The sequence below is a fragment of the Consotaella salsifontis genome (assembly GCF_900167365.1).
GTDB lineage: Bacteria > Pseudomonadota > Alphaproteobacteria > Rhizobiales > Rhizobiaceae > Consotaella > Consotaella salsifontis.
This window is the reverse complement of sequence record NZ_FUXL01000020.1, coordinates 1-89,861: the sequence shown is the minus strand read 5'-3', so window position 1 is coordinate 89,861 and position 89,861 is coordinate 1. Positions and strand designations below refer to the sequence as shown.

Genomic DNA, 89,861 nt, shown 5'->3' with positions numbered 1-89,861 from the left:
GGACCGGTCAACGGCGAGCGCTTCCGGCTCTACGTCGAGCAGGTGCTGGTGCCGACGCTGAAGCCCGGCGATATCGTCATCATGGACAATCTCGGCAGCCACAAGGGCAAGGCGGTGCGCCGGGCGATCCGCGCCGCCGGCGCCAAGCTCTTGTTCCTGCCCAAATACTCCCCCGACCTCAATCCCATCGAGCAGCTCTTCGCCAAGCTGAAGCACCTGCTGCGCAAAGCCGGCCAGCGCACCAGAGACGCCGTCTGCTCCGCCATCGGCCAGATCCTCTCCACCATCTCCGCCGACGAATGCAGCAACTACCTCGTCAACTCAGGATATGGACGATCCTAATCTCATCCCGCTCTAGGAGGAACCTCCAATCATTTCCGCACCGACTGGCTCGTCGCCGTCGGCGGATGGGACAGCCACAACGTGACCGAAGACGCCGATCTCGGAATGCGGCTGTGCCGGCGCGGCGCCCGTGTTGGCGTTATCTCCGCGCCGACGCGGGAGGAGGCGCCAGTGCGGTGGCGCGACTGGCGCAACCAACGCACCCGTTGGATGAAGGGATGGATGCAGACTTGGCTGGTCCATATGCGCCAGCCGGTTCGTCTTTGCCGGGAGCTGGGGCTCTCCCGCTTTCTCTGCTTTCAGGTGCTCTTCTTCGGAATGATCGCCTCGACGATTGCCCAGCCATTCTTCTTCGGCTTCCTTGCCTGGACCATCTGGTCGATCATCCAGGGAGGCGCACCATCTCCGTTCGCGGCCTTCCTCTTTGCCACGGACACGTTCAACATCATCTTCGGAATCGCCGCCTTCGCCGTTCTGGCGCTGAGACATCTCGATGACGAAGAACGCCGGGTGCTGCCACGGCACCTCTGGTGGATTCATGCCTACTGGCTGCTGATCAGCCTCGCCTCACTTCGCGCGCTCGGTCAGCTCTTTCGAACGCCGCACCATTGGGAAAAGACGCCCCACGGCGTGGAGGCGCAAGCCGCGCCGACCAGGGAGGAGGAAGCAGCAGACACGTTCAAGCCGATGGCGGGACGTTCTGCCCGCATGCCCGCCTGAAGCGGCGGACCGTTTCCGCCATGCCGAACTCCAGCGCATCGGCTGTGAGGCCATGACCGATGGAGACTTCCGCAAGATCCGGAATGCGCGCAATCAGCGCCGGCAGATTGGCAACGGTCAGGTCGTGCCCGGCGTTGATCGCAAGCCCCGCCGCCCGCGCCGCATTGCCCGCAGCCTCGAGCTTGTCGAGCTCCTGCGCCGCAGCTGCCGGATCGTCGAAGGTGCCGCCGTAGGGGCCGGTATAGAACTCGACGCGGTCGGCGCCGATGGCGGCGGCGATGTTCAGCCCTGCCGGGTCCGGATCGGCGAAGAGCGAGACGCGAGCGCCTTTCGCTTGCAACCTTGCAACGACATCGGCCAGAAAATCACGGTGGACGGCGAAGTCCCACCCGTGATCAGAGGTCGGCTGAGCGGGATCATCGGGAACGAGAGTGACCTGATCCGGCCGAGCCCCGGCGGCGAGCGCCAGAAACTCCTCGCTCGGATAGCCCTCGATGTTGAACTCCGCGCGCGGAAACTCCGCGTGGAGAAGCGAGCGGATTTCTCCAAGGTCGGAGAACCGGATATGGCGCTGGTCGGGCCTTGGATGAACAGTCAGGCCGTGGGCGCCGGCCTGAAGGGCAATCCGCCCGAGAGCGGTCACGCTCGGCCATGGCAGGTCGCGCCGGTTGCGCAACAGCGCCACCGCGTTGAGATTGACGGAGAGCTCGACAACCATCTTCCTGGCCCTTCCCTGACAAGTTAATTCGCGACAGTGGCGCCCGGCCTGTCTTGACCTACCGAACGACCGTCAGCCGGTCGGCTGCGCGCGTTACGGCGGTATACAGCCAGCGCTCCCGCATGTCCTTGAACGCCCAGCTCTCGTCGAAGAGCATGACATTGCTCCACTGCGAACCCTGCGCCTTGTGAACGGTTAGCGCATAGCCGTAATCGAAGTCGTCGAAACGCTTCTTGGTCGACCACGGGACCTCGGTATCGGGGTCCTCGAAGGCCGCCTTCAGCAGACGAACCTTGGCGGCGCCCTGGTCGATATCGTCGTCGTCCGGCCTGACGATGAGGTTGATGCCCGGCTTCACCGTTTCGCGCGACGCCGTCATCACCTGCCAGAGCGATCCGTTGAGCAGGCCCTTGGCCGGATCGTTGCGCAGGCAGACCAGCTTGTCCCCCGACTGCGGCAGCGCGCCCTGGAATCCCTTCAGCTCGCGCAGCCGGGCATTGTAGCGCCGCCGGGTGCGGTTCGTGCCGACCAGCACCTGGTCGGCGGCGAGGACCTCCGCCTGATCAACCTGGCCGCGCGAGATGACCTTGGCCTCACCGTAGTCGCCGTAGCGCAGCGTTTCCCCTTCGCGCACCTGTGCCGCCAGATCGACGATGGGATTGTCCCGCGCCTGGCGATGAATCTCGGTCAGAAGACAATCCGGCTCGGCCTCGGTGAAGTAGCCGCCGCCGGAAACCGGCGGCAGCTGGCCCGGATCGCCCAGAACGAGGATCGGTGTGCCGAAGCTCATCAGGTCGCGGCCCAGGGCCTCGTCCACCATCGAGCACTCGTCGACCACGACGAGAGCGGCCTTGGCGACTGGGCTCTGGCGATTGAGCGAGAAGGTCGGCGCCACCCGCGTCGCGCCGCTCGTCTCGTCCTCGACGGTTTCCTCGCCGCGTGGCCGATAGATCAGCGAATGGAGGGTGCGCGCGTTCTTCGCGCCTCGCGTGCGCAGCACCTGCGCCGCCTTGCCCGTGAACGCGGCGAACTGCACGGAGCCGTCCAACCCCTCGGCAAAGTGGCGCGCCAGCGTCGTCTTGCCGGTGCCGGCATAGCCGAACAGGCGAAAGATCGGCTGGTCGTCCCGCTTCAGCCAGGCTGAGACAGCCTTCAGGGCCTCGTCCTGTTGAGCCGAAAACTTCACCCGGTTCGTCGCTCCTTGTTGTCCGCCGACTCAAAGCGGCCGACACAGATCGGGATTGCCACGTCCGCTTCGCCTTTGCCAGCCGCGAAGCCCTACCGCAGCATCGGCCAGATCGAGAGAAGCAGCAGGGCGCCCATCACGAAGTTGAACATCTGGAGCCGGTTGGGGCTGCTGAGAAAACGCCGGACTCCGACGCCGAAGGCAGTCCATGTCGTCACCGAGAGAACGCCGACGGTGGTGAAGATCGCCACCACCAGGAGAACGGACGACACCGGCTGAACCGGATTGGTGTAGATCGCCATCGCCACCAGCGCGGAGGCGACGCCCTTGGGATTGACCCATTGGAAGACGGCCGCCTCCCAGCTCGTCAACGGACGAGCCATGGCCTTGCCCTCCGCCATCGCGCGGGAAAAAGCGATCTTCCAGGCGAGATAGGCCATGTAGATCGCAGAAACCACCTTGAGACCAACCGAAATCGCCGGGACGGCCTGAACCAGGGCGCCCAGGCCGAAGCCCACCGCCACCTGAACAACGGCGAAGCCACCGACGACGCCCGCCATGTGAGGCACGGTGCGCTGGAAACCGAAATTGACCCCGGACGTCATCAGCATGACGTTGTTCGGTCCGGGTGTGATCGAGGCCGCGAACGCGAAAAGCAGCGCCGCGAGGAAGACGTCCGTTGTCATCCCCATTGTTTCCTTCAGAGAGTGGGCGACGCGCCAGACGCTTGTCCCGGCGGGACCGCGCCGGCGCCGACTGCCTACATGCCTTCCTTGCCGCGGGTCAGCGCCGCGACCCCGGTGCGGCAGAGCTCGACGAGCCCGAGCGGCGCCATGATCGCGATGAACTGGTCCACCTTCGACACGCGCCCGGTGATCTGGAAGACGAAATGTTCTGTGTTGGCGTCGATCACCTCGGCCTTGAAGGCATCGGCGAGACGTAGGGCCTCCAGACGCTGTTCGCCAATTCCCTGGACCTTGATCAGCGCGAGTTCGCGCTCGATCGGGCCATCATGGCCGCGCTCTCGCGCGGCGGTGGTAAGGTCCACCACGCGATGGACGGGGACGATCCGCGCGAGCTGGCTCTTGATCTGCTCCAGGACGTGGGGGGTCCCGCTGGTAACGACGGTGATGCGCGAAAGGTGCTTTTCGTGCTCGGTTTCCGTGACCGTGAGGCTCTCGATATTGTAGCCGCGGCCCGAGAACAGGCCGATGACGCGGGCAAGCACGCCCGGCTCGTTGTCGACGAGAACAGCGAGCGTGCGGCGCTCGTTCTGTTCCTTCTCTTCCGTGATGAAATAGGCTGATGCCGGAGGCTGAAGCGCGGTGTTCATGGAACTTCCCTTCAGAAGTGCTGTGACCAATCGGGGGAGGAAGGGCGCCTAGACCAGCGCCCTGCCCTTTTCGCCGATGGCATTGGCCACGGCTTCGTCTGTCGCCTCGTCCGGCAGCAGCATGTCGTTATGCGCCTTACCCGAGGGAATCATCGGGAAGCAGTTCGCAAGATTGGCAACACGGCAATCGAAAATCACCGGCTTGTCCACCGCGATCATCTCTGCGATCGCATCGTCCAGCTCGCCCGGCTTCTCCGCGCGAATGCCGACGCCGCCATACGCCTCCGCGAGTTTCACGAAATCCGGCATGGCCTCGCAATAGGAGTGAGACAGGCGATTGCCGTGGAGCAGCTGCTGCCACTGGCGCACCATGCCCATGTACTGGTTGTTGAGGATGAAGATCTTGATCGGCGCGTTGTGCTGCACCGCTGCCGATATCTCCTGCATCGTCATCAGAACCGAGGCATCGCCCGCAATGTCGATGACCAAGGCCTCGGGATGGGCAATCTGGACGCCGAGCGCCGCCGGCAGGCCATAGCCCATGGTGCCGAGACCGCCGGAGGTCATCCAGCGGTTCGGCTGCTCGAAGCCGAAGAACTGGGCGGCCCACATCTGATGCTGGCCGACCTCGGTGGTGATGTAGGTGTCGCGGTCCTTGGTCAGGGCATGCAGACGCTGGATCGCATATTGCGGCATGATAACGTTGTCGTTCGGTCGGTAAGCAAGGCAGTCGCGCGCCCGCCACGTCTCGATCGTCCGCCACCACTCCGACAGTGCGGAGCGATCCATCTGCTTCGTCTGCTCGCGCCACAGGCGAACCATCTCGCCGAGAACCTGAGCGACGTCGCCGATGATCGGCAGGTCGACATGCACCGTCTTGTTGATGGATGAGGGATCGATATCGATGTGGATCTTCTTCGAACCCGGCGAGAATGCGTCGAGCCGTCCCGTGATCCGGTCGTCGAAGCGCGCGCCGATGCACAGCATGACGTCGCACTGGTGCATTGCCATGTTGGCCTCGTAGGTTCCGTGCATGCCCAGCATTCCGAGCCAGGCCTTGCCGGAGGCGGGATAGGAGCCGAGCCCCATCAGCGTCGAGGTGATGGGCGTGCGGGTGAGTTCAACCAACTCGCGCAACAAGCGGCTCGCCTCTGGACCCGAATTCACCACGCCGCCGCCGGAATAGATGATCGGCCGCTTGGCGGAGGCCAACAGCTCGATCGCCGCCTGAATCCGCCCGATGTCGGCCGAGACCTTCGGCTGATAGCTCTTGTGCTGCTCCACCGGCGCGGGCGGCGTGTAGGTCCCTGTCGAGAATTGGATGTCCTTCGGGATATCGACGACGACGGGGCCAGGCCGGCCAGAGGTCGCGACATAGAAGGCCTCGTGCAGGATGCGCGGCAGATCGTTGATCGACTTCACCAGCCAGTTGTGCTTGGTGCAGGGCCGCGTGATGCCGACCGTATCGGCCTCCTGAAACGCATCCGTGCCGATCAGCGTCGTCGGGACCTGGCCGGAGATGCAGACCAGCGGGATCGAATCCATGAGGGCGTCCTGCAGCGGCGTCACCGCGTTTGTCGCGCCCGGCCCGGACGTGACCAGCATAACCCCCGGCTTTCCGGTGGACCGTGCATAACCTTCGGCCGCGTGGCCCGCCCCCTGTTCGTGTCGCACGAGGATATGGCGGATGTCGTCCTGCTGGAAAAGCGCGTCATAGATCGGCAGCACGGCGCCGCCGGGATAGCCGAAAATGTCCGTGACGCCGTGGTCCTTCAATGCCCGGACCACCATTTCGGCGCCGGTCATCTGTTCTGCGGGCTGGGTTGGGCTGGTGTCCATGACGGGGTTCCGATCTGCTTCCTCTTGCGGCCTGGCGGCGGCTCTTTTCGACCTGATGGCTTGATGAAGGGCAATAAAAAAGGCCCCTGAAGGGCCTTGGAGTAGCGCACACGTGGCAAATCGCCGGGCGGTCAGAAAACCGCCTCGCGTGTGCGCCAACGTACGAGAATAAGCTTGGTCATGGGACGAAGACGTACGCCTTCGCAAGCGATTGGTCAACCATAAAGCGGCAAGCGCCGCCCAAGATCATCCCTCGGCGGAGGGCCGGTCACGGCGCGGGCCCGCGCGGCGCCGCTCCCACCAAACGGAGAACCTGCGCCGCCATCGGCGAACGACCGGCAGATCGACGGAGAGAATCATCGCGCCGAGCGGAACCATCCAGAAGCCGAGAATCGGCAGAAAGCCGAGAAGGCCGCCCACGACAAAGGCGCCGCCAATCGACATTCGCAGAATGCGGGAGCGCGGAAGAGCAAACTGACGACCGAACAGCCAAACGCTGTTGTTGCCGACGGCGAAGGCTCGTTGCCGACGAGGGGAAACTGCCATATCGCGCCTTTCGATCGTGGTTTCGCGTGGCGTCGGCCAGACATGGGGATCGTCGGAGACAATAAGAAGGGTTGTTACCGGTCGAGATCAGACGTCTCGATTCGGCTCACGGGAACAGAATCATCGCGCCCATCGTGCTGAGGCCGATAACGATCCCGAAGAAGGCGGCGTTGACGAAGACGGTGACGAAGGTTTCGACGCGCATGGCGATGGGCTCCCCTTTCTGCGCGGCTTCAACCTGCAGAGCAGACAAGCGTTCCATGACTCGGGCGCAGTTTCAGCTCAATTAAGCCGCCGGCTGATTGACCTGTCAGTCCACGCCGATGCGCGGTCTCCCTGGCTATTGAGGGGCTGCGCACCACATTCCATTGTCCTGCCAACACGGCCCATTTCTGCGTTGACCCATGCGTGCCTCGATCTTCTACACACCGCCCGCCGACCACCCATTGACCAGAGCCACATCGATCTGGCTGGGACGCGACGCCTTCACCGGCGCAAGGACGCGCGAGGCGGATGCCGCGATCGACCCGCTGATCGTCACGCCCGCACGCTACGGCTTCCATGCCACGATCAAGGCGCCTTTTCGTCTCGCCGAAGGCACGACGTTGGATGCTCTCGACGCCGCCCTCGCCGAGTTCTGCGCCGGCCGCGCGCCCTTCGTGCTTCCCAGGCTCAGTATCCGGCGGCTTGGCGGGTTCTTCGCGCTGGTCACGGAGACGCCGCCGCCCGCCCTCGCCGCGCTGGAGAAGGATGTGGTCATGCAGTTCGACGCCTTCCGCGCCCCCCTCACCGAGGCTGAAATCCGCCGTCGCCGGCCGGAGCGCCTGACTGCCCGCCAGCGGGACCTTCTCGACCGGTGGGGCTATCCGACCGTGCTCGAGGAGTTCCGGTTCCACATGACCCTGTCCGGCGATGTTGCCGAGAAGAATCGGGACGAGGCGGAGCGCGTGATCCGCGACCACATCGGCGATGCCGAGGGAACCGCTCTCGTCTTCGACCGACTGGCGCTTTTCGTCGAGCCGGAACCCGACGCGCCCTTCACCATCCGTTCCGTTCACCCGTTTGGGGCAGCACCGCGATGAGCTCGACGCTTGTTCTCGACAACGCTCGGCTCGTTTTGCCTGATTCCGTCGTGACCGGCCACGTCGTCATCGAGGATGGCCGCATTGCCGCTCTTGCCGGAAAGACCGCCGGACATGAGGAGGACCTTGCGGGCGATTTCCTCATTCCCGGCCTAGTGGAGCTGCACACCGATCACATCGAGAGCCATTTCCTGCCGCGACCGCGCGTCAAATGGAACAAGATGGCCGCCGTTCAGGCCCATGACGCCCAGATCGCGGGATCGGGCATCACCACCGTCTTCGACGCCCTCCGAACGAGTGACGACGGTGATGCCAATGGGTGGGACGAGGAGATGCGCGCGCTGGCCGATGTGATCTCCCATGCGGTCACGGAAGACCGTGTGCGCGCAGATCACTTCATTCACCTGCGATGCGAGGTTTCGGCGGAGAATGCCGCTACGGGCTTTGAGAAGATGGTGGGCAATGATCGCCTTCGCCTGGTCTCGCTGATGGACCATGCCCCCGGCCAGCGCCAGTTTCTCGATCTTGAGACATACCGGGCCTATTACCAGCCAAGGCTTCGGCTGTCGGATGCGGAATTCGATGCGTTCTGCCGTGAGCGGATCGCCCGCTCCGAGGCCAACTCGCCCCGCAATCGCGCGCTCATCGCCGAGCGCTGCCTCGCCCTCGGCATCATTCTCGCCTCGCATGACGACGCGACGGCGGGGCACGTCGCCGAGGCGGTGGCCACCGGCATTCGACTCGCGGAATTTCCGACGACGATCACGGCGGCCGAAGCGGCGCATGAGGCAGGGATGATGACGCTGATGGGCGCTCCCAATGTGGTACGCGGCGGCTCCCACTCCGGCAATGTCTCGGCATTGGAGCTCCATCGAAAAGGGCTGCTCGCCATCCTCTCTTCGGACTACGTGCCCTTCAGCCTGCTCCAGGCAACGTTTCTCTTAGCCGAGCGCGGAGAGGCGACCCTCCCCGAGGCGATCGCCCTCGTCACCGCCCATCCGGCGGCGGCTGTAGGCCTGAACGACCGGGGCCGGCTGGCCGAGGGGCTACGGGCCGATCTCGTTCGCGTGCGCGTCAGGCCTGGGGAGCCCCCCGTCGTCGCCGGGGTCTGGCGCGAGGGACGGCGCGTCGCCTGACGTCTGACGCGGGGGTTCGAGCGCTCGCGGCCAGCGCCGAGGCGTGGCCTCCGTGCATCGCCCGAAACACTGCGGAACGATGCCGCCCTCAAGCCATTGACCTCTCAGGACAAACCAAAGCGAGGACGTCATGGCTACGCACAGTCACATGCCGCCTGTTCCCAAGGACAACGTCAGCGACAAGGGCGCCGGCGACACGACCAAGGTCGACGCGGGAGCCGCAAAGAGCGACGCTGCTCCGACAAATGCCGAAAAGCAGGGTCAGCAGGGCAATTCCAAGGTCAACACGACCCATCAAGGCTATCAGCAGGATCGATAAATCATGCCTGAAAAACCCCCGAACCCCGAACGGATCGGCGGTCCCGGGTCCAGCCACGAAAACCGCCAGCATCCCGAGAAATCGCAGCCGCGTGGAGAGCATCCCTCGGTGAAGAAGGACCGGAGCGATCTCAGCTCCGTGTCAGGCGGCGGTGGAGAATCGGATCGCCACCACGAGCAGAATGCACCCGGAAAGGCCGGACGATAGAAACGAGAACGACGACGCCCTGGGATCAAGCCTCCGGGGCGTCGCCTGCTTATGGCGTCAACGAAGGTAGGATTTCCAGACGCCGCGTTACCACCGGCGCAGTCGCAGATGAAGCGATCAACGATTCATGGCGCCATTGGCCGTCAGACCAGCGTTGCCCGCTGACGGACCGGCGAAGCCACTCCAGCGCGAGGCAGTATCGCAAATCGACGCGATAGCGTTTGATGGCGCTGCAATTCTGTGGGCTCGCGCCGGGAAAACTTGCCTTGCCGCCGTTGCCACGCGAAGGCCTGCCGAGCGCCGCATGGATCACCCGACAGGACGGCGGGAAGCCGCGTTAGGCTACTCCCGCCATAAACAATGCGGCTGGAGCGCCTCAGTCCTTGGAAGACAGCTTCCTGGAAAACGGGCCGCGCCTCTTGGCCGGCTCATCCGGCTTCGAGACCTCGAGCTCGACAGGCGTTGCCACCAGTGCGGGCTGAGCCGAAGAAGACGAGGTCACAGCCTTGACCTTCCTCGATCCCTTAGCCGGCTTGCCGGGCTTGGCCGAAACGGGTGACGCGCTGTCTGCGCCTTTCATTGCCGCCCGGCCCCGGCCACGCTTGACGGGCTCCGGCTCCGACGCGCCATCGGACGCTGACGCGGGCTGCGCGCTCGGCGCGGCAGAGGCGACCTCTTCGCCGAGCTCGCGCGCGGCTTGTTCCCAATGCTCGCTGTCGCGTCCATGGGGTCGGCCTTCACGCTCCCAGATTTCATAGGCGCGCTTGCTGATATCGTCATGATTGTGCGGTGTCATGCCTTCCCCCGTACTAAGGCAGTCTCTGAGAAAACGAGCTGGATCGTCGGAATTTACGCTGACCGAGCAACGATAGGCGTATTTGCGGCACTGCCGCAAGAGAATTGCAGGAGTTACAACCCGTTTATGGTGTGGTGCGGCGACGCGGCAACCCTTTGAGACTGCGGATTTCCCGTGAACGGCTGAATTAGCTCAAATTGTCACATCCGCAATGGGGCGAACGTTAAGGGTCGGCAAGTAATCTCGGCTGACGATGATAAAGAGATATTTTTCAACGCTGATCGAGCGCCGCCCCCTTGCGCCTCTGCGCCTGCGCCGTCTCGGCGAGGCCGGGGTGACGGCGGTCGAATTTGCGTTGATCGCCCCAGTTCTCTTCATGCTGTTCATGGGCATCGTCGAGTACGGCTTGGCAGAGGCGGCCAACATGCTGCTGAAGCACGCGACCTACACCGCCGCGCGGGAGGGGCGCACCGGCTTCTCGTCCGAAAATTCGACCCGCGAGGAAACGGTGCGCGCCATCGTGCGCAAGGAGGCCTCCTTGCTGATGGATGCCGATAAGCTCTCCATAGACAGCCGGCGCTACACTGATTTCGCGACCATGGCCTCGCCCGAGCCGTTCATCGACGCCAACGGAAACGGTATCCGCGACAACGGAGAGAACTACACCGACCTCAACGGCAACGGCCAGTACGACGGTGCCGTCGCCGGCATCGGAGGCGCAACGCAGGTCGTCGTCTACACCGTCAGCTATCCTTGGAAATTCTTCACGCCACTGATCGGGAATCTAGCCGGACACGACGGCGTGCTGACGCTGACGGCCAAGGCAGTCGTTCAGAACGAGCCATACAATACAGGGAGCTCCGGCGGCTGATGACGATCCGGACAACCAATCGGTGCTCCGTGGCCCAAATCATCGCGCAGCTGTCGAAGCGCATGCTGGGCGACAGGACGGGGGTTGCCGCCGTTGAGATGGCCCTCGCGACCCCTCTTCTCATGGTCATGCTCGGCGGAACTGTCGAGGTCACTCGCGTCATTTCGGTCCACTATGAGGTGGCCCAGATGACGAACACCGTTTCGGACGCCGTGGCTCGCTATGAGAACGGCATCGATGCGTCCGTCATCAACGCGCTCTTCAGCGTGTCAAGCGATATCGTCGGAACGAGCGACTTCAAGGACAATGGCTATGTTGTCCTCTCGTCCGTCGCGCGCGCCAAGGGCGCGAAGGACGCAAAGGTAGCGTGGCAGTGCAAGGGCGGTGGCGCGCTCGTTAGCCCCAGCGCCATCGGCAAGATCGGCCAGATTGCGACGCTTCCCAACGGATTGACCATCGACGAGGACGATAACGTCATCGTCGCGGAGGTCTTTTACAAGTACCGGCCGATCCTCACCTGGCTGCCGATCAGCGAGAGCGTGGTCTACAAGACTGCCGTGTTCCGCCCTCGCCTCGGCTCCCTCACCACCGCACCCGGATGTTGAAGGATCGCAGATAATGGCCGCCTTCCGTTCGTCAGAGCTTCTGCTCGCTGGCCTTCGGCGCCTCTTTCGGGGAAGCGGAGTTGCCGATGCCGCCCCCTCATTGGCCGCGCGCGGCTGGCGGGATGAGCGCGGCAGCGTCGTTCCGCTGATCGCCATTTCCTCGCTGGCGCTCATCGGGTGTATGGGGTTCGCCATCGACGGCGCCCGGCTGATGCTGATGAATTCGACGCTGCAATCCGCCGTCGACGCTGCTGGGTTGTCAACAGTGGCGAAGCTCGAAACCACCGCCGTGGATGAAACGGTGCGGAAATTTGCCGATGCCAACTTTTCCAGCGGCTATGTCGGCGCGAACATCGTCTCGATCGAACATAACCTCTCTTCCGATGGCAACACGCTGGAACTAACGGCAAAGGCCGAGGCGCCGACCGTCTTTATGAAGCTGTTCGGAACCGACAAGATCACCACCAGCGTCAGCACACTCATCAAGCGCAAAGTGTCCGGCCTCGAGTTGGCCATGGTCCTCGATGTTACTGGTTCGATGAATGATAACGGCAAGCTGGCGGGGCTCAAAAGCGCGGCGAACGACCTTCTCAACATACTTTATGGAGATTCCTCGACCGCAGAGAGGATCCATGTTGGGATCGTGCCCTTTTCCAAGATGGTGAACGTCGGCAAGACCAATCATACCTCATGGATGACTTCCACATCCGGTTGGAGCGGCTGCGTGGAGGCGAGAACTGAGGGGCGCGACCTGACGGACGACCCGCCGAGTGTCGCAAAATTCACCCCTTCCACATCGTCCTGCTCTCCGGCGATCACACCGCTGACGACCAGCAAGGCAAAGCTGTCGTCGGCCATCAACAGCCTTTCGGCTGGAGGCAACACCGTCATCAACTTCGGTGCAGTCTGGGGTTGGCGCTTGCTCTCGCCGCGTTGGCGCGGGCTCTGGGGCGGCGAGATGAACAACAACAATCTTCCGCTCGACTATGACTACACCAAGACGGGAATGTACAAGGCCCTGATCTTGATGACCGACGGCAAAAACGAGATCTCGGCCAGCGGCACCGCTTACGGGAAGCTGGATTGTACTTCCTATAACTGGTGGGGCGATTGCAACGGAACCTACAAAACCGATGAGCGCCTCAACATGACCGGCACGCTCAACCAGATCAACGGTGAGTTGGATTCCCGTCTTTCGAAGGTTTGCACGTCAATGAAGAATGCCGGCGTACTGGTGTACACCATTGCCTTCGGAAATCCTGCGTACAGTTCCAAGTCTCTCCTTCGAGACTGCGCCACACAGCCGAGCTATTTCTTCGACTCGGTGACAACGAGCGACCTTAAAGTCGCGTTCGCCCAGATTGGCGATTCCCTCGCCAACCTTCACATCGCCCGCTAGCCGAAGGATTCGGAAGGGCGCCGCCCTTCCGAATTGGACAGAAACTTCAACTCACGCCGCGTCACGGCCACCGATGATGCGCGTCGGAAGAACGCGCGCACCCAGCCTTTCCGCGCCGTGCCCGTCACCCGGGAAAAGCTCCACCGAATGCGGTTGCGGCTCCCAGAGTGCCTTGCGCAGGCGCTCGGCTTCCTTTTCCTTCGTAGCGCCGACGTTCGAGACCCAGGGCTGAACGACCTCGCGCGGCCTGCTCTCCTCCTGGTCTAAAAGGCGCTGAGCCTCCTCTATCTCACGGGCTGCTTCGGCCCAGTGTTCATGCTCTCTTCCGTTCGGCCGTCCCTCGCGCTCCCAAATTTCATACGCACGATTCCGGATGGCTTCCGCATTGTCCCTTACGACCATCGTCTCGCTCCGCATCTTCTTTTTGCCTTTGGGAGGCAAAGTAGGATGATCAACCAGAAGTTAAAGATGGAAAGCGAGCGTGATCGATGTCCGCTGGATATTCTTCATCCGCCGGCTACGGATTGGCTGATGCTCCCCCATCCATGGGCCACGGAAGAGCGGCTTCTAGGAGCACGGCAGCGAAGACTGGCTGACGTCCTCAGAGATACTGGTCGACAAGGAGCGCCGCGCGCTCGTCGCGTGCCCGTCCTGTCTTGCCGCCCATGACCACGACGATGACGCGCCGCCCGCCCCGGCTGGCGCTCACCACGAGGTGAAAGCCGGACGCGCGGATATAGCCGGTCTTCATGCCGTCGACGCCCGGCACCTTTCCCAGGAGCTTGTTGGTCGAGACATAATGGTGGCCGGCATAGTCGAAGGAGCCCTCGGAAAAGAGCCTGACATAGGCGGGGAAGCGCAGCCGCAGCGCGCGGGCGAGGATCGCCATGTCATGCGCTGTGGAAATCTGCCTCGGATCGGGAAGGCCCGACGGGTTGACGAAATAGGAGTGCTTCATTCCGAGCGCTCGCGCCTTGGCCGTCATCGCCCGGGCGAACGCTTCCTCTGACCCCGCCAGGTTCTCGGCGACGACGCTCGCCACGTCGTTGGTGGACTTGACCGCCATCGCCTGGATAGCGTCGCGAACCTTGATGGTCGAGCCCGGCGCCAAGCCGAGCTTGACCGCCGGTTTGGCGGCGGCCGTGGGGGAGACGAGAAGATCGTCGTCGAGTTTCAGGCGGCCGGACTGGAGCTGCTCGAACACCAGATAAAGCGACATCAGCTTGCTGAGGGAAGCCGGATAGCGCAGCCCATCCGCGTCGTCGGCATAGATCGTCGCCCCTGTTGCCTCATCGATGACGATGGCGGCAGGCGCGCGCTCCAGAACCTCACCGAACACCGGAGGAATGCTGCCGCCCGTTGCCGCCAAAGCGAGGACCGGCGGGGACTTCACCGGTGCCTGGAGAGCGAGATCGGAGGTCTGACAGGCGCCAAGGGCAAGCGTGACGACGAGCGCCGTCAGCGATGCAATGGTCGAGCGATGACGGCGCGACGGGAAGAGACGAAGAGGCACGGAGGAAGAGGCTTTCGAGGTGCGAAGTGGCCTCTGTCTTGGAGCCGCGACGGCGCCTTGTCAAACGCCATTGCGCCGCTCGCGTCAAAACCTGAGCGCGAAACCGCCTTCCGGCGAAATCGCGTTTCCTCGTCGGCGCGGTGGTCCAGCGAAGCTTCCACGCCGGCTCCGGCACCTTCCCGGCTTGATGCCGGACGATCTCCAGTCGGACGCGAAGGTGCCGTCTTGAATGCCTCAGTGCGCCATCAGGACCGGAAGACTGGCCTGCGAAAGAATGCTGCGGGTCGTGCCCCCGAGTATCCATTCACGGAAGCGCGTATGGCCGTAGGCGCCCATCACGAGAAGGTCCGCGGCAGCCCTCTGGCATTCGTTCAGCAGCATCTCGGAGATCTTCCCGCGACGCGGCAGGCGCCGCACGGTAATTTGAACGCCGTGCCGCTCGAGATGGCGCGCCATTTCCAGAAGCCCCTCGGCGGCATCCTCGCCCTCCTCCTCAGGATCCTCGACAGCGGCAAGGATGACGCTCGCCGCGCGCTTGAGAAATGGCATCGCCTCGGCGATGGCGCGCGTGGATTCAAAGGTGTCACGCCACGCGACCACCACGGTGTCGAGCCTGGAGGGAGCGGGCATGGCCGGCGGAACGAGATAGACGCTGCGGCCGCCGGCAAAGAGCGCGGCCTCGGTCAACTGCACCCATCGCGGACGGTCCTCGCCGTAGGGCCGGAGCATGATCATGATGTCGTGGCAACGCGCATAGTGAGCCACGGCCTGCACGAGATCGCCCTCGGAGCCGTCGACCCGGCGCAGCTCGCAATCCGAGCGGAGAAGCTCAAACCGCTGCCTCAGGCGATGCTCGGTGTCGTCGCCCGCCCGCCGGGCCTGGTCGAGGATGTCGGCGATGATGTCGGCGGACGTGCCGCCGCCAAGGTCGGCCGGCATGAAACGGGTCTGGAAGACGTTCGTGTAAAGTCCGACCAGGCGCGCCTCGAACTGCGCCGCCAGAGCCTCTCCGTGCGCGAGAGCGATATCGTCGCGCTCGCTGCCGTCGAGATGAACGATCATGTCCTTCACCATTGCGATCCCTCCCTCAGTCGCCGCTGTCGATGCGCCGGGCGCTCTATGGTGAGGCTCGGGTCGATCGCGCGGCCCCTGCTTCTGTCATTTGCCAGCATCCGCCCAAGGAGTCCGCGTCTCCTTGATTTGGATCATTCGCCGATCCTGAACGCGCCCCCTAAAGGCTGCGCGCTTCCTTTCCGTGGACGGCAACGGGAAAGGCTGCAAAGAAGGTGGCGTTCCGGGCCAAACATGCTAGGTCCATCACGCCCCAATCGCCATAAGACGACATCAGCCGACCGGAGCATCCGTGGCCCAGAGCGCGCTCGACAAGGACCTGAGGAAGATCACCGGGCTTGAGAGCCAGTTGCGCTCGCAAGCCCAGGCCCTCGCGGCCCCCGGTCTCACCATCGTTTTTCTCATCGGTGCCGCGGTGCTGGCGATGCTTTCGCTCAGCGACGGGCCGCTCAACCATCTGGTGCTGCTCGCCGCCGTCGTCGCGGCCTACATGGCGCTCAACATCGGCGCCAACGACGTCGCCAACAACATGGGCCCGGCCGTCGGCAGCAAGGCGCTGACGCTGGGGGGCGCTCTGCTGATCGCCGCCATCTGCGAGGCAACGGGGGCGATCCTCGCCGGCGGCGACGTGGTGTCGACGATCTCCAGCGATCTTCTCCACCCCGCCCAGGCGATGGCGCCGACCGACTTCATCCTGATCATGATGTCTGCCTCGTTGGCGGCGGCCCTGTGGACCCATCTCGCCACCTTCCTCGGAGCGCCCGTATCGACCACACACGCCGTCGTCGGCGGGGTGATCGGCGCCGGCATGGCGGCCGCGGGCGCCGATATCGTCACATGGCCGATCATGGGGTCCATCGCGGCAAGCTGGGTTATCTCGCCCCTAATGGGCGGCGCCATCGCCTCCGCTCTCCTCGCTCTCATCGACGCGGCGATCATCCATCGCCAGGATCGGGTCGCGGCGGCGCGCAGATGGGTACCGGTGCTGGTGGCGCTGATGACCGGCATCTTCGCCATGTACATCGTGGAAAAAGGTTTGCGCCGGATTTGGGCGCCGTCGGAAATGACGACGCTGCTTCTCGGCGCGGGCTTCGCGCTGCTTGGCTGGGCCGTCGCGGTGCCGTGGGTCCGACGCAACTCCATCGGGCTGGAGAACCGCGTCAAGCACGTCAGCAGCCTCTTTGCCCTGCCGCTGATCATGGCCACCGGCCTGCTGTCCTTCGCGCACGGCGCCAACGATGTCGCGAACGCCGTCGGCCCGCTTGCCGCCATCGTCTCCGCCGCCGCCAGCGGATCGACCACCGGCAACGTCGTGGCCCTCCCCATCTGGGTGCTCGCCATTGGTGGCGTCGGCATCGCGGTTGGGCTGTCGCTGTTCGGCCCACGCGTCATCCGCACGGTCGGCCAGATGATCACCAAGATGAACGAGATGCGCGCCTATTGCGTCGCGCTGTCGGCGGCCGTCACGGTGCTTCTGGCCTCGGCGCTCGGCCTGCCCGTCTCCTCGACGCACATTGCCGTGGGCGCGGTCTTCGGCGTCGGCTTCCTGCGCGAATGGAAGTCGAATCGCGGCCTGCCCAATCCAGGCGTCCAACCGCGCTCGCTCTTCCTGCGAACGTCCAAGCTGAACAAGACACCGCAGGAGGCCATCAAGAATTTCCAGAAGCGCGAGCGAAGACGCCTGGTGCGCCGGCAGCACGCCTTTGGCATCGCTGCGGCCTGGATTGTGACCGTGCCCGCGTCGATGCTTCTTTCCGCGCTGCTCTATTTGCTTCTCGGCGCCCTCGCCGCCTGACCGTCGGCGGCCGTCCGCGACCGATCGGCAGAGAGCCGTCCGCGCACCTTCTGTTCCAGGCGAACGGCAAGTTCGGCAATCGGCTTGTCGGTGATGAGACGTTTCACCTCGGGCAAGATCGCCCAGTGGCGATAGCGCTGGCCGCTTTCCTGCCACTCCTCGTGCTGCTCCGTGACCTTCAGCGGATAGACCTCGACCTCCACCACGCGGGTGCGAAGGCCGCGCTTCACCGTGCGATAGGAGCCGATCGGCATCGTCTCGACCTCGCCCACGACGCCCGCTTCCTCGAGCGCTTCCTGCTTGGCCGTTTGCCAGGGAGTGAGGCCCTCCATGGGCGCTCCCTTGGGGAAAATCCATCGGCCGCTCCGACGCGATGTGATCAATAGGAAGACCACCTCGCCGTCGACGACGGTGTAGGGCATGGCGCCGGACTGCACGACGCTCGGCGACTCGCTGCGCAACATGGATCGGTCCAACCAGCGCTCGTACAGCATCTCAAACATGGTCGAACCCCATTTCCGGCTTCACCTCGAGTGTAGAAAAAGAACGCAACCTCACCGACCGAGGGCGCGACAATGCCTGCAAAGCCTTCCGGCCTCAACAATCAATCGCGGTTGAATCCGTCAACTAACGTAGACGGATCGCGAATGTCCAATACACCGCCATTGTTTACGTGGCTCATTCGCAGAAAACTGGCCGCCTCCCCCAACATCTCATCATCGCCTGTCCGGAAGCTGGGGGATGGAGCGCGGAGGACAAAACGGCTATGCCGGCGCCCAATTCCATTCCTTCCCAAGGAGCATGCACCATGACCGACCTTCCCGACCGTCTCTCGATTGATCCATCCAGCCCATACTTCGACGCCAGCCTGCTCGAGCGCGGCGTCGGCATCCGCTTCAAGGGGGTGGAGAGAAACAATGTCGAAGAGTACTGTGTCAGCGAAGGCTGGATCCGCGTCCAGGCCGGTCAGTCGAAGGATCGTTTCGGGCGGCCGATGACCATGAAGCTGAAGGGCCCCGTAGAGCCATTCCTGCGTGAGCCGGAAACAGAAGCGCCTTCCGAGTAGAGACCGGGGGCGATACTCGCCCCGGCCCCTATCTCCAGTTCGCCACGCCGCGTGACATCGACTGCAGAAGTCAAAAAAAAGCCGGGTTCTTGAAAAGAACCCGGCTCAAGAAAGGGCTTCCTTAGAAGCAAACCCTTGGGAGGAAACAGTCAACCAGGACGTGGGAGGAGGAATCGCCCGTGGCTGACAAGAATTAAGATAGGCTATTTTTCCCGAGGCACCAGCATGGGATCATCATGCCTCCCATGCACATCGCGCATGACCATCAGAGAGCCTTGGAGCGAGGGATTGACTGCAAGAACAGAACAAAAGTCCTGCGATTGCTAGGGATTGCCGCCGTTCCAGTCGTGCCGAGCCCTTCGGTCGCCACCACAGAAAACGTGAACAGCGCTCGGGAACCCCGGTTCAGCGCGACACGCAGCGCTTCACGCAAGTCTCGTGATTTTTCATCTGCAGGGCGAAGCCGGCAAAAAGGCTTTCGAGGATGGCGGTGCCCGTTTCGACCAGATCGAAATCCGCATTGCAGCGCAGCCATTCGGTCAGCAGCCCGCCGATGCAACAGAAGAAGGCCCTGGCGGCGATCGTCGGCGTCCATCCGGCGGCCAACTGCCCGTTCGCCATCGCCTTTTCGAAGCTCGCGACGACCAGCCCCTCCAGGCACTGCTCGGCCTCGTTCCGGCGCATCAGCGCGTCCTGCATCTCACCCACATACTCGCAGCGAAAGAGGATGATCGAATAGACGAGGCGCGCATGCTCATCGTCCTTGATTCGCACGAGGGCATCCAGTGTGGTGGCATGAAGTCCGCCAAGGACATCGTCCGACGACAGAACGTCCCGGACCTGGAGAAGCTGCTCCTGGGGCAGGCATACCCGGTCCTGCATGGCGCGAAAGAGATCGAGTTTGTTATCGAAATGCCAATAGATCGCGCCGCGCGTAACAGACGCAGCAGAGGCCACTTCCGCCAGCGAAGTGGCAGCAACCCCCTTTTCATAAAAGACCTTTTCCGCAGCATCGATAATAGCGCTGCGTGTCTCCTCCGCCTCCTGCTTCGTCCTCCGCACTCCGTTTCCTCAAGCTCCCGCTTGTTTCCATTCATCCACGTATGTATGTCTACAGCCGGAATTGCAATGCCGGCGAGGGACGGCAAGATAAATTCGGCCGGCGACGCCGGCCTGTTTGGTCGGTGAAGATGCCATTGTTTTCAGATTTTTCGCGCGGCGCGCTTGTCGCCGCGACACTTGCCTTCTGGTTGGCCGGCCCTGCCTCGGCCCAGATGGGTGGCCAGATGCCGCCCCCGACGGTGTCGATTGAGACGGTAAAGCCTCAACCGCTTCCCCTGACCTTCGAGTACGCCGGCCGCGTGGTCGCCTCGCGCGAGGTCGAGGTGCGCGCCCGTGTCGCCGGCATTCTGCTCGAGCGCAAGTTCGAGGAGGGTGCACGGGTCGAGAAGGGTCAGGTGCTGTTCCAGATCGATCCCAAGCCTTATCAGGCGGAGGTGGCGGCGGCCCAGGCCGCCGTCCAGCAGGCCGAAGCTCAGCTCGCGCAGACCCAGCGCCAGGAAAAGCGCGCCCAGGAGCTGGTCCGCCGTCAGGCGACGAGCCAAGCAACCCTCGATGACGCCACCTCGGCGCGCGAGCTCGCCGAAGCCCAGCTCGCCGCGGCACAGGCCAAGCTTCAGACGGCCCAGTTGTCGCTGCAATATGCCACCGTGGAGGCACCGGTCAGCGGCATCACCAGCCTGGAACAGGTGCCGGAAGGCAGCCTGCTCTCCAACGGCGATCTCTTGACCAAGATCAGCCAGCTCGACCCGATCTACGTCAACTTCTCGGCTCCCGACACCGAGACCTCCTTCATCCGCCGGCTGCTTGATCAAAAGGATGGGGAGACGCAGCTCAGTGTCGGCGTCGAATTCGGCGACGGCACGAAGTATGATCAGACGGGCTCCATCGATTTCACCTCGTCGAGCATCGATCAGGACACCGGAACGATCCTGTCGCGGGCGGTTCTTCCCAATCCCAATTCGCGTCTTCTGCCCGGCCAGTTCGTCCGTGTCATCGTGTCGGGCATCGTGGTCCCGGATGCAGTGACGATCCCGACCGAGGCTCTGATGCAGAGCCCCCAGGGCCCGTTCGTCTATACGGTTGGCGAAAAGGACGTCGTTGCCATCGCGCCGATCCAGATCGGCCGTGAGATCGGCGGCCGCACGGTCATCAATTCCGGCCTCAAGGCGGGCGACCGCGTCATCACCGCGGGCGTCATAAAGGCGCGCCCGAACGCACCCGTCAAAATCGATACGGGCCAGGGAGGACAGCCTCAGCAGGAGAAGTCTGAGCAAGGTCAGCCTCAGCAGGGTCAACCCCAACAGGATAAGGCCCAGCCGGATAAGGCCCCGTCCCCCGCTGAGGCCAAGCAAGCCGAAGCGCCCGCGGAGGCCAGCAAGTGAGTTCGCGCTTTTTCGTCGACCGGCCGGTTTTCGCATCGGTCATTTCCATCGTCATCGTCCTCGCGGGACTGATGGCGCTCCGCATTCTGCCGATCGAGCAATATCCCGAGCTCGTGCCGCCGCAGGTGGTCATCACCGCCAACTATCCGGGCGCCAGCGCGCTCACGGTGGCGCAGACCGTCGCCGCTCCCATCGAGCAGCAGGTGAACGGCGTCGAGGACATGCTCTACATGCAGTCCGTGAATTCCTCGTCGGGCAATTCACAGATCACCGTGACCTTCGCCAGCGGCACTGACCCCGATCAGGCGACCATCAACGTCAACAACCGCGTTCAGCAGGCCACGGCGCTTCTGCCCGAGGAAGTGCAGCGCCTCGGCGTCACCGTGGCAAAGCGCTCTACCTCGATTTTGGCCATCGTCGCCATGTCCTCCAGCGACGAGCGCTACGACGCCACCTATGTCAGTAACTACGCGCTGCTTTACGTCCTCGACGAATTGAAGCGCGTGCCGGGCGTCGGCGAAGCCCAGCTCTTCGGCTCCAGGAACTATTCCATGCGCATCTGGCTGCGGCCCGATGCCTTGGCGCAGTACGGTCTGACGCCGGCAGATGTCGCGACCGCCATCCGCGAGCAGAACGCCCAGTTCGCGGCCGGACAGTTTGGCGCCGAGCCAAGCCCCAACGAGCTCGCGTTCACCTACTCGGTGACCACCGAGGGCCGGTTGCCGGACGCGGCGGCCTTCGAGAACATCATCCTCAAGTCCGACGCCAATGCTTCGCAGCTGTTGCTCAAGGATGTCGCGCGGGTCGAGCTCGGCGCGCAGGACTACAGCTTCAACGGCATGCTCAACAACAACCCGACAGTGCCGATCGGCATCTATCTTCAGCCGGGCGCGAACGCTCTCGACACCATCGCGGCGGTGGACAGCCGGATGAAAGAGCTTTCGGCGCAGTTCCCCGACGGCATCAGCTATTCCATTCCGTTCGACACGACGAAGTTCGTCCAGGCATCCATCGACGAGGTCATCCACACCTTCATCGAAGCGATGGTGCTGGTGTTCATCGTCGTCTTCATCTTCCTCCAGAGCTTCCGGGCGACCCTCATCCCAATGATTGCGGTCCCGGTCTCGATCGTCGGCACGTTCGGCGTGCTTCTCGCGCTGGGATTCTCCCTCAATCTTCTGACGCTGTTCGGTCTGGTTCTCGCCATCGGCATCGTCGTTGACGACGCCATCGTGGTGCTCGAGAACGTCGAACGCATCATGACGCAGGAGGGGCTTCCACCAAAGGAAGCGACGGTGAAGGCAATGTCGGAGGTGACGGGGCCGGTCATCGCCATCGTCCTCGTGCTCTGCGCCGTGTTTGTGCCGGTCGCCTTCCTGGGCGGCCTTGCCGGAACCATGTACCGCCAGTTCGCCGTGACAATCGCGGTGTCCGTGACCATTTCGGGCATTGTGGCGCTGACGCTGACGCCCGCTCTTTGCAGCATCATCCTGAAGCCGACGCACGGGGAACCCTGGGCACCCTTCCGCTGGTTCAATCGCGGCTTCGACGCGCTGACCAACGCATATGGCGTGGGCGTCTCCTTCATCATGAGGCGCGTCGTCGTCGCTTTCGTCCTGTTCGCCACCATCATCGGCGGCGCCTACTACTTTCTCACCACCCTGCCCGGCGCTCTCGTTCCAGACGAGGACCAGGGCGTGCTTTTCGTGGTTGGCATTCTACCGCCGGCTGCCTCTCTCAGCCGCACCACGGATGTGATGCAGCAGGTGACCGACAACCTTTCGCACCACCCCGCTGTCCGGGACACGGTGGCTTTCGCCGGCTTCGATCTTCTTGCCGGCGTGGGGCGCACCAGTTCGGGCGCGGCCTTCGTCTCGTTGAAGGATTGGGATGAGCGCAAGGATCCAAGCGAGGATGCGCGCGCCCTTCCTGGCCCGTTTATGGGCATGAACGCCGGCATCAAGGATGCGATGGTCCTCGCCTTCAATCCGCCGCCGATCATCGGCTTGTCGACCACGGGCGGTTTCGATCTCTATGTGCAGGACCGCACCGGCCGTGGCCCACAGGCGCTGATCGACGTGACCAACGCCCTCGTCGCTGAAACTGCGAAGCGGCCGGAGCTTGCCGGCGTTCGCAGCAGCTTCTCGGCGAACGTGCCGCAGTATCAGGTCGACGTCGATCGCGAGAAGGCGAAGGCGCTGGGCGTGCCCATCTCCTCGATCTTCACGACGATGCAGTCGACGTTCGGCAGCCTTTACGTCAACGACTTCACCCTGCTCGGACGCAATTATCGCGTCTCGCTGCAGTCCGAGGCGAGCTTCCGCGAAAAGCCGGAGGACCTCAACTTCGTTTATGTGAAGGCGGACAGCGGCTCGATGATCCCGCTTTCGACGCTTGTTTCCGTGAAGCGCGTCGTCGGCCCGGACCTCATCGAACGCTTCAACTCCTTCATCTCGGCCAAGGTCAGCGGCGGCCCTGCCCCCGGCTACTCCTCGGGTCAGGCGCTGAAGGCGATGCAGGAGGTCGCCAAGACCTTGCCGGAAGGCTATGAGATCGCCTGGACCGGCTCCGCCTATCAGGAAATCGCCACCGGCGGCACCGGCTTCACCGCCGTGGTCTTCGGCATCATCATGATCTTCCTGATCCTCGCCGCCCAGTATGAGCGCTGGTCGCTGCCGCTCGCGGTCATCCTGGCGGTGCCCTTCGCCATCTGTGGCGCACTCCTCGCCATCTGGCTGCGTGGCCTCAACAACGACGTCTATTTCCAGATCGGGCTCGTGACCCTGGTGGGGCTCGCGGCAAAGAACGCGATCCTGATCGTTGAGTTCGCTGTTCTGAAGCGAGACGAGGGCCTCACCGCGTTCGATGCAGCGCTGGAGGGCGCGAAGCTGCGCTTCCGCCCCATCATCATGACGTCGCTCGCGTTTGTTCTCGGCGTCGTGCCGCTGGCGATCTCGACCGGCGCCGGCTCGGCGAGCCGCCACTCCATCGGCACGGGCGTCATCGGCGGCATGTTGATGGCGACCTTCGTCGCCACCTTCTTCATCCCGTTGTTCTATCGCCTGCTGGCTCGAGGCACCAAGCGCCGGGGGCATGAAACCTCCACGGAGGCAACGGCGACGCCGGCCGAGTAGGGCCGGCGGTCGGGAAAACCGAAGGCGACCTGCCAGACGATAGAAATGCGGCGGACCGGCAATGGCTGGCCCGCCGCTTTCTTTTGTCGGTGATGACGGTCGAAAGAACACTCGCAGAGCAAGCCGATTTGCCAGCCAACTGCTGTGGCGCCTAGACGAAGACCCGCAGCACGATCATGCGAGGAAGAGGTCGACGAAAGAAGTCACCCGTTGCCTCGCGGTCCATGGCTCAAGCGCCCAGCCATGACGCGTCAGCCATGACGCGTCAGCGAAGCGACGATCGACACTGGCCCAATAGGCTCGGCGGCGGCAATGGACAGTGTTGCGAGAAGGGCATCAGCCAAAGCAAAGGCGGCGAGCCGACAAAGGTGCCGGCTCGCCGCTTTTGCTTGTAGATGACGAAGAAAGCTGTCCGGGCGGAAGAAACGCTCCCTCAGTGTGCCGAGGCGCCCGCCGCTTGCTGCGGCTTCTTTATGAAGACCAGGAGCACGATCAGCCCAACGAACAGCACCGTTAGGCCGAGAAACACATCGGCGAACGACATCACCGTCGCCTCGCGGCGCACCATCTGCGCCATCTGGCTCAAAGCCGCCGACTGCCCATCCACCCCACTGGCGGAGAGATTGGCCGCCATGTTGGCGATCTGGTCCTCGACCACACCCCTGCCCCACCGGATCTGATCCGACAGCCGCTCAACATGCAGTGTGCTGCGGTCGGTCAACATCGTGTTGATGACGGCGAGTCCCACGGCGCCGCCGAGGTTGCGAGTCAGGTTGAACAGCCCGGAGGCGCCCTTCATCTGCCTGGGCGGCAGGGTGCCGAGGGCGATGTTGTTGATCGGCACCATCGCCATCATCATGCCCATCCCGCGCAGAATCTGGGGAATAAAGAGCTCCCAGAAGTCCCAGTCATGGGTGAGATCGGACATCAGCCAAGTGCCCATGGCGAAAGCGCCGAAGCCCATCGCCATCATCACCCTGAGATCGAGCTTGTTCGACAGAATGCCCGAGATCGGTGCCATGAAGAACATGGTCAAGCCGGAGACGAACATCGTCTCGCCGATCATCAGCGAGTCATAGCCACGGATGCGCCCGAGATAGATGGGATAGAGATAGGTGAGGCCGTAGAGCCCGACGCCCATGATGAAGGAGAACAGGGACCCGAACGTGAAGTTGAGGTTGCCGAAGGCGGAAAGATCGACAATCGGTTCCTGCGCCGTGAACGCCCGCAGGAAGAAGAGGACGCAGCCGACGGCGCTGACGATGGCGCAGATGAGGATGACGCGATCGTCGAACCAGTCGTTGCTCGGTCCCTCCTCCAGCACATATTCCAGCGCGCCGAGGAAGCTGGCGAGGCCGAGAAGCCCCCACCAGTCGAACTTGCTAAAGAGGCTGAGTTCCGGCTTGTCGAAGTCGATCAGCGTCCACGCCAGGATGACGACGATGATGCCCGGAGGCACGTTGACGAGGAAAAGCCAGTGCCAGGAGAAGGCGTGGCTGAGATAGCCGCCGACCGTCGGGCCGATCGTCGGCGCCAGGGTCGCCACCAGACCGATCATCGGCGAGACGATGGCGCGCTTGGATGGCGGGAAGATCGTGAAGGCTGCGGCGAAGACGCTGGGGATCATGCCGCCGCCGATAAAGCCCTGCAGCGCACGGTAGACGATCATCTGGTCGATGTTCGACGCCGTCGCGCAGAGCATCGAGGCCATGGTGAAGCCCGCCGCCGAGAGCGTGAAGAGCACCCGCGTCGAGAGCAGGCGGCCGAGAAAGCCCGACAGCGGGATCATGATCACCTCGGCGATCAGATAGGCCGTCTGCACCCACGCGATCTCATCAGACGAGGCCGACAAGCCCGCCTGGATTTCCGCGAGTGAGGCCGAGACGATCTGGATGTCCAGGATCGCCATGAACATGCCGAGGACCATGGTCATGAACGCGGCCATCTTCCCCAGGGAAAGGGAATCGTCCGCCGCTCCGCCCGGACGGGCGGCTGTCGTCTCTGACATTGGTTTCTCTTTCTGGCGCGTCAGCGCCCCGCGTCGGCGACGGCCTGTCCCGGCTCGGGCGCCGTGCGGGTGTCGATGGCGACAACTGCGGACAGCCCCGGACGCAACGCTTTCTGAAGCTCCGCGACCTGGTCGATATGGATTCTCACCGGAACGCGCTGAACGATCTTGGTGAAGTTGCCGGTGGCGTTGTCGGCAGGCAGAAGGGAGAACACCGAGCCCGACGCTGGAGAGATGCTGGCAACGGAGCCGCTGAACGTGTGGTCAGGCAGCGCATCGATCGTGATGTTGACCTTCTCGCCGGCAACGATATCGGCCATCTCCGTTTCCTTGAAGTTGGCGCTGATGAACACGTCTTCGAGAGGGACCAACGCGGCCATCTTGCGCCCGGCCGCGACGAGATCGCCCGGCTGAACCGCCAGATTGCCGATGACGCCGTCGTAAGGTGCGGTGATGGTGGTGAACGAAAGATCCCGCTGGGCGCTCTTCAGCGCCACCTCGAGTTCTCCGATTTCCGTCTCTGCCTCGGTCGCCTGCGCATCGAGAACGGAAATATTGGCCTTGGCGGCGGCCACCGCCGCCTTCATGCCCACCAGATTGGCTGCCGCCTTGTCTCGCGCGCTCTGCGCCTCGTCCAGCGTCGCTCGCGAACCGACCTTCGTGCTGAGCAGGTTCTTCGCGCGGCCAAGCGTCAATTCGGCCTGCTGGAGTGTGGCCTCGGCCACTTCCACATTCGCCTGGGCCTGAGCGACCTGTTCCCGGGCCGCATCACGCTGCGAGTGAATGCGCTCCACCGCAGCACGCTGGGTCGCGATCTTCGCGGCGGCCGAATCGACCGCGAGATGGAAATCGCCGGGATCTATCTCGAAGATCGTCTGGCCTTCGCGAACGAACTCGTTGTCCTCGACCAGCACATTCTTGATGTAGCCGCTAATCTTCGGCGAGAGGACAGTCATATCGGCCGACAGATAGGCGTCGTCGGTCGAGATCATGAACCGGCCTTCCGTCCACCAATAGTGACCGAAATAGCTTCCGCCGCCGATCGCGGCGAGCGCCACAATGGCAAGGATGAGCTTGCCTTTGCCTCGCTTCGGCTTGGCGGCAGGAGCAGCACCCGCCCCGGTTCCGGGCTGCGGCGCAACGGACGTCTGACCGGCTTCGGCCTTCGGCATGTCGCCCTTGGGCGCCCGATCGTCGGCAACACGGGTCTCGGTAGCGGCCTTTTCGGCCGTTGGCACATCATCAAGCATCGCAATCTCGGATTAATCGCACCGAACCGTTCGGTTCGATGTTGACATATAGCCAAACAAAACGCATTTCAAGCGCAAGGCACCACCGCCGGCGCATAGGTATCATGCGCTCTAGCAGTTAATACGAATGGCTTAAGGGCCGTTGCAGCGGGGTCCGGCCGCCGGCCTCGAAGAAGCAGGTGAATTTTTTGGAAACGCGTGAAGCGAATAGCCGGGCCCCGGCAGGACATGATCCCGTCAAGCGCCAGCAGATCATGGACGGTGCACGCGCCGTATTCAACCGGCTTGGCTTCGACATCGCCAGTATGAACGATATCTGCCAGGAGGCAGGCGTCTCAAAAAGCACGCTCTATGTCTACTTCCGTTCAAAAGAAGAGCTCTTTTCCGCGCTCGTTGCGGAGGCGCGTGACCGTAAAATCGAGGCTCTTTCGCAGCTTCTCAACGATCCGCGTGATCCGGCCCGAGTGTTGAGGACCTTCGGCATCCGACTGGCCACGACGATGACATCGGACGAGATCATCCGCACCCACCGCACCATCATCGCCGTCGCTGAACGGATGCCCGAGATCGGAAGCTGTTTCTATAAGGAAGGCCCGCGTCGGGGAATCGCGATGTTGAGCGATTATCTCGCCGCCGCGACAGAGGTTGGCGCGCTGGCGATCGACGATCCGGAATTCGCCGCCTCGCAATTCGGAGAGCTCTGCTTCGCCGGCCACTTGCGCCGTCGCCTCTTCTGCCGCGAGACTGAGCCGCCCAGCGAAGCGGAAATCGCGCATACGGTCGAAAAAGCCGTCTGGCTCTTCATGAAAGGCTACGGCGCTTCTGCCAAGCCAACGAACTATTGATCGCTGGGCTGATGGCGCTGTTCTTCACCAGCGATACCCACTTCACCGATCCGCGCATCCTCAGGATCGACAGGCGTCCCTTCGCCAACCTTTCAGCCCACGACGAGGCGCTCATCGCCAACTGGAACGCCGTCGTGGCGCCGAGCGACGAGGTCTGGCACCTCGGCGACTTCGCCCGTGGCAGTCAGGATCATGTCGAGGCGCTTCTCGCTCGCCTCAACGGATCGAAGCACCTCATCATCGGCAACAACGATGGGCCGGCCACACTCGAGGCGTCAGGCTGGGCGTCGGTACACCATTATACCGAAATGACAATCGACGACCGGCTCGTCATTCTATGCCACTATCCCTTCCGAACATGGAACGGCATGAGCCGCAAGTCGGTCGATCTCCACGGCCACTCCCACGGCAAGCTCTCGCCCACCACCCGGCAGTATGATGTCGGCGTCGACGTCTGGGATTTTCGCCCGGTCGGCTTCGAAGAGATCGTGACGCGCCGCCGCCGCGCCGTCAGCCGAGATCGATCAGATCGAGGTCGCCCTTCAGCTCGGCCTGCGCCACCTCGGCCACATGGCGATGATGCGTGAAGAGGATGGGCTGAACCGTTCCGCCGATCGCGGCCAACGCCCTCAGCCCCCGCCGGGTCCGCTCGTCATCAAAGGTCATAAAGAGGTCGTCGCCGATAAAAGGCGCCGCCTCCGCTCGATTGGCATAATCCTCGAGAAAGGCGAGCCGAAGCGCCAGATAGAGCTGGTCGCGCGTGCCCTCGGACAGCCCTTCCAGCGGCACGGCCTCTCCGGTCTCGCGCAGTCCCACGAGACGCGGCACGTCGTCCTCTCCGAATTCCTCCGACAAACGTGAGAACGCACCGGCCGTCAGGTCGCGGAACAGAGCCCCGGCGCGCGCCATCAAGGGATCGCGCCGCTGGCCGCGATGGCGCTCCACCGCCTTGGACAGCAACAGCGCTCCCGTCTTGAGAACCAGCCAGCGTCGCGCCTCTGCCGCCAGCTCCGCTTCGGCGCTGGTCCGGCGGAAAGCCGCGAGCTCGGCGCCGGTCCCCTCCTCCAGCCTCGCGCGATGCCGACACTCGCGGTCCCACTCGGCATAGACCTCCTGAAGCCGTTGTTCGAGGTGACGATCGGCCTCGACGCAGGCCTCCAGTGCCGCCGCCGCGGCATCCGGCGCATAGGATTCCAGCTCGGCGCGCACATGCGCCTCGTCCAGACCGTCGGAGGTCGACAGGAGGTGCCGGCGCCTTTCGTCGAGGCGCTCGCGCACGACCTTCAGGAGGTGAATCCGCTCGAGGTGGCTTGCCGGATCAGCGCCCTCGGGAAGGTGTTCGACCAACCGGGCCAATTCCGCCGATGCGTTCGCCAGCTCCTCGGCGGCTTGCTCCACCTCCGTGGAAATGTCCTTGAGACGGCTACGCGCGGCAGCGCGGCGGGCCTCCTCGGATCGCGCCTCGGCAAGACGCTGGTTGAGAACTTCGGCGGCCTCTACCGCCGGATGCCCCACAAGATCTGGCGCCACAGCCTCGGCGACATAGGTCAGTCGCTGGGCAAAGGCGCCGTTGTCGCGCTGCATGCCGGAGACGCGGCGGGCGTCCTTGTCGCGCGCCTCGATGACTTGCGGCACGCGATCCCAGACGTCGAGCGCGGCGCCGGCCGCCACGATGTCCGCCTGGCCTTGGAGACCGATCGACGGCAGCATCCGCCGCCATTCCTCTCCCCAGGCGGCAAGCGCGGCTTCGATCTCGACAGAGGCGCTTTCGCACCGCGCGATGCGCGATTCCGCATCCTTGATCTTCACCGCCGTTTCGCGGCTCGCCTCCCACCGGCGGGCCAGCGCGCCGATCTGCGCCTCAACCGCACGGCTGAGCGCCACGACATCCAGCCTTTCAGCGCCCGCGACGTCGAGGGACCCGGCAAGGGCCGAGAGCTGCGGCCGCAACCGTTCTGCCGCATGGCGCCCGTCTTCAGCCTCGGCCTTGGCGGCAAGAGCCTCTTCGCGCTCTCGGCGCAGGCTCGCCACCGCCTTCAGCCAGACACTCATCTCCGCCGGAGGAAGCGGCGTGACCGCCGCCGGGACCCAAAGGCGATCCCACTCCGCCACAAGCTCACCGCGCCGCTTCTCGGTGGCATCGAGCTGGTCTTTCAGCCGTTCGCTGTCGCGCACCCGCTCGGCGAGGCGGCGAACGATATCGGCATGGCGGGCGATTCTCGCGGCGTCGGAAACGGCTTCATCCGCCAGGCGGTCCGCCGTCGCGACGGTGTGTTCGTAGCGCGTGATCGCGGTGCTCAGCGCCGCTCCGACAAGAGGCTTGCGTCCAGAAAGATGCGCGACGATCGTCTCCCATAGCTCGCGACGAGCCGAGCGCTCCTCCGCGATGCGATCAGGCGACGGCAGATCCCCCCCGCCCCGCGCTCGGTCATTCTCGTCCTCCAGCCGGGCGATGTCGTCGGCAAGGTCGCCGCACCGCCCGACGAGTGAGCGCCGGCGATCATCGACCTCGGCAAACAGGGCCCGGTACCGCGCGACCGTCTCCTCCCCCGGCAACGCAGCCTTCATCAGCGCATCGAGATCGGCGACCGATGGATTGAGCTGCGCGGCGGCCTCGGTCAGGCGGCGCTGGCGCTCTCGGCTGGCCCGTTCCAGATCGCTCTGGCCCTCCAGGCGACGAAGATCGGGAAGCATCGCATCGAATTCCATGCGAAAGCGATGCGGATCGGCGACGTGCCCCCTTCCCTCCATCTCGGCCAGCAGCCGCGACGCCCTCTCCTGCTCCTCGTGCTTCAGCGCCTGGTTCTTCGCCTGACGGTCCTTGAGATCGCGCCCTCTCTCGATCAGCGCCCGGCCGGCCGCGCAGGCCATCGCCGTCGGTCGGCGCTCTTCGAGGGTATGCACGTCCGGATAGCCCAGGCGCGAGGCAAGCTCGCCCAATTCGGCGAGAGCCGCGTCCCGCTCGGCCACAACGCGAGGCAGATCACGATCGTTGTTGCGGATGCCGCCGGTCTCCCCGAACAGAGCGGTGATCTCGTCCGCCCGCTTGAGAAGCCCTTCGTCGACCGTGATGGATTCGAAGGCGGCGCGCGCATGGGCCGCCGCCGCCTGGATCTCGGCAAGCTTCGTCCGGGCTCCTTCCCGGCGCTGCAGCGCCGCCGAGAGGTCCTCGGCAAATCCCTCATGGGGAGCGGCCATCGGTCCGAGCGTCGCGAGTTCGGCAAGATCGGCGTCGATTTGCGAAACGCAGGGCGCGACGCGCCGCAGACGCTCCAGCCGCGCCTTCTCCTCGATAGCCCGCGCCCGCTCGGCGCGGATGCCGTCGAGATCTAAGGCCAATTCGTCGATGCGCTGGTTGAGCGCCTTCCATGTGCCGACCTTAAGCTCGCTGTCGCGTTCCTCCTGCCTCGCCGAGCGATAACGCTCCAGCGCCTGATCCAGGCTGCGGCTCTGCTTGGCCCGAGTGCCCGAAATGCCGTCGGCGTCATCCTCCAGCGCCCGGCGCAAATCATGCAGCCCCTTGAGGCCGGAGGCGGCGGCGAACATCGCCGCGCCGATCTCGCCGTCGCTCTTCAGCATTTCTTCCGCCCCGTCGCGCAAGCCGCGCGAATCGAGGCCGAAAGCGCGGTGAAAGACGTCGCGACTCAGTCCTCCGAGGAAAGGTGCCAAAGCGTCGTCGGGAAGCGCGGCCTCCTTGTCATCCGCCGAGAGCAGCGTGTTCTTGTTGCCCTTGCGGCGACGGAAGGCGATCCGGCGGTCGTCTTTCGAGGCCAGCGCGGCGCCAACGCGCAGCGACTTCATGTCGTGGAGAAAGTCGAACTGGGTCTGCTTGCCGAAGCCAAACAGCAGATCGCCGATCGCCGCCAGCGCCGAGCTCTTGCCAGCTTCATTAGGACCATAGACGAGATGAAGCCGCGCATCGCGCCGGAAGTTGAGCGAGAGGTCGGTAAAGGCACCGTAGCGCAGTAGATCCAGACGAAGAAGACGCATCAGCCTGCCCCTCCGCCGCAGCGAGCCACAGCCAGATCCCGCGCCTCGGCAATCAGCGCCGCCGGGTCCAGCGCGCCCTCAATGGCAATGCCGGCAGGCAAACGGGTGCCGATCTGCGTCACAAGCGCCGACACCTCTTCGGCGATGTCCGGCTCCTCCGCGATCTGCGCCAATAGAACATCAACGTCTATCGCGGAGAGTTCGCCGACCGCCTGAAGGCTCCGCTCAGGGGCACGAGTGGCCACCACCAGGCGCTCGAGCCACAGATCGAGATGGATGTGGTGACAGATCGCCTGCACTTCCGCCGCCAATCGCTCCCGTTCCGCGACGAGATGATGATGCAGGGGGCCGACGCCCGACAGCGTCAGACGCAAAGCCAAAAGACGATCATCAGGGCCGGCCAGCGCATCGCGAAGCGATGACTGAACGAGCGCAAGAAGGCCCGGCTCGTCCTCAACCTCGGCTATGTCGACGGATACCCGCGCCCAGCGGGCACGGTCGAACACCAGATGCTCGATCTGAGAGACGCTGCCATTCTCCACCGAGACGAGAACCGCCCCCTTCTCGCCCGTTTCCCGGATGTTTCGGCCCTGAAGATTGCCGGGATAGACGACGAACGGGTCGCGGCTGACGATTTCATGGGCGTGGATATGGCCAAGCGCCCAATAATCGTAATTTCGCAGTCTCAGATCCTCGATCGTGCAGGGCGCGTAGGTGGCGTGTCCTGGCCGCCCGTCGAGCGAGGTGTGCAGAAGACCGATATTGAACCAGCCCGGTTCGGGATCGGGATAGTTGATCGCCAGATTCTCGCCGACAGCTCGGTCGGGGAAGCTCTGGCCGTGGATCGCCACCTTGAGATCATCGAGACGATGCGTCTCGGGTTTTCGTGCGGAAAAGCCATGGACGCCTTCGGGAGCTGGCAGGCTCTTGGTGACGACGCTTTCGGCGTCGTGGTTGCCACGGATCAGAAACGCCGGAACGTCGGCCCGCGCCAGCCGAGAAACCTCCCGGTTGAAGAACAGGCCGATGGACGTGTCGCGCCACTCCCGGTCATAGACGTCGCCGGCGATGAGAACGAAGGCCACCTTCTCCTCGATCGCCCGATCGACGAGCGCCGAGAAGGCTTCCCGCCCCGCCGTGGAGAAGCGGGCGGCGATCTCCGGTTCCTTCAGGGTGAGACCGACAAACGGACTGCCGAGATGAAGATCGGCGGCGTGGAGAAATGTGAAACGCGCCATGCGGCCTTTCTGCGTGACGTTGGACGATGCCGTCCATCGGAAACGGCGGGATGACCGCCACCGCCGGCGCGGTGGCAGCCGAATCGCCAACCGAGGATAGCTGACATTCCCCCGTCTTCATCAAGAGATTGTGGCAGGCAGGCGCGACGTCGCCCGTCGGCCGCCATGCGCCCGCGCTCCTTCCACAGGAATTGCGGACCCAGCGACGGCATTGCGTCCGCCTCCGACCGATCATCCCCACAACGCCGGCAAAGCCGGATGAACCCCCTTTTCGTCGTAGACGAGGCCGCCCTCGCGATCCCTGGCGAGCAGAAGCGGTCCGTCGAGGTCGACGAATGTCGCTCCTTGGCCGACAAGCACGGCCGGCGCCATGGCCAGCGAAGAACCGACCATGCAACCCACCATGACCTTGAAGCCGGCAGAAAGCGCCTCGTCCTTCAACGCCAGCGCTTCTGTCAGGCCGCCGGTCTTGTCGAGCTTGATGTTGATCATGTCGTACCGACCCTTAAGGGGTCCGAGCGTCTCGCAGTCATGACAAGATTCGTCCGCGCAGACCGGCAAGGGGCGTTCCATCTCGGCCAGTGCCTCGTCCTTTCCCGCCGGAAGCGGCTGCTCGACCATGGCAACGCCGAGGCGAATCAACACGGGAGCGAGCTCGCGGTAAAGATCGGGCGTCCAGCTTTCGTTGGCATCCACGATGATCCGTGCGTTGGGCGCCCCTTGCCGCACAGCTTCTAGCCGCGCGATATCGCCCTCGCCGCCGAGCTTGAGCTTGAGGAGCGGACGATGGGCGTTGGCCTGCGCCTTCTCCCGCATGGTCGCCGGATCGGCAAGTGAGAGCGTGTAGGCCGTCACCAGCGGCTGAGGCTCGGGAAGCCCCGCCAGCGCATGGACCGGTACACCTGCCCGCTTGGCTTCCAGATCCCAGAAGGCGCAGTCGAGTGCATTTCGGGCGGCCCCGGCGGGGAGGCGCTGCTGAAGCCCCTCCCGGTCGAGACCACCAAGGATCTCATCCCATACCCCGTTCAGCGTTTCGACCACGCTGTCCACCGACTCGCCATAGCGCGGCAGCGGAAAGCATTCGCCCCATCCCCGTCGGTTTCCGTCGAGGAGGCTGGCCGTGACCACTGGCGATTCGGTGCGCGAGCCGCGCGAGATCGTAAAAGAACCAGCAATCGGAAAGACTTCGGGGGTAATGGCAAGTTCGGTCATATGAGTTTGTCCACGAGGCGGCCGACGCCATAGCGGAACGGATCGACGGTTGGCAGCCCCATCCGCGCCTCGGTATCGGCAAGATAGGCCATGGCTTCCTCTTCGCTCATGGCCGATGTGTTGACGGAGACGCCGATCGCCTCCACCGCCGGATTCACGATCTGCGCCAGACGCATAGCCACATCTCGCAGATCTTCCAGCGAGGGCAGGCGATAGTCCGGCAGGCCGCGCATATGCGGGCGGGTCGGCTCATGGCAGAGGACCAGCGCGTCCGGTTGCCCGCCATGAACCAGCGCCATTGTGACGCCCGAGTAGGATGCGTGAAACAGGCTTCCCTGCCCCTCGATCAGATCCCAATGATCGGGTTCGTTGTCCGGCGTCAGCCACTCCACCGCGCCCGCCATGAAATCGGCGACGACGGCATCCAACGGGACACCTTCGCCGGTGATGAGAATGCCGGTCTGGCCCGTGGCGCGGAACGTCGCCTTCATGCCCCGCGTGCGCATCTCGCGCTCCATGGCCAGCGCCGTGTACATCTTGCCCACCGAACAATCGGTGCCGACGGCGAGGCAGCGCTTGCCGGTCCGCTTCTTGCCCGTGGCGATGGGATATTTGACGCTCGGCAACCGGACATCGTGGAGCGCGGCGCCCCCCGTCTTCGCCGCCGCCACCAGTTCGGGCTCGTCGCGAAGCAGGTTGTGAAGGCCGGAAGCGACGTCCATTCCCATGGCCAGCGCCTCCTTGAGCGCGGCGATCCAACTCGGGCCGATGATACCCCCACGGTTGGCCACGCCAACCACCAGCGTCTTGGCGCCTTTCGCCGCAGCTTCGGCCACGGTCATATCCGGCAGGCGCATATCGGCCTTGCAGCCGGGCAGGCGCAGCTGGCCGAGACAGTGCTCGGGCCGCCAGTCGCGAATGCCCTGCGCAACCTTGGCAGCCAATGCATCGGGCGCGTCGCCCAGGAACAACAGGTACGGGGTCTTCAGCATTCTTCGCTTTCCTTGCCAGCTGCCGCGTCAGGGAGGTGAGACGCGGGAGCGTCCTTTTGACGCACAAAACGCGGCGTTTTTCGCCGCGCCTGCCGGAATCGTGGTCACGCCTCCAAATCGAGCACCTACGTCGCCCGCGCGCAAGGGGCAATTTCCGGTTTGGCTCCCCCGCTCGTTGTCGCAGCGCCAACCTATGGTCGCCGGGCTTGCGCAGATCGCGCTGCTATGAAAATGATCATGCCTTAGGGAAGGGCGCAGCTTGACCGGCCTTGAAATTGACGCTGTTCTTCACTGGCCGGAACATGACAGCGATAGGACGTTCATGGAATATTTTCTCCAACAGTTGATAAACGGGATTACCCTCGGCTCGATCTACGGGTTGATCGCCATCGGCTACACCATGGTCTATGGCATCATCGGCATGATCAACTTCGCCCACGGCGAAATCTTCATGATCGGCTCCTTCATCGCGCTGACCGCTTTTCTTGTCCTGGCATCGCTTGGGATCACGTTTCTTCCGCTGGTGCTCCTCATCATATTGATCGTGGCCATGGGCTTCACCGCGCTCTGGGGTTGGTCGATCGAGCGCGTGGCCTACCGGCCGTTGCGCGGCTCCTTCCGGCTCGCGCCGCTGATTACGGCCATCGGAATGTCGATCTTCCTGCAAAACTTCGTCCAGGTGACCCAGGGCGCGCGCATCAAGCCCCTGCCCCCACAGATCACCGGCGGCGTTACGCTTCTCAGCAGCAGCGACGGCATCGTCGTCCAGCTCTCCACGATGCAGATGATCATCATCGTGACCACGGTCGTGTTGATGGCGGGCTTCACCACCGTCATCAACCGCACGTCGCTCGGCCGTCAGCAGCGCGCCTGCGAGCAGGACCAGAAGATGGCAGCGCTGCTTGGCGTCAACGTCGACCGCACCATTTCGCTGACCTTCGTCATGGGCGCCGGCCTCGCCGCCGTCGCCGGCATCATGTACCTGCTCTATTACGGCGTGATCGACTTCTACATCGGCTTTCTGGCCGGCGTTAAGGCCTTTACCGCCGCGGTCCTTGGCGGCATCGGCTCCCTGCCCGGCGCCATGCTCGGCGGGCTCGCCATCGGCCTCATCGAGACTTTCTGGTCCGGATATTTCTCGGTCGAGTACAAGGACGTCGCGGCGTTCTCTATCCTCGCCATCGTGCTGATCTTCATGCCCTCGGGCCTCCTCGGCCGGCCGGAAGTCGAGAAGGTCTGAGCCGTCATGTCCAGCTTCGACCCCACCGCAGACACCACTCCCGAAGGCGCGGAACGCCAGGACGAGGAGCGCCGCCGGGCCGCGCAGGGCGAGCCGCCCTTCGTCGAGGCCGCGACCCCAGAGTCCCGCCTGGCGGGATCGCTCCGAGAAGCCGCGATCACGGCGGGCATCGTGGCCGCGATCACATTGTTCTTCTTTGCCTTCCGCACGGAAATCGCCATAGGCGGCCTTGAGCTCACTGTCCGCTGGCCGGTTTGGCTGTCCTGGATCGCAATCGCCTTTGTCGGCCGGTTTCTTCTGTCCTTCTTCCTCTATCGGGCGGACCGCACGAAGGCATCCGGTGCCGCGAAAGGCGCGCGCGGGGCCGCTGCGGTCGGCCTCGGCAAGGTGCTCGCCGTCGTCTTCCTGCTCATCGCGCTGACGCTGCCGATACTCCTCGACACTCTCTTCCCGAGCCAGAACCGCTACATCCTCGATCTCGCCATTCTCATCCTCACCTACGTGATGCTCGGATGGGGCCTCAACATCGTCGTCGGCCTCGCCGGGCTTCTCGATCTCGGCTACGTCGCCTTCTACGCGGTCGGGGCCTACTCCTTTGCGTTGCTGTCGCAGAATTTCGGCCTCGGCTTCTGGGTCTGCTTGCCGATGGCCGGCCTTTTCGCCGCGCTCTGGGGCTTGATGCTTGGCTTTCCCGTGCTGCGTCTTCGGGGCGACTATCTGGCCATCGTCACCCTTGCCTTCGGCGAGATCATCCGCGTCGTGCTTCTCAACTGGGCGGATTTCACCGGCGGTCCGAACGGCCTTCTCGGCATTCCTAAGCCAACCCTTTTCGGCCTGGAATTCAGCCGAGGCGAAGGCTCGTTCTCGGACTACTTCGGCCTCGACTATTCGCCGATCCAGCGCTTCGTCTTCCTCTATTATATCATCCTGGCGCTGGCTCTCCTGACCAACTTCATCACGCTGCGCCTGCGCAAGCTTCCGGTCGGGCGCGCCTGGGAGGCGCTCCGCGAGGACGAGATCGCCTGTCGTTCGCTGGGCATCAACACCACCAACGTCAAGCTGACGGCCTTCGCCACCGGGGCCATGTTCGGCGGTTTCGCCGGCTCCTTCTTCGCGACGCGCCAGGGCTTCATCTCGCCAGAAAGCTTCACCTTCATGGAGTCGGCCATCATCCTGGCGATCGTGGTTCTCGGTGGCCTCGGTTCGCAGGTGGGCGTGGTCATCGCCTCTGTGGTGATGATCGGCGGCATCGAGATGCTGCGCAATCTCGGCGTCCTGACGGACTTCTTCGGCCCGAGCTTCGATCCGACGCAATACCGGATGCTGTTCTTCGGGCTCGCCATGGTGCTGATCATGGTCTGGAAGCCCCGGGGCCTCGTCTCGTCCCGCTCGCCATCCGCCATCTACAAGGAAAAGAAGAAGATCGGCGCCGACATGGTCGCACAGGGCGAGGGTCATTGATGTCTGAAATGTCACCACGCTGGACCCAGGACCCCGTCCTCAAGGTCGAGAACCTCACCATGCGCTTCGGCGGCCTCACCGCCATCGACAGCCTTTCCTTCAATGTCGGGCGCGGAGACATCACCGCGTTGATCGGGCCGAACGGCGCCGGCAAGACGACCGTCTTCAACTGCGTCACCGGCTTCTACAAGCCAACCGAGGGGCGCATCTCCCTGCGCCGGGGACGTGGCGTCAGTGACGCCATGGTGGACGAACTCACCACCAGCGGTAATCAGTTCTCCAGGGACGGGGAACGATCGGTCTTCCTCCTGGAGCGCATGAGCGACTTCAAGATCACCGAGGTCGCCGGCGTCGCCCGCACCTTCCAGAACATCCGCCTGTTCGGCGGCATGACGGTTCTGGAAAACCTGCTGGTGGCTCAGCACAACCGCCTGATGGCCGCCTCCGGCTACACCATCTTCGGGCTGCTCGGGCTGCCGGGGTATCGCCGGGCAGCCGAGGCCGCCAAGGAAAAGGCGATCTTCTGGCTGAGCCATGCCAACCTTCTCGACCGGGCGGACGATCCGGCCGCGGACCTTTCCTACGGCGCCCAGCGTCGGCTCGAGATCGCCAGGGCCATGTGCACAGATCCCGTCCTGCTTTGCCTGGACGAGCCGGCGGCGGGGCTCAATCCGCGCGAATCGGCGGACCTCAACACGCTGATCAAGTACATCCGCGACGAGCACGGCGTCTCCGTGCTGCTCATCGAGCACGATATGGGCGTGGTCATGGAAATTTCGGACCACGTCATCGTCCTCGATTACGGACGAAAAATCTCCGACGGCACGACGGATGCGGTGCGCAGCGACCCGAAGGTGATCGCGGCCTATCTTGGCGTCGACGATACCGAGGTCGACGAGGTGGAGAACGATCTGGACCACGATGTGGCGCCGACGCCGGCCGCCCCGGCGAACGCGGAAGGAGTGCGGCCATGAGCGCGGTAATGGTCGAGGAGGGGATGAAGGGCGCGCCACTTCTGTCTGTTCGGGGGGTGGAAACCTTCTACGGCAAGATTCAGGCGCTTCGCGGCATCGATATCGACGTCTACGAGGGCGAGATCGTCACCATGATCGGCGCCAACGGCGCCGGCAAGTCAACGCTGATGATGACCATTTGCGGCAATCCGCAGGCGCGTAACGGGCAGGTCATCTATCGCGGCGAGGACATCACGCGCCTCCCCACCCACACGATCATGGCGAAATCCATCGCGCAGTCTCCCGAAGGCCGGCGCATCTTCGGCCGAATGACGGTGATGGAAAACTTGCAGATGGGGGCGCTCCTTCAGGACGAGGCCTATTTCGACGACGACCTGCGTCAGGTCTTCGAGCTTTTCCCGCGCCTGCGCGAGCGCCAGGGGCAGCGCGGCGGCACGCTTTCGGGCGGCGAACAGCAAATGCTGGCAATCGGTCGGGCGCTGATGAGCCGCCCTCGCCTTCTGCTTCTCGACGAGCCCTCGCTCGGCCTCGCGCCATTGATCGTCAAGCAGATCTTCGATGCGATCCGGGAACTGAACCAGAGCCAGGGCCTCACGGTCTTCCTTGTGGAGCAGAACGCCTTCCATGCCTTGCGCCTCGCCCACCGAGGCTATGTGATGGTGAATGGCGCCATCACCATGTCGGGCACGGGCCGCGAACTGCTGGCGCGGGAAGAAGTCCGCAGCGCCTATCTCGAGGGAGGAGCCCACTGATGGCCAACGCGCTTCTCTGGGAAAGCTCGCTCGGCGAGTTCATCTTCGTCACGGTGATCCTGGGCGGCGGCGCCGCCTGGATGATCGGCCGCTCGACCGCCCTCACCTGGAGCGGATGGGCGGTCGCCGCAGCCTATGTCGTGCTCCTCACGATCGCGGTGCGCTTCATCCATTTCAGCCTGTTCCACGGCACGTTCTTCCTGCCGCTCGCCGGGTTTGGAACGGCGCTTCACTATGCGATCGTGGATCTCGTGGTGCTGATGGCCTGGGCCGCGGCCGGGCGCTCCGTCGTCCGCGGACACCAGATGCAGCGCCAATATGACTTTCTGGCAACGCGGGAAAGCAACATGAAATAACCCGCTTGGAACGCCCCGGAGCTTCGATCCGGCGTCCAGCGGTTAAGCCCATCCCATGCAGATCGGGGAGAACAGATCTGCTTCATGCCGCACAGAACGACAAAGGGAAGGTGTTATGAAGAAAGTACTCCTGACAGCCGCCGCAGTGAATGCACTTTTTGCCGGCGCGGCGTTCGCCGATATTACCATCGGCGTCGCGGGTCCGATGACCGGCCAGTATGCCGCCTTCGGACAGCAGTTGAAGATCGGCGCGCAGCAGGCCGTCGAGGACATCAACGCCAAGGGCGGCGTCCTCGGTGAGAAGCTGGTCCTGTCGGTGGGTGACGACGCTTGCGACCCGAAGCAGGCTGTGGCCGTCGCCAACCAGTTCGCCTCGCAGGGCGTGCCGTTCGTCGCGGGCCATTTCTGCTCGGGCTCCTCGATCCCGGCCAGCCAGGTCTATGCGGATGAAGGCATCGTCCAGATCTCGCCGGCCTCGACCAATCCCGCCTTCACCGATCAGCGCCCCGGGCCTGGAATCTACCGCGTCTGCGGCCGTGACGACCAGCAGGGCGCCGTGGCCGGCGAGTACATCGCCAAGCACTTCCCGGACACCAAGGTTGCGGTGATCAACGACAAGTCGGCCTATGGCAAGGGCTTGGCCGACGAGACGGAAAAGTCTCTGAAAGCTGCCGGCAAGGACCCGGTGCTGGTTGAGTCCTACACCGCCGGCGAGAAGGACTACACCGCCCTCGTCACTAAGTTGAAGCAGGCCGGCGTCGGGCTCGTCTATGTCGGCGGCTATCATCCGGAGGCCGGTCTGATGGCCCGCCAGATGAAGGAACAGGGCATGAAGACCCTGATCATGTCGGGCGACGCCCTCGTCACCGACGAGTACTGGGCCATCACCGGCGACGCCGGCCAGGGCACGTTGATGACCTTCTCGCCAGATCCGCGCAAGAACGCCGAGGCCAAGCCGGTCGTCGACGCGCTCGCCGCCAAGGGCCAGACGGCGGAAGGCTATGTGCTCTACACCTACGCCGCGATCCAGGCCTGGGCAGACGCGGCCGAAAAGGCCGGCTCGACCGAGCATGACGCCGTCGTCAAGGGCCTCGACGAGGGCACCTTCGACACCGTCGTCGGCAAGCTCGAGTTCGACGACAAGGGTGATGTCACCCTGCCTGGCTACGTCGTCTACGAGTGGAAGGACGGCAAGTACGACTACGTCGCCGAGAAATAAGCTCGGCGCGCGCCAATCCTGAAAAAGCGGAAAGCCCCGGTTTCGACGCCGGGGCTTTCTGCATGTCAGGACTTGGTGGATGCGGCGCCTGGGAGGAGAGCGCCGCGTCCGAAATCAGCCCTGAAGAACGCTCTTCACCGCCGGGTAGAGGGCGCGGTAGCGGCGGTAGGCATCGCGGAAGGGTCCGATCAGGCTTTCCTCCGGCTGGAAGCGATCCGCCAGCGGGGGAACGGTGAGCACGGACAAAGGATCGGCGCCCGTCGCCGCGCAAAGGCCGAGGCGCGCCGCGCCGAAGGCCGCGCCGAAATCGCCGCTCTGCGGCAGCACGATCTCGGTTTCGAGCACCGTCGCCATGAGCTTCAGCCAATAGCGCGAGCGCGAGCCCGCGCCGACCGCGATCAGCTTGTCCACCGTCTCCGTGCCGCCGCCGGCCTCGACGCAGTCACGCATCGAGAAGGCGACACCTTCCAGCACGGCCTTGACCATGGCGGCGCGGTCCGTATCCGCCTCGAGCCCCGCGAAGACACCACGGATCGCGGCATCGTTGTGCGGCGTGCGCTCGCCCGACAGGTACGGCAGGAAGACGAGCCGGCTCGGGCCTTCGAGCGTGTCGCCGAGGCGCGCCGTCAGGTCGCCCGGCTTCTCCTCGAGCAGCTTCGAGAGCCACTCCAGCGAGCCGGCGGCCGAGAGCGTCACGCCCATCTGGTGCCACAGGCCCGGAATGGCATGACAGAAGGTGTGGAGCGCGGTCTCGGGGCGCGGGTCGTAGCCCGCCGACGAGGTGAAGAGCACGCCCGAGGTGCCGAGCGACAGGAATCCGGTTCCGGGCGCCACGACGCCGACGCCGCAGGCAGACGCCGCGTTGTCACCGCCGCCGCCGGCAACGGCCACGCCCGCCTTGATGCCCCATTTGGAGGCGAGTTCGGCGCGCAGGCCGCCGCTTGATTCCGTGCCCTCGACAAGGCGCGGCATGGCGGAAAGCGGAAGGTCCGTCTTGGCGAGCATCACCGGCGACCAGTCGCGCTTGCCCGTATCGAGCCAGGACGTGCCGGCCGAGTCGGACATCTCCGACACCGCCTCGCCCGTGAGCCAAAGTCTCAGATAGTCCTTGGGCAGAAGAACGCGCTTCACCTTGGCGAAGAGCTCCGGCTCGTGACGCTTCACCCAAAGCAGCTTCGGCGCCGTGAAGCCGGGGAAGACGATGTTGCCGGTGATTGCCCGCGCCTCTTCGGTGTCGAGCTCCTTGGCTTCCTCATGGGAGCGCGTGTCGTTCCACATGATGCAGGGGCGCAGAACCTCGTCGCCCTCCCCCAGGATCGTCGCGCCGTGCATATGGCCCGAAAGGCCGATGCCCGCCACGGCGGCGAGCTCCGCCGGATGTGCCGCCTTGAGCTGGTCGAGCACGGCCTCCGTCGCCGAAATCCAGCTCTTGGGGTCCTGTTCGGACCAGCCGAAATGCGGCCGCTCGACCGTCAGAGGCACACTGGCTGTACCGATCGGCGCCTGGTTTTCGTCGATCAGCAACGCCTTGAGAGAGGAGGTGCCGAGATCGAGTCCAAGATATGTCTGCATCGCTTGTTGTCCTTCCCGAGGGTCTCTTTCGCCCATTTCGAGCTTCGCCGCGTCTGGCGCGGCGAAGGCCAGCCATCTCCTCTCGGCGATGAGCGAAGGGCTTTCCCCCTTCGCTTAACGCACTTGATCCTGTCCGGCTCGGCATCTTTTTCCGAAGGTCGTGCAGGATTTTACGCGCTGCTCAGACGTAGCGGTTGAGCACGCCCTCAAGATACTCCTGGCGACCGGAGCGCGGCTGCGGGTTGAGCCCGAGCGCGCGCTCAGCCACCTGCTCCAGGCTGCGCTCGCCAGCGAGCACGGCCTTGCCCTCGGCCTCGTCCCAGCCGGCATAGCGCGCGGCGACCGGGCCTTCGAGCGCCTTGTCGGCGAGCATCTTCTCCGCCGCGAGCAGGCCGCGCGCGGCGGCGTCCATCGAGGCAACGTGCGCGATCAGGAGGTCGTCCGGATCGATCGACTGGCGACGGATCTTGGCATCGAAGTTCATGCCGCCGGTGGTGAAGCCGCCGTGCTTCAGGATCTCGTGCATCAGCAGCGTCAGTTCGCCGACGTTCATCGCGAACTGGTCGGTGTCCCAGCCGAGAAGATCGTCGCCACGGTTGATGTCGATCGAGCCGAAGATGCCGAGCGCATAGGCCAGCCGCACCTCGTGATCGAAGGAATGTCCGGCGAGGATGGCGTGGTTCTGCTCGATATTGACCTTAACGTCCTGGAGCAGGTCGTAGCGCTCCAGGAAGCCGTAGACCGTCGCGACGTCGTAGTCGTACTGGTGCTTGGTCGGCTCCTTGGGCTTCGGCTCAATCAGGATCGGGCCGTTGAAACCGATCTTGTGCTTGTAGTCGACGAGCATGGACAGGAAGCGGCCGAGCTGGTCGAGCTCGCGCTTGAGGTTGGTGTTGAGCAGCGTCTCATAGCCTTCGCGCCCGCCCCAGCACACGTAGTTGGCGCCGTTCAGGCGCTTGGTGGCGTCGATCGCCGCCTTCACCTGACCGCAGGCATAGGCGAAGACGTCGGGGTCCGGGTTGGTGGCAGCGCCCGCCATGAAGCGGCGGTTGGAGAAGAGGTTCGCCGTACCCCACAGGAGCTTCGTCTTCGACGTCTCCATCTTCTTCTCGAAGATCTCGACGATGGCGTTGAGGTTGGCGATCGACTCCTTCAGCGAGGCGCCTTCCGGCGCCACGTCGACATCATGGAAGGCGAAGAACGGCATGTCGAGCAGCTCGAACATGTCGAAGGCGACGTCGGCCTTCTGCCGGGCCAGCGCCAGCGGATCGGCGCCGTGCATCCACGGCCGGTTGAATGTCTCGCCGCCGAAGGGATCGCCGCCCGGCCAGGTGAACGAGTGCCAATAGGCGGCGGAGAAGCGCAGATGGTCCTCCATCCGCTTGCCCATGACCATCCGGTCCTTGTCGTAGAATCGGAAGCCGAGAGGATCGGTCGAGCCCTCCCCTTCGAATTTCACCGGCGTCTGGCGATTGAAGAACGAAGTCACCGTCATGCCTGAATCTCCCTGAGATGATGCTCGCCGCACCGGCGCCGAGCGATTGATGATGTACGTACCTCAAGGCACTCATCTGCGCAAGAGAGGTCGCGAAATGACCACAATGGGAAATGGAGGCGTTAAGGGGGAGGCGTCCCTGCCGCCGCGGGCATATTTCGCGGTTCGGGTCGCAACGCCGCCGATTTGAACAGAGTCGAGGCACTGTCAAATTTGATGCAGATGCGCCTTGCAGCAGGGGTTGCGGAAGCGCTAGTTCATCGGGTCCAGCGCATCCTCCCGCGCTGCTTCGACCTCAAGAAGGAAGTTTCTCATGAGCCGCACCGTCTACGTCAATGGCAGCTATTTGCCTGAAGAGGAGGCGACGGTCTCGATCTTCGACCGCGGCTTTCTGTTCGCCGACGCCGTCTATGAAGTGACCTCGGTGGTCCGGGGCAAGCTCATCGACTTCGACGGGCATATGGCGCGGCTGAGGCGGTCCCTCGGCGAGCTGGCGCTGTCCTCGCCGGTGAGTGACGAGGAGATGCTGGCGATCCACCGCGAGCTCGTGACGCGCAACGATATCGACGAGGGGCTGATCTATCTTCAGGTGACGCGCGGCAGTGCCGGCGATCGCGATTTTGCCTTCCCTCCGGCGGACACCAAGCCGACGCTCGTCCTCTTCACCCAGGCCAAGAAGGTCATCGAAAACCCTGCGGCCGGCACGGGGCTCAAGGTGATCTCGATCGACGACATCCGCTGGGGCCGCTGCGACATCAAAACGGTGCAGCTTCTTTATCCCTGCCTCGCCAAGATGGCGGCCAAGCACGCCCATGTCGACGACGCCTGGATGGTGCGCGACGGGCTGGTGACGGAGGGCTCCTCCAACAACGCCTACATCGTCACCTCGGAAGGAACCATCGTCACTCGCGAGAAGTCCCAGTCGATCCTTCACGGCATCACGCGTGCCGCGACGCTGCGCCTTGCCGAAGAAAAGGGCCTCAAGGTCGAGGAGCGCGGCTTTTCGATCGAGGAAGCGAAGAATGCGCGCGAAGCCTTCATTACCTCGGCCTCGCTCTTCGTGATGCCGGTGGTGGAGATCGACGGCGCCGCCATCGGCGAAGGCCGGCCCGGCGAGCTTTCGCGCCGGCTTCGCGAGATCTATATCGAGGACGCTCTCAAGACGGCCATTTGATCCAACTCACTCGCCGGCCGACGCTTAAGAGAGGGCAGCGCCAGCGCGCCTGGCGCACGGCCGGCGGTTTCGCTTGACCAGACAGGCAGTTGCGGGGAACGCTTCCATCCATGAACACGATTCGATCCATCTGCGTCTATTGCGGCTCCTCCCCCGGCCGCGATCCCATCCATATGGCGTCCGCCGAAGCACTCGGTCGCTCCATGGCCGAAGCCGGTATCCGGCTCGTCTATGGCGGAGGCACCAAGGGCATCATGGGGGCTGTGGCCGATGCGGTGCATCGCGGCGGCGGCGCCGTGACCGGCATCATTCCGCGCTTCCTCATCCACAAGGAAGCATCGGAGGCTGAGCTCGGCAGCCTCGACGAACTCCACGTCACGGACAACATGCACCAGCGCAAGCACATGATGTTCGAGCACTCCGATGCCTTCGTCGCCCTGCCGGGCGGCATCGGCACACTGGAGGAACTGATCGAGATCATGACTTGGAGCCAGCTCGGCCGCCACGCCAAGCCCATTGCCATCGCGAATATCGCGGGCTTCTGGGACCCGCTTCTCGGGCTCATCGACCATATGGCCGATGCGGGTTTCATCCACACCGCCCATCAGGTGCGTCCGCTCGTCATCGACCGCGCGGAAGAGATCGTGCCAGCAATCCTGGCGGCAGCGCCGCACCCGGCGGAGCAAGAAGGCTCCGACGACATCAAGCGGATGTAATCCGCGCTCCCGCGCCGGGTGATCGCCTATTCGGCGGGGCAGCGTTGCCTCGCCTCGTCGCCGGAGCGGGCCTCAGGCGACGAGGCCGTCCGCTTCCGGCTGAAGAGCGAGTACGTATAGAGCGCCAGAGCACTCCAGATGAAGGCGAAGGCGACGAGCTGGCCCGCTGAGAAAGGCTCGCCATAGACGAACACCGCGATGAAGAAGACGCAGGTCGGCGTCAGGTATTGCAGAATGCCGATCGTGGTGAAGCGCAGAAGCCTCGCGCCGGCGGCATAGAGGATGAGAGGCGCGGCCGTGAGCGGGCCGGCGGCGACCAGCAACGCCGTCTCCCGTATGTCGACCAGGAAGCCGCCGCTGCTCGGCGCCAGCATCAGAAGGGCGAGAGACGGCAGGAAGAGGATCGTCACCTCGACGAAGAATCCCTCGGATGCGCCCACCGGCACCATCTTGCGGATCAGACCGTAGAGCCCGAAGCTCAAGGCCAGGACGAGCGACAGCCACGGCAAGCCGCCCTTTTCCACGGCCATCACAGCGACGCCGATCACCGCCAGCGCAATCGCGCCGCCCTGGATTCGCGTCGGCCGCTCGCCGAGAAAGATCGCGGCCAGCACCACGTTGAGCAGTGGATTCACGTAGTAGCCGAGCGCCGCAGCGACCATCTGACCACTTCCGACGGCATAGATGTACGTGCCCCAGTTGACGGAGACGAGTGTCGCCGTCAGCGTCGCGAGAGCCAGCGTCCGCGGGCTGCGAAAATGGCGCCAGACGCCCCCCAGCACACCTTGCAACCAGAGAATCAGAACCGCGACGGGCAGCGACCAGATGATGCGGTGCGCGAGGACCTCCAGCGGAGGGACGTCGGCCAGACTCTTGAGGTAGATCGGGAGGATGAACCCCCAGATGCCATAGGCGCCGAGTGCGTAGAGAAAGCCGCGCCTATCTTCTGTTTCCGCCGCCATCCCGTCACCGCTCCATGGACCAAGGCGACAGATGTAGCAGCGTCAAAGCGTCGCGACAGCCCGATTTTCCTTCATGGCATCCATCATTTTTATTGATGGATTTTCGCACGTCCCGCGGCGGGTCACGGCTTGTCGCCGGTTGTGCCATCCGTCTCGAAGTCGGGCTGCTGGTAGGAGACGATTCCCTCGAGATAGGGATTTTGCTCGGCATCCTCTTCGGTGGAGCGGCTCGGCAGATCGCACAGGCGATCCACAAAGGGAAGCTTAGCCTCCAGGCCGTACTGGATCACCGGCGGAATGGCCGAAGGGTCGTCGAAGGCTCCGATGGCAAGCGCGACGCCGTCCGGTGCCTCGTAGGTCAGCGGCGTCCCGCACTCCGAACAGAAGCCGCGAAGCACCTTGTTGGACGATTGAAAACGCTTGGGCTCCGCCCGCGTCCACGAGAGATCGGCGAGATGAACGCTGACCAGCGGCGCGAAGAAGTTACCGAACGCCTTCTGGCACATGCGGCAATGGCAGATGGACGCCTTCTTAAGGGCGCCGTCGATACGAAAGCGGACGGCGCCGCACTGGCAACCACCGGTGTAGACTGGCTTGTTCTCGAGCGTCATCGCGTCCCTCGTCGAAACAGGAAGGAATCTCCTCCGGCTTCCGATCAGCCTACGCGCCGTTCAGGATCTGGCAAAGCGGTCGGTGGCGGCGAGCAGCTCCTCGAGAATTCCCGGCTCGGAGAATGCGTGCCCGGCCCCCTCGACCATCCGGTATTCCGCCTCCGGCCAAGCCTTGGAGAGTGCCCAGCTCGTCACCGCCGGCGTGACCACGTCATAGCGCCCTTGTACGATCACGCCGGGAATCGAGCGAATGCGATCGGCGTCCCGGATCAACTGCCCCTCCTCCAGCCAGGCGTGATTGAGAAAGTAGTGATTCTCGATCCGTGAGAAGGCGATGGTGGCCTCGCTGGCGCTCGGCATGCCCACCGAGCGCGCCCGTGTGCGCAGCGTCACCGTCTGCCCCTCCCAGTCGGCCCAGGCGCGCGCGGCCTCCAGGCGCACCGCCCGGTCTGCATGAGTCAGGCGTTCGCGATAGGCGGTGATCAGGTCGCCGCGCTCCGCCTCGGCAATCGGGCGGAGAAACTCCTCCCACTTGTCCGGAAAGAGCTTCGCCGCGCCGCCGCCATAGAACCAGTCCAGCTCCGAACGCTGACAGGTGAAGACGCCGCGCAAGATCAATCCGCTGGCGCGATCCGGATGGGCCTCGGCATAGGCGAGCGCCAGCGCGGCGCCCCAGGAGCCGCCGAAGACCAGCCATCGCTCGACGCCCGCGAGCTCGCGCAGGCGCTCGATATCCTCGACGAGGTCCCACGTGGTGTTGCCGTCGAGAGAGCCTGTCGGCATCGAGCGCCCGCAGCCGCGCTGATCGAACAGGAGCACGTTGTAGCGCGCCGGATTGAAGAGCCGTCGATGGGCGGGGCTGCAGCCAGAGCCCGGTCCGCCATGAAGAAACACGGCGGGCTTGCCTTCGGGATTGCCGCAGAGCTCCCAGTAGATCTCATGCCCGCCGCTGACCGGCAGGCGCCCGGAGCGATAGGGTTCGATCGGCGGATAGAGCGACGGTGTTTCGCTCAACGTTTGACCTCCCACGTCGTTACGCGCTCGCCCGTCGCCGGGTCCTTGCCGTCCTTGAGCTGGATGCCCTTGGCCTGAAGTTCGTCGCGAATGCGATCGGCCTCGGCCCAGTTCTTCGCCTTGATGAAGTCCAGCCGTTGGGAGATCTGTTTCTCGAGAAACTCGGGATCGACAGGGACGACCATAATGGAATCCCAATCGAGAAAGCCTGGGTCAAAAAGCCCAAGTAATTTCATGCCCGCCCCAAGCTCCCAGTAAACCCCCTCCTTATACAGCCGACGAAGAATTGTAATTGCATCAGATATATTTAAATCATCGCAAAGCGCATCTATAAATCCGTCCGCATATTCATGCTCAACCGAATGGTCATAACTATGCAAAGCTAGAATATCATGCCAGCTTAGAAGCTCGTTATAGGCCTGATAAAATTGTCGGTCTGTCCAATCCAACGGCTGACGGTAGTGCGTCATTAACATCACGAGCCGTGCGACTCGACCGTTCCAGGCTCTTCTATATTTTTCGTGCGTAGAGCCGTCATTCAACCCAACGAGCGCAGGAACGGGCTTTCGAAGCACATCATCAATCGTGACGAAATTCCCTTCCGATTTCGACATCTTGCGACCTTCGACCTGGAGATAGCCGTTGTGCATCCAGACCTGGGCCATCCTCTCGGTGTCGTGCGCGCAGCGCGACTGGGCGATCTCGTTCTCGTGGTGGGGGAAGATGAGATCAAGCCCGCCGCCGTGGATATCGATGACGGGGCCGAGATGCTCCGCGCTCATGGCCGAGCACTCGATATGCCAACCGGGGCGGCCAAGCCCCTCGATGCCGGCCGGCGACGGCCAGCCGGGCTCACCTTCGGAAGAAGGCTTCCACAGCACGAAATCCGAGGGGTCCTTCTTGTAACTCGCCACTTCGATCCGCGCGCCCGCGATCATCTCGTCGAGCGAGCGCCGGGACAACTGGCCGTAATCGGCCATCGACGGCGTGTGGAAGAGCACGTGCCCCTCGGCGACATAGGCATGGCCGTTCTCGACCAGCTTGTCGATCATCGCACGCATTCCGGCGATGTGGTCGGTCGCCCGGGGTTCGATGGTCGGCGGCAGTGCGCCGAGTGCCGCGATATCCTTATGAAACTGCTCGGCGGTGGCCGACGTCACCTTGGCGATCGCCTCGTTGAGCGGAAGGTCGGGATAGTCGCGCGCCGCCCGTGCGTTGATCTTGTCGTCGACGTCGGTGATGTTGCGCGCATAGGCGACATGATCGGCGCCATAGAGGTGGCGCAGGAGCCGAAAGAGCACGTCGAACACGACGACGGGCCGGGCATTGCCGATATGGGCGTAGTCGTAGACGGTCGGCCCGCAGACATACATCGTCACGCGGCGCTCGGCTTCCGGCTTGCCGGAGGTCTGCCAGTCCAGAGGGCGAAACTCCTCCTTGGTCCGGGTCATGGTGTTGAACAGCCTCAGCCCGCGGTATCCGTCGTCCATCACTCTCTCCTGGGCGGCCTTTGACATAGCGCATGGTTGCCGACGCGCCGCCGTGTCTTTGGTCCCTTGCGCTATCACCAAAGGCGCGAACCACAAACCCCAGGGCGGGGGACGAAGCACGAAAGGGCGAGCTTCCTCCTGCCTGCAATTCTAGAAGATGGACGATATGCCGCTGGAGGAACCGGATCGTGTGACGTAGCTGCAACGCCGCCTCGGCAACATATCATTGTTGCGGCGCAAGGTCAGACTTGGACCAGCGTCCTGCCTCTATGATGCCGAAATCGTCGTCAATTCGCAGCAACCCGCGTCTAGGAACCGGTTCAGACAAACGGCATATGGACTGATATCATGAGCGATACCTCTCCCGAATTCCGATCGAAGTCCCAGCGTGATCGCGACATGGCTTTTGAGAGCAATTTCCAGGCTCTCAACCTGCCCGCCGTTGCGGCCGCGAGCCACCCCTGCTGCAAGCAGCAGAACGATGCGGGCCGTTATTACGAGCATGTCGAGCTCGGCGCGCAGTCAGGCGATCTCGACTAGGAGATTGGCGGCAAGCGCCGCCATCACCAGCGCGATGAGAAGGTCCAGGATTCGCCATGCGAGCGGCTTGGCGAACAACGGCACAAGCAGCCGCGCGCCATAGCCCAGGGCGAAGAACCAGACCAGCGAAGCCGTGGCGGCGCCTATGCCATAGGCCAGCCTTGCGTCTGGAGTGACGAAGCGTGCTGAAAGAGAACCGACGAGAACCACCGTGTCGAGATAGACATGGGGGTTGAGAAAGGTGAGCGCGAGGCAGGTGGCAACAGCCGCCCCAAGCGATGTCTCGCCCTTCCCTCTCGCGTCTAGAGCCTCGACCGACAGCGCGCGTTTCAGCGCCAGCGCCGCATAGGTGAAGAGAAACGCCGCGCCACCAATGCTGACGGCGACGATGAGGCTTGGGCGCTCGGCGACGAGACTGCCAAGCCCGCCGACGCCGGCCGCGATCAGCACGGCGTCGGAGAGCGAACAGATCAGGCAGAGCGCAAGCACATGCTGGCGCGCCAGCCCCTGGCGCAGGATGAAGGCGTTCTGCGCCCCGATCGCGATGATCAGGCTCATGCCGAGCACGAAGCCGGCGCCGGCTGCGGCGATCATCGCCCGCAGCCGCCCTCGAACTCAAACAGGCGCCGAATCATGCGAGGTCAGCGCGCCGCGATGAAGGCGGTGAGCAACTCGCGCGCCGCCTCGAGATCGCGCTTGTCGATCATCTCCGCGACCGTGTGGATGTAGCGGGTGCCGACGACGATGCCGACGGCCCGCGAGCCCGCCGCGGTCTGCTGAACCGCCGCGCCGTCCTGTCCGCCGCGATGAAGGATCGTGCGCTGGTGGGCGATGTCCTTCTCCTTGGCCAGTGCCTCGAACTCGCGGACGAGATCGATGTCGGCGATGAAGGAGCCGTCCTTCATGTGGATGCCGACGCCCTTGCCCTGGACCGTGGTTTGGTCCTTCTCGGGCACGCCCGGGGTATCGCAGGAAAGGGTGGTGTCGATGCCGATGCCGATGTCGGGCTGGACACCGAAGGACGCGGTGCGCGCCCCGCGCAAGCCCACCTCTTCCTGCGCCGTGAAGGCGACGGTCAGCTCGCACTGATGCTCGAGCCCCTGCTCCACCAGCGCCCGCACCGTCTCGATGCCGAGCCAACAGGCGATGCGGTTGTCGAGGGCCTTCGAGACGATCTTTTCGCCCATCTCCTCGAAGGGCTCGTTCATGACGACGTAGTCGCCGACCTGGACGAAATCCTTGGCGGCGGCGCCATGCCCGGTGTCGACGAAGAACTCGTCGGGCTCCGGCATCTTCTTGCGCTCCTCGGCCGACTGGATGTGGATCGGCTTGCCCTCGGCGTTCATCACGCCCTTATGGTCGCCGGTCTCGGTGCAGACCAGAACGCGCCGGCTGAAGAGGTTGCGAGGGTCGAAACCGCCGACCGGATCGACATGAATGAAGCCCTTGTCGGTCACGTGGCTGACGAGAAAACCGATCTCGTCCATATGGCACAGCAGCATGACCTTCTCGGGCTTCTCGCCCTTGCCCTTGCGCGTGCAGATCAGCGAGCCGAGCGTATCGACACGCGTTTCGTCGAAGAGGCCCTCGACCTCCGACAGAATGAGCTCGCGCACCCGACGCTCGCGGCCGGGAACGCCCGGCGTTTCACAAAGGCGCTTCAGAAGATCGATGTTCACGGGACGAAACCTCGGCTGAAGATAGACAAGACACGGGGGCCGCTCAGAACAGGGAGCCCTGCGCCGGTCCGCCCTTGCGCTTTTCCGGCTCTGGTTCGTCCTGATTCGGCGATGTGGCCTCCGTCATAGCGCGATCGACGGGCGTCTGCACCTCGGGTCCCATCCGCGCGGCGCTGTTGACAGCGTCGACGACGGCAACCGCTTCCAGAAGATCGTCCGGCGCCGGCGCCATGAGCCCGGCCACGTCCGCCGCATCGAACGAGCGGCAGTCGAGCCACCGGCCGAACTGGGAGGGCGGCACGATCACCGGCATGCGCTCATGGATCGGCGCCAGCGTGGCGTTGGCGCTGGTGGTCAGGATCGCGGCCGTATCGACCTCGCTTCCGTCAGCACCCTGCCAAGTTTCCATAAGGCCGGCGAAAGCCATGAACTCGCCCTGGCGGGGCCTGATGAGAAACGGTTGCTTGCGCTTACCCGCGCGCTGCCATTCGTAGAATCCGGAAGCCGGCACGAGACAACGCCGATATCGCAGCGCCGCGCGAAAGGTGTTCTTCTCGGCGGCCGATTCCGACCTGGCGTTGAAGAGGAGCGGAAAGGCCTTCGGGTCCTTCACCCAGGACGGCACCAGCCCCCAGCGAACGAGCCTGAGCTGACGCTCGGCATTGTCGGCATCCGGCCTCTCCTCGCGCCCGCCGATGACGATGAGGATCGGCTGGCTCGGCGCAATGTTATAGCGGGGCGGAAAGCCGGCGGCCGAAGCCACTCCGGTCAGCGCGGCGACGAGTTCGGGCGAGATGGCAAGGGCGTAGCGACCGCACATGAGCTTGATGAGCCCGACGCGTCTTGTTCTGTCAAGGATGCAGCGCCGCTTGCCACAAACGCCCCGCACGGCAATTATTCCGACAATGGAAAAGTCCCGCCCCCTTCTCGGCGTGTCCGCTTGCATTTTTTCAGGCGAGCGCATTCTCCTCGTCGAGCGCTCCCAGCCGCCCTATGCCGGCATCCTCAGCCTGCCCGGCGGGAAAGTGGAATTCGGTGAGGCTCTCGAATCCGCCGCGCGACGAGAGGTCGTCGAGGAAACCGGGATCACGCTTGGCGCTCTCGCCTTTCTCAAGTTCCATGAGATCCTGATCCCCGAGCATGCCGTTCATGTCGTGCTGGCCGTCTTCGTCGCCCTGGAGGACGTTGATGGGACGACGCGTCCCACGGCGGGAGACGATGCAAGAAGCGCGCGTTTCCATACCCCTGCGGAGCTCGATGCCCTTCATAGAGCGGACCGGCTGACCGACGGCCTCATCCCTATCGTTCAGACAGCGCGCGCTTTTCGGCAATCCTGAGTCCTGTTGCCAGAAAGGCGCACACGCCAAGTGATTCGCGCAAACGTGTCCGAAGTCGTTGATTTGACGTAAAGGACAGGCCAGATCATAGCCATGTTTATCCTAAGGCCGTCGTGTCTCGCTCTTGCTGCTTGGCTCGCGGTGGCTGGTCTTCCCGCCACGCTTCATCCAGCATTTGCTGAAGCCAGCGGCGCGGGCGAGAACGCCCCGGCGGATGCAGCGCCGGAAGGACGGGCGACGGACGCGCCTTATATGGCGCCTCTCGCTCGGCTATCGGCGATTCTCGGCTCGGTGCACTTCTTGAGAACGTTGTGCGGCGATCCGAACGCGAGGCTTTATCGCGACAAGATGACGGAGCTTTTGGCCGCTCAGAAAGCGTCCGAGGCTGATCGGCGCATTCTCGTGGCGAGCTTCAACAGCGGCTACCGCGCCTTTGAATCGACATATCGTGTTTGTACGCCTGCGGCCCGACTCGCCGTTGAGCGCTATCAGAAAGAGGGCTCCAGCTTGTCGCGAGAGATCAGCGCAAGGTACGGCAATTAACTTTGTCCGAATGATCCGCGTGTTGGTGCGGATTTGGTCGCTCGTGATGGTGTAAAGCAGGACCAGGTGGGAATCGTAAGTGTCATTTCAGGGGGACCCTTCGATGATCGATTTGCAGGGCGCAGAGCTCGATGATGTCATCGCTGCTGAAAAGAAGCAGGTGGCGTTCGAGTATCATAATGAGGCGTGGGCCGACGGTATCTCCGACGGCATCGAGGCGGAGATCCTTGCCGAGACGGCGATTTCGACGGCTTTGACGGAGCTTGTCCGTCTTCATGGTGAAGCCGAGGTCCTGGAGTTCGTCAAGGAACTTCAACAGCGAGTCGAATTCGGCGAGTTTCGAGCGATCGAACTGCTTCAGTAGCATGATCGTCCGCGAGGGGCGGCGGTAGTCCAAGAGGATGGGCAATGATGCGACATTGGCCTTGTCAGGCGGCTTGGCGCGCCGTCGTGCTTGTGACTGCCTTGGCTGCCGCTTCTCAAGCCGAGGCGCTTTCCCAGATCGGGTCGGATAACGCTGACACGGCGAAGGAAGGTATCATCGCGGTCCCCTTGCCCCCGTTGGATGCCGGTCAGGCAGCTCCCGCATCGAAAGAAGACGGCGCGAAACAGCCTGCGCCGGCCTCGCAGCAACAAGACCAACAACAACCGGATCAGCAGCCGAAGGCCGAGACGCCGGGCGCGGGCGATGCGGTGCCGCCCACGGATGCGGCGGCAACGGCGGCCGAGGAGCCAGCGGAAGTCTTCTATGGCGATGCCGATCTGCCGACGCCCGTTCGCGACCTTCGCCTCAAGCTGATGGAAATCGCCCGCACCGGCGATATCGAAAAGCTGCGTCCCTATATCGAGACGGGAGACGACGGCACGGTCCTGACTTTCGGCGACATGGACACCGACCCGATCAGCTTCCTCAAGCAGGCATCCGGCGACGGCGAAGGCACCGAGATCCTCGCCATTCTTCTGGAAACCCTGGAAGCGGGCCATGTCCACAATGATCCGGGCCAGGACGACGAGATCTATGTGTGGCCGTACTTCACGCAGATGGCGCTGGAGAAGCTGACGAAGCCTCAGATGGTCGAGCTCTTCAAGCTCGTCACCGCCGGTGACTTCGAGGAGATGAAGTCGTTCGGAGCCTACAATTTCTACCGGGTCGGCATTTCGCCTGACGGCAAGCTTCAGTTTTTCGTCGCGGGCGATTGAGCCTGCCGCGCATCACGGCAGGATGAATTCGCCTCGCGCGTAGAGCACCGCCCTTCCTGCGATCCTCACCCGCTCTCCATTCACCTCGGCACGTAGAATGCCGCCGCGCCGGCTGGCCTGCCGGCAGATGAGCGGGTTCTTTCCGATGCGCTTCGCCCAGAAGGGCGCGAGCTGGACATGGGCGACGCCAGTCACCGGATCCTCGTCGATGCCATGAGCGGCGGCGAAATAGCGTGAAGTGATATCCACCCCCTCCCCGCCTTTCGCGGTGGCGATCACGCAGAAGTCGCCGAGGGCGGCGAGCCGGCGGTGGTCCGGCGCCAGGGCGGCGATTTGGTCGGGACTGCCGAAGACGCAGATGAGATCGCGCGCCCGGTGAACTTCCTTCGGCGTGGCGCCAAGCGCGGCGACCAGCTCCTCCGCGAGAGTTACAGCCGTGCTTTCCCAGGCGGGAAAGTCGAGAACGAGCAAATCCTCATCCTCATCAACGCGAAGGACACCGGAAGCCGTCTCGAATGTCCAAGGTCCCGGCGTGCCCGTCTCCCGCAGTACAAAGGCAGAGGCGAGCGTCGCGTGACCGCAAAGCGGCACCTCTTTCGTCGGCGTGAACCACCGTAGGCGGTGATGCTCGCCGTCCGGCACTACGAACGCGGTTTCGCTGAGATTGTTCGCGGCTGCGATGGCCTGCATCGTCGCGTCGGAAAGAAAGGCATCGAGAGGAACAACCGCCGCCGGATTGCCCGAAAAAACCCGATCGGCGAACGCGTCGACAACGAAATATGGGTAGGTCTTCCCCACTGCGCTTGCCCCTTGAGACAGGCCGGCATCGAGCCCGAGCTTCTCTCGAAGCAGATTTCTTGTGGCCGTCGCTCCCATGGCCTCCGCCGCGCCGAGCGCGTTCATGCCGTCCGCCGCGCGGGCCCCGATCTCCGCTCCACGCGCCAACAGGAGGTCGACGAGCGCCGTATGATTGAACATCGCGGACGTCATCAGCGGCGTGCGACCATCGGGACCGGCGCCATCCACAGCGGCGCCATGGTCCAACAACAGACGGGCAATTCCAAGCTCGCCCTTGAACGCGGCGCCAGCCAGCGGAGACTGGCCGCGATCGTTGAGGATGTTCGGGTCCGCCCCCTTCTCCAGAAGAACACGCGTCAGGTCGCCATGGCCGTTGTAGCTGGCGAGCATGAGAAGCGTATCGCCCTTGTCGTTACGCAGGTTAGGCGGAAGCCCGTGATCAAGGAAGTCCGAAATCGTGGCAACATCGCCTGAGCGCACCGCCTGAAAAACACGGGCGGCGAACGCCAGGGTCGCCTCATCCGGCTCCGTCTGTGGCTCATGATCCGCCATGGTCGCTCTTCCCGCCGATGCCCCTGCTTCGTCCTGTTGCCTTTCATTCCACAGCGGACATGGCAACGACAAGCGATCCGATAGAAAAACGAGCAGAGAGCGAAACGCAGACAGATCGGTTGTGCGGTCTCGCCTCGATTGACTTCGCAGGTTCTATTTTCGCGACGGCAACGTTGGCACGGCGACCTCGCAGTTCTCCGCGCCACGTGTTCTTAGATATGGGAGCCATTCGCGCGGCAGGCGAACGACCAAAGGCTTCGTGCGCGTGATCTCCTCGCTTCGTGCGGGAGCAGCCGGCTCATAGATGAGCAAGGTCTCGTTGGAGGTGCGCATGACGATGTCGCTGGCGACGGCGCATTCCACCTTCACGGGAATACCTCGGACAAACCGCCAGCGTTCGGACATGCTTTCCTCCATAGTGGGCGCCGGCCGCAGATTTCGCCTTTCCAATCCCTCCTGGCCGGACCTCGCTCAAGTTCTCCATGGTCGCAGAGACTGCTCCGCGACGCCTTTTCATCCTAACCGGTGTCGTGTGAACCCGAGGTTGACGTAAAAGATGAGGATCGAAGGAATATTCACATTCCTCATCCTCGGACTGGCGGCGGTTCGATGGACGACGCTTGCCGCTTGGCGGGAGGAGAGCTACCTAGGTTGCGTCCTCGTTGGCGCGTCGCGTGCGTTCGCCGCCCTTCCACCGGAGAGGATGCCGCCAGAAACGCGGCCTGTCGCGCCCGCGCGCCTCAAAGTCCGCCGACCAGCCGAGCTTTAAGCCATGCCCTATGCCCGTCTCTCCGACCGATCCCTCTCGACCGTCACCGGCGAGGATGCCGAGCACTTTCTTCAGTCGATCCTCACCGCCGATGTGGAAAAGGTTGCGCCGGGCGAAGCAGTGCCGGCCGCGCTTCTGACGCCACAGGGCAAGATCATGTTCGATTGCCTGGTAAGCCGAACCGAGCAGGGCTTTCGCATCGACTGCGCGTGGGACCTTCGTGATCCGTTCGCCAAGCGCCTGACGCTCTACCGCCTGCGCGCCAAGGTGCAGATTGAGGCGCGGGATGAGCCGGTTTTCGCGGTATGGGATGAAAGCGCCTTGCCTGAGCAGGCGCTTCTCGACCGGCGGTTTTTCCGCGGGACGACGGCGCGCCTTTACGCTTCGCCGCCGCTCGGCATTTCCGAGGCTTCCGAGGAAGAGTTTCTTCGCCACCGCATTCTGGCCGGCGTCGCCGAGGCCGGTTCCGACTTCTCGGGCGACGAGGTCTTCCCCCACGACGTGCTGATGGATCAAAATCGCGGCGTCTCCTTCAAGAAGGGGTGCTTCGTCGGTCAGGAGGTCGTCTCCCGCATGGAACATCGCGGCACGGCCCGCCGCAGGCTGGTGATCCTTGAGGGTGGGCAGGAGATCGCCCGCGGCGCCGACGTTAAGGCCGGCGAGCGCTCGATCGGAACCGTGCTGGCTGCCTCGGGGGCACATGGGCTCGCGCTGGTGCGAACCGACCGGCTCGGCGAGGCTCGGGCGGCGGGCGTCGACGTTTTTGCCGGAGAGGTTCAGGTCTCGGCCTCCGTTCCGCCCGGCGCGGCCTTCAGCATTGATTCCAGCACCGGTAGCGAAGTGGAATGAGCCGTTCGGACGATTCGGCGCGGGTCTGGCAGCGCATGCTGTCGGGCCGGCGGCTAGACCTCATCGATCCCTCGCCGCTCGATATCGAGATTTCCGACATCGCCCATGGCCTTGCGCGCGTCGCCCGCTGGAACGGCCAGACGACGGGTGATTTCGCCTTTTCGGTGGCACAGCACTCGCTGGTGGTCGAACGCATCGTGGCCGACAGAGAGGATGATCCCCGCTGGTGCATGGCGGCGCTGCTGCACGACGGTCCGGAATACGTGATCGGCGACATGATCTCTCCCTTCAAGAGCATCATGGGAGGCGCCTATAAGGGGGTGGAGGAGCGCCTCTCCTGCGCCATTCACTTGCGCTTCGGCCTGCCCGCGACACTACCGAAGCCGGTTCACAAGGCCATCAAGAAGGCGGATCATATCTCCGCCTATCACGAGGCAACGATTCTGGCCGGCTTCTCCACCGCTGAAGCCCTCCGCTTCTTTGGATCGCCCGACGGCGCGACGCTGGACGCTTCGCTGTTTGAGCCGCTTCCGGCGCGCCAGGTGGAAGCGCTCTTCATCGAGCGCTTCATGGAAATCGATCGCCGCCTCATCGCGGCGCGTGGCTGAGCCACAGCCCGAGACAGAACAAGGAAAAGCCATGACCTATCTCGTCGTTTCCTCCCTGGCGGAGCTTCCCGCCACCGTTCTCAGCCACAAGGCCCGCGATGTCCTGACACTCATCAGCGCCACGACAGTGGTGGAGCGTCCGGAGGGCGTGGAGGAAGCGCGCCATCTCTTTCTCGGCTTCGATGACATCGTGGAGCCGATGGAAGGCTTCATTCATCCCACCGCCGAGAATATCGACGACATCATCGCCTTCGGAAGCCGGTGGGAGAGAAGCGATCCGCTGGTGGTCCACTGCTTCGCCGGCATCAGCCGCTCCACGGCGGCCGCCTACATTCTGGCGCTGTCGATCAATCCCAATCTCGATGAACTCGCCTTGGCGAAGGAACTGCGTCGGCGAGCACCGACGGCAACGCCCAACGCTCTCATGATCGCGCTGGCCGACGAAAAGCTTCAACGCGGCGGCCGCATGATCGAGGCGATCCGCTCCATTGGTCGCGGCGAGTTCGCCTATTCGGGAACGCCCTTCATTCTGCCGCTGGAGCTTTAAAGTCCTCGTTCGCCCGCCGGTGAGGCATCCATGGCGACGGCCGCGATAAACGCATCACGGGACGATGGCGCCTCCAGGCCGCGCGGCTCGAAGACATGGCGGGAGAGGAAATAGCCGGTCAAAAGGAAGCCGGCGCTGACGTCCGCAGCGCTCGAAGGCACCGCCTCCACGAGAAAGGCCGGCAGAGGCAGTAGCTTCTCCTTCCACGGCGCGCCCGCAACGCGGCTGACGGCGCGCCCGCTCTTTGGCGAGACATAGGCGAGATCGTCATGCGCGCCGGTCGCCGCACAGCAGGAAAGATCAAGTCCGAAGCCCAGCTCCGCCAGCAGCTCGATCTCGAAGCGCAAGATCATTTCTCCCGCGGCGATGCCCTCGCGCCGGTTCAGCGCAGACAAGCCAGCGCCTTCACTCGCCAAATGATCGAGGATGATGCGCAACCCGTCGTAGAGTCGCGGATGGGGATCGCGCTCTGGCAGCAGCCGAAGGTGGGCGGCAAGAAGCTGCACGCCATGAAGCCCGAGGCTGCTTTCCATGAGGCGCGCGGCGCGCAGTTCCGTCGGCTCCACGGCAAAGGTGCCCATGTGCTCGTCGAGCCGCGCCCGCCAGGTCACTTGCACCTGGTTGCCCGGCTGGAGGACGGGCTGCAGACGGCGGGAGCGGCCGCCGCGCACGAGGCCGAGATGGCGACCGCGCGAGCGCGTCATCAGCTCGGTGATGACGCTGCTTTCGCCGTGGCGGCGAACGCCAAGAACGATCGCTTCCTCGCGCCATTCCATGGGCTGGGCCGCCTCTCCTCATCAGGCGCGATCTTCGGTGCGCCAGCGACGTCAGCTCGAAAAGTCGAGCCCCATCTCGCGGTAGCGCTCGGGATCGTCGCCCCAGTTCTCACGCACCTTGACGAACAGGAAGAGGTGAACCTTCTGCTCGGCGGCCTCGGCGATCTCGGCGCGCGCTGCCTGGCCGATCGCCTTGATCACCTCTCCCTTGTGGCCGATCACGATGCGCTTCTGGCTGTCGCGCTCGACATAGATGGTCTGCTCGATCCGAACCGAGCCATCGGGACGCTCTTCCCACAGCTCCGTCTCGACGGTGCTGGCATAGGGGAGCTCCTCGTGAAGCCGAAGATAGAGCTTTTCGCGGGTGATCTCGGCCGCGAGCTGGCGCAACGGCAGATCGGTGATCTGGTCTTCCGGATAGTACCATGGCCCCTCGGGCAGAGTTGCCGCCAGATAGCTCATGACGTCGTCGCAGCCCGAACCGTTGAGCGCGGAGATCATGAACACGCGATCGAACGGAATACCCTTGTCGGTGATCTCCTGGGTCAGCGCCAGAAGACGCTCGCGCTTCATCCGGTCGACCTTGTTCAGAAGCAGCGCGACCGGCTGGCGCACCTCGCGGAGACGGGAAAGGATCATCTCCACCTCGTCGGAGATGCCGCGATCGGCATCCACCAGCGCGAGCACAACGTCCGCGTCCTTCGCGCCGCCCCAGGCGGTGCGCACCATCGCCCGATCCAGCCGACGCTTCGGCTTGAAGACGCCGGGCGTATCGACAAAGACGATCTGGGTGCGATCGCGAATGGCGATGCCGCGCACCAGAGCCCTGGTCGTCTGGACCTTGTGGGTGACGATGGAAACCTTCGTTCCGACGAGCTGATTGACGAGAGTCGACTTGCCGGCGTTGGGCGCGCCGATCAGGGCGACGAAGCCCGAGCGCGTCGGCGCGCTCTCACTCTGCGTCACGCCTTCTTGCCCCGTATCGCTCTCTTCGCTCACGTTTCGTCCTTCCAGACACCTTCGCGCAGAAGCACGGCCGTTGCCGCGTCCTGCTCTGCCAGTCGCTTGGAGCGTCCCGCCCCCTCGCCCGGCTTCACCCCGTCGATAACAACCCGCACCGTGAACATCGGATCATGGTCGGGTCCGGTTCGATCCACCACCTCATAGCGCGGGGTTTCCGTCGTCTTGAGGTGCGCCCATTCCTGTAGCGCGGTCTTGGCGTCGCGTCGCGCCGCGCTCGATCCGGCCAGACGGCTTTTCCAGAAGCGCTCGATGAAGTCGCGCGCCGCATCGAGGCCGCCATCAAGATAAATGGCGGCGATCAGCGCTTCGACCACGTCGGCGCGGATATTCTTGCTCTGGGAGCCCTTGATCCGTTTCACGTCGCCGCCGTGGCGGATGAAGTCGGCAAGGCCGATCTCCTCGGCGATGTCCGCGCAGGCATCGGCCGAGACCAGCGAATTGAGGCGAAGCGAAAGATCGCCCTCGGCCGCGTGCGGGAACATCTCGAACAGCCGTTCCGCGATGACGAGGCCGAGCACCCGGTCGCCCAGGAACTCCAGCCTCTCATAGTTCTTGGCGGTCGAGCCAGCCTTCAGGCTGGCGTGCGTCAGCGCGCGCTCAAGCCTGGCCTTGTTCGAAACCGTGATGCCGATACGCTTTTCGAGATCTGTGAGAGAGTGTTCTACCCGAGCCATGTGAAGATGCGGCTCGGCCTGAGTTCGGTCGGCCATTTCCAAATTTCAAACGGCGAATCGTCGCCTTCGATCGAGAAAAAGATCACTCGGGCTTTGCCCACGAGGTTCTCAAAGGGCACGTAACCGACATCAAAGCGGCTGTCGAGAGAGTTGTCCCGATTGTCGCCCATCATGAAGTAATGTCCGGCGGGCACGAGGAATTCGCGCGTGTTGTCGGCGGTCGAGTTCGGATTGAGGTCAAGCGTGATGTAGGAGACGCCGTTCGGCAGGGTCTCACGATACTGCTGCACCTCTGTTCCGTCGTCGGCGATGAACATGCCGGCCGGCTCGCGCTTCACCGGCTCATCGTTCAGGTACAGAACGCCGTTGCGCATCTGCACCCGATCGCCGGGCAGCCCGATCAAGCGCTTGATGTAGTCGGTGTCGACCTCGTTCGGCTTGCGGAAGACGACGATGTCGCCCCGCTCCGGCTCTGACGCCAGGATGCGGCCCGAGAAGAGATCGGGCGAGAGCGGCAGAGAGAAGTGGCTGTAGCCGTAGCTCCACTTGCTGACGAACAGATAATCCCCAACCAGGAGCGTCGGCATCATCGAGCCGGACGGAATCGAGAAAGGCTGAAACAGGAAAGTGCGAATGACCAGCGCCAGGAGAAGCGCCTGCACAATCACTTTCACAGTTTCGCCGAAACCGCCCTTTTCTCTGCGTTCGGCCTGCTCGACCATGCGAAGTCCTTCTCTATAGCGTCGCCGCACCGTGCCTGCGGCCTTCTAGCGGCTCCCGCGCAAGGGAGCAACGTGGAATGAACCGGCGATTTTCTCTTCAGCGCTTGGGAAGCGCCTCGATGATCACAAAAGCCTGCGCCCACGGATGATCGTCCGTGATGGTCACGTGTATTGCTGGCTCGTGCCCCGCCGGAACGAGTTTGGTGAGCCGCTCCAGAGCCCCACCGGTCAAAGCCATGGTCGGCGCGCCCCATGGCTGGTTGACCACGCCCATGTCGCGCCAAAAGACGCCTTGCGAAAAGCCCGTCCCGAGAGCCTTGGCGCAGGCTTCCTTGGCGGCAAAACGCTTGGCGTAGGAGGCCGCGCGCATCCGGCGCCTTTCCGACTTCGCCTCTTCGACCGGGGTGAAGACGCGCTGGATGAAGCGCGCGCCATGGCGCTCCAGCGCGCGCTCGATACGCCGAATGTCGATGAGGTCGCTGCCGATGCCAACGATCATGGTGCGGGATCCGGGTCGAGAGCCGCGATATTCGCCACGCCGCCTCGTCGCGCCAGGATGCGGCGCGCGCGATGGCGGCGAAAGCGCCTCACCGCCCAATAGACGATGCCATAAGCGATGAGCGCAACCACTCCGCCTTCAATGAAAGCGCCGATCAGCATCGGTTTCAAGAGCGGCTGCCAAAGAGCGAAGAAGTCGAGATGCCGAAGAAGATGGCCGAAGTTCTCCGGCGCCCTGGAAAGAATGTCGGGCGCAAGAACGAGGCGCCCGATCTCATAGGTGGAGGCCCAGATCGCAGGAAACGTCACGGGGTTTCCAATGACGGTGCCGAGAGCCGCGGCGGCGAGATTGCCCGCCAGAAGGTAGGCGATCACGAACGACATAACGAAGTGGAAGCCGATAAATGGCGTGAAAGAGGCAAACACGCCTGCGGCGAACCCTGCCGCGATCGCATGCGGCGTCGCGTTCAGCCTCAGGACGCGCTTCTTGAAATAGCTGAACGAGCGCTGCCAGGATCGCCGCGGCCACATCATGACCTTGACCCGTGACCAGAAATCTTCCGGCTGCCTTCGCCGAAACAGCATCGAGTCTGCGCCCCCAATTACGACACACGACGAGCGGACGCCCCGAAGGGAATATCAGCAGCTCGTTCGCCACAAGACGATACTGGCCCTGGAGGTTGAAGCTCCTGGTTGGCCGATATCACGACGACCCTGCCATACCTGGGTAAACGTCTCGTGGCACCCGACCCAGATCTTCACGATCCAGTCGGTTCCCGCGCGTCGACGTTAGGAAGACCAGCATCTGTCGTTCGTAGGAGCGCTGTAGCCACCAATTGCGGCAGCATCAACCATTTACGCGAATTGCCTCGGTCACAAACGGTTTGGAGCGAAGTTGATTGACCGTGCGGTTGAGGTGCTGAAGGTCCCAGACCTCGAGATCGATCATCATCGACGAGACGTCGGGCGCTGTCGTCACCATGGAAAGGCCGTGGATATTGGCGTCGTTGGCGGCGATCGTTTCCGCCACGCCGGCCAGGACACCCGGCTCGTTGATGGCCGATACCCTGACCCTCGCCGGAAAGCGCGTGGTGGTGCTTTCGTCGATGTCCCAACGCACGTCCACCCACCGGTCCGGTTCGTCGTCGAAGGCGACCAGCGCCGGCGACTGGATGGGATAGATGGTGATGCCCCGCCCCGGCTCGATGATGCCGACGATCCGATCGCCCGGCACCGCCCCGTCGGGACCAAAGCGCACCGGCAGATCGTCGCCCGCGCCTCGAATGGGAATGGCATGCTTGTCGTGAAGATCGGGATGTCGATTGCGCCCGGGCAGCTTAAAGATCATCCCGGCTGCCGTGCGCAGGTTGAACCACCCGTCCTCCTCGGGCCGAGCCGGCGATTTGGTCGCCCGGTTGTCCTGGAAATCGGGGTACACCGCCTTGAAGACATCGGCGGACACCAGATCGCCGCGCCCGACCGCGGCCAGCGCGTCCTCGATCTCGCGATAGCCCAGCTTGGAAACGAACGGCTTCAGCCCTTCCCGCGAAAACCCCTTGCCGGACCGCGCGAACGCGCGCTCCAGGATCTGCTGGCCCAGGCCCGAATACTGCCGACGAATGGAATTGCGCGTGGCGCGGCGGATCGCCGCGCGTGCCTTGCCGGTCACAGCCACATTTTCCCAGGCCTGCGGCGGGGTCGCAGCCTTGGAGCAGATGATTTCCACCTCGTCGCCGTTGGCGAGCTCGGTCATGAGCGGCATGATCCGCCCGTCGATCTTGCAGCCGACGCAGGTGTCGCCGATGTCGGTATGAACCGCGTAGGCGAAGTCGATGGGCGTCGCACCGCGCGGAAGCGCGATAAGCCGGCCCTTCGGCGTGAAGCAGAAGACCTGGTCCTGGAACAGCTCCAGCTTGGTGTGCTCGAGAAACTCCTCAGGATTGTCGCCTTCCGTCAGGAGATCGATCGTCTTGCGCAGCCAGGCATAGGCGTTGGACTCGTTGGAGTGTGGGCCGCGCAGCTGCCCGTTCACCGTGTCCTTATAGATCGAATGGGCGGCGATGCCGTATTCGGCGATCTCGTGCATCTCGTGGGTGCGGATCTGCAGCTCGACACGCTGGCGGGACGGCCCGACGATCGTCGTATGGATCGAGCGATAGTCGTTCTGCTTCGGGGTCGAGATGTAGTCCTTGAAGCGTCCCGGCACGTTGGGCCAACTGCGATGGACGATGCCGAGCGTTCGGTAGCACTCGTCCTCGGTGGCGACGAGCACCCGAAAGCCGAAGATATCGGACAGCTGCTCCAGCGACATCGCCTTGCGCTGCATCTTCGAGAACACCGAATAGGGCTTCTTCTGGCGCCCGGAGACCTCTGCCTCGATGCCGTTTTCCTTGAGCTTCTGGGTGAGGTCCTCCTCGATCTTGGCGATCGTGGCGGCATGGCGCTCGCGCAGTTCCTCGAGACGCGCCGTGATAGTCTGATAGGCCTCGGGATTAACGTGTCGGAACGCGAGGTTCTCGAGCTCCTCGCGCATGTCCTGCATGCCCATGCGCCCGGCCAGGGGCGCATAGATATCCATCGTCTCCTGGGCGATCCTGAGGCGCTTCTCCGGCTTCATGTAGTGGAGCGTGCGCATGTTGTGCAGCCGGTCGGCGAGCTTGACCAGGAGCACCCGGATGTCGTCGGCGATAGCGAGCAGCAGCCGGCGCAGATTCTCCGCCTGCTCGGCCTTCTTCGAGACGAGGTCGAGCCGCTTCAGCTTGGTCAGGCCCTCGACAAGCTGGCCGATCCTGGCGCCGAAGAGCTGGTCGATCTCCTTGCGTGTCGCGTCGGTATCCTCGATCGTGTCATGCAGGAGCGCGACGGCAATGGTCGCCTCGTCCAGGTGCATGTCGGTGAGGATCGCCGCCACTTCGAGCGGATGGGAGAAATAGGGATCGCCGCTCGCGCGCTTTTGCGAGCCATGCTTCTGCATGGCGTAGACATAAGCCCGGTTGAGGAGACCCTCGTCGAGGTCGGGCTTATAGGCGGCCACTTTCTCGACGAGTTCGTATTGGCGCATCATCGCTGGAGAAACGACCCATCAAAGCAAAAGGGACGGCCCGGCCGAGCCGAACCATCCCTCAATATATAAGCTGCGTCGCCGTCGATCCGAAAGTCTCGGCGGCCCCTGTCATCAATACTCGTCGTTCTTTTCAGGCGGAACGAGGCTTTCGATACCGGCTAGCAGCTCCTCCTCCGACATGCGGTCGAAAGCGAGGTTTTCGTCGGGCTCGTCGGCCGCCGCCTGGGTGCTCTCAGCGGTGATCTGAGGCACACCGGCCGTCGGCTGCGCAGGTGCTTGCGGCTCCGGCTCATCCACCTCGACATGCTTCTGCAACGAGTGGATCAGCTCTTCCTTCAGGTCCTCGGTCGAGACCGTCTCATCGGCGATCTCGCGAAGGGCGACCACGGGATTCTTATCGTTGTCGCGATCGATGGTAATCGGTTGCCCCTGAGAGATCATGCGCGAGCGGTGGCTCGCCAAAAGCACGAGCTCGAACCGATTTTCGACCTTGTCGACACAATCTTCTACGGTGACGCGGGCCATGCCTGTCTCCTCGAATGCGACTTGCAAAAAGCTTGAAGCCGCTCATGTAACCGTTCCGCGCGCCCCGCACAAGACCGCCCATCGCCAACGAACTCGCGGATGCCCGGAATTTCTTCGCTATAGCGGCAGTACGCACCATCATGTTGGCACGAAGGCGGCTTATGATTATGCTCATGTCGGCAGGATGCGGGCCCGTCCACACGACAGCCCGCCAGCGGCCTGCCCAACGCTCATCCGACCGGATAGAATAAGAAAGACAAACATGTTCGATGCGCGCGAGAAAATCGCACTTTTCATTGACGGGGCTAATTTATACGCGGCTTCAAGAAGTCTCGGGTTCGACATCGATTACAAGAAGATGCTGACCGCCTTTCAGCGACGCGGCTACCTTCTGCGGGCCTATTACTATACGGCTCTTATCGAAGATCAGGAATATTCCTCGATCCGACCGCTGATCGATTGGCTCGACTATAACGGCTATCACCTCGTCACCAAGCCCGCCAAGGAATTCACCGATCAGGCCGGGCGCCGAAAGGTGAAGGGCAATATGGACATAGAGCTCTGCATCGATGCGATGGAGCTCGCCGAGACCGTCGATCATTTTGTGCTGTTCTCCGGCGACGGCGATTTTCGGCCTCTGGTCGAAGCACTCCAGCGCAAGGGCCGCAAGGTTTCGGTGGTGTCCACCCTCGCCACTCAGCCACCGATGATTTCCGACGAGTTGCGGCGCCAGGCCGATCATTTCATCGATCTCCAGGCACTAAAGAGCGAAATCGGGCGCGACCCGGCGGAGCGCGAGGCGCGCCTTGCCCGGCGGGCAGAAGCCGATGCGGATGCGGACGAGGATCTGTGACGGTCGACGCTTTTCGCCAGATTTCAGCAGATCAGGCGGCCGCGCCGACGGAGCCGCCGCCCGATTGCCCGCTCTGTCCAAGGCTCGCGGCCTTCCGCCAGGAATGGCGGACGCGCGAGCCGGATTGGTTCAACTCGCCGGTGCCCGCCTTCCTTCCGGTCGACGGCCCCGACGCCGTGCGCATCGCCATCGTTGGATTGGCGCCGGGATTGCGCGGCGCCAATCGCACGGGCCGGCCGTTTACCGGCGATTACGCCGGTGATCTTCTCTATCGCACGCTGGCCCGCTTCGGTTTTGCCAACGATCGCTTCGATGCTCGTGTCGATGACGGGCTCGAACTGTACGATCTGGCGATCGTCAATTCGGTGCGGTGCGTTCCGCCAGAGAACAAGCCGACAGGAGCCGAGATCAACACCTGCCGGCAGTTTCTCGTGCCTAATCTCGCGACCTTCGGCAACCTTTCAGCGATCGTCACGCTGGGGCGCATCGCCCATGAATCGGCCGTGCGCGCGCTTGGCGCCAAGCCGTCCGCCGCGCCGTTCTCCCACGGGGGCGAGCACGAGATCGGCGGCCTTCGGCTTTTCTCCAGCTATCACTGCTCACGCTACAACACGAACACCGGACGCCTGACCGAGGAGATGTTCACCTCCGTCTTTGCGGCGGCGGCGGCGTTCCTGGGCAAATAAACTCAGCCTTCGCCCTCCAGGGGCGGTGGCGCCAGTGCGCTGGCCGGCGCGGCAATGGTGCATCGCAGCCCGTCTTCCCGAAACTCCATCTCGGCGCGCCCACCCAGTTCTCCCGCCAGCGCGCGCTCGATCAACCGAGAGCCGAAGCCCCGCTTCGACGGAGGAGCGACCACCGGCCCTCTGCTCTCCTGCCAGATGAGAACGAACGTCCTCTTCTCCTGATCCACGCTCCAGCGCACGGAAACCCGACCCGTTTCGTTGGAGAGCGCGCCGTACTTGGTGGCGTTGGTGAAGAGCTCGTGGAGCGCAAGCGCAAGGCTGACGGCGATCTTCGGCCTGATCTTCATATCGCGGCCGTCTATGTCGAGCCGATCGCTGGTGTGATAGACGCCGATCTGATCGGCGATGATCTCCGATAAGTTGGTTGCGTTCCAGTTCGATGCAGTGAGGAGATCGTGAGCGCGAGACAGCGCCGCGATGCGGCGCTCGAACTCCCGGCGGGCGGTTTCCGTGTCGACATTCCCGCGGAAGGTTTGAGAGGAGATCCCTTGCACCACGGCGAGGGTGTTCTTGACGCGGTGGTTGAGCTCATGGAGCAGCAGGGATCGCTGCGCCTCGACCTGTGCGTCTTCCGTGATGTCTCGCACAATTCCCGAGCCCTCGACCAGCTGGTCCGATTGGTCCCGCTGAAGCAGACCGCGGACCGATATCCGAGCCTGCGAACCGCTGGGCCGTCTAATGCGGCACTCGAATCTGAGTTCGCGCCCCTCGGCGGAGGGATCCGCAATCGCCTGAGACACCGTCGCCAGATCTTCCGGCAGAATCAGACTCCGCTGCGTCGCCCAACTCGCGACGCAGCTCGGCGACAGGCCGAAGATCTCGCGACTTCTCGGAGAAAGCTGCAGCAATCGCGAACGCTGGTCCCATGACCAGTTGCCCAGCTTGGCCACATCGAGCGCGATACGCAGTTGTTCCTGCTCCTGCCTGAGCTCGTCCTCGGCCATCTTGACCGGGTGGATGTCGGTCGCCGTGCCGAACCAGCGGACGACCGCACCATCCTCGCCTTTTTGCGGGACCGCCCGGCTGACATGCCATCGCCAGCTCCCGTCCCCGCGCTGCACCCGATGCTCGCAGAAATACTCCTCACCCGTCGTAACAGCCGTGGACCATGCAGCCACTGTCTTCTCCAGATCATCCGGATGAACGACCGGTGCCCAGATGAAGCTGCCATCCGGTAGCTGGTCTATCCCTGAATATTCCTGGAAACGGCAATTGTAGTAGTCGACCGTTCCGTCGCCCAAGGCGGTCCACACCAGCTGGGGCATGGCGTCAGCCAGATGCCGAAAGCGGCTCTCGCTTTCGCGTAGCGCCGCGTCACCAATTGCCTTATGGCAGCTTTCGTCGCTGGCGCGAGCGCCATTGGCAGCCGCGCCTTCGGATCGCTCTGACAACCGCTCCCCTATCGCGACAGCCTCAGAAGATAAGTCTCTGCGCGAGAGACTGGCGCGCGCGTCCGCGTCGAGCGCGATCAGGGCGCCGTCCAGACGCACCGCGCCTCCCCGCTCGTCCCTTTGGATCGCTGCGCGAAGCATGATTGGCCGCGATGCGAGCCCCGCTATCTGACCCCGACACCCCGCCTTGAACGAGTGTCCCAGCCGCAATGCGGCACCCAACCGTGCCCTGACCCACGGGCGGTCGGCGGGATGGATCAGCGCAAGCAACGCATCAAGGCGTTGTGGAACAGCAATGCCTGAAAAGAAGAGATGCGTTTGCCCAGACCAGGAAAGCCGATCCTCGGCAACATGCCAGGTCCAAAACGCCAAATCCGGAATAGGCGGCGAACCCACATACGAATTCGGAGAAAATACATTGATTTCCTCCGGTCCAGAAGTGTCGATGCGAACGCTATTTATTGGCAAGACGTCACCCGCCGCAGGAACTTCTAATAAATTCATCCCGCGCCTCACTTCATGGACCCAAGAGCCCCAAGCAAATCATGGGCAAATCAATTTGCGCTATCTTTTACCATGTTCGGAAATTAACAGAAACTGAACAAGAAACTACTTGGCCACAAGCGCGGTCATCGGCTCCAATCAATTTGGACGCTTGCGACCACCCGGTATACGAGAGAGTCTGGGCAATCAGCCCTCGCGACGCGTTCAAACCTGCTCCCCCGAACAGGCACCGCAACGGAACAGCCGCCAGCGAACCGCTCCCGTTGAGGAAGCTGTCAGTGCAGATCAGGACGAAGACGGAGCCAGCGCGCCACGTCCTCCGCGTTCCTGTCCGGCGGAAACACGGGATAGAACACCTTCTCGATCCGGCCCTCCACGGCAATCACCGTCAGACGCTTCAGCAGAACCTCGTCGTCGGCGGTGAAGGTCGGCAGGTCGAGGAGAGCCTGCAGCTCGCCGCGAGAATCCGACAGCAGCGGAAACGGCAGCTGCAAGCGTTCCGCCGCCTCCTTCTGATAGGCCGTCGTCTGCGTCGAGACGCCGAACAGGTGATCCATCCCCAAGGACTTGAGTTCCTGGGAGAGGTTGCGGAAGGAGCACGCCTGCGGCGTACAGCCGCGCGCGCCGGGGATATCGTTCCAGCCCCCTGGCAGGGCACAGCCGGGCCGCCCGGTCAGCGGATAGGCATAGAGCACCGTGATGCCCTTGCACTGGCTAAGGTCGACCATGGTTCCGTCGGTCGCCGGCAGCTCGGTCCGCGGCAGGAGCATTCCCAGAAGATGGCTGGCGCCACCGTCGTCGCGCGGCGCCTCCAGATTGTCGGGAAGCTTGGTGAAGTCGCTCATGGTGTCCTCCCCGGCTGATTTGCCTCTCAGGCATGGTCGTGCGGAATGCCCAGGAACGCAACCCGCTCCCCGCGAAAGACAGCAGATGGAGGACTGTGCAGAGCGCCCTTATCAGCAGGCGCCAGGAGCGTCGTCGTTCAGCCGTGCTCCCGCAGGACGCGCTGCTTCTGGCGGTTCCAGTCGCGCTCCTTGATGGTCTGGCGCTTGTCCGGCGCGTTCTTGCCCTTGGCCAGTGCCAGGGCGAGTTTGGCCCGCCCGCGATCGTTGAAGTAGATGCGCAGCGGCACCAGCGTCATGCCATCCCGCTGCACGGCGCCCGCCAGCCGGTTGAGCTGGGTGCGGTGTACCAACAGCTTGCGCCGCCGCTTCGGCTCATGATTGAAGCGGTTTCCCTCGAGATATTCGGGGATGAAGGAGTTGATCAGCCAAAGCTCGCCCCCCTCCTCCGTCGCGTAGGATTCGGCGATCGTCGCCTTGCCCTGGCGCAGCGACTTCACCTCTGTTCCGGTCAGGGCAAGTCCCGCTTCGAGCGTATCGATGATCTCATAGTTATAACGCGCCTTGCGGTTCTCCGCGGCAACGTTCGATCGGCTGGTCTTGGTCTTGGCCATTTAGTTTCGCATTGCAAATGAGGGATGCCGGCGTCTTCCGGTCTGCCGGAAAGACAGAGAAGAGATAGGGACTGCGCCGGCACCTGAAAATCCGTGCACGGGATTTCAGTTGATGAGCCCGGCATGCCGCAAGGCGGCGTCAATCGTCTTCTCTGTCGTCTCCGCGACAGGAACGAGAGGTGAGCGCAGATGGTTCTCAGCCCATCCGAGGCGAGACAGCGCATATTTGGCGCCCGCCGGATTCGGCTCGATGAACATCGCCTTGTGAAGCGGCATCAGACGATCCTGGTAATCCAGCGCCGCCGCATAGTCGCCCCGGGCGCAAGCCGCCTGAAATTCGGCGCAAAGCCGGGGCGCGACATTGGCCGTCACTGAAATGCAGCCCACGCCGCCATGGGCGTTGAAGCCGAGAGCGGTTGCATCCTCACCGGAAAGCTGGATGAAATCGGGCCCGCAGGCCGCGCGCTGCTCCGACACGCGGTCCAGCTTGGCCGTTGCGTCCTTCACCCCGACGATATTGGGAAAGTCCGAAGCGAGCTGACCCATCGTCTCGGGCGTCATGTCGATGATCGAGCGCCCCGGAATGTTATAGATGAAGATCGGCAGGCTGACGGCCTTGGCGATCGCCGCGTAATGAGCGTAAAGGCCCCGCTGGTTCGGCTTGTTGTAATAGGGCGTGACGACCAGCACCGCATCCGCGCCCGCCTGTTCGGCGAAGCGAGCGAGATCGATGGCCTCGGCCGTGTTGTTGGAGCCCGCGCCCGCGATCACCGGAACGCGCCCCTTGGCCGTCTCGATGCAAAGCGCCACCACGGCCTTGTGCTCGTCGTGGGTAAGGGTAGGAGATTCCCCCGTCGTGCCCATCGGCACAAGCCCGTTGGAGCCCTCCGCGATCTGCCATTCGACGAAGGCGCGGAACGTCGCCTCGGCGAGAGACCCGTCTTCGGCGAAGGGCGTCACCAGCGCCGTAATTGATCCCTTGAACATTCTTGCCTCGCTCGCGTTGACGCGCCCTCTGTCCGTGTGTCTTTTCGCGCAACCATCGGCCTCGATCGCTCTGGGGCCAGTCCGGCCTTTTGCCATATGGGTGCCGCTTTCGCGGCGACCATATACCAACCGGCGCAGATGGAAAGTCGGTAGGTGGCATGCGGTGCGCTGCCGGGGCGCACCCGTCGAACTTCGGAAAATGACTTTCCCGAACGGGCCGTCACATTTGCGAGGCAATGACTTTCCGTCGCTGCCAAAAATATGCATTTTTACGAAGTTTTCACCTAGATCGTGGGACATTCGGAACAGTTTCTTCACCAAGAACGGATTGGCGGCGAAGGCCGCCCAGTGGAAAGGTGATCATGTCTGCAAAGGCGTTGACCCGGCTTATCTTGCGCGCCGGAATGCTGGCCTCTCTGGCCACGCCCTGCGTGGCAGCCGAGGTGCAGCTGCCTGCCGCCGGCCCGATCCCGACGGCACGGCCCTACGGCAATCCCCCCGCGGCTCAGGTCGACCCGGCGCGCTTCGGCGGCTATGCCGTGCCGGCCAATCCCCTGATTCCGCGCCCGGCGCCGGCTCCGATGGCTCGGCCCGCGCAGGATCAGACGGCGTCCATCGCGTCGTTCGCCGCCCCTCGCTCCAGCGGCATTTCGGCCATGGCCGGGAACCTGCATTCAGGGCTCGATGCGCTGAACAAGGAAGACGTCGTCAGGGCGCGCTCGATCCGGGAAGGTCTCCTGCCTGGCTCGCTGGATCGGCATATCCTCTCCTGGGCCATCGCGCTCCACGGCGGCCCCGACGTTCCCTCCTACGAGATCGCGAGCACGGCCCGCGAGCTGGCGGACTGGCCGGGGATGAAGACCCTTCGCGCCAATAGCGAGCGCGCGATCTATCGCGAGCGTCCGGACGCTCGCACTGTCATCGCCGCGTTCGCCAACAGCCGGCCCGAGACCGCGGAGGGCGCCATGGCGCTCGCTCGCGCATTCCTGGAAGTCGGCCAGGCCGGCAAGGCGAAGGCTCTCGTCTCCCGCGTCTGGCGTGAGGACGATTTGGACACGTCCACCGAATCGGCCATGCTCCAGACGTTCGGGTCCATCCTGACCCAGGCGGACCACAAGTATCGCATGGATCGCCTGCTCTACGCCGACCGCGTGACGCAGGCTGGTCGGGTGGCAAAGCTCGCCAACGCGGAATCGCTTTACAGCGCACGGGCGGCGGCGATCCGAGGCGACAAGAACACGCCGCAGCTCCTCTCGCGGGCCAGCCAGTACTGGCGTTCCGATCCTGGCTTTCTGTTCGCCCAGGTCGAATATCTGCGCAAGGCCGGCAAGACCGAAGAGGCAGCCCGCGTTCTGCAGCAGGCCCCGCGCGACGCGGCGCAGCTGATCGACCCCGACGCGTGGTGGAACGAGAGGCGTATCGTCTCCCGCGATCTCATCGACGATGGCGACCCGCGCACCGCCTATAGGGTGGCCGCGTCGCATTCGGCGGAAAACTCCTCCGAGGCGGCGGAAGCGGAATTTCATGCCGGCTGGTACGCGCTGCGCTTTCTGAGAGATCCCGCGACCGCAAGCCGGCACTTCGCCCAGATTGCCCGATTCTCGACGATGCCCTTGTCGCTCTCGCGCGCCTATTACTGGCAGGGCCGGGCGGCGGAAGCCGGTGGCCCCGGCAACGCCCGCTCCCTCTACGCCCAGGCGGCCCGCTTCGGCACGACGTTTTACGGACAGCTCGCGGCCGCCCGGCTCGGCGCCCGCCCTGCCGACGTCGTCTATCCTTCTCCATCGGATGCGGAGCGGCGGCGCTTTGCCTCGCGCGAACCGGTCCAGGCGATCAAGCGACTTGAATCGGTCGACTACGACAGCCGCGCCACCCTCCTCTATCGCGGTCTCGCGGACGAGCTGACCAATCCCGGCGAGCTGGCGCTTCTTTCCGCCATGGCCGAGCGGCGGGGCGACCACTACCTATCGCTGCGCATCGGCAAGCAGGCGAGCTGGCGCGGGATCGATGCGCCCGCGCTCGCCTTCCCGGTCGGCGTGATTCCCTCCGACGCGCGGATTTCCGCGGCGGGGAAGGCTCTCGCCTACGCCATCGCCAGGCAGGAAAGCGAGTTCCGGGCCGACGCCCGCTCACCGGCGGGGGCACTCGGCCTGCTCCAGCTTCTGCCAGGCACGGCGAAGACCATGGCGCAGAAGGTGGGTGTGCCCTATTCCCTCGCGCGCCTCTCCTCCGATGCCGGCTACAACGCCACGCTTGGCAGCCAATATCTCGGCCAGCAGATCGATGATTTCGGCGGCTCCTACATCCTGACCTTCATCGCCTACAACGCCGGACCGCGCCGCGCCCGCGAGTGGGTCGAAAGATTCGGAGATCCGAGGGGCAAGTCGCTGGACGAGGTGATCGACTGGATCGAGCGCATTCCCTTCACCGAGACCCGCAATTACGTTCAGCGGGTGATGGAGAACTACGAGGTCTACAAGATGCGCCTTGGCGCCGGCTTCGACATCGAGCGCGACCTGCGCTTCGGCCGCGCCGGCTGACGAACTTCCGACGCCCGGCTTGCCTCATGGGGAGTAGGGCTTTTTCGGCGTCGTCAGGAGATGACGCCGGCCCCCTCCTGAGGCCTGCAAAATCCATCATGCGCCATCACGGCGGGCGTGAGGTAGGGCGATCGTGATCGATCGCATTACCCACCGAACACAGGCGCGCCTGGAGGAAGGCGCGTCGCCTCGTCGCATTCGGGAAATGCGCGACCATTCGCCCACAGTGTAGCTGTCTCCGGGCGACGAGCCTATTCTTCGAATCGGTGGGGAGAGAATGCCGAGCGACAGGATCGGGCATTTCGGGGAAATGGGAGGAATCAGGATGACCGAAAGCTCTCGATTGGCGACGGAACGCAGCGGCATTCTCGCCATCGGCAACCTGATCGTCGATAAGACTCACCGGATTTCGAGCTACCCGGCCGAATCGCTTCTCGCCCTCATCTCGGAAAGCGCGGCGAGCGTCGGGGGCGGCGCGGCCAATGTCCTTTTCGACCTTGCCCGCGTTGATCCATCCCTGAAGCTCGCGGTGGCGGGTCTGGTCGGCGACGACGAGGACGGCCGGTTCCTGCGCGGCGAATTCTCCAAAAGCGACATCGACACGAGTCACGTCGTCGTCCAGCCCGGTGCCACGACCTCCTTCACCCATGTCATGATCAGCCAAGCCAACGCGACCAGGACGTTCTTCCACTCCCACGGTGCAAACAGCCGCCTCGACGCCGGCTTCTGCGCCAGGCTCGATCATCCAGCCCGGATTGCCCATCTCGCCTACCTGCTGCTGCTCGAAGGCCTGGACATAGAAGACGCGGAGTACGGCTCGGCCGGAGCGCGTGCGCTCGCCATGCTGAAGGCGAAGGGCTTTCGAACGTCGCTGGACCTCGTATCCGATAATGAGGCGAGCCGCTACGCCCGCTTCGTCGTCCCAGCCCTTCCCCACACCGACTATCTCATCGTCAATGACGTCGAGGCCGCGCATCTGTCCGGCGTGGCTCTCCCACAGGGCGATCGGCCGGATTGGGAAGCCATGGACCGCGCCGCGCGCGCCATTCTGGCGATGGGCGTGGGAGAACTCGTGGCGATCCACTGCCCGGCCGGCGCCGTTGCGGCGACGGCAGATGGTGCCGCCCGCCACCAGCCGTCCTATCCCGTCCCCAAAGAGGAGATGGTGAGCGCGCTCGGCGCGGGCGATGCGTTCTGCGCCGGGGTTCTTTATGGACTTCACGAGGGTCATGACGTCGCCATGTGCCTGAAGCTCGGCACCGCCCTCGCCCACTTCAACCTCTTCGCGGCCTCGGCGGCCGGCGGCGCGGTGCCGCTCGACAGGCTCTTGGACCTGATCAGGCGGTACGATTAGAGCGACGCGCATCCGCGCCCGCACCTTCAATCATTGCCCGTCAGAGCGATTCAGGCCGTTGCCATCCGTCCACCAAAGCGAGCGGCACGTCGTTTCATCAGCTCGAGGATCTGATCGGGCCAAGCCGGGCTCCGCGCGTTAAGGTGACCTCCGCGATCATGGGCAGCCGCACGGTCCGCATCTGGCGACCGTCCTCGAGATCGCCGCGCAGGACGTTCGCCGTCCAGGCATCCCGGATCGAAACGACCGGCGCGCTGGTAGGCGCCCCCCGGCGGGGACACAAGGGCGAGAAACCTTCGGCGTCGTTGCGCCGGTCATCTTCGGCAGTTCGACGACATCGCCTTTTGACGAAATCGCCTTCTCCTCAATCGTGGCCCGCCGCGGCTGACCGCGCTTGTCACCTATGACCTGTCGGCGGCTCTTTGGGCCTTTGCGAGCAATGTCCAAGAAACTGCGGGGCTTGGCACCTCGGCTCTGAAGCGCCCCCGCCGCTGCCGGGATGATGAAGGCCCGGCCAAAGACTTCCACCAACGACTGCCCGGGTTTCGGCAATCTTCATGCTCTGAGCTGATCCCACAACGAAAAAGGCCCGGCAAATGCCGGGCCTTTCCCTACACCGTCGTGAGACGATGATTAGAAGTTACGCTGCAGGCGCAGGAAGCCCTGGGTCTGGTCGATGTCGTCGAAGCCATCCGGGTCGAGGTTGGTGTAGCTAACTTCAGCCAGAGCGAAGAAGTTCTTGGTGAAGTTGTAGCCGACGTCGCCGACGAGCTTGTAGTAGTCGGCATCGCCGTAGTTCACGAGCGCACCGGTACCGTCGAAGCCGTAGAGGTCGAAGGTCTTACCATAGACGCCCGACAGAGCGACGTTGACCTTGCCGAAGGACTGGCCGTAACCAGCGCCAACCTGCCACTCGACCGGCACATCACCCGGATCGAAGCCGAGATCGGTCTCTTCGTTCTGGTCAAGACCGTAGTACAGGTCGTTCGTGGAGTAGTTCGTCGGATCCGACGCCCAGCTGCCCTCGACCTTGAACTTCGCATCCTGCCACGGAGACACTTCGATGCCAGCCTTGACGGCGAACGCATCGTCGTAGTCGCCATTCGGGTCGAGACCGATGTAGTTGTAGCCGGTCAGGACCGCATCGACGTTGCCGGTCGCCGGGTTGTACACGAGGTCGTAGCCGGAGAAGGAGCCAGCGGCGTAGTCGCGCATGTTGTCGGTGTTCTCGTCGTACACACCGGCGACATAGACGCTGCCCCAGGCACCGCCGTACTTCAAGCTGCCGACAACGTCGGGCATCGCGTCGAGCGAGCCGTCGTCTTCGAGCGAAACCGCCGCTTCGAAGCCATTGGCAGCGAAAGTGTAGCCAACGCGGTTGACCGAGATATCGCCGACCGGCAGATCTTCGTCGGTGTAGAAGCCGTCGTTCCAGGTGAACAGGGAGTCCTGCTTACCAATGGTGAAGCCACCGAGGTTGACGTAAGCCTGGTCCATGCCAACGTCGTTGGAAGCGCCGCTGGTGTTGGTCGCCTGGAACCGGATGTACGACTGCAGTTCGCCGAGCTCGGTCTGCTCGCGGACGTCGATGTTCAGACGGGCACGGACGCGGGTGTAGACGTTGTAGTCGTCACCTTCGTCGTTGAGCACAGACGTGTCGCTGGCCGCCTTGAAGTCCATGCGGACGAGGCCGCCGAACTTGATGCAGGTTTCGGTGCCCGGGATGTAGAAGAAGCCGGCGCCGTAAACGTCGCAAACGCGGACGTAGTCAACGGGCTCGGGTTCGGCCATCACGACGGCGTCGGCGGCGCGAGCGCCAGAGACTGCGACGAGGGCCGCAGCGGAGCCGAGAAGAAGGCTCTTGATGTTCATGTCCTGACCTCCAGTCATTTAGGTTAGGGTTGGGCCTTTTTACGAAGGACAGCCTTCCCTGCCCCAATCCCCTCTTCGAAAGCCCCCGAAGCAATTGCTCCGCGTCCTTTCTGATGAGGACAATATCCAGGACCGTTCGCGTTGCAATCGTAGAAATGCCTCCGGAGCCCCCCTGAGACGCATTGGTCACACCGCTGTTGCGTCAAAGTCACGATTTTGCTTACCGACCGTTAACCAAGATGAAGAATGCCTTAACGAGACGGGCATCGGCGCCTCTGTTTCTCGGCTTTGGGCCGCGTTTGGCGGACAATGGGCGAGGAATCATCATCGCCCTCTGCAAGAGCCGGATCGGAACGTTGGAACGCCTGAGGCGTTTTCGCCACCGGAGCGGCGATCTTGCGTGAAGGAGTTGGTCGATGGCGCCACGCCCGGTGTGGAAGGGGCAGATTCGCCTGTCGCTGGTTTCGATCCCGGTGGAGATGTACGCGGCGACGTCGTCGGGCTCGTCCATCAGCTTTCGCCAGATCCACCGCGAAAGCGGCAAGCGGGTGCATTACGAAAAGGTGGTGCCGGGCCTCGGGCCAATCGATCCGGCCGACATCGTCAAGGGATACGAGATCGGCAAGGACGAGTATGTCCTTTTGACCGACGACGAAATAGACGACGTCAAGCTGGAGACCAAGAAGACGCTGGAACTGATCCAGTTCGTCGATACCTGCGAGATTCCACCGCTCTATTTCGACAAGCCCTATTATTTGGTTCCGCAGGACGAGCTCGCCGAGGATGCCTTCCGCGTCGTGCGAGACGCGCTGCGCCAGGCGTCCAAGACCGGCCTGGGGCAACTCTCGCTGCGCGGCAAGGAATACCTCGTCGCCATTCGGCCCTGCGGCACCGGCCTGCTCCTCGAAACGCTGCACTACGAGGACGAGATCAGAAAGTCCGACTCGATCTTCTCCGACATTTCGGCGGACAAGGCCGAGGAGGATCTTCTTGCGGTGGCGAGTGAGCTGATCAAGCGCAAGACGGGGCCCTTCGATGCCGCCGCCTTCAAGGACCATTACGTGGATGCCCTGAAGCGGTTGATCGCCGAGAAGCGCAAGTCCGGCGGCACCGCCTCGGTGGAAGAGGAGGAAGAGGAGACGCCGCGGCAGCAGAAGGGCAACATCGTCGACCTGATGTCGAGCCTCAAGAAGAGCCTGGAAAGCGATCGCTCCGACGGTGCGAGCAAGAAGAAGGAAGGCGCCAACTCGGAGAGCGCGAAGGGCGCCGCCGCGAAACGCGGCTCCACCAGCCGCAAAACTTCGGAGAAGAAGCAGACCGAGGCGAAGGGCGGGTCCTCGTCCTCCTCCCGGCGCCGCAAGTCCGCCTAAGGGTGTTTGCTCCCGATGGCGGCGACGACCCGGCACCTTCTCAAGAGCTATCGCGAGAAGCGCGACTTCAGCCAGACGGCCGAGCCGTCCGGAGACGCCGCGCCCCGCGCCGGCAAGGACCTCTTCTTTTGCGTTCAGAAGCACGACGCGACGCGCCTGCACTATGATTTCCGCGTCGAGTGGGAGGGCGTCCTGAAAAGCTGGGCCGTGACGCGCGGTCCGAGCTTCGACCCCGCCGACAAGCGGCTCGCGGTGCGCACGGAGGATCACCCTCTCGACTATGGCGACTTCGAGGGCACCATTCCGAAGGGCCAGTACGGCGGCGGCACGGTGATGCTTTGGGATCGCGGCACCTGGGAACCGGTCGGTGATGCCGAGGCGGGCCTTGCCGAGGGTTCCTTGAAGATGATCCTCCACGGCGAAAAGCTTGTCGGTCATTGGGCGCTCGTGCGGATGAAGCCCAAGAAGGGCGAGAAGCGCGAGAACTGGCTGCTGATCAAGGAGAAGGATGAGCACGCTGATCCCGACCGACATGTGACGGACGAGATGCCGTTGAGCGTGAAGACCGGCGGCGATCTCGACGCGATCGCGAATGGCCATTCGCCCGTCTGGCATAGCCGCAAGGCCAAGAGCAGCGAGAAGCCGGCGGCGGACAAGAAGAAGCCGGTCAAGCGGACCGGCAAGGCGCTGGCTCTTCCCGCTTTCCGCCCCGTCCAGCTCGCAACGCTTACCGATACTCCGCCGGAAGGCTCCGACTGGCTCAGCGAGATGAAGTACGACGGCTACAGGGCGCTCGTCGCCGTCGCGGCCGAGGAGGCCAAGCTCTACACCCGGACCGGCCTCGACTGGACGGAGAGATTCGCGGCGCTGCTGCCTTCGCTCCAGGCGCTCGCCTGCAAGAGCGCCCTGCTCGACGGCGAGGTGGTGGCGTTCGACGAGCACGGCGGCACCGATTTCTCGACGCTGCAGAAGCGGCTGAAGGAGGGCGGCGAGCTTGCGTATTTCGCTTTCGACCTGTTGGAGCTCGATGGCGCCGACCTTTCGCGTCTGCCGCTGATCGAACGCAAGAGCAGGCTGGAAAAGCTGGTTCGAGAAACGAATCAGCCGGCTCTTCTCTTCAGCGAACACGTGCGAGGCAGAGCCTCGGCCGTGCTCAAGGGCATCTGCGCCGCCGGCCACGAGGGAATTGTCGCCAAACGCGCCGACGCGCCGTACCGCGAAGGGCGCGGAACGTCGTGGCTGAAGGTGAAGTGCGGCAGGCGGCAGGAGTTCGTGATCGGCGGCTTTGCCGCCACCGATAAGAAGCGGCGCGCATTCCGATCGATTCTCCTCGGCACGTGGGAGGAAGGTCGGCTGCATTATCGCGGCAAGGTCGGAAGCGGCTTCGGCGACGGCCAGATGGCGGAGCTGATGGAGCGTTTCGAGGCGCTAAAGACGAAGGCTTCACCTTTCGCCGACCTGCCGCGAGAGGCGCGTCGTGGCGCCACCTTCATCGAGCCGACGCTGGTCGCCGAGGTCTCCTTTGCCGAACTAACCGCTGACGGCAACATCCGTCACGGCGTGTTCAAGGGCCTCCGGGAGGATAAGGCGGCGACCGAGGTGGTCGACGAGCGCCCGGCCGGAACACCCCCGAAGACGCAGCCGAAAGGGAAAGGAGCCGCCGCGATGACGAATGACGATGCCGCGCGCGTTGCGGGTGTCCGCCTGACACATCCCGATCGCGTCCTCTTCGAGAGCCAGGGCCTGACGAAGCGAGACCTCGCCCATTATTACGAGCGCGCGGCCGAGCGCATGCTCGTCTATGCGGGTGGCCGCCCCCTCTCCCTCGTCCGATGCCCGCAGGGGCGGCAAAAGGCATGCTTTTTCCAAAAGCACGACTCCGGAGGCTTTCCCGAGTCGGTCCGTAAGATCCCGATCACGGAGAAGGACGGCTCGACCGAGGATTATCTCTACGTTTCCGATGCGGCCGGCCTCGTCTCCGCCCTCCAGATGAACGCTCTCGAGTTCCACATCTGGGGCTCGCGCAACGACCGGATCGAAAATCCCGACCGCATGGTCTTCGATCTCGACCCCGACGAGGAGCTCGGCTTCGACGCGGTAAAGGCCGCCGCGATCGACCTCAAGGATAGGCTGGGGCGCCTCGGCCTCGACAGCTTCCCCCTCGTCAGCGGGGGCAAGGGCGTTCATGTCGTGGCGCCCCTCTCCCGGCGGCAGGACTGGACGAGCGTCAAGGCGTTCGCCCGCGCCTTTGCGAATACTGCCGCCGACGAGGAGCCACAGCGCTATGTCGCGACGATGTCCAAGGCCAAGCGCAAGGGCCGCATCTTCATCGACTGGCTGCGCAATGAACGCGGCTCCACCGCGATCGCGCCCTATTCCACGCGCTCGCGGCAGGGCGCGCCGGTGGCGACGCCTGTATCGTGGGAAGAACTGGAAGGGCTCGCCGCCGCCAATGTCTTCCATCCGGCGGACGTGCTCGCCCGGCTCGACCAACCCGACCCGTGGAGCGACTATGCGGGTGTCCGGCAGTCCCTGACCAAGAAGGCGCTGTCGGGCGTAGGCCTGGCGTGATAGGCCATCTTCCGTGTCTGGCGAGACTTGGCGGGCGGTGATCCCGCCGCCCACGGAGACGTTCAATGCCCTTCTATTCTCTTGACGGCCAAGAGCCGGAGCTTTCCGCTCCCCAAACCGTTTTCATCGCCCCTGGAGCCTATGCGATCGGCCGGGTCCGGCTGGGCGAGAATGTCGGCATCTGGTTCGGCGCCACCCTGCGCGGCGACAACGAGTGGATCGAGATCGGCGACGGCAGCAACATTCAAGAGAACGTCGTCTGCCACACCGACATGGGTTTTCCTCTGACGGTGGGAGCCTTCTGCACCATCGGCCACAGCGCCATTCTTCACGGCTGCACGATCGGCGACGGCACGACGGTCGGCATGGGCGCGACGGTGCTCAATGGCGCGACGGTCGGCCGAAATTCACTGATTGGCGCCGGCGCCCTGGTGACGGAAGGGAAGACGTTTCCGGACGGCGTTCTCCTCCTCGGCCAGCCTGCGAGAGTGGTCAGACCGCTTGAGGAATCCGAGATCGCCCGCCTTCGCCAAGGCGCGGAACACTATGTCGAAAAAGCGCGGCTGTTTCGCTCGACCCTGACCGTCCTGCCGCAGGAAAAGGCGGAAGCCTGATGATGAACGAAGCCATTCCCGCAGTGACGCCGCTTGTTCGCTCATTGCCCGCGACGATTCCCTTTGTCGGCCCCGAGGCCATCGAGCGCCGCACGGGTGTCGAGTTCCGGGCGCGGCTCGGTGCCAACGAAAGCGTCTTCGGCCCCTCGCCCCGCGTTGTCGAAGCCATGCGGCAGGCCGCGTCCGAGAGCTGGTCCTATGGCGATCCCGAGGTTCATGAATTGCGGCTGGCCATCGCGCGCCATCACGGCTTGCCGCCGGAGGCGATCTCGGTCGGCGAAGGCATAGACGGCTTGCTCGGCCTGCTCGTCCGCATGACGATCACTCCCGGCGATACGGTCGTGACCTCGTTCGGCGGCTATCCGACCTTCAACTATCACGTCACCGGCCATGGCGGCGTGCTTGTCACCGTTCCCTATCGGGATGATGCCGAGGATCTGGACGGGCTTCTCGCAAAGGCGAAGCAGACGCGCCCGAAGCTTCTCTATTTCGCCAACCCGGACAACCCGACGGGCTCCTGGCACGAGGCGGACGCCGTCGAGCGGCTGATTCTCGAGACGCCGCCAGAAACGATCCTGATTCTGGATGAAGCCTATGGCGACCTCGCGCCGCCGTCCGCTCTTCCGGCCATCTCGCTGCTGCGCCCCAATCTCGTGCGCTTTCGCACCTTTTCCAAGGCGTATGGGCTCGCGGGCATCCGCGTCGGTTATGCCGTCGGCGACCCATCGCTGATCGCGCAGTTCGACAAGGTGCGTAACCACTTCGGCATTTCGCGGGTCAGCCAGGTCGCGGCGCTCGCTGCCCTGTCGGACCAGGATTATCTCCGCGAGACTGTGGAGCGTATCGCCGCCGCGCGCCAGCGCCTGTCACAAATCGCCGTCGCCGCGGGGCTGAGGCCCCTCGCCTCGGGCACTAATTTCGTCGCGATCGATTGCGGCGGCGATGGCGCTCATGCGCGGCGCATCCTGGAGGGCGTGCTGCGCCGTGGCGTGTTCATCCGCATGCCCGGCACCGCTCCACTCGATCGGCTGATCCGGGTGACCGTCGGGCGGGACAGCGAACTCGATCTTTTCGCCGAGGCACTGTCGGGCGCTCTCGAGGAGGCACACGTCAGATAACGTCCGCTCAGTGGATCGAGTGCCACTCGCGGGCGGCGCGCAGAGCGCGAGCGATTTCGGTCTTCGACATCTGCGCGGCAACTTCCTGACGGTAGAACGCTGCTCGTTCCGCGCCCAGGCTGTCGGCGAGGTTGAAATACATATGGGCCGCGATGAGATCGGTGGCGGCGTCGCGCCCGGAGGCGCAGCGCATGCCCATCTCGAAAAGAACGTCGGCGCTCGGAGCCAGCGCCCCACCGGTGGTGGCGATCGAAGGGTCGAGAAGTTCGAAGCGTGCCATCGTCGTTTCCCTGTCGTTGGCGAAAGCGTCATCAGCGCCTTCGTCTTTGATGGGGGCATCATGACTCCCACGACTGAAAAGCCACCTAAAATTCTTGCCTAATTTGACTTAAACACCGAAGTAACCCACCGGAAACCTCCAGAAAACCGTGGCTAAAAATCGTTTTTTATCATACACATAGGCGATACCCTCTGGGTTGCTTACGATCCTTCCTTGAAGAAAGTATTCACCATTTCGCCATGAGGAGCCTGTCCTGAAGCGCCTGGGCGGGCTCATTTGTCGCGGGTATGGGCCGGCAAGATGCGGTGCCCGCGACAAAAGCAACCATCGCGAATATGAGGACGGACGCATACGGTTAATGAACGTCTTCCAGAAGATCGGACATTGACCATGTCGAATATCTTGCTGACGCATTCCCGCAGCCCGGCGGGCTCGGGCAACCCACTCACCCTGGGCGCAATCGTTCTCCTGGTCCTCGGAGCCGCCTTCATTGGCTTTGCGCATGGCGCCCTTCTCGCCGCGCTCTTCATTGTCGGCGCAGCTCTTGGGGTGACGCTTTACCACGCCGCCTTCGGCTTCACCGGCGCTTGGCGCGCCTTCATCGTGAACGGTCGCGGCGAAGGTTTGCGAGCCCAAATGCTGATGCTCGCCGTCGGCGTGATCCTGTTTTTCCCAGTGCTCGATGCCGGGCAATTGTTCGGGGCGCCGGTCCGGGGCTACGTTTCGCCCGTGGGGCTTTCGGTCATCGCGGGCTCGTTCATGTTCGGCCTCGGCATGCAGCTCGGGGGTGGATGCGCCTCCGGCACGCTCTTCACGGTGGGCGGGGGAAACGCCAGGATGGTCATCACCCTGCTCTTCTTCTGTGTCGGCTCAGTTCTGGGCACGGTCAACTTCGATTGGTGGACCTCGCTGCCGCACATGGCGCCGATCTCGCTGGTCGACCGCTTCGGCGCCGGCGGCGCGATGGCGCTTTCGCTGCTGCTGTTCGCGCTGGTCGCCGCCATCACCGTCAGGGTTGAGCGTGACCGCCACGGCTCACTCGAAAAGGAGAAGGTGCCGGATCATCACGGCATGCAACGCGTCCTGCGGGGACCCTGGCCCGTCATGATCGGGGGCGTGCTTCTGGCGCTTCTCAACTTCCTCACGCTGGCGCTCGCCGGAAAGCCCTGGGGAATCACCTCGGCGTTCGCTCTATGGGGCGCCAAGGGCGCGATGCTGTTCGGCGTCGACCCGACGCAGTGGTTCTATTGGCAGCAGCCGGCAAACGCGCATGCGCTCGCATCGCCGGTCCTGGCCGACGTCACCTCGGTGATGGATATCGGCATCATCCTCGGCGCCATGATCGCCGCGATGTTCGCCGGACGCTTCGCGCCGAACCTCCGCATACCGCTGCGTTCGGTCCTGGCGGCGGCCATCGGCGGCATTCTGCTCGGCTATGGCGCGCGCATCGCCTATGGCTGCAATATCGGCGCCTATTTCGGCGGCGTCGTATCCGGCAGCGTCCACGGTTGGCTGTGGCTGGTTTTCGCTTTTCTTGGCAACATGCTCGGCGTCAAGCTGCGCCCGTTCTTCTTCAAGCAGCCACCCGCGGGCATCACCAAGACCGCATGATGAACGACTGACGCGAAGCGGCCGGGCGGCATGTTCATGCAGCCCGGCCGTGTATCAGACTTCCGCTCGTGAGCGGTTGGCGCTACGTGCGCGAGCGCTGACCGAAGAGAACGCTCTGCGCATTCTTGTCGGTCGCAAGCTTCATCTTCTCGCGCTCTTCCTTGCCGATGACGAGCCCCTTGGCCACGGCGGGCCGTGCCATCATCGTGTCTAGCCAGCGCTTGAGGTTGGGAAACTCGGCGATGTCCTGCCCCTGGTTCTCCCAGAGCGAGGCCCAACCGATGCTCGCCATGTCGGCGATGGAATATTCACCGGCCAGGAATTCATGATCCGCAAGCCGCTTGTTCATCACACCGTAGAGCCGGTTCACCTCGTTGGTGTAGCGATCGATCGCATAAGGCAGCTTTTCCGGCGCATAGTTGCGGAAGTGATGGCACTGGCCGGCCATCGGGCCGAGACCGCCGACCTGCCAGAACAGCCATTCGTCGACGGCGACCCGCGCCCTTTCATCGCTTGGATAGAAGCGGCCGAACTTGCGGCCGAGATATTGCAGGATCGCGCCGGACTCGAAGACGGAGATCGGCTCGCCGCCCGGACCATCGGGATCGACGATCGCCGGCATCCGGTTGTTGGGCGAGATGGCCAGGAATTCAGGCTTGAACTGGTCGCCAGCACCGATGTTCACATAGTGGATCTCGTAAGGAACGCCGAGCTCCTCGAGCATGATCGAGATTTTCCAGCCGTTGGGCGTCGGCCAGTAATAAAGGGCGATGGGATTGGACGTGTTGTCCATGAAACAGCCTTTCGATGGGAGGATTGGCTTGCAGATGATAGGCGATTGATCTAGCGCATCGACGCGGCTTCGAAAAACCGCCTCTTTGATGGTGTGGAGTCCAGGCGCAGTCAGGTTAGGTTCAGCTTGGCCGTGCAACGGTGAGCGAATGATGTTCGGAGTCGTTCCGTGATGCTTGTCCGACTGGCGTTTCTCGTAGCCATCATCGCGCTGTTCGCAGCGAGCTTCAGCGCCATGGTGGATTCAAAGCAGGGTCCGTTGTTGCGCAACGTGGCGGGCAATCAAACCCTCGGGTGCGGATCTGAACGCGGCCATGGCTGCATCAACGGCAGCACCTCCGGCCTGTTTTAGGCGCCGGAGCGTTATAGCTTCGGCAATGCGGGGCACCTACCCCCTTCGATAAATCGTCATCGTGCAGTCTTCCGCCGGTCATGGCTTGCCGCTAGATTGCGGCATGACTCAGTTGACACAACTCTCACAGGCCTCCGTCGACCTGCCACTCGTCTCGCCCGAGCCGGTGGCGGCACGAGCCTTCAACGATCCAGCCGCAGCCGTCGAGGAGCTAACCCGGCTCTATGATCGCGCCGTCGCCTTCCTCACCGACCGGTTCAAGCACGTCCTCGAATCCAGCGAGACCGACCGGCACTACCGGGCGTTCTACCCGCAGATCTCGTTTGTCACCGACAGCCACGCGCGGGTCGATTCGCGCCTTGCCTACGGCCATGTTTCCGAGCCGGGCCACTATGCCGCGACGGTGACGCGACCGGATCTCTTCGGCCCTTATCTCGCCCAGCAGATCGAGCTGCTGCTGCGCAATCATGGCCATCCCGTCTATATCGGCGATTCGACGACGCCGATCCCGCTGCATTTCGCCTTCCGCGAGGGCTCCTATATCGACGGAGGCCAGGCGGCAAAGATGAACCGGCCGTTGCGCGACCTCTTCGACGTGCCTGATCTGGCTGCGACGGACGACCGAATCGTCAACGGCAATTTCGAGCCTCGGCCAGGCGAGCCTTTGCCCCTCGCCCCATTTACGGCCCAGCGAGTCGACTATTCGCTCCACCGCCTCGCCCACTACACGGCGACCAACCCACGCCACTTCCAGAACTTCGTCCTCTTCACGAACTACCAGTTCTATATCGACGAGTTCTGCATGATGGCGCGCGAGGTGATGGCTGGCGGCGGAGGCGGCTATTCCCATTTTGTCGAGCCCGGCAATCTCATCACGCGCGCCGGCGCCCGCGAGCCCGAATCCGGCGCGGCTCCGCTCAGGATGCCTCAGATGCCGGCCTATCACCTGGTACGCGAGCACGGCGCCGGCATTACCATGATCAACATCGGCGTTGGGCCGTCCAACGCCAAGACCATCACAGACCACGTCGCTGTGCTTCGCCCCCATTGCTGGCTGATGCTCGGGCACTGCGCGGGTTTGCGCAACACCCAGGCGCTTGGCGACTACGTGCTGGCCCACGCCTATGTGCGCGAGGATCACGTGCTCGACGCCGATCTGCCAATCTGGGTGCCGATCCCGGCCCTTGCCGAGGTGCAGGTCGCGCTGGAGGAAGCGGTCGCGGAAGTGACCGGTTATTCGGGCTATGACCTGAAGCGCATCATGCGCACCGGCACCGTCGCCACCATTGACAACCGGAACTGGGAGCTGCGCGACCAGACCGAGCCGGTCGAACGCCTCTCCCAGTCTCGGGCCATCGCCCTCGACATGGAATCGGCGACCATCGCAGCCAACGGCTACCGCTTCCGCGTGCCCTACGGAACGCTCCTCTGCGTCTCCGACAAGCCGCTGCATGGCGAGCTGAAGCTGCCCGGAATGGCGACGGAGTTCTACAACTCCCAGGTCGCCCAGCATCTGCGGATCGGCATTCGCGCCATAGAAAAGCTCGCGCAGATGCCGCCCGAGCGGCTCCATTCGCGAAAGCTGCGCTCCTTCTACGAGACCGCGTTCCAGTAGAAAGGCCGCCGCGCCAGGAATGAGGCGGCCGAGCAGGCGGCATCATCAAGAGACAGCGCGTAAGAGAAAGGCTACCCCGCCAGGCTCTGCCTTTCTCCTTCTGTTCCACGTCTCGGCTCGCCTCACATTGCCTGATAGGTTGGCCCTTCTCCGCCCTGCGGGGGGGCCCAGTCGATGTTGCCGTTGGGGTCCTTGATGTCGCAGGTCTTGCAGTGGATGCAGTTGGCCGCGTTGATGACGAAGCTCGCCTCCCCCTCCGTCTCCACCCATTCGTACACCGCTGCCGGGCAGTAGCGCTGCGACGGGCCGCCATAGACGTCGTGCTCCGAGCGCTTCTGCAGCGCCATGTCCTTCACCACCAGATGGACCGGCTGGTCCTCCTCGTGATGGGTGTTGGTCAGATACACCGACGACAGCCGATCGAAGGTGAGGACGCCG

At 63.8% G+C, this 89,861-nt stretch carries 86 protein-coding genes and 1 pseudogene; 41 read left to right on the top strand and 46 right to left on the bottom strand.

Going from position 1 to position 89,861, the window contains the following annotated elements; all coding sequences use genetic code 11:
* Both B5D38_RS20095 and B5D38_RS20090 read left to right on the top strand, forming a co-directional pair.
* A partial coding sequence (locus tag B5D38_RS20095) for a transposase (protein WP_131829957.1) occupies nt 1-342 on the top strand: 342 nt, incomplete at its 5' end.
* Between the two features lie 45 nt (nt 343-387).
* Nucleotides 388-1,062: pseudogene (locus tag B5D38_RS20090) on the top strand (glycosyltransferase family 2 protein); the annotation flags it as partial.
* On the opposite strand, the gene B5D38_RS20085 reads toward B5D38_RS20090, so the two are convergent.
* The 7 genes from B5D38_RS20085 to B5D38_RS22420 form a co-directional block, all read right to left on the bottom strand.
* Nucleotides 1,022-1,780, bottom strand: a complete 759-nt coding sequence (locus B5D38_RS20085; protein WP_078710237.1) for a pyridoxine 5'-phosphate synthase — start codon at nt 1,778-1,780, stop codon at nt 1,022-1,024. The pseudogene B5D38_RS20090 and the gene B5D38_RS20085 sit on opposite strands and share 41 nt — an antisense overlap.
* A gap of 58 nt (nt 1,781-1,838) precedes the next feature.
* Entirely contained in the window at nt 1,839-2,966 is a 1,128-nt protein-coding gene (locus B5D38_RS20080; RefSeq protein WP_078710236.1) for an ATP-dependent DNA helicase, read from the bottom strand.
* Between the two features lie 92 nt (nt 2,967-3,058).
* Nucleotides 3,059-3,652 (bottom strand): LysE family translocator, encoded by a 594-nt coding sequence (locus B5D38_RS20075; RefSeq protein WP_078710235.1) that lies wholly within the window; start codon nt 3,650-3,652, stop codon nt 3,059-3,061.
* Between the two features lie 74 nt (nt 3,653-3,726).
* Complete coding sequence (gene ilvN, locus B5D38_RS20070) at nt 3,727-4,299, bottom strand: acetolactate synthase small subunit (protein ID WP_078710234.1); 573 nt, start codon at nt 4,297-4,299, stop codon at nt 3,727-3,729.
* A 48-nt stretch (nt 4,300-4,347) separates the two neighbouring features.
* Nucleotides 4,348-6,138 carry an acetolactate synthase 3 large subunit gene (locus tag B5D38_RS20065; protein WP_116002869.1) on the bottom strand — a complete coding sequence of 597 codons (1,791 nt, stop codon included), beginning with the start codon at nt 6,136-6,138 and terminating at the stop codon, nt 4,348-4,350.
* A gap of 246 nt (nt 6,139-6,384) precedes the next feature.
* Nucleotides 6,385-6,684: a hypothetical protein gene (locus B5D38_RS20060; protein ID WP_078710232.1), complete on the bottom strand. Its 300-nt coding sequence runs from the start codon at nt 6,682-6,684 to the stop codon at nt 6,385-6,387.
* 106 nt (nt 6,685-6,790) lie between these two features.
* Entirely contained in the window at nt 6,791-6,937 is a 147-nt protein-coding gene (locus B5D38_RS22420; protein ID WP_207553004.1) for a hypothetical protein, read from the bottom strand.
* 151 nt (nt 6,938-7,088) lie between these two features.
* Between B5D38_RS22420 and B5D38_RS20055 the strand changes: the two genes are divergently transcribed.
* The 3 genes from B5D38_RS20055 (at nt 7,089) to B5D38_RS21910 (ending at nt 9,221) form a co-directional block, all read left to right on the top strand.
* On the top strand, nt 7,089-7,766 hold the full coding sequence (locus B5D38_RS20055) for a DUF1045 domain-containing protein (RefSeq protein WP_078710231.1): 678 nt from the start codon (nt 7,089-7,091) through the stop codon (nt 7,764-7,766).
* Nucleotides 7,763-8,902: an alpha-D-ribose 1-methylphosphonate 5-triphosphate diphosphatase gene (locus tag B5D38_RS20050; protein ID WP_078710230.1), complete on the top strand. Its 1,140-nt coding sequence runs from the start codon at nt 7,763-7,765 to the stop codon at nt 8,900-8,902. Before B5D38_RS20055 ends, B5D38_RS20050 begins: the two co-directional genes overlap by 4 nt.
* Nucleotides 8,903-9,032: 130 nt before the next feature.
* Entirely contained in the window at nt 9,033-9,221 is a 189-nt protein-coding gene (locus B5D38_RS21910) for a hypothetical protein (RefSeq protein ID WP_116002867.1), read from the top strand.
* Between the two features lie 583 nt (nt 9,222-9,804).
* Here B5D38_RS21910 and B5D38_RS20040 read toward each other — a convergent pair.
* Complete coding sequence (locus tag B5D38_RS20040) at nt 9,805-10,224, bottom strand: DUF2934 domain-containing protein (RefSeq protein ID WP_078710228.1); 420 nt, start codon at nt 10,222-10,224, stop codon at nt 9,805-9,807.
* Between the two features lie 253 nt (nt 10,225-10,477).
* Here B5D38_RS20040 and B5D38_RS20035 point away from each other — a divergent pair, with 253 nt between their 5' ends.
* Genes B5D38_RS20035 through B5D38_RS20025 form a run of 3 tightly spaced genes read left to right on the top strand, consistent with a single transcriptional unit; the run spans nt 10,478 to nt 13,099 of the window.
* Nucleotides 10,478-11,095, top strand: coding sequence for a TadE/TadG family type IV pilus assembly protein (locus tag B5D38_RS20035; protein ID WP_078710227.1), 618 nt, complete (start codon nt 10,478-10,480; stop codon nt 11,093-11,095).
* Nucleotides 11,095-11,700 (top strand): TadE/TadG family type IV pilus assembly protein, encoded by a 606-nt coding sequence (locus B5D38_RS20030; RefSeq protein ID WP_078710226.1) that lies wholly within the window; start codon nt 11,095-11,097, stop codon nt 11,698-11,700. Before B5D38_RS20035 ends, B5D38_RS20030 begins: the two co-directional genes overlap by 1 nt.
* Before the next feature lie 13 nt (nt 11,701-11,713).
* Nucleotides 11,714-13,099, top strand: coding sequence for a pilus assembly protein TadG-related protein (locus B5D38_RS20025; RefSeq protein WP_078710225.1), 1,386 nt, complete (start codon nt 11,714-11,716; stop codon nt 13,097-13,099).
* Nucleotides 13,100-13,150: 51 nt separating this feature from the next.
* On the opposite strand, the gene B5D38_RS20020 is transcribed toward B5D38_RS20025, so the two are convergent.
* The 3 genes from B5D38_RS20020 to B5D38_RS20010 all read right to left on the bottom strand — a co-directional run bounded on the left by B5D38_RS20020 (nt 13,151) and on the right by B5D38_RS20010 (nt 15,686).
* On the bottom strand, nt 13,151-13,501 hold the full coding sequence (locus tag B5D38_RS20020) for a DUF2934 domain-containing protein (RefSeq protein ID WP_078710250.1): 351 nt from the start codon (nt 13,499-13,501) through the stop codon (nt 13,151-13,153).
* 199 nt (nt 13,502-13,700) lie between these two features.
* Nucleotides 13,701-14,612: a D-alanyl-D-alanine carboxypeptidase family protein gene (locus B5D38_RS20015; RefSeq protein ID WP_078710224.1), complete on the bottom strand. Its 912-nt coding sequence runs from the start codon at nt 14,610-14,612 to the stop codon at nt 13,701-13,703.
* 234 nt (nt 14,613-14,846) lie between these two features.
* Complete coding sequence (locus tag B5D38_RS20010; RefSeq protein ID WP_078710223.1) at nt 14,847-15,686, bottom strand: universal stress protein; 840 nt, start codon at nt 15,684-15,686, stop codon at nt 14,847-14,849.
* A gap of 289 nt (nt 15,687-15,975) precedes the next feature.
* On the opposite strand from B5D38_RS20010, the gene B5D38_RS20005 reads away from it, so the two are divergent.
* Nucleotides 15,976-17,478, top strand: coding sequence for an inorganic phosphate transporter (locus tag B5D38_RS20005; RefSeq protein WP_078710222.1), 1,503 nt, complete (start codon nt 15,976-15,978; stop codon nt 17,476-17,478).
* Here B5D38_RS20005 and B5D38_RS20000 read toward each other — a convergent pair.
* Nucleotides 17,448-17,981 carry an NUDIX hydrolase gene (locus B5D38_RS20000; protein WP_078710221.1) on the bottom strand — a complete coding sequence of 178 codons (534 nt, stop codon included), beginning with the start codon at nt 17,979-17,981 and terminating at the stop codon, nt 17,448-17,450. The two genes, B5D38_RS20005 and B5D38_RS20000, sit on opposite strands and share 31 nt — an antisense overlap.
* 305 nt (nt 17,982-18,286) lie before the next feature.
* Here B5D38_RS20000 and B5D38_RS19995 point away from each other — a divergent pair, with 305 nt between their 5' ends.
* Entirely contained in the window at nt 18,287-18,544 is a 258-nt protein-coding gene (locus tag B5D38_RS19995) for a DUF3297 family protein (protein WP_078710220.1), read from the top strand.
* 405 nt (nt 18,545-18,949) lie between these two features.
* On the opposite strand, the gene B5D38_RS19990 is transcribed toward B5D38_RS19995, so the two are convergent.
* On the bottom strand, nt 18,950-19,606 hold the full coding sequence (locus B5D38_RS19990; RefSeq protein ID WP_078710219.1) for a TetR family transcriptional regulator: 657 nt from the start codon (nt 19,604-19,606) through the stop codon (nt 18,950-18,952).
* Between the two features lie 128 nt (nt 19,607-19,734).
* Between B5D38_RS19990 and B5D38_RS19985 the strand changes: the two genes are divergently transcribed.
* Together B5D38_RS19985 and B5D38_RS19980 are read left to right on the top strand one after the other, a co-directional pair.
* A complete protein-coding gene (locus B5D38_RS19985) occupies nt 19,735-20,988 on the top strand; it encodes an efflux RND transporter periplasmic adaptor subunit (RefSeq protein ID WP_078710218.1) in 1,254 nt (417 codons plus the stop codon).
* Complete coding sequence (locus B5D38_RS19980; RefSeq protein WP_078710217.1) at nt 20,985-24,122, top strand: efflux RND transporter permease subunit; 3,138 nt, start codon at nt 20,985-20,987, stop codon at nt 24,120-24,122. The genes B5D38_RS19985 and B5D38_RS19980 overlap by 4 nt, the downstream gene beginning before the upstream one ends.
* Nucleotides 24,123-24,555: 433 nt before the next feature.
* Here the strand turns inward: B5D38_RS19980 and B5D38_RS19975 are convergent, their stop codons facing one another.
* Together B5D38_RS19975 and B5D38_RS19970 are read right to left on the bottom strand one after the other, a co-directional pair.
* Nucleotides 24,556-26,130: a DHA2 family efflux MFS transporter permease subunit gene (locus B5D38_RS19975; RefSeq protein ID WP_078710216.1), complete on the bottom strand. Its 1,575-nt coding sequence runs from the start codon at nt 26,128-26,130 to the stop codon at nt 24,556-24,558.
* Nucleotides 26,131-26,150: 20 nt separating this feature from the next.
* Nucleotides 26,151-27,380, bottom strand: a complete 1,230-nt coding sequence (locus tag B5D38_RS19970; protein WP_245319419.1) for an HlyD family secretion protein — start codon at nt 27,378-27,380, stop codon at nt 26,151-26,153.
* 254 nt (nt 27,381-27,634) lie between these two features.
* On the opposite strand from B5D38_RS19970, the gene B5D38_RS19965 reads away from it, so the two are divergent.
* Together B5D38_RS19965 and B5D38_RS19960 are read left to right on the top strand one after the other, a co-directional pair.
* Nucleotides 27,635-28,225, top strand: a complete 591-nt coding sequence (locus tag B5D38_RS19965; RefSeq protein WP_131829978.1) for a TetR/AcrR family transcriptional regulator — start codon at nt 27,635-27,637, stop codon at nt 28,223-28,225.
* A gap of 11 nt (nt 28,226-28,236) precedes the next feature.
* Nucleotides 28,237-28,812 (top strand): metallophosphoesterase family protein, encoded by a 576-nt coding sequence (locus tag B5D38_RS19960; RefSeq protein WP_078710248.1) that lies wholly within the window; start codon nt 28,237-28,239, stop codon nt 28,810-28,812.
* Here the strand turns inward: B5D38_RS19960 and B5D38_RS19955 are convergent.
* From B5D38_RS19955 to dgcN, 4 genes are all read right to left on the bottom strand, one after another.
* Nucleotides 28,736-32,215, bottom strand: a complete 3,480-nt coding sequence (locus B5D38_RS19955; RefSeq protein WP_078710214.1) for a YhaN family protein — start codon at nt 32,213-32,215, stop codon at nt 28,736-28,738. The two genes, B5D38_RS19960 and B5D38_RS19955, sit on opposite strands and share 77 nt — an antisense overlap.
* The gene (locus tag B5D38_RS19950; RefSeq protein ID WP_078710213.1) at nt 32,215-33,453 is read right to left on the bottom strand and encodes a metallophosphoesterase family protein; all 1,239 of its coding nucleotides are present in this window, start codon (nt 33,451-33,453) and stop codon (nt 32,215-32,217) included. Before B5D38_RS19950 ends, B5D38_RS19955 begins: the two co-directional genes overlap by 1 nt.
* Before the next feature lie 231 nt (nt 33,454-33,684).
* A complete protein-coding gene (gene dgcA, locus B5D38_RS19945; RefSeq protein ID WP_078710212.1) occupies nt 33,685-34,665 on the bottom strand; it encodes an N-acetyl-D-Glu racemase DgcA in 981 nt (326 codons plus the stop codon).
* Entirely contained in the window at nt 34,662-35,657 is a 996-nt protein-coding gene (dgcN, locus tag B5D38_RS19940) for an N-acetyltransferase DgcN (protein WP_078710211.1), read from the bottom strand. Before dgcN ends, dgcA begins: the two co-directional genes overlap by 4 nt.
* 322 nt (nt 35,658-35,979) lie before the next feature.
* Here dgcN and B5D38_RS19935 point away from each other — a divergent pair, with 322 nt between their 5' ends.
* The 6 genes from B5D38_RS19935 to B5D38_RS19910 all read left to right on the top strand — a co-directional run bounded on the left by B5D38_RS19935 (nt 35,980) and on the right by B5D38_RS19910 (nt 41,659).
* Complete coding sequence (locus B5D38_RS19935) at nt 35,980-36,897, top strand: ABC transporter permease subunit (protein WP_078710247.1); 918 nt, start codon at nt 35,980-35,982, stop codon at nt 36,895-36,897.
* A 6-nt stretch (nt 36,898-36,903) separates the two neighbouring features.
* On the top strand, nt 36,904-38,358 hold the full coding sequence (gene livM / locus B5D38_RS19930; protein WP_078710210.1) for a high-affinity branched-chain amino acid ABC transporter permease LivM: 1,455 nt from the start codon (nt 36,904-36,906) through the stop codon (nt 38,356-38,358).
* Nucleotides 38,358-39,332: an ABC transporter ATP-binding protein gene (locus B5D38_RS19925; protein WP_078710209.1), complete on the top strand. Its 975-nt coding sequence runs from the start codon at nt 38,358-38,360 to the stop codon at nt 39,330-39,332. Before livM ends, B5D38_RS19925 begins: the two co-directional genes overlap by 1 nt.
* Complete coding sequence (locus B5D38_RS19920) at nt 39,329-40,084, top strand: ABC transporter ATP-binding protein (protein WP_245319418.1); 756 nt, start codon at nt 39,329-39,331, stop codon at nt 40,082-40,084. Before B5D38_RS19925 ends, B5D38_RS19920 begins: the two co-directional genes overlap by 4 nt.
* Nucleotides 40,084-40,440, top strand: coding sequence for a DUF6867 family protein (locus tag B5D38_RS19915; protein ID WP_078710208.1), 357 nt, complete (start codon nt 40,084-40,086; stop codon nt 40,438-40,440). The genes B5D38_RS19920 and B5D38_RS19915 overlap by 1 nt, the downstream gene beginning before the upstream one ends.
* 115 nt (nt 40,441-40,555) lie before the next feature.
* Nucleotides 40,556-41,659 carry a branched-chain amino acid ABC transporter substrate-binding protein gene (locus B5D38_RS19910; protein WP_078710207.1) on the top strand — a complete coding sequence of 368 codons (1,104 nt, stop codon included), beginning with the start codon at nt 40,556-40,558 and terminating at the stop codon, nt 41,657-41,659.
* Nucleotides 41,660-41,773: 114 nt separating this feature from the next.
* On the opposite strand, the gene xylB is transcribed toward B5D38_RS19910, so the two are convergent.
* Both xylB and xylA read right to left on the bottom strand, forming a co-directional pair.
* On the bottom strand, nt 41,774-43,231 hold the full coding sequence (xylB, locus tag B5D38_RS19905) for a xylulokinase (protein WP_078710206.1): 1,458 nt from the start codon (nt 43,229-43,231) through the stop codon (nt 41,774-41,776).
* 181 nt (nt 43,232-43,412) lie between these two features.
* On the bottom strand, nt 43,413-44,726 hold the full coding sequence (gene xylA, locus B5D38_RS19900) for a xylose isomerase (RefSeq protein ID WP_078710205.1): 1,314 nt from the start codon (nt 44,724-44,726) through the stop codon (nt 43,413-43,415).
* 313 nt (nt 44,727-45,039) lie between these two features.
* Between xylA and B5D38_RS19895 the strand changes: the two genes are divergently transcribed.
* Entirely contained in the window at nt 45,040-45,900 is an 861-nt protein-coding gene (locus tag B5D38_RS19895) for a D-amino-acid transaminase (RefSeq protein WP_078710204.1), read from the top strand.
* Between the two features lie 110 nt (nt 45,901-46,010).
* A complete protein-coding gene (locus B5D38_RS19890) occupies nt 46,011-46,616 on the top strand; it encodes an LOG family protein (RefSeq protein ID WP_078710203.1) in 606 nt (201 codons plus the stop codon).
* 26 nt (nt 46,617-46,642) lie between these two features.
* Here the strand turns inward: B5D38_RS19890 and rarD are convergent, their stop codons facing one another.
* The 4 genes from rarD to cysS form a co-directional block, all read right to left on the bottom strand.
* Nucleotides 46,643-47,578, bottom strand: coding sequence for an EamA family transporter RarD (gene rarD / locus B5D38_RS19885; RefSeq protein WP_078710202.1), 936 nt, complete (start codon nt 47,576-47,578; stop codon nt 46,643-46,645).
* Nucleotides 47,579-47,700: 122 nt separating this feature from the next.
* A complete protein-coding gene (locus B5D38_RS19880) occupies nt 47,701-48,189 on the bottom strand; it encodes a GFA family protein (RefSeq protein ID WP_078710201.1) in 489 nt (162 codons plus the stop codon).
* A gap of 60 nt (nt 48,190-48,249) precedes the next feature.
* Nucleotides 48,250-49,203 carry a prolyl aminopeptidase gene (gene pip / locus B5D38_RS19875; RefSeq protein WP_078710200.1) on the bottom strand — a complete coding sequence of 318 codons (954 nt, stop codon included), beginning with the start codon at nt 49,201-49,203 and terminating at the stop codon, nt 48,250-48,252.
* Nucleotides 49,200-50,693, bottom strand: a complete 1,494-nt coding sequence (gene cysS / locus B5D38_RS19870) for a cysteine--tRNA ligase (RefSeq protein ID WP_078710245.1) — start codon at nt 50,691-50,693, stop codon at nt 49,200-49,202. Before cysS ends, pip begins: the two co-directional genes overlap by 4 nt.
* Nucleotides 50,694-51,041: 348 nt before the next feature.
* Here cysS and B5D38_RS19865 point away from each other — a divergent pair, with 348 nt between their 5' ends.
* Nucleotides 51,042-51,233, top strand: coding sequence for a hypothetical protein (locus tag B5D38_RS19865; protein WP_078710199.1), 192 nt, complete (start codon nt 51,042-51,044; stop codon nt 51,231-51,233).
* Here B5D38_RS19865 and B5D38_RS19860 read toward each other — a convergent pair.
* From B5D38_RS19860 to B5D38_RS19850, 3 genes are read right to left on the bottom strand one after another with little or no spacing between them, the layout of a single operon-like run.
* Complete coding sequence (locus tag B5D38_RS19860) at nt 51,216-51,827, bottom strand: LysE/ArgO family amino acid transporter (protein WP_078710198.1); 612 nt, start codon at nt 51,825-51,827, stop codon at nt 51,216-51,218. The two genes, B5D38_RS19865 and B5D38_RS19860, sit on opposite strands and share 18 nt — an antisense overlap.
* A gap of 47 nt (nt 51,828-51,874) precedes the next feature.
* Nucleotides 51,875-52,912, bottom strand: a complete 1,038-nt coding sequence (locus B5D38_RS19855) for a M42 family metallopeptidase (RefSeq protein ID WP_078710197.1) — start codon at nt 52,910-52,912, stop codon at nt 51,875-51,877.
* Nucleotides 52,913-52,955: 43 nt separating this feature from the next.
* Entirely contained in the window at nt 52,956-53,732 is a 777-nt protein-coding gene (locus B5D38_RS19850; RefSeq protein WP_078710196.1) for an SOS response-associated peptidase, read from the bottom strand.
* A gap of 49 nt (nt 53,733-53,781) precedes the next feature.
* On the opposite strand from B5D38_RS19850, the gene B5D38_RS19845 reads away from it, so the two are divergent.
* From B5D38_RS19845 to B5D38_RS19830, 4 genes are all read left to right on the top strand, one after another.
* Nucleotides 53,782-54,249, top strand: a complete 468-nt coding sequence (locus tag B5D38_RS19845; RefSeq protein ID WP_207553003.1) for an NUDIX hydrolase — start codon at nt 53,782-53,784, stop codon at nt 54,247-54,249.
* A 93-nt stretch (nt 54,250-54,342) separates the two neighbouring features.
* Complete coding sequence (locus B5D38_RS22765; RefSeq protein WP_078710194.1) at nt 54,343-54,792, top strand: TIGR02301 family protein; 450 nt, start codon at nt 54,343-54,345, stop codon at nt 54,790-54,792.
* A 103-nt stretch (nt 54,793-54,895) separates the two neighbouring features.
* Complete coding sequence (locus B5D38_RS19835; RefSeq protein WP_078710193.1) at nt 54,896-55,156, top strand: hypothetical protein; 261 nt, start codon at nt 54,896-54,898, stop codon at nt 55,154-55,156.
* A gap of 47 nt (nt 55,157-55,203) precedes the next feature.
* Nucleotides 55,204-55,992 carry a hypothetical protein gene (locus B5D38_RS19830; protein WP_245319413.1) on the top strand — a complete coding sequence of 263 codons (789 nt, stop codon included), beginning with the start codon at nt 55,204-55,206 and terminating at the stop codon, nt 55,990-55,992.
* A 12-nt stretch (nt 55,993-56,004) separates the two neighbouring features.
* Here the strand turns inward: B5D38_RS19830 and B5D38_RS22880 are convergent, their stop codons facing one another.
* Together B5D38_RS22880 and B5D38_RS19820 are read right to left on the bottom strand one after the other, a co-directional pair.
* Nucleotides 56,005-57,342, bottom strand: coding sequence for a PhzF family phenazine biosynthesis isomerase (locus tag B5D38_RS22880; protein WP_425349348.1), 1,338 nt, complete (start codon nt 57,340-57,342; stop codon nt 56,005-56,007).
* A 153-nt stretch (nt 57,343-57,495) separates the two neighbouring features.
* Nucleotides 57,496-57,747 carry a hypothetical protein gene (locus B5D38_RS19820; RefSeq protein ID WP_131829977.1) on the bottom strand — a complete coding sequence of 84 codons (252 nt, stop codon included), beginning with the start codon at nt 57,745-57,747 and terminating at the stop codon, nt 57,496-57,498.
* A 367-nt stretch (nt 57,748-58,114) separates the two neighbouring features.
* Here B5D38_RS19820 and ygfZ point away from each other — a divergent pair, with 367 nt between their 5' ends.
* The 3 genes from ygfZ to B5D38_RS19805 are packed head-to-tail and all read left to right on the top strand — an operon-like array spanning nt 58,115 to nt 60,115.
* Nucleotides 58,115-58,960 (top strand): CAF17-like 4Fe-4S cluster assembly/insertion protein YgfZ, encoded by an 846-nt coding sequence (ygfZ, locus tag B5D38_RS19815; RefSeq protein ID WP_078710190.1) that lies wholly within the window; start codon nt 58,115-58,117, stop codon nt 58,958-58,960.
* A complete protein-coding gene (locus B5D38_RS19810; RefSeq protein WP_078710189.1) occupies nt 58,957-59,568 on the top strand; it encodes an HD domain-containing protein in 612 nt (203 codons plus the stop codon). Before ygfZ ends, B5D38_RS19810 begins: the two co-directional genes overlap by 4 nt.
* 31 nt (nt 59,569-59,599) lie before the next feature.
* Nucleotides 59,600-60,115 (top strand): tyrosine phosphatase family protein, encoded by a 516-nt coding sequence (locus B5D38_RS19805; protein WP_078710188.1) that lies wholly within the window; start codon nt 59,600-59,602, stop codon nt 60,113-60,115.
* Here the strand turns inward: B5D38_RS19805 and recO are convergent.
* The 8 genes from recO to rpoZ form a co-directional block, all read right to left on the bottom strand.
* Entirely contained in the window at nt 60,112-60,891 is a 780-nt protein-coding gene (recO, locus tag B5D38_RS19800; protein WP_078710187.1) for a DNA repair protein RecO, read from the bottom strand. The genes B5D38_RS19805 and recO overlap by 4 nt on opposite strands.
* Nucleotides 60,892-60,942: 51 nt before the next feature.
* The gene (gene era, locus B5D38_RS19795; RefSeq protein ID WP_425349347.1) at nt 60,943-61,890 is read right to left on the bottom strand and encodes a GTPase Era; all 948 of its coding nucleotides are present in this window, start codon (nt 61,888-61,890) and stop codon (nt 60,943-60,945) included.
* Entirely contained in the window at nt 61,887-62,588 is a 702-nt protein-coding gene (gene rnc / locus B5D38_RS19790) for a ribonuclease III (protein WP_078710243.1), read from the bottom strand. Before rnc ends, era begins: the two co-directional genes overlap by 4 nt.
* A complete protein-coding gene (gene lepB, locus B5D38_RS19785; protein ID WP_078710186.1) occupies nt 62,576-63,310 on the bottom strand; it encodes a signal peptidase I in 735 nt (244 codons plus the stop codon). The genes rnc and lepB overlap by 13 nt, the downstream gene beginning before the upstream one ends.
* A gap of 97 nt (nt 63,311-63,407) precedes the next feature.
* Complete coding sequence (gene acpS / locus B5D38_RS19780; protein ID WP_078710185.1) at nt 63,408-63,809, bottom strand: holo-ACP synthase; 402 nt, start codon at nt 63,807-63,809, stop codon at nt 63,408-63,410.
* On the bottom strand, nt 63,806-64,393 hold the full coding sequence (locus tag B5D38_RS19775; RefSeq protein ID WP_078710184.1) for a DUF2062 domain-containing protein: 588 nt from the start codon (nt 64,391-64,393) through the stop codon (nt 63,806-63,808). Before B5D38_RS19775 ends, acpS begins: the two co-directional genes overlap by 4 nt.
* Nucleotides 64,394-64,655: 262 nt before the next feature.
* Nucleotides 64,656-66,872 carry a RelA/SpoT family protein gene (locus tag B5D38_RS19770; protein WP_078710183.1) on the bottom strand — a complete coding sequence of 739 codons (2,217 nt, stop codon included), beginning with the start codon at nt 66,870-66,872 and terminating at the stop codon, nt 64,656-64,658.
* A 111-nt stretch (nt 66,873-66,983) separates the two neighbouring features.
* A complete protein-coding gene (rpoZ, locus tag B5D38_RS19765) occupies nt 66,984-67,397 on the bottom strand; it encodes a DNA-directed RNA polymerase subunit omega (protein WP_078710182.1) in 414 nt (137 codons plus the stop codon).
* Nucleotides 67,398-67,659: 262 nt separating this feature from the next.
* On the opposite strand from rpoZ, the gene B5D38_RS19760 reads away from it, so the two are divergent.
* Nucleotides 67,660-68,250, top strand: a complete 591-nt coding sequence (locus tag B5D38_RS19760; protein ID WP_078710181.1) for a LabA-like NYN domain-containing protein — start codon at nt 67,660-67,662, stop codon at nt 68,248-68,250.
* Nucleotides 68,247-68,936: a uracil-DNA glycosylase gene (locus B5D38_RS19755; protein ID WP_116002863.1), complete on the top strand. Its 690-nt coding sequence runs from the start codon at nt 68,247-68,249 to the stop codon at nt 68,934-68,936. The genes B5D38_RS19760 and B5D38_RS19755 overlap by 4 nt, the downstream gene beginning before the upstream one ends.
* A 2-nt stretch (nt 68,937-68,938) precedes the next feature.
* Here B5D38_RS19755 and B5D38_RS19750 read toward each other — a convergent pair whose 3' ends face one another.
* The 4 genes from B5D38_RS19750 to dapA all read right to left on the bottom strand — a co-directional run bounded on the left by B5D38_RS19750 (nt 68,939) and on the right by dapA (nt 73,334).
* Nucleotides 68,939-70,387: a sensor histidine kinase gene (locus B5D38_RS19750; RefSeq protein ID WP_207553002.1), complete on the bottom strand. Its 1,449-nt coding sequence runs from the start codon at nt 70,385-70,387 to the stop codon at nt 68,939-68,941.
* A gap of 779 nt (nt 70,388-71,166) precedes the next feature.
* The gene (locus tag B5D38_RS19745) at nt 71,167-71,736 is read right to left on the bottom strand and encodes a peroxiredoxin (protein ID WP_078710179.1); all 570 of its coding nucleotides are present in this window, start codon (nt 71,734-71,736) and stop codon (nt 71,167-71,169) included.
* A 137-nt stretch (nt 71,737-71,873) separates the two neighbouring features.
* Nucleotides 71,874-72,347, bottom strand: coding sequence for an SsrA-binding protein SmpB (smpB, locus tag B5D38_RS19740; RefSeq protein ID WP_078710178.1), 474 nt, complete (start codon nt 72,345-72,347; stop codon nt 71,874-71,876).
* A 105-nt stretch (nt 72,348-72,452) separates the two neighbouring features.
* Nucleotides 72,453-73,334, bottom strand: a complete 882-nt coding sequence (gene dapA, locus B5D38_RS19735) for a 4-hydroxy-tetrahydrodipicolinate synthase (protein ID WP_078710177.1) — start codon at nt 73,332-73,334, stop codon at nt 72,453-72,455.
* A gap of 362 nt (nt 73,335-73,696) precedes the next feature.
* On the opposite strand from dapA, the gene B5D38_RS19730 reads away from it, so the two are divergent.
* Complete coding sequence (locus tag B5D38_RS19730) at nt 73,697-75,874, top strand: lytic transglycosylase domain-containing protein (protein WP_078710240.1); 2,178 nt, start codon at nt 73,697-73,699, stop codon at nt 75,872-75,874.
* A 325-nt stretch (nt 75,875-76,199) separates the two neighbouring features.
* Nucleotides 76,200-77,228 (top strand): carbohydrate kinase family protein, encoded by a 1,029-nt coding sequence (locus tag B5D38_RS19725; RefSeq protein ID WP_165690924.1) that lies wholly within the window; start codon nt 76,200-76,202, stop codon nt 77,226-77,228.
* A 633-nt stretch (nt 77,229-77,861) separates the two neighbouring features.
* On the opposite strand, the gene B5D38_RS19715 is transcribed toward B5D38_RS19725, so the two are convergent.
* Nucleotides 77,862-79,100, bottom strand: a complete 1,239-nt coding sequence (locus B5D38_RS19715) for a porin (protein WP_078710174.1) — start codon at nt 79,098-79,100, stop codon at nt 77,862-77,864.
* 416 nt (nt 79,101-79,516) lie between these two features.
* Here B5D38_RS19715 and ku point away from each other — a divergent pair, with 416 nt between their 5' ends.
* The 4 genes from ku (at nt 79,517) to B5D38_RS19695 (ending at nt 84,773) form a co-directional block, all read left to right on the top strand.
* Nucleotides 79,517-80,470 (top strand): non-homologous end joining protein Ku, encoded by a 954-nt coding sequence (gene ku / locus B5D38_RS19710; protein ID WP_078710173.1) that lies wholly within the window; start codon nt 79,517-79,519, stop codon nt 80,468-80,470.
* Nucleotides 80,471-80,485: 15 nt separating this feature from the next.
* The gene (gene ligD / locus B5D38_RS19705; RefSeq protein WP_078710172.1) at nt 80,486-83,041 is read left to right on the top strand and encodes a DNA ligase D; all 2,556 of its coding nucleotides are present in this window, start codon (nt 80,486-80,488) and stop codon (nt 83,039-83,041) included.
* A gap of 65 nt (nt 83,042-83,106) precedes the next feature.
* Entirely contained in the window at nt 83,107-83,655 is a 549-nt protein-coding gene (locus B5D38_RS19700) for a gamma carbonic anhydrase family protein (RefSeq protein ID WP_078710171.1), read from the top strand.
* Entirely contained in the window at nt 83,655-84,773 is a 1,119-nt protein-coding gene (locus B5D38_RS19695; RefSeq protein WP_425349346.1) for a pyridoxal phosphate-dependent aminotransferase, read from the top strand. Before B5D38_RS19700 ends, B5D38_RS19695 begins: the two co-directional genes overlap by 1 nt.
* A gap of 7 nt (nt 84,774-84,780) precedes the next feature.
* On the opposite strand, the gene B5D38_RS19690 is transcribed toward B5D38_RS19695, so the two are convergent.
* The gene (locus B5D38_RS19690) at nt 84,781-85,053 is read right to left on the bottom strand and encodes a hypothetical protein (protein WP_078710170.1); all 273 of its coding nucleotides are present in this window, start codon (nt 85,051-85,053) and stop codon (nt 84,781-84,783) included.
* A 390-nt stretch (nt 85,054-85,443) separates the two neighbouring features.
* Here B5D38_RS19690 and B5D38_RS19685 point away from each other — a divergent pair, with 390 nt between their 5' ends.
* Nucleotides 85,444-86,664, top strand: coding sequence for a YeeE/YedE family protein (locus tag B5D38_RS19685; RefSeq protein ID WP_078710169.1), 1,221 nt, complete (start codon nt 85,444-85,446; stop codon nt 86,662-86,664).
* A gap of 82 nt (nt 86,665-86,746) precedes the next feature.
* Here B5D38_RS19685 and B5D38_RS19680 read toward each other — a convergent pair whose 3' ends face one another.
* Nucleotides 86,747-87,457, bottom strand: a complete 711-nt coding sequence (locus B5D38_RS19680; RefSeq protein WP_078710168.1) for a glutathione S-transferase N-terminal domain-containing protein — start codon at nt 87,455-87,457, stop codon at nt 86,747-86,749.
* 171 nt (nt 87,458-87,628) lie between these two features.
* Here B5D38_RS19680 and B5D38_RS19675 point away from each other — a divergent pair, with 171 nt between their 5' ends.
* Both B5D38_RS19675 and B5D38_RS19670 read left to right on the top strand, forming a co-directional pair.
* A complete protein-coding gene (locus tag B5D38_RS19675; protein WP_078710167.1) occupies nt 87,629-87,808 on the top strand; it encodes a hypothetical protein in 180 nt (59 codons plus the stop codon).
* A gap of 103 nt (nt 87,809-87,911) precedes the next feature.
* Nucleotides 87,912-89,423 carry an AMP nucleosidase gene (locus B5D38_RS19670; protein WP_078710166.1) on the top strand — a complete coding sequence of 504 codons (1,512 nt, stop codon included), beginning with the start codon at nt 87,912-87,914 and terminating at the stop codon, nt 89,421-89,423.
* A gap of 122 nt (nt 89,424-89,545) precedes the next feature.
* Here B5D38_RS19670 and B5D38_RS19665 read toward each other — a convergent pair.
* Nucleotides 89,546-89,861 (bottom strand): 4Fe-4S dicluster domain-containing protein (locus tag B5D38_RS19665; protein WP_207553001.1); only part of this gene is annotated, 316 nt, incomplete at its 5' end.

Excerpts from the sequence above, each read along its gene's own strand:
- B5D38_RS20085 (WP_078710237.1), bottom strand. The coding sequence starts at position 1,780 with ATGGTTGTCGAGCTCTCCGTCAATCTCAACGCGGTGGCGCTGTTGCGC.
- B5D38_RS20075 (WP_078710235.1), bottom strand. The coding sequence starts at position 3,652 with ATGACAACGGACGTCTTCCTCGCGGCGCTGCTTTTCGCGTTCGCGGCC.
- ilvN (WP_078710234.1), bottom strand. The coding sequence starts at position 4,299 with ATGAACACCGCGCTTCAGCCTCCGGCATCAGCCTATTTCATCACGGAA.
- B5D38_RS20065 (WP_116002869.1), bottom strand. The coding sequence starts at position 6,138 with ATGGACACCAGCCCAACCCAGCCCGCAGAACAGATGACCGGCGCCGAA.
- B5D38_RS20060 (WP_078710232.1), bottom strand. The coding sequence starts at position 6,684 with ATGGCAGTTTCCCCTCGTCGGCAACGAGCCTTCGCCGTCGGCAACAAC.
- B5D38_RS20055 (WP_078710231.1), top strand. The coding sequence starts at position 7,089 with ATGCGTGCCTCGATCTTCTACACACCGCCCGCCGACCACCCATTGACC.
- B5D38_RS20050 (WP_078710230.1), top strand. The coding sequence starts at position 7,763 with ATGAGCTCGACGCTTGTTCTCGACAACGCTCGGCTCGTTTTGCCTGAT.
- B5D38_RS21910 (WP_116002867.1), top strand. The coding sequence starts at position 9,033 with ATGGCTACGCACAGTCACATGCCGCCTGTTCCCAAGGACAACGTCAGC.
- B5D38_RS20040 (WP_078710228.1), bottom strand. The coding sequence starts at position 10,224 with ATGACACCGCACAATCATGACGATATCAGCAAGCGCGCCTATGAAATC.
- B5D38_RS20035 (WP_078710227.1), top strand. The coding sequence starts at position 10,478 with ATGATAAAGAGATATTTTTCAACGCTGATCGAGCGCCGCCCCCTTGCG.
- B5D38_RS20030 (WP_078710226.1), top strand. The coding sequence starts at position 11,095 with ATGACGATCCGGACAACCAATCGGTGCTCCGTGGCCCAAATCATCGCG.
- B5D38_RS20025 (WP_078710225.1), top strand. The coding sequence starts at position 11,714 with ATGGCCGCCTTCCGTTCGTCAGAGCTTCTGCTCGCTGGCCTTCGGCGC.
- B5D38_RS20020 (WP_078710250.1), bottom strand. The coding sequence starts at position 13,501 with ATGGTCGTAAGGGACAATGCGGAAGCCATCCGGAATCGTGCGTATGAA.
- B5D38_RS20010 (WP_078710223.1), bottom strand. The coding sequence starts at position 15,686 with ATGGTGAAGGACATGATCGTTCATCTCGACGGCAGCGAGCGCGACGAT.
- B5D38_RS20000 (WP_078710221.1), bottom strand. The coding sequence starts at position 17,981 with ATGTTTGAGATGCTGTACGAGCGCTGGTTGGACCGATCCATGTTGCGC.
- B5D38_RS19995 (WP_078710220.1), top strand. The coding sequence starts at position 18,287 with ATGACCGACCTTCCCGACCGTCTCTCGATTGATCCATCCAGCCCATAC.
- B5D38_RS19985 (WP_078710218.1), top strand. The coding sequence starts at position 19,735 with ATGCCATTGTTTTCAGATTTTTCGCGCGGCGCGCTTGTCGCCGCGACA.
- B5D38_RS19975 (WP_078710216.1), bottom strand. The coding sequence starts at position 26,130 with ATGTCAGAGACGACAGCCGCCCGTCCGGGCGGAGCGGCGGACGATTCC.
- B5D38_RS19970 (WP_245319419.1), bottom strand. The coding sequence starts at position 27,380 with ATGCTTGATGATGTGCCAACGGCCGAAAAGGCCGCTACCGAGACCCGT.
- B5D38_RS19965 (WP_131829978.1), top strand. The coding sequence starts at position 27,635 with ATGGACGGTGCACGCGCCGTATTCAACCGGCTTGGCTTCGACATCGCC.
- B5D38_RS19960 (WP_078710248.1), top strand. The coding sequence starts at position 28,237 with ATGGCGCTGTTCTTCACCAGCGATACCCACTTCACCGATCCGCGCATC.
- B5D38_RS19955 (WP_078710214.1), bottom strand. The coding sequence starts at position 32,215 with ATGCGTCTTCTTCGTCTGGATCTACTGCGCTACGGTGCCTTTACCGAC.
- B5D38_RS19950 (WP_078710213.1), bottom strand. The coding sequence starts at position 33,453 with ATGGCGCGTTTCACATTTCTCCACGCCGCCGATCTTCATCTCGGCAGT.
- dgcA (WP_078710212.1), bottom strand. The coding sequence starts at position 34,665 with ATGACCGAACTTGCCATTACCCCCGAAGTCTTTCCGATTGCTGGTTCT.
- dgcN (WP_078710211.1), bottom strand. The coding sequence starts at position 35,657 with ATGCTGAAGACCCCGTACCTGTTGTTCCTGGGCGACGCGCCCGATGCA.
- B5D38_RS19935 (WP_078710247.1), top strand. The coding sequence starts at position 35,980 with ATGGAATATTTTCTCCAACAGTTGATAAACGGGATTACCCTCGGCTCG.
- livM (WP_078710210.1), top strand. The coding sequence starts at position 36,904 with ATGTCCAGCTTCGACCCCACCGCAGACACCACTCCCGAAGGCGCGGAA.
- B5D38_RS19925 (WP_078710209.1), top strand. The coding sequence starts at position 38,358 with ATGTCTGAAATGTCACCACGCTGGACCCAGGACCCCGTCCTCAAGGTC.
- B5D38_RS19920 (WP_245319418.1), top strand. The coding sequence starts at position 39,329 with ATGAGCGCGGTAATGGTCGAGGAGGGGATGAAGGGCGCGCCACTTCTG.
- B5D38_RS19915 (WP_078710208.1), top strand. The coding sequence starts at position 40,084 with ATGGCCAACGCGCTTCTCTGGGAAAGCTCGCTCGGCGAGTTCATCTTC.
- B5D38_RS19910 (WP_078710207.1), top strand. The coding sequence starts at position 40,556 with ATGAAGAAAGTACTCCTGACAGCCGCCGCAGTGAATGCACTTTTTGCC.
- xylB (WP_078710206.1), bottom strand. The coding sequence starts at position 43,231 with ATGCAGACATATCTTGGACTCGATCTCGGCACCTCCTCTCTCAAGGCG.
- xylA (WP_078710205.1), bottom strand. The coding sequence starts at position 44,726 with ATGACGGTGACTTCGTTCTTCAATCGCCAGACGCCGGTGAAATTCGAA.
- B5D38_RS19895 (WP_078710204.1), top strand. The coding sequence starts at position 45,040 with ATGAGCCGCACCGTCTACGTCAATGGCAGCTATTTGCCTGAAGAGGAG.
- B5D38_RS19890 (WP_078710203.1), top strand. The coding sequence starts at position 46,011 with ATGAACACGATTCGATCCATCTGCGTCTATTGCGGCTCCTCCCCCGGC.
- rarD (WP_078710202.1), bottom strand. The coding sequence starts at position 47,578 with ATGGCGGCGGAAACAGAAGATAGGCGCGGCTTTCTCTACGCACTCGGC.
- B5D38_RS19880 (WP_078710201.1), bottom strand. The coding sequence starts at position 48,189 with ATGACGCTCGAGAACAAGCCAGTCTACACCGGTGGTTGCCAGTGCGGC.
- cysS (WP_078710245.1), bottom strand. The coding sequence starts at position 50,693 with ATGGACGACGGATACCGCGGGCTGAGGCTGTTCAACACCATGACCCGG.
- B5D38_RS19865 (WP_078710199.1), top strand. The coding sequence starts at position 51,042 with ATGAGCGATACCTCTCCCGAATTCCGATCGAAGTCCCAGCGTGATCGC.
- B5D38_RS19860 (WP_078710198.1), bottom strand. The coding sequence starts at position 51,827 with ATGATCGCCGCAGCCGGCGCCGGCTTCGTGCTCGGCATGAGCCTGATC.
- B5D38_RS19850 (WP_078710196.1), bottom strand. The coding sequence starts at position 53,732 with ATGTGCGGTCGCTACGCCCTTGCCATCTCGCCCGAACTCGTCGCCGCG.
- B5D38_RS22765 (WP_078710194.1), top strand. The coding sequence starts at position 54,343 with ATGTTTATCCTAAGGCCGTCGTGTCTCGCTCTTGCTGCTTGGCTCGCG.
- B5D38_RS19835 (WP_078710193.1), top strand. The coding sequence starts at position 54,896 with ATGATCGATTTGCAGGGCGCAGAGCTCGATGATGTCATCGCTGCTGAA.
- B5D38_RS19830 (WP_245319413.1), top strand. The coding sequence starts at position 55,204 with ATGCGACATTGGCCTTGTCAGGCGGCTTGGCGCGCCGTCGTGCTTGTG.
- B5D38_RS22880 (WP_425349348.1), bottom strand. The coding sequence starts at position 57,342 with ATGGCGGATCATGAGCCACAGACGGAGCCGGATGAGGCGACCCTGGCG.
- B5D38_RS19820 (WP_131829977.1), bottom strand. The coding sequence starts at position 57,747 with ATGTCCGAACGCTGGCGGTTTGTCCGAGGTATTCCCGTGAAGGTGGAA.
- ygfZ (WP_078710190.1), top strand. The coding sequence starts at position 58,115 with ATGCCCTATGCCCGTCTCTCCGACCGATCCCTCTCGACCGTCACCGGC.
- B5D38_RS19810 (WP_078710189.1), top strand. The coding sequence starts at position 58,957 with ATGAGCCGTTCGGACGATTCGGCGCGGGTCTGGCAGCGCATGCTGTCG.
- B5D38_RS19805 (WP_078710188.1), top strand. The coding sequence starts at position 59,600 with ATGACCTATCTCGTCGTTTCCTCCCTGGCGGAGCTTCCCGCCACCGTT.
- recO (WP_078710187.1), bottom strand. The coding sequence starts at position 60,891 with ATGGAATGGCGCGAGGAAGCGATCGTTCTTGGCGTTCGCCGCCACGGC.
- rnc (WP_078710243.1), bottom strand. The coding sequence starts at position 62,588 with ATGGCTCGGGTAGAACACTCTCTCACAGATCTCGAAAAGCGTATCGGC.
- lepB (WP_078710186.1), bottom strand. The coding sequence starts at position 63,310 with ATGGTCGAGCAGGCCGAACGCAGAGAAAAGGGCGGTTTCGGCGAAACT.
- acpS (WP_078710185.1), bottom strand. The coding sequence starts at position 63,809 with ATGATCGTTGGCATCGGCAGCGACCTCATCGACATTCGGCGTATCGAG.
- B5D38_RS19775 (WP_078710184.1), bottom strand. The coding sequence starts at position 64,393 with ATGCTGTTTCGGCGAAGGCAGCCGGAAGATTTCTGGTCACGGGTCAAG.
- B5D38_RS19770 (WP_078710183.1), bottom strand. The coding sequence starts at position 66,872 with ATGATGCGCCAATACGAACTCGTCGAGAAAGTGGCCGCCTATAAGCCC.
- rpoZ (WP_078710182.1), bottom strand. The coding sequence starts at position 67,397 with ATGGCCCGCGTCACCGTAGAAGATTGTGTCGACAAGGTCGAAAATCGG.
- B5D38_RS19760 (WP_078710181.1), top strand. The coding sequence starts at position 67,660 with ATGTTCGATGCGCGCGAGAAAATCGCACTTTTCATTGACGGGGCTAAT.
- B5D38_RS19745 (WP_078710179.1), bottom strand. The coding sequence starts at position 71,736 with ATGAGCGACTTCACCAAGCTTCCCGACAATCTGGAGGCGCCGCGCGAC.
- smpB (WP_078710178.1), bottom strand. The coding sequence starts at position 72,347 with ATGGCCAAGACCAAGACCAGCCGATCGAACGTTGCCGCGGAGAACCGC.
- dapA (WP_078710177.1), bottom strand. The coding sequence starts at position 73,334 with ATGTTCAAGGGATCAATTACGGCGCTGGTGACGCCCTTCGCCGAAGAC.
- B5D38_RS19730 (WP_078710240.1), top strand. The coding sequence starts at position 73,697 with ATGTCTGCAAAGGCGTTGACCCGGCTTATCTTGCGCGCCGGAATGCTG.
- B5D38_RS19725 (WP_165690924.1), top strand. The coding sequence starts at position 76,200 with ATGACCGAAAGCTCTCGATTGGCGACGGAACGCAGCGGCATTCTCGCC.
- B5D38_RS19715 (WP_078710174.1), bottom strand. The coding sequence starts at position 79,100 with ATGAACATCAAGAGCCTTCTTCTCGGCTCCGCTGCGGCCCTCGTCGCA.
- ku (WP_078710173.1), top strand. The coding sequence starts at position 79,517 with ATGGCGCCACGCCCGGTGTGGAAGGGGCAGATTCGCCTGTCGCTGGTT.
- ligD (WP_078710172.1), top strand. The coding sequence starts at position 80,486 with ATGGCGGCGACGACCCGGCACCTTCTCAAGAGCTATCGCGAGAAGCGC.
- B5D38_RS19700 (WP_078710171.1), top strand. The coding sequence starts at position 83,107 with ATGCCCTTCTATTCTCTTGACGGCCAAGAGCCGGAGCTTTCCGCTCCC.
- B5D38_RS19695 (WP_425349346.1), top strand. The coding sequence starts at position 83,655 with ATGATGAACGAAGCCATTCCCGCAGTGACGCCGCTTGTTCGCTCATTG.
- B5D38_RS19690 (WP_078710170.1), bottom strand. The coding sequence starts at position 85,053 with ATGGCACGCTTCGAACTTCTCGACCCTTCGATCGCCACCACCGGTGGG.
- B5D38_RS19685 (WP_078710169.1), top strand. The coding sequence starts at position 85,444 with ATGTCGAATATCTTGCTGACGCATTCCCGCAGCCCGGCGGGCTCGGGC.
- B5D38_RS19680 (WP_078710168.1), bottom strand. The coding sequence starts at position 87,457 with ATGGACAACACGTCCAATCCCATCGCCCTTTATTACTGGCCGACGCCC.
- B5D38_RS19675 (WP_078710167.1), top strand. The coding sequence starts at position 87,629 with ATGCTTGTCCGACTGGCGTTTCTCGTAGCCATCATCGCGCTGTTCGCA.
- B5D38_RS19670 (WP_078710166.1), top strand. The coding sequence starts at position 87,912 with ATGACTCAGTTGACACAACTCTCACAGGCCTCCGTCGACCTGCCACTC.